The organism is Methylocapsa palsarum (assembly GCF_900114285.1).
GTDB lineage: Bacteria > Pseudomonadota > Alphaproteobacteria > Rhizobiales > Beijerinckiaceae > Methylocapsa > Methylocapsa palsarum.
Genome location: NZ_FOSN01000007.1, coordinates 1 through 112,360 on the forward strand (window position 1 = coordinate 1; position 112,360 = coordinate 112,360).

107 protein-coding genes and 4 pseudogenes (1 of these 111 cut by a window edge) are annotated in these 112,360 nt (G+C 62.6%); 56 read left to right on the forward strand and 55 right to left on the reverse strand.

Features of this window, described 5'->3' with window-relative positions; translation table 11 throughout:
• Window positions 1–278: 278 nt before the first annotated feature.
• The 3 genes and pseudogenes from BM177_RS09115 to BM177_RS09125 form a co-directional block, all read right to left on the reverse strand.
• Window positions 279–800 (reverse strand): annotated as a pseudogene (locus tag BM177_RS09115) (tyrosine-type recombinase/integrase); the annotation flags it as partial.
• 91 nt (window positions 801–891) lie between these two features.
• Window positions 892–4,023: an efflux RND transporter permease subunit gene (locus BM177_RS09120; RefSeq protein ID WP_091681364.1), complete on the reverse strand. Its 3,132-nt coding sequence runs from the start codon at window positions 4,021–4,023 to the stop codon at window positions 892–894.
• Window positions 4,020–5,153 (reverse strand): annotated as a pseudogene (locus BM177_RS09125) (efflux RND transporter periplasmic adaptor subunit). The gene BM177_RS09120 and the pseudogene BM177_RS09125 overlap by 4 nt, the downstream one beginning before the upstream one ends.
• Before the next feature lie 128 nt (window positions 5,154–5,281).
• On the opposite strand from BM177_RS09125, the gene BM177_RS09130 reads away from it, so the two are divergent.
• Window positions 5,282–5,914, forward strand: a complete 633-nt coding sequence (locus BM177_RS09130; protein WP_091681365.1) for a TetR/AcrR family transcriptional regulator — start codon at window positions 5,282–5,284, stop codon at window positions 5,912–5,914.
• 62 nt (window positions 5,915–5,976) lie between these two features.
• Here the strand turns inward: BM177_RS09130 and BM177_RS20595 are convergent.
• The 4 genes and pseudogenes from BM177_RS20595 to BM177_RS20010 form a co-directional block, all read right to left on the reverse strand.
• Window positions 5,977–6,228: pseudogene (locus BM177_RS20595) on the reverse strand (ATP-binding domain-containing protein); the annotation flags it as partial.
• Between the two features lie 177 nt (window positions 6,229–6,405).
• Window positions 6,406–7,848 (reverse strand): metal-dependent hydrolase family protein, encoded by a 1,443-nt coding sequence (locus tag BM177_RS09140; protein WP_210185898.1) that lies wholly within the window; start codon window positions 7,846–7,848, stop codon window positions 6,406–6,408.
• A 105-nt stretch (window positions 7,849–7,953) separates the two neighbouring features.
• Window positions 7,954–8,838 (reverse strand): carbohydrate porin, encoded by an 885-nt coding sequence (locus BM177_RS09145; protein ID WP_175492547.1) that lies wholly within the window; start codon window positions 8,836–8,838, stop codon window positions 7,954–7,956.
• Entirely contained in the window at window positions 8,820–9,203 is a 384-nt protein-coding gene (locus BM177_RS20010) for a hypothetical protein (RefSeq protein ID WP_175492548.1), read from the reverse strand. The genes BM177_RS09145 and BM177_RS20010 overlap by 19 nt, the downstream gene beginning before the upstream one ends.
• Before the next feature lie 248 nt (window positions 9,204–9,451).
• Between BM177_RS20010 and BM177_RS09155 the strand changes: the two genes are divergently transcribed.
• Window positions 9,452–10,090: a Crp/Fnr family transcriptional regulator gene (locus BM177_RS09155; protein ID WP_175492549.1), complete on the forward strand. Its 639-nt coding sequence runs from the start codon at window positions 9,452–9,454 to the stop codon at window positions 10,088–10,090.
• Between the two features lie 229 nt (window positions 10,091–10,319).
• On the opposite strand, the gene BM177_RS09160 is transcribed toward BM177_RS09155, so the two are convergent.
• Window positions 10,320–12,398, reverse strand: coding sequence for a hypothetical protein (locus BM177_RS09160; RefSeq protein WP_139223573.1), 2,079 nt, complete (start codon window positions 12,396–12,398; stop codon window positions 10,320–10,322).
• A gap of 153 nt (window positions 12,399–12,551) precedes the next feature.
• Here BM177_RS09160 and BM177_RS09165 point away from each other — a divergent pair, with 153 nt between their 5' ends.
• The 3 genes from BM177_RS09165 (at window position 12,552) to BM177_RS09175 (ending at window position 14,760) form a co-directional block, all read left to right on the forward strand.
• Entirely contained in the window at window positions 12,552–12,746 is a 195-nt protein-coding gene (locus BM177_RS09165) for a hypothetical protein (protein ID WP_139223574.1), read from the forward strand.
• Between the two features lie 32 nt (window positions 12,747–12,778).
• The gene (locus tag BM177_RS09170; protein WP_091681380.1) at window positions 12,779–13,255 is read left to right on the forward strand and encodes a DUF1622 domain-containing protein; all 477 of its coding nucleotides are present in this window, start codon (window positions 12,779–12,781) and stop codon (window positions 13,253–13,255) included.
• Between the two features lie 113 nt (window positions 13,256–13,368).
• Entirely contained in the window at window positions 13,369–14,760 is a 1,392-nt protein-coding gene (locus BM177_RS09175; protein ID WP_091681382.1) for an ATP-binding protein, read from the forward strand.
• Window positions 14,761–14,930: 170 nt separating this feature from the next.
• Here BM177_RS09175 and zwf read toward each other — a convergent pair whose 3' ends face one another.
• Entirely contained in the window at window positions 14,931–16,406 is a 1,476-nt protein-coding gene (gene zwf / locus BM177_RS09180) for a glucose-6-phosphate dehydrogenase (RefSeq protein ID WP_091681384.1), read from the reverse strand.
• 187 nt (window positions 16,407–16,593) lie between these two features.
• Between zwf and BM177_RS09185 the strand changes: the two genes are divergently transcribed.
• On the forward strand, window positions 16,594–18,090 hold the full coding sequence (locus BM177_RS09185; protein ID WP_091681386.1) for a leucyl aminopeptidase family protein: 1,497 nt from the start codon (window positions 16,594–16,596) through the stop codon (window positions 18,088–18,090).
• A gap of 46 nt (window positions 18,091–18,136) precedes the next feature.
• Here BM177_RS09185 and BM177_RS09190 read toward each other — a convergent pair whose 3' ends face one another.
• On the reverse strand, window positions 18,137–18,421 hold the full coding sequence (locus BM177_RS09190; RefSeq protein WP_139223575.1) for a hypothetical protein: 285 nt from the start codon (window positions 18,419–18,421) through the stop codon (window positions 18,137–18,139).
• Window positions 18,422–18,670: 249 nt separating this feature from the next.
• Here BM177_RS09190 and BM177_RS09195 point away from each other — a divergent pair, with 249 nt between their 5' ends.
• From BM177_RS09195 to truA, 4 genes are all read left to right on the forward strand, one after another.
• Window positions 18,671–19,570: a C40 family peptidase gene (locus BM177_RS09195; protein WP_091681390.1), complete on the forward strand. Its 900-nt coding sequence runs from the start codon at window positions 18,671–18,673 to the stop codon at window positions 19,568–19,570.
• 99 nt (window positions 19,571–19,669) lie between these two features.
• Entirely contained in the window at window positions 19,670–20,248 is a 579-nt protein-coding gene (def, locus tag BM177_RS09200) for a peptide deformylase (RefSeq protein WP_091681773.1), read from the forward strand.
• A gap of 46 nt (window positions 20,249–20,294) precedes the next feature.
• Window positions 20,295–21,245 carry a methionyl-tRNA formyltransferase gene (fmt, locus tag BM177_RS09205; RefSeq protein WP_280140544.1) on the forward strand — a complete coding sequence of 317 codons (951 nt, stop codon included), beginning with the start codon at window positions 20,295–20,297 and terminating at the stop codon, window positions 21,243–21,245.
• Window positions 21,232–22,011, forward strand: a complete 780-nt coding sequence (truA, locus tag BM177_RS09210) for a tRNA pseudouridine(38-40) synthase TruA (RefSeq protein WP_091681394.1) — start codon at window positions 21,232–21,234, stop codon at window positions 22,009–22,011. The genes fmt and truA overlap by 14 nt, the downstream gene beginning before the upstream one ends.
• Here truA and pgeF read toward each other — a convergent pair.
• The 3 genes from pgeF to lgt are packed head-to-tail and all read right to left on the reverse strand — an operon-like array spanning window position 21,984 to window position 24,765.
• Window positions 21,984–22,754 (reverse strand): peptidoglycan editing factor PgeF, encoded by a 771-nt coding sequence (gene pgeF, locus BM177_RS09215; RefSeq protein ID WP_091681396.1) that lies wholly within the window; start codon window positions 22,752–22,754, stop codon window positions 21,984–21,986. The two genes, truA and pgeF, sit on opposite strands and share 28 nt — an antisense overlap.
• A complete protein-coding gene (locus BM177_RS09220; RefSeq protein ID WP_244532234.1) occupies window positions 22,751–23,938 on the reverse strand; it encodes a class I SAM-dependent methyltransferase in 1,188 nt (395 codons plus the stop codon). The genes pgeF and BM177_RS09220 overlap by 4 nt, the downstream gene beginning before the upstream one ends.
• Window positions 23,935–24,765: a prolipoprotein diacylglyceryl transferase gene (gene lgt, locus BM177_RS09225; RefSeq protein WP_091681399.1), complete on the reverse strand. Its 831-nt coding sequence runs from the start codon at window positions 24,763–24,765 to the stop codon at window positions 23,935–23,937. The genes BM177_RS09220 and lgt overlap by 4 nt, the downstream gene beginning before the upstream one ends.
• A gap of 189 nt (window positions 24,766–24,954) precedes the next feature.
• Between lgt and BM177_RS09230 the strand changes: the two genes are divergently transcribed.
• The 6 genes from BM177_RS09230 to BM177_RS09255 all read left to right on the forward strand — a co-directional run bounded on the left by BM177_RS09230 (window position 24,955) and on the right by BM177_RS09255 (window position 28,756).
• Entirely contained in the window at window positions 24,955–25,239 is a 285-nt protein-coding gene (locus tag BM177_RS09230; protein ID WP_091681401.1) for an accessory factor UbiK family protein, read from the forward strand.
• Window positions 25,240–25,330: 91 nt separating this feature from the next.
• Window positions 25,331–25,873, forward strand: coding sequence for a DUF3280 domain-containing protein (locus BM177_RS09235; RefSeq protein WP_091681403.1), 543 nt, complete (start codon window positions 25,331–25,333; stop codon window positions 25,871–25,873).
• 309 nt (window positions 25,874–26,182) lie between these two features.
• Entirely contained in the window at window positions 26,183–26,683 is a 501-nt protein-coding gene (locus tag BM177_RS09240) for a type III secretion system chaperone family protein (protein WP_091681404.1), read from the forward strand.
• A gap of 1 nt (window position 26,684) precedes the next feature.
• Window positions 26,685–27,497: a pyrroline-5-carboxylate reductase gene (gene proC / locus BM177_RS09245; RefSeq protein WP_091681407.1), complete on the forward strand. Its 813-nt coding sequence runs from the start codon at window positions 26,685–26,687 to the stop codon at window positions 27,495–27,497.
• Between the two features lie 9 nt (window positions 27,498–27,506).
• The gene (locus BM177_RS09250; RefSeq protein WP_139223576.1) at window positions 27,507–27,953 is read left to right on the forward strand and encodes a hypothetical protein; all 447 of its coding nucleotides are present in this window, start codon (window positions 27,507–27,509) and stop codon (window positions 27,951–27,953) included.
• A gap of 77 nt (window positions 27,954–28,030) precedes the next feature.
• Window positions 28,031–28,756, forward strand: coding sequence for a TetR/AcrR family transcriptional regulator (locus tag BM177_RS09255; RefSeq protein ID WP_091681413.1), 726 nt, complete (start codon window positions 28,031–28,033; stop codon window positions 28,754–28,756).
• A gap of 42 nt (window positions 28,757–28,798) precedes the next feature.
• Here BM177_RS09255 and BM177_RS09260 read toward each other — a convergent pair whose 3' ends face one another.
• Window positions 28,799–29,323: an FxsA family protein gene (locus BM177_RS09260; RefSeq protein WP_175492550.1), complete on the reverse strand. Its 525-nt coding sequence runs from the start codon at window positions 29,321–29,323 to the stop codon at window positions 28,799–28,801.
• Between the two features lie 103 nt (window positions 29,324–29,426).
• Here BM177_RS09260 and BM177_RS09265 point away from each other — a divergent pair, with 103 nt between their 5' ends.
• The 13 genes from BM177_RS09265 (at window position 29,427) to BM177_RS09325 (ending at window position 42,606) form a co-directional block, all read left to right on the forward strand.
• On the forward strand, window positions 29,427–30,134 hold the full coding sequence (locus BM177_RS09265; RefSeq protein ID WP_244532235.1) for a Tim44/TimA family putative adaptor protein: 708 nt from the start codon (window positions 29,427–29,429) through the stop codon (window positions 30,132–30,134).
• Between the two features lie 55 nt (window positions 30,135–30,189).
• Window positions 30,190–31,383, forward strand: coding sequence for a murein transglycosylase A (gene mltA / locus BM177_RS09270; RefSeq protein WP_244532236.1), 1,194 nt, complete (start codon window positions 30,190–30,192; stop codon window positions 31,381–31,383).
• On the forward strand, window positions 31,380–32,006 hold the full coding sequence (locus BM177_RS09275) for a Smr/MutS family protein (RefSeq protein ID WP_091681419.1): 627 nt from the start codon (window positions 31,380–31,382) through the stop codon (window positions 32,004–32,006). The genes mltA and BM177_RS09275 overlap by 4 nt, the downstream gene beginning before the upstream one ends.
• A 46-nt stretch (window positions 32,007–32,052) precedes the next feature.
• Window positions 32,053–32,472, forward strand: a complete 420-nt coding sequence (locus BM177_RS09280) for a metallopeptidase family protein (RefSeq protein WP_091681421.1) — start codon at window positions 32,053–32,055, stop codon at window positions 32,470–32,472.
• 152 nt (window positions 32,473–32,624) lie between these two features.
• On the forward strand, window positions 32,625–33,230 hold the full coding sequence (gene leuD / locus BM177_RS09285; RefSeq protein WP_091681423.1) for a 3-isopropylmalate dehydratase small subunit: 606 nt from the start codon (window positions 32,625–32,627) through the stop codon (window positions 33,228–33,230).
• 144 nt (window positions 33,231–33,374) lie between these two features.
• Window positions 33,375–33,452, forward strand: a complete 78-nt coding sequence (gene pqqA, locus BM177_RS21120) for a pyrroloquinoline quinone precursor peptide PqqA (protein ID WP_139223586.1) — start codon at window positions 33,375–33,377, stop codon at window positions 33,450–33,452.
• 47 nt (window positions 33,453–33,499) lie between these two features.
• Complete coding sequence (gene pqqB / locus BM177_RS09295; protein ID WP_091681427.1) at window positions 33,500–34,396, forward strand: pyrroloquinoline quinone biosynthesis protein PqqB; 897 nt, start codon at window positions 33,500–33,502, stop codon at window positions 34,394–34,396.
• 71 nt (window positions 34,397–34,467) lie between these two features.
• The gene (pqqD, locus tag BM177_RS09300) at window positions 34,468–34,755 is read left to right on the forward strand and encodes a pyrroloquinoline quinone biosynthesis peptide chaperone PqqD (RefSeq protein WP_091681430.1); all 288 of its coding nucleotides are present in this window, start codon (window positions 34,468–34,470) and stop codon (window positions 34,753–34,755) included.
• Window positions 34,752–35,876, forward strand: a complete 1,125-nt coding sequence (pqqE, locus tag BM177_RS09305; RefSeq protein WP_091681432.1) for a pyrroloquinoline quinone biosynthesis protein PqqE — start codon at window positions 34,752–34,754, stop codon at window positions 35,874–35,876. Before pqqD ends, pqqE begins: the two co-directional genes overlap by 4 nt.
• A gap of 144 nt (window positions 35,877–36,020) precedes the next feature.
• Entirely contained in the window at window positions 36,021–39,521 is a 3,501-nt protein-coding gene (locus BM177_RS09310; RefSeq protein ID WP_091681434.1) for an indolepyruvate ferredoxin oxidoreductase family protein, read from the forward strand.
• A 132-nt stretch (window positions 39,522–39,653) separates the two neighbouring features.
• Entirely contained in the window at window positions 39,654–40,229 is a 576-nt protein-coding gene (locus tag BM177_RS09315) for a YbhB/YbcL family Raf kinase inhibitor-like protein (RefSeq protein ID WP_091681784.1), read from the forward strand.
• A 106-nt stretch (window positions 40,230–40,335) separates the two neighbouring features.
• Window positions 40,336–41,178 carry a transglutaminase-like domain-containing protein gene (locus BM177_RS09320; RefSeq protein WP_091681437.1) on the forward strand — a complete coding sequence of 281 codons (843 nt, stop codon included), beginning with the start codon at window positions 40,336–40,338 and terminating at the stop codon, window positions 41,176–41,178.
• A gap of 234 nt (window positions 41,179–41,412) precedes the next feature.
• Window positions 41,413–42,606, forward strand: coding sequence for an alpha/beta hydrolase (locus BM177_RS09325; protein WP_244532237.1), 1,194 nt, complete (start codon window positions 41,413–41,415; stop codon window positions 42,604–42,606).
• A 159-nt stretch (window positions 42,607–42,765) separates the two neighbouring features.
• Here the strand turns inward: BM177_RS09325 and BM177_RS09330 are convergent, their stop codons facing one another.
• From BM177_RS09330 to BM177_RS09345, 4 genes are all read right to left on the reverse strand, one after another.
• Window positions 42,766–43,053, reverse strand: a complete 288-nt coding sequence (locus tag BM177_RS09330; protein ID WP_091681442.1) for a heavy metal-binding domain-containing protein — start codon at window positions 43,051–43,053, stop codon at window positions 42,766–42,768.
• 200 nt (window positions 43,054–43,253) lie between these two features.
• A complete protein-coding gene (gene purH / locus BM177_RS09335) occupies window positions 43,254–44,861 on the reverse strand; it encodes a bifunctional phosphoribosylaminoimidazolecarboxamide formyltransferase/IMP cyclohydrolase (protein ID WP_091681445.1) in 1,608 nt (535 codons plus the stop codon).
• Between the two features lie 211 nt (window positions 44,862–45,072).
• The gene (locus tag BM177_RS09340; protein ID WP_091681448.1) at window positions 45,073–47,685 is read right to left on the reverse strand and encodes a heavy metal translocating P-type ATPase; all 2,613 of its coding nucleotides are present in this window, start codon (window positions 47,683–47,685) and stop codon (window positions 45,073–45,075) included.
• Window positions 47,686–47,760: 75 nt separating this feature from the next.
• On the reverse strand, window positions 47,761–48,006 hold the full coding sequence (locus BM177_RS09345) for a heavy-metal-associated domain-containing protein (protein ID WP_091681450.1): 246 nt from the start codon (window positions 48,004–48,006) through the stop codon (window positions 47,761–47,763).
• 227 nt (window positions 48,007–48,233) lie between these two features.
• Between BM177_RS09345 and BM177_RS09355 the strand changes: the two genes are divergently transcribed.
• The 3 genes from BM177_RS09355 to BM177_RS09365 all read left to right on the forward strand — a co-directional run bounded on the left by BM177_RS09355 (window position 48,234) and on the right by BM177_RS09365 (window position 51,237).
• The gene (locus tag BM177_RS09355) at window positions 48,234–48,563 is read left to right on the forward strand and encodes a polyhydroxyalkanoic acid system family protein (RefSeq protein ID WP_091681453.1); all 330 of its coding nucleotides are present in this window, start codon (window positions 48,234–48,236) and stop codon (window positions 48,561–48,563) included.
• A 166-nt stretch (window positions 48,564–48,729) separates the two neighbouring features.
• Window positions 48,730–49,164 carry a four-helix bundle copper-binding protein gene (locus BM177_RS09360; RefSeq protein WP_091681455.1) on the forward strand — a complete coding sequence of 145 codons (435 nt, stop codon included), beginning with the start codon at window positions 48,730–48,732 and terminating at the stop codon, window positions 49,162–49,164.
• A 141-nt stretch (window positions 49,165–49,305) separates the two neighbouring features.
• The gene (locus BM177_RS09365; RefSeq protein WP_091681457.1) at window positions 49,306–51,237 is read left to right on the forward strand and encodes a S9 family peptidase; all 1,932 of its coding nucleotides are present in this window, start codon (window positions 49,306–49,308) and stop codon (window positions 51,235–51,237) included.
• A gap of 14 nt (window positions 51,238–51,251) precedes the next feature.
• Here BM177_RS09365 and BM177_RS09370 read toward each other — a convergent pair whose 3' ends face one another.
• Complete coding sequence (locus tag BM177_RS09370) at window positions 51,252–51,464, reverse strand: hypothetical protein (RefSeq protein ID WP_091681460.1); 213 nt, start codon at window positions 51,462–51,464, stop codon at window positions 51,252–51,254.
• Window positions 51,465–51,663: 199 nt separating this feature from the next.
• Between BM177_RS09370 and BM177_RS09375 the strand changes: the two genes are divergently transcribed.
• On the forward strand, window positions 51,664–52,347 hold the full coding sequence (locus BM177_RS09375) for a hypothetical protein (RefSeq protein WP_091681786.1): 684 nt from the start codon (window positions 51,664–51,666) through the stop codon (window positions 52,345–52,347).
• A gap of 210 nt (window positions 52,348–52,557) precedes the next feature.
• Here BM177_RS09375 and BM177_RS09380 read toward each other — a convergent pair whose 3' ends face one another.
• The 6 genes from BM177_RS09380 to BM177_RS09405 form a co-directional block, all read right to left on the reverse strand.
• Window positions 52,558–53,391: a substrate-binding domain-containing protein gene (locus tag BM177_RS09380; RefSeq protein WP_091681462.1), complete on the reverse strand. Its 834-nt coding sequence runs from the start codon at window positions 53,389–53,391 to the stop codon at window positions 52,558–52,560.
• A 9-nt stretch (window positions 53,392–53,400) separates the two neighbouring features.
• Window positions 53,401–53,865 carry a c-type cytochrome, methanol metabolism-related gene (locus BM177_RS09385; RefSeq protein ID WP_091681789.1) on the reverse strand — a complete coding sequence of 155 codons (465 nt, stop codon included), beginning with the start codon at window positions 53,863–53,865 and terminating at the stop codon, window positions 53,401–53,403.
• 159 nt (window positions 53,866–54,024) lie between these two features.
• Window positions 54,025–55,818, reverse strand: coding sequence for a lanthanide-dependent methanol dehydrogenase XoxF5 (xoxF5, locus tag BM177_RS09390; RefSeq protein WP_091681465.1), 1,794 nt, complete (start codon window positions 55,816–55,818; stop codon window positions 54,025–54,027).
• 463 nt (window positions 55,819–56,281) lie between these two features.
• On the reverse strand, window positions 56,282–56,641 hold the full coding sequence (locus BM177_RS09395; RefSeq protein ID WP_091681467.1) for a hypothetical protein: 360 nt from the start codon (window positions 56,639–56,641) through the stop codon (window positions 56,282–56,284).
• Window positions 56,638–57,234, reverse strand: coding sequence for a glutathione S-transferase family protein (locus BM177_RS09400; RefSeq protein ID WP_175492552.1), 597 nt, complete (start codon window positions 57,232–57,234; stop codon window positions 56,638–56,640). The genes BM177_RS09395 and BM177_RS09400 overlap by 4 nt, the downstream gene beginning before the upstream one ends.
• Window positions 57,235–57,317: 83 nt before the next feature.
• Window positions 57,318–58,193, reverse strand: coding sequence for a 23S rRNA (adenine(2030)-N(6))-methyltransferase RlmJ (locus tag BM177_RS09405; RefSeq protein ID WP_091681469.1), 876 nt, complete (start codon window positions 58,191–58,193; stop codon window positions 57,318–57,320).
• Between the two features lie 245 nt (window positions 58,194–58,438).
• Here BM177_RS09405 and BM177_RS09415 point away from each other — a divergent pair, with 245 nt between their 5' ends.
• Window positions 58,439–59,215 (forward strand): bestrophin-like domain, encoded by a 777-nt coding sequence (locus BM177_RS09415; RefSeq protein WP_091681474.1) that lies wholly within the window; start codon window positions 58,439–58,441, stop codon window positions 59,213–59,215.
• A 132-nt stretch (window positions 59,216–59,347) separates the two neighbouring features.
• Here the strand turns inward: BM177_RS09415 and BM177_RS09420 are convergent, their stop codons facing one another.
• From BM177_RS09420 to BM177_RS09430, 3 genes are all read right to left on the reverse strand, one after another.
• A complete protein-coding gene (locus BM177_RS09420; RefSeq protein WP_244532238.1) occupies window positions 59,348–60,175 on the reverse strand; it encodes a ribonuclease T2 family protein in 828 nt (275 codons plus the stop codon).
• On the reverse strand, window positions 60,154–60,831 hold the full coding sequence (locus tag BM177_RS09425) for a hypothetical protein (protein WP_139223577.1): 678 nt from the start codon (window positions 60,829–60,831) through the stop codon (window positions 60,154–60,156). Before BM177_RS09425 ends, BM177_RS09420 begins: the two co-directional genes overlap by 22 nt.
• Before the next feature lie 87 nt (window positions 60,832–60,918).
• Window positions 60,919–62,331 (reverse strand): mannose-1-phosphate guanylyltransferase/mannose-6-phosphate isomerase, encoded by a 1,413-nt coding sequence (locus BM177_RS09430; protein WP_091681480.1) that lies wholly within the window; start codon window positions 62,329–62,331, stop codon window positions 60,919–60,921.
• Window positions 62,332–62,596: 265 nt separating this feature from the next.
• Here BM177_RS09430 and BM177_RS09435 point away from each other — a divergent pair, with 265 nt between their 5' ends.
• Entirely contained in the window at window positions 62,597–63,205 is a 609-nt protein-coding gene (locus BM177_RS09435; protein ID WP_244532239.1) for a ribonuclease HII, read from the forward strand.
• 136 nt (window positions 63,206–63,341) lie between these two features.
• On the forward strand, window positions 63,342–64,541 hold the full coding sequence (locus tag BM177_RS09440; RefSeq protein WP_091681485.1) for a site-specific DNA-methyltransferase: 1,200 nt from the start codon (window positions 63,342–63,344) through the stop codon (window positions 64,539–64,541).
• Window positions 64,542–64,566: 25 nt separating this feature from the next.
• Here the strand turns inward: BM177_RS09440 and BM177_RS09445 are convergent, their stop codons facing one another.
• Complete coding sequence (locus BM177_RS09445; protein WP_091681487.1) at window positions 64,567–65,481, reverse strand: cyclic nucleotide-binding domain-containing protein; 915 nt, start codon at window positions 65,479–65,481, stop codon at window positions 64,567–64,569.
• A 202-nt stretch (window positions 65,482–65,683) separates the two neighbouring features.
• Here BM177_RS09445 and BM177_RS09450 point away from each other — a divergent pair, with 202 nt between their 5' ends.
• Entirely contained in the window at window positions 65,684–66,073 is a 390-nt protein-coding gene (locus BM177_RS09450) for a putative quinol monooxygenase (RefSeq protein ID WP_425284385.1), read from the forward strand.
• A 116-nt stretch (window positions 66,074–66,189) separates the two neighbouring features.
• Here BM177_RS09450 and BM177_RS09455 read toward each other — a convergent pair whose 3' ends face one another.
• Both BM177_RS09455 and mutY read right to left on the reverse strand, forming a co-directional pair.
• The gene (locus BM177_RS09455; RefSeq protein WP_091681489.1) at window positions 66,190–66,459 is read right to left on the reverse strand and encodes an Imm74 family immunity protein; all 270 of its coding nucleotides are present in this window, start codon (window positions 66,457–66,459) and stop codon (window positions 66,190–66,192) included.
• 2 nt (window positions 66,460–66,461) lie between these two features.
• Window positions 66,462–67,619: an A/G-specific adenine glycosylase gene (gene mutY / locus BM177_RS09460; RefSeq protein WP_091681492.1), complete on the reverse strand. Its 1,158-nt coding sequence runs from the start codon at window positions 67,617–67,619 to the stop codon at window positions 66,462–66,464.
• 119 nt (window positions 67,620–67,738) lie between these two features.
• On the opposite strand from mutY, the gene BM177_RS09465 reads away from it, so the two are divergent.
• From BM177_RS09465 to BM177_RS09475, 3 genes are all read left to right on the forward strand, one after another.
• Window positions 67,739–68,206 (forward strand): VOC family protein, encoded by a 468-nt coding sequence (locus BM177_RS09465; RefSeq protein WP_091681495.1) that lies wholly within the window; start codon window positions 67,739–67,741, stop codon window positions 68,204–68,206.
• A 95-nt stretch (window positions 68,207–68,301) separates the two neighbouring features.
• On the forward strand, window positions 68,302–68,883 hold the full coding sequence (locus BM177_RS09470; protein WP_091681497.1) for a DUF721 domain-containing protein: 582 nt from the start codon (window positions 68,302–68,304) through the stop codon (window positions 68,881–68,883).
• Between the two features lie 96 nt (window positions 68,884–68,979).
• On the forward strand, window positions 68,980–69,639 hold the full coding sequence (locus BM177_RS09475; RefSeq protein WP_091681500.1) for a DsbA family protein: 660 nt from the start codon (window positions 68,980–68,982) through the stop codon (window positions 69,637–69,639).
• Between the two features lie 169 nt (window positions 69,640–69,808).
• Here BM177_RS09475 and BM177_RS19490 read toward each other — a convergent pair whose 3' ends face one another.
• The 7 genes from BM177_RS19490 to BM177_RS09505 all read right to left on the reverse strand — a co-directional run bounded on the left by BM177_RS19490 (window position 69,809) and on the right by BM177_RS09505 (window position 77,402).
• Window positions 69,809–70,342, reverse strand: a complete 534-nt coding sequence (locus tag BM177_RS19490) for a hypothetical protein (protein WP_139223578.1) — start codon at window positions 70,340–70,342, stop codon at window positions 69,809–69,811.
• 342 nt (window positions 70,343–70,684) lie between these two features.
• Window positions 70,685–71,089, reverse strand: coding sequence for an iron-sulfur cluster assembly protein (locus BM177_RS09480; protein ID WP_091681503.1), 405 nt, complete (start codon window positions 71,087–71,089; stop codon window positions 70,685–70,687).
• 13 nt (window positions 71,090–71,102) lie between these two features.
• Entirely contained in the window at window positions 71,103–72,347 is a 1,245-nt protein-coding gene (locus BM177_RS09485; RefSeq protein WP_091681505.1) for a cysteine desulfurase, read from the reverse strand.
• A 31-nt stretch (window positions 72,348–72,378) separates the two neighbouring features.
• Window positions 72,379–73,761: a SufB/SufD family protein gene (locus tag BM177_RS09490; protein WP_091681507.1), complete on the reverse strand. Its 1,383-nt coding sequence runs from the start codon at window positions 73,759–73,761 to the stop codon at window positions 72,379–72,381.
• A 9-nt stretch (window positions 73,762–73,770) separates the two neighbouring features.
• Window positions 73,771–74,532 carry a Fe-S cluster assembly ATPase SufC gene (gene sufC / locus BM177_RS09495; RefSeq protein ID WP_091681509.1) on the reverse strand — a complete coding sequence of 254 codons (762 nt, stop codon included), beginning with the start codon at window positions 74,530–74,532 and terminating at the stop codon, window positions 73,771–73,773.
• A 109-nt stretch (window positions 74,533–74,641) separates the two neighbouring features.
• The gene (sufB, locus tag BM177_RS09500) at window positions 74,642–76,108 is read right to left on the reverse strand and encodes a Fe-S cluster assembly protein SufB (RefSeq protein ID WP_091681512.1); all 1,467 of its coding nucleotides are present in this window, start codon (window positions 76,106–76,108) and stop codon (window positions 74,642–74,644) included.
• 88 nt (window positions 76,109–76,196) lie between these two features.
• Entirely contained in the window at window positions 76,197–77,402 is a 1,206-nt protein-coding gene (locus tag BM177_RS09505; RefSeq protein WP_091681515.1) for a cysteine desulfurase family protein, read from the reverse strand.
• A gap of 358 nt (window positions 77,403–77,760) precedes the next feature.
• On the opposite strand from BM177_RS09505, the gene BM177_RS09510 reads away from it, so the two are divergent.
• Window positions 77,761–78,450 carry an alpha/beta hydrolase gene (locus BM177_RS09510; protein WP_091681518.1) on the forward strand — a complete coding sequence of 230 codons (690 nt, stop codon included), beginning with the start codon at window positions 77,761–77,763 and terminating at the stop codon, window positions 78,448–78,450.
• Window positions 78,451–78,705: 255 nt separating this feature from the next.
• On the opposite strand, the gene BM177_RS09515 is transcribed toward BM177_RS09510, so the two are convergent.
• Window positions 78,706–79,749, reverse strand: coding sequence for a sensor histidine kinase (locus tag BM177_RS09515; protein WP_091681521.1), 1,044 nt, complete (start codon window positions 79,747–79,749; stop codon window positions 78,706–78,708).
• 107 nt (window positions 79,750–79,856) lie between these two features.
• Here BM177_RS09515 and BM177_RS09520 point away from each other — a divergent pair, with 107 nt between their 5' ends.
• The 3 genes from BM177_RS09520 (at window position 79,857) to BM177_RS09530 (ending at window position 84,398) form a co-directional block, all read left to right on the forward strand.
• Entirely contained in the window at window positions 79,857–80,609 is a 753-nt protein-coding gene (locus BM177_RS09520) for a Crp/Fnr family transcriptional regulator (protein WP_091681524.1), read from the forward strand.
• A gap of 186 nt (window positions 80,610–80,795) precedes the next feature.
• Window positions 80,796–83,660 carry a DNA mismatch repair protein MutS gene (gene mutS, locus BM177_RS09525; protein WP_425284386.1) on the forward strand — a complete coding sequence of 955 codons (2,865 nt, stop codon included), beginning with the start codon at window positions 80,796–80,798 and terminating at the stop codon, window positions 83,658–83,660.
• A 228-nt stretch (window positions 83,661–83,888) separates the two neighbouring features.
• Window positions 83,889–84,398, forward strand: coding sequence for a MarR family winged helix-turn-helix transcriptional regulator (locus BM177_RS09530; RefSeq protein WP_091681527.1), 510 nt, complete (start codon window positions 83,889–83,891; stop codon window positions 84,396–84,398).
• Between the two features lie 138 nt (window positions 84,399–84,536).
• Here the strand turns inward: BM177_RS09530 and BM177_RS09535 are convergent, their stop codons facing one another.
• From BM177_RS09535 to BM177_RS09545, 3 genes are all read right to left on the reverse strand, one after another.
• Window positions 84,537–84,743 carry a hypothetical protein gene (locus tag BM177_RS09535; RefSeq protein ID WP_091681529.1) on the reverse strand — a complete coding sequence of 69 codons (207 nt, stop codon included), beginning with the start codon at window positions 84,741–84,743 and terminating at the stop codon, window positions 84,537–84,539.
• A gap of 48 nt (window positions 84,744–84,791) precedes the next feature.
• A complete protein-coding gene (gene hrcA / locus BM177_RS09540; RefSeq protein ID WP_091681531.1) occupies window positions 84,792–85,910 on the reverse strand; it encodes a heat-inducible transcriptional repressor HrcA in 1,119 nt (372 codons plus the stop codon).
• 101 nt (window positions 85,911–86,011) lie between these two features.
• Window positions 86,012–86,398: a response regulator gene (locus tag BM177_RS09545; protein ID WP_091681533.1), complete on the reverse strand. Its 387-nt coding sequence runs from the start codon at window positions 86,396–86,398 to the stop codon at window positions 86,012–86,014.
• A 374-nt stretch (window positions 86,399–86,772) separates the two neighbouring features.
• Here BM177_RS09545 and BM177_RS09550 point away from each other — a divergent pair, with 374 nt between their 5' ends.
• The 3 genes from BM177_RS09550 to BM177_RS09560 all read left to right on the forward strand — a co-directional run bounded on the left by BM177_RS09550 (window position 86,773) and on the right by BM177_RS09560 (window position 93,330).
• Window positions 86,773–89,604 (forward strand): DUF6165 family protein, encoded by a 2,832-nt coding sequence (locus tag BM177_RS09550; protein ID WP_091681535.1) that lies wholly within the window; start codon window positions 86,773–86,775, stop codon window positions 89,602–89,604.
• Window positions 89,605–89,920: 316 nt separating this feature from the next.
• Window positions 89,921–91,051, forward strand: a complete 1,131-nt coding sequence (locus BM177_RS09555; protein WP_091681538.1) for a glycosyltransferase family 4 protein — start codon at window positions 89,921–89,923, stop codon at window positions 91,049–91,051.
• A 74-nt stretch (window positions 91,052–91,125) separates the two neighbouring features.
• Entirely contained in the window at window positions 91,126–93,330 is a 2,205-nt protein-coding gene (locus tag BM177_RS09560; RefSeq protein ID WP_091681540.1) for an amylo-alpha-1,6-glucosidase, read from the forward strand.
• A 52-nt stretch (window positions 93,331–93,382) separates the two neighbouring features.
• Here the strand turns inward: BM177_RS09560 and BM177_RS09565 are convergent, their stop codons facing one another.
• Window positions 93,383–94,072 (reverse strand): glycosyltransferase family 2 protein, encoded by a 690-nt coding sequence (locus tag BM177_RS09565; protein ID WP_091681543.1) that lies wholly within the window; start codon window positions 94,070–94,072, stop codon window positions 93,383–93,385.
• Between the two features lie 111 nt (window positions 94,073–94,183).
• Here BM177_RS09565 and BM177_RS09570 point away from each other — a divergent pair, with 111 nt between their 5' ends.
• Window positions 94,184–94,714, forward strand: coding sequence for a hypothetical protein (locus BM177_RS09570; RefSeq protein ID WP_091681545.1), 531 nt, complete (start codon window positions 94,184–94,186; stop codon window positions 94,712–94,714).
• 353 nt (window positions 94,715–95,067) lie between these two features.
• Here BM177_RS09570 and BM177_RS09575 read toward each other — a convergent pair whose 3' ends face one another.
• Window positions 95,068–95,310 (reverse strand): helix-turn-helix domain-containing protein, encoded by a 243-nt coding sequence (locus BM177_RS09575; protein ID WP_091681548.1) that lies wholly within the window; start codon window positions 95,308–95,310, stop codon window positions 95,068–95,070.
• Between the two features lie 99 nt (window positions 95,311–95,409).
• Here BM177_RS09575 and BM177_RS09580 point away from each other — a divergent pair.
• A pseudogene (locus tag BM177_RS09580) lies at window positions 95,410–96,363 on the forward strand (IS1595 family transposase).
• 2 nt (window positions 96,364–96,365) lie between these two features.
• Here the strand turns inward: BM177_RS09580 and BM177_RS21125 are convergent.
• From BM177_RS21125 to BM177_RS09615, 7 genes are all read right to left on the reverse strand, one after another.
• Complete coding sequence (locus BM177_RS21125) at window positions 96,366–96,764, reverse strand: MAG6450 family protein (RefSeq protein WP_091681550.1); 399 nt, start codon at window positions 96,762–96,764, stop codon at window positions 96,366–96,368.
• Window positions 96,765–96,776: 12 nt separating this feature from the next.
• Window positions 96,777–97,241 carry a Panacea domain-containing protein gene (locus BM177_RS09590; RefSeq protein ID WP_091681800.1) on the reverse strand — a complete coding sequence of 155 codons (465 nt, stop codon included), beginning with the start codon at window positions 97,239–97,241 and terminating at the stop codon, window positions 96,777–96,779.
• 344 nt (window positions 97,242–97,585) lie between these two features.
• Complete coding sequence (locus BM177_RS09595; protein ID WP_091681553.1) at window positions 97,586–98,014, reverse strand: hypothetical protein; 429 nt, start codon at window positions 98,012–98,014, stop codon at window positions 97,586–97,588.
• A 55-nt stretch (window positions 98,015–98,069) separates the two neighbouring features.
• Window positions 98,070–99,290 (reverse strand): glycosyltransferase, encoded by a 1,221-nt coding sequence (locus BM177_RS09600; RefSeq protein ID WP_175492555.1) that lies wholly within the window; start codon window positions 99,288–99,290, stop codon window positions 98,070–98,072.
• A 173-nt stretch (window positions 99,291–99,463) separates the two neighbouring features.
• Entirely contained in the window at window positions 99,464–100,186 is a 723-nt protein-coding gene (locus BM177_RS09605; RefSeq protein ID WP_091681803.1) for a glutamine amidotransferase, read from the reverse strand.
• A gap of 102 nt (window positions 100,187–100,288) precedes the next feature.
• The gene (locus BM177_RS09610; protein WP_091681558.1) at window positions 100,289–100,759 is read right to left on the reverse strand and encodes a tellurite resistance TerB family protein; all 471 of its coding nucleotides are present in this window, start codon (window positions 100,757–100,759) and stop codon (window positions 100,289–100,291) included.
• Window positions 100,760–100,849: 90 nt separating this feature from the next.
• Window positions 100,850–101,284 carry a hypothetical protein gene (locus BM177_RS09615; RefSeq protein ID WP_091681560.1) on the reverse strand — a complete coding sequence of 145 codons (435 nt, stop codon included), beginning with the start codon at window positions 101,282–101,284 and terminating at the stop codon, window positions 100,850–100,852.
• Window positions 101,285–101,598: 314 nt separating this feature from the next.
• Between BM177_RS09615 and pheT the strand changes: the two genes are divergently transcribed.
• Window positions 101,599–104,028, forward strand: a complete 2,430-nt coding sequence (gene pheT, locus BM177_RS09625; RefSeq protein ID WP_091681565.1) for a phenylalanine--tRNA ligase subunit beta — start codon at window positions 101,599–101,601, stop codon at window positions 104,026–104,028.
• A 12-nt stretch (window positions 104,029–104,040) separates the two neighbouring features.
• On the forward strand, window positions 104,041–104,457 hold the full coding sequence (locus BM177_RS09630) for a hypothetical protein (protein WP_139223579.1): 417 nt from the start codon (window positions 104,041–104,043) through the stop codon (window positions 104,455–104,457).
• 114 nt (window positions 104,458–104,571) lie between these two features.
• On the opposite strand, the gene rplT is transcribed toward BM177_RS09630, so the two are convergent.
• Window positions 104,572–104,952: a 50S ribosomal protein L20 gene (rplT, locus tag BM177_RS09635; RefSeq protein WP_091681570.1), complete on the reverse strand. Its 381-nt coding sequence runs from the start codon at window positions 104,950–104,952 to the stop codon at window positions 104,572–104,574.
• A gap of 106 nt (window positions 104,953–105,058) precedes the next feature.
• A complete protein-coding gene (gene rpmI / locus BM177_RS09640) occupies window positions 105,059–105,259 on the reverse strand; it encodes a 50S ribosomal protein L35 (RefSeq protein WP_091681573.1) in 201 nt (66 codons plus the stop codon).
• Window positions 105,260–105,480: 221 nt separating this feature from the next.
• On the opposite strand from rpmI, the gene BM177_RS09645 reads away from it, so the two are divergent.
• Entirely contained in the window at window positions 105,481–106,866 is a 1,386-nt protein-coding gene (locus BM177_RS09645; RefSeq protein ID WP_091681575.1) for an ethanolamine ammonia-lyase subunit EutB, read from the forward strand.
• On the forward strand, window positions 106,863–107,606 hold the full coding sequence (gene eutC / locus BM177_RS09650; protein ID WP_091681577.1) for an ethanolamine ammonia-lyase subunit EutC: 744 nt from the start codon (window positions 106,863–106,865) through the stop codon (window positions 107,604–107,606). Before BM177_RS09645 ends, eutC begins: the two co-directional genes overlap by 4 nt.
• On the opposite strand, the gene BM177_RS09655 is transcribed toward eutC, so the two are convergent.
• Window positions 107,599–108,555 (reverse strand): aldo/keto reductase family protein, encoded by a 957-nt coding sequence (locus BM177_RS09655; RefSeq protein ID WP_091681580.1) that lies wholly within the window; start codon window positions 108,553–108,555, stop codon window positions 107,599–107,601. The two genes, eutC and BM177_RS09655, sit on opposite strands and share 8 nt — an antisense overlap.
• A 135-nt stretch (window positions 108,556–108,690) precedes the next feature.
• A complete protein-coding gene (locus BM177_RS09660; RefSeq protein WP_091681582.1) occupies window positions 108,691–109,038 on the reverse strand; it encodes an SWIB/MDM2 domain-containing protein in 348 nt (115 codons plus the stop codon).
• Between the two features lie 309 nt (window positions 109,039–109,347).
• Here BM177_RS09660 and BM177_RS09665 point away from each other — a divergent pair, with 309 nt between their 5' ends.
• The 3 genes from BM177_RS09665 to tsaB form a co-directional block, all read left to right on the forward strand.
• Complete coding sequence (locus tag BM177_RS09665) at window positions 109,348–111,063, forward strand: SulP family inorganic anion transporter (protein ID WP_091681585.1); 1,716 nt, start codon at window positions 109,348–109,350, stop codon at window positions 111,061–111,063.
• 261 nt (window positions 111,064–111,324) lie between these two features.
• Window positions 111,325–111,888, forward strand: a complete 564-nt coding sequence (locus BM177_RS09670) for a NifU family protein (protein WP_091681805.1) — start codon at window positions 111,325–111,327, stop codon at window positions 111,886–111,888.
• Window positions 111,889–111,982: 94 nt separating this feature from the next.
• Window positions 111,983–112,360 carry the start of a tRNA (adenosine(37)-N6)-threonylcarbamoyltransferase complex dimerization subunit type 1 TsaB gene (gene tsaB / locus BM177_RS09675; RefSeq protein WP_091681587.1) on the forward strand. The gene runs 627 nt beyond the window's last position, so 378 of the gene's 1,005 nt are visible here — the first part of the coding sequence; its start codon is at window positions 111,983–111,985; its stop codon lies beyond the right edge, outside the window.

The window sequence follows — 112,360 nt, forward strand, 5'->3', positions numbered from 1 at the left end:
GTTCTGCACCTCGTGTTGGCGACGCTGTTGGCCCGGGCGTTAACTCGAGGTCCATCCTGAAAAGCCGACTCGGATAGTTTGCGCGCCAATTGCAGGCGTTTGAGCTGAGAGCGAATGGCAGCTAACCAGCCCGTGGCCGCCGAAATCGCCTCGGCGACCTAGCGTCCGCTTTCGAGAACCATCGCCTTGACTGGGACCGGCCGGGATGGGCGCATCGCGGAGACCCCAACGCGGGCACATAACTCCTCGGCGCCGAGGTCGAGGAGATCATAAGATCGCTATACCTCCGTGCCTTCGGCAAGGGCGAGCGCGTCCTCTACGTCGACGCCGAGATAGCGAACGGTGCTTTCGATCTTCGTGTGGCCAAGCAGGATCTGCACCGCGCGCAGGTTGCCTGTCTGCTTGTAGATGATCGACGCCTTGGTTCGGCGAAGCGAATGTGTCCCGAAGTCCTCCCGGCGCAATCCGATCCCGGTGACCCACTCGTCAACCAGCCGAGCATATTGCCGAGTGCTGATATGATTGGCATGATCGGTCCGGCTTGGAAAGACGAAGTCGTCGAGCGTACCGCCGCGGCGTTCAAGCCATGCCAGAATGCTGCCGCGAGCGGGTTCGAGGAGTTCGAACTGAACGGGTCGGCCGGTCTTCTGCTGAATGACGATCGCGCGTGTACGAACCCGGCCACCGCTGATGAGATCGCCGATTTTGACTTTGACGACGTCGCATCCCCGGAGCTTACTATCAATCGCGAAATCAAACATCGCGCGGTCCCGAAGCCGGCGCTCTCGATCCAGCCAGAACCCGCCAGTGCGATAATGCTTCCGCGTGACCTCAGCGCGTTAACGTGTCAATGCCCGTCGGTTTTTTCGCCAGCTTCGGTCGCGGCGGCGTTCATTCGCCCGGAGTTGGGCAATGCCCATCCAGCGCCGCCGCCGCTCGCGCCGGCCCGCGCGCTTCGCTCTCCGCCTCGGCCGGCGCCGGCCGGACGCCAAACCAGATGGCGTAGAGCGCCGGCAAGAAGACGAGGATCAGAACCGTGCCGATCGCCGTCCCGCCGATCAACGTGTAGGCCATCGAGCCCCAAAACTCTGAAAGAGTGAGCGGAATGAAGGCGAGAACGGCGGCGAGCGCGGTCAGGATTACGGGCCGGGCGCGCTGCACCGTCGCCTCGACGACAGCCTGATACGGCGCGAGGCCGTTCGCTTCATTGGTCCTGATCTGCCCGATCAGGATCAGCGTGTTGCGCATCAGGATGCCGGCAAGCCCGATCAGGCCTAGGATCGCGGTGAAGCCGAACGGCTGATGAAACAAGAGCAGGACCGGCGCGGCGCCGACGAGACCCAGCGGCGCCGTCAACATGACCATCATCATCGCCGAAAAGGAGCGGACCTGTACCATGATGATCGCCAGCATCATCGCCAGCATGACTGGGAAGACGGCGATCAGGGCCGTGTTGGCCTTGACCGACTCCTCGATGTTTCCGCCCATCTCGATGCGATAGCCGATCGGCAGTTTTGCGATGACCGGCCGCAGCGCCGTCTCGATCTGGCTCGAGACCTCCGGCGGCTGCAAGGCTTCGTCGATGTCGCCGCGCACGGTGATCGTTGGGGTGCGGTCGCGGCGGCGCAGCAGCGGATCCTCCATGCGCACCTCGATGCGGCCGATCTGGTCGAGCGGGATAAGGCGTCCATCCTGGGACGAGAGCGTAAAGTCGGCGAGGCGCGCCGGATCGAGCCGCTCGGCGCCGGCGCTGCGGGCGACGACGTCGACGGTGCGGATGTCCTCCCGCGCTTGCGTCACCGTCACGCCGGTGAGCAGGAACTGAAGCTGCTGCGCCGCATCGGCGGGCGTGAGGCCGATCAGCCGCAAGCGGTCCTGATCAAGAACGAAGCGCACGGCCGGCGCCTGCTGGCTCCAGTCGCGATTGACCTGCCGCATGTTCGGGTTGGAGCGCATCACAGCTTCGACCTGATCGGCGACGCCCCGCAGGATCGTCGGATCAGGCCCCAGGACCCGGAACGCGACGGGGAACGGCGCGGGCGGACCGAACACGAGCTGGAGGACGCGCAGGCGCGCCTCCGGCGCGAGGCCTTCCGCAATCGCCTTGCGTAGCCGCGCCTTCAGCGCTTCGCGGGCCTGCGCATCGGGAGTCAGAACGATGATCTTGGCGAAGGACGGATCAGGCAGTTCGGGGTTGTAGGAAAAGAAAAACCGCGGCGCGCCCTGGCCTATGGAGCTCGTCACGATTTTCGCTTCAGGTTGTCGTTTCAGCCATGTCTCGACCCTGGCCGAGGCGGCGCTGGTCGCCTCGATGCTTACGCCCTCCGGCATCTGCGCCTCGACCAGAAGCTCAGGGCGATCGGAGGTCGGAAAAAACTGCTTGCTGACCGCGCCGAGACCGGCGACGGCGAGCGCGAAGGCCGCGAGGACGCCGCCGGCGACGAGAAACTTCCGGCGCACCGACCAGCCGATCGCGGCGCGCAGCCAGCGGTAATTGGGAGTGTCGTAGATCGCCGCGTGGCCGCCGGCTGCGGGCTTCACGTCGGACAGCAGCGCGACGCCGAGGTAGGGCGTGAAGGCCACCGCCACGACCCAGGAGGCGATCAGCGCGAACGCCACGACCCAGAAAATATTTCCGGCGTATTCGCCCGAGCTTGAATTCGCGAAACCGACCGGCATCAGCCCGACCACGGTGACGAGCGTGCCGGCCAGCATGGGCGCCGCCGTGTGGCTCCAGGCGTAGGCGGCGGCCTCGACGCGCCGCATGCCCTGCTCCATCTTCACCAGCATGATTTCGATGGCGATGATGGCGTCGTCGACGAGAAGGCCAAGCGCGAGGATCAGCGCGCCAAGCGTAACGCGGTCGAAGACGCGTCCGGTGTTCAGCATGATCACAAACACGACGGCGAGCGTCAGCGGAACGGCGGCGGCGACGACGAGACCGACCCGCCAGCCAAGGCTCGCGAGGCTGACGACGAGAACGACGCCGAGCGCGACGAAAAACTTGAGCATGAACTCGTCGACGGCCTCGGCGATGTTCACCGCCTGATCGGTGACCTTGGCGAAGGTCACGCCTAGCGGCAGATCGGCGGCGATGGTCCGCGACTCGGCCTCGAGCGCCTTGCCGAGGTCGAGGCCATTCCACCCCTCCTGCATCACCACGCCGAGGGCGAGGGCGGGTTCGCCGTCGTGCCGGATCAGGAGGGTCGCGGGATCCTCGTAGCCGCGGCGCACTTCGGCCACGTCCGACAGCCTGAGGTTGCGGCCCCGGGCGACGATCGGCGTGTCGGCGATTTTCTGGATATCGTCATAGGCGCCATCGAGCCGCACGAACACCTGCGGGCCATTGGTGTCGATCGATCCCGCGGGCGTCACCGCATTCTGGCTCTGCAGGGCGGCGAAAACGTCGCGGGCGCTCACCCCGAGGTTGGCGAGCCGCGCATAGGCGAACTCGACAAAAATGCGCTCGGGCCGTTCGCCGAGAATGTCGACCTTCTTGACGCCCGGGACGCGCAACAGTTGCTGCCGGATCGCCTCGGCCTGGCGGACGAGCAGGCGCGGCGCGAGGCCGGGCGCCTTCAGGGCGTAGACGGCGAAGGTAACGTCGGAATACTCATCGTTGACGAACGGCCCCAGAGCGCCCTGCGGCAGGTTGCGGGCCTGGTCGCCAAGTTTCTTGCGGGCCTGATAGAACTGGTCGGGCACCTCCGCCGGCGGGGTGCTGTCCTTTAGGGTCAGAGTCATATAGGCGAGGCCCGGCCGCGTCATCGTCTCGACGCGGTCGTACCAGCGCAGCTCCTGCAGCCGTTTCTCCAGCGGCTCGGCTACGAGGTCCTGCATTTCCTGGGCGGTCGCGCCGGGCCATGCGGTCGTCACCGTCAGAACCTTGATGGTGAAGGCCGGATCCTCGGCGCGGCCGAGCTTGAGGAAAGCGAAGATTCCAGCGACGGCCACCGCGATGATTAGGAAAAGTGTGACTGCGCGCTCGCGGACCGCCAGGGCGGAGAGGTTGAAGCCGGTCATTGCTGCGCCAGGCTCCGGTCCATGACCCGAACCAGTTCGCCTGCGTGCAGGAGATGGGCTCCGAGCGCGACGACGCGCTCGCCGGCATAGACGCCGCTCACCGCCGCAGATTCCGCCGCGAGCCGGCGGATCTGAACGGGACGGAAGGTCACCGCCGACGAAGCCGGATCGACGATCCACACGCCGGGGCCCGTACCGTCATCATAGATCGCGCCAAGCGGAACCTCAGCGTCCTCGCGAACCGCATGGGTCTCGATCGCGATCGTCACGGTCGCGCCGAGCGGCGCCTGCGCCGCCGCCCCGTCCAGAAGGTAGCGCGCCTCAAATGTCCGGCTGGCCGGATCGGCGGAGTCCGACAACTGCCGCAGGCGCGCCGGCGACGGCGCCCCCGGCGACCCATAAAGCCGCGCCCGCGCCGCGGAGCCGAGCGCGGGGCGCACCGACTCTGGCAGGTTGACGGCGGCTTCCCGCGATCCGGCGTGCGCGAGCCTGACCACGGTCTGGCCGGCGGCGACGACTTGGCCGGGCTCAGCCGCGGTCTCGACGACGGTTCCGTCGGCGTCCGCCAGCAGCACGGCGTAGCCGCGTTCGTTACGGGCGATTCCGGCCTGCGCCTCCGCTGCGGCCAGCTGAGCGTTGGCGCTGTCGAGCGCGGCCCGGGCCTGTTCGTATTTCTGGCGGGTCGATCATCCTTTGGCGACAAGACGGCTGTAGCGCGCCTCGTCGGCCGCCGTCTGCGCGGCGGCGGCGCGCGCCGCCGCGACCGCGTTGTCCTTCGCCGCCAGCGCGAGATCGAGATCCTTGTTGTCAAGGCGCATCAGCGGCTGGCCGGCCCGGACGCCTTGGCCAGCGTCGACATAACGTTCGACCACCTTGCCCGGAACGCGAAACCCGAGATTGCTCTGGACGCGAGCCGAAATCACGCCGGTGAAGGACTGCTCCGACCCGTTTGCCGCCCGCACTAGGGCGATCTGCACGCGCGGCGGCTCCTTTCGCGGATCGGCCTCGCCCGCGCCCGCCGAACCGGGGCCAGCCGCGACGGCGAAGGCGGCGGCGGTCCGGAGCAAGATCAGGCCAAATCGCAAGGGCGCTTTCGCGCGCGACCCGGTCGAGGGCTGGATTTTGCGCATTGGAGTGGGCATGCTGACGTTCCGATCCTAAATATGGACTGAACTGTATCGTACTGCTATAGAGCTAGCCTCGGAGACTCGCCGAGTCAACACAAAACGATACAGTCCAGTACAGGCCCGAAAACCCGATGACATCGCAACTGACAGTCCAGCCCTTCCAGCCGCGCGACGACCCGAAAGAGGAAAGCATCCTCGGCGCGGCCAAAGAGGCGTTCATGGAGCTTGGCTACGCGGCAACCTCGATGGATCTGGTCGCGCAGCGGGCGCATGCGTCGAAAACGACGCTTTACAAACGGTTTCCGTCGAAAGAAGCGCTGTTTTCGGCGTGTATCGCCGCGGAATGCGAGGCGCGCGGCATGAATTTTCCGGTCTCCGTTTTTGAGGAATTGCCGGTCGACCAGGCGCTGGCGGAAATCGGGAGTCGGCTGCTCGACCTTTTATGGTCGTCGGAAGCGATCCGCATGGAGCAGATCGTCAGCGGCGAAGCGGCGCGATTTCCAGAGGTGGCCCATCTTTATTTCGAAGCCGGCCCCAACCGCGTCTGCGAGGCGATGACCGAATATTTCGAGGCGGCGGCTAAAAGCGGCAAACTCGCCGTGGCGAAGCCGCGTTTCGCCGCCGAGCAATTCGTCGCTTCGCTGAAAAGCCTGCGCTACGCGGGAATAGTTTTTGGGCATGGCCCGAAACCAGCGAAACAGGAGCGCGACGCCTTCGTCGTCGAAGCCGTCGCGCTGTTCCTCGATGGCGCCCGCCCGCGATAGGACAACACGGTAAGCTGCAACCAGAGCGGCATCGTCACGGCCCGCTCCCTTCGCGGCGACTTCAACCACTCCTCCTGTTTGGTCCAGCGGTGGCGCCCCGCCCAGCTCTTGACCGCGATCACCACGGCCCTGCGCTGGCCGATGACCACGAGACGTTTCCCACGCGTGACGGCGGTGTATGCGAGGTTTCGTGCCAGCATCGTATAATGCTGTGTCGGGAGGGTGATGACGATGGCCGGATATTCGGATTCTTGCGATTTGTGGATCGTCATCGCATGGGCAGTAAGCAGCGCGTCGAGTTCGCCGAAGCGATATTCGAACTCGTCGGCGCACCGCACGGGCGGCCCGTTAACTGAAGGGCAGGTTCGGCGCGCCAAACTTAAGATAGCCGCCGTTCGCGAACTTGCTGTTGATGTCCCACGTCTGAGGCCAGCGGAGCCGTGAGAAAAAAAGGCTTGCGTAGCTTGGGAAGCGAAGAAAGCGCCCCTGCGTTAACCTGAGATCTTATCCTTGTAGATTTTGCCGTTTTTCATGATGACTACGAGATTTTTGCCTGGATCCTCGAAGAGTTTGAGGTTGGAGAGTGGATCGCCGTCGACGAGCAGAAGATCGGCGAGCGCGCCTTCTTCGACGACCCCCAGTTTGCCGGGGTAAGGATTGCGCGGCCCTGACATCGCTAGAAGCTCGCCGTTGTCCGCAGTCGCCATTTTCAGCACGTCGGCCGGCGCGAACCAGCGCGCCAATTTGGGCAAATAAAAGCCCTGCCGCACAGCGCCCTTGGGGTTGAACTGGATGTCCGTGCCGAATGCGAGCTTCACGCCATATTTCTTGGCTGCAGTGTAGGCTCTGTCCGTCCCCTCAGCGACCTGTTTGTACTTCCGCTCGTTCTCAGAGCCGGGCACGGTCGGAATGCCGTCCTCATCGTCGAGGAACGGCTGCGTGCTCAGCCAAATCCCGCGGTCGCTGAGCATCTTGATCGTCGGCTCGTCCAGGAGCTGGCCATACTCGATGCATCGCACGCCAGCGCCCACCGCGAGCCGCACTGCTCTCGGCGTGTACGCATGAACCGTGACATAGGTTCCCCAGTTCTCGGCGTCGGCGACGGCGGCCGCGACCTCCGCCTGGGTATATTCAGTCACGTCGACGGGATCGAAGTTGGAGCTTACGCCGCCCCCGAGCGCCAGCTTTATCAGGTTCGCGCCCTGCATCAGCTGCTCGCGCACGACGCGATGGACTTCGGGTTCGCCGTCGGCGACGGCGCTGTAACGAAATCGCACGCCGGCGACCACGCCCGGATTGCCCGCGGAGGGCAGATCGGCCAAGGATCGGAAGTCGTTGTGGCCCGAAGTCTGCGAGACCATCGTGCCGGCCGCCCAGATTCGCGGACCGTCCAGCCGGTTCTCTTCGATCGCCCGCCGAATCCCGAACACCGGCCCCCCGGCGTCGCGCACCGAGGTGAATCCGGCCATCAGCAAATCCCTGGCTCCGGTCGCCATTCGAATTTGCAGATAGGCCGGATCGCCGGCGATCAACTCCGGCATCGAGATGGTGTTGAATGTCACATGTGCGTGCGCGTCAATGAGGCCAGGCATCAGCGTGCGGCCCCCGCCGTCGATGACAAAGACGTTTGCATCGGCGCCGGCCTGGGCTTGAGCCGGCGAAATGCGTTCGATCGTGTTGCCGCGCACCAGCACATTCGTAGGCTTCGGAACGCCGATCCTGCCGTTGAACAGCTTGACATTCGAGAAGAGGATCCCCCGCTTCGGTTCCGCAGGAGTGGGCGCGGGTTGCGCAGGCGCTGTCTTCATCAGAGCGACGCCTGCCGCCGCCATTGTTAAGCCAGCCAGAAGCGAGCGCCGGGAGAGAATGGCGCAGCACGCGCATCCGACATTCGGGATCGCCAGATGCTGATATTTCGCGCCAACTCGTATCATGGGCGCCTCCGTTTCGAGTTGAGTGTCCCCTTGCGACGGTTACGTCGGGGAGCGAAAACACCTCGCTCAGCATAGGTCATTGGCTTCCGTGCCTCGGGGAGGTCGTCAGAATTTGATCTGGCTTCTAAGACCAAGAAAAACCGCCCTCTGGCCACCGGCAAGGGCAGGCTCAAGAAACTGGGCGTCGGCCGTTACGCGAAACCATGGGGTCGCCGCAAAATTATAAAATACCTCCCAGCCTCGCTCGTCGCCGAGGCCGATCCTGAAAAAGGCCAGGCTTTCCTTCAGATCGACGCTAATGTTATTCCGGAAATACATGACGCCCCAGCGGTCAATCTCGCGGGACGGCAGGAAACTACTGCCAGCGATGCCGAAGAAGTAGGTGTTTTTGATCGGGTTGGGATTGCCATCGGAGACGGATATATAGCCGAACGGTCCCCAGCCTTGCTTTGGATCGGTTGGATTTTGATAAAAATATTGTTCAAACTCGTAGTTAAGGAACCAGCGATTATTTTTGATATTCGGCTGAAGCGCCGCTTGCGGCGGTAGAAATAATTGTGGGATGTCCCCGAGATCAAGCCCATTTTGCGTGCTGTAGACGGCCTTGACGCCCTGATAGCCATTGAGCCCCGCGATGGTGACGGGGACTGTGACCGATCCATTAAAGGTAATGCCGTTGCTGAAAGGATGCGAGATCACCGCGGGTATTTGGGCGTTGCGTGGATCATAAACATAGAGGCTGAAAATCGCGGGGTCCGTCCTGACGGTCAGATTGGCTCCCACGATATAGGCCGGAATAATCCCGGTAACCGGCGCCGTCGGCGTGATGTTCATGAATTCATCGTAGCCGCCGCCGCCGCGAATGGGCGTCTTGGCGGCTTGGTCGAGCATATTGAATTTGCCGAACGTGAAAGTAACGCTCTCGCAGAATTTCTGCATTATGATCAGTGAGGTATCCGTGTTGTAACCGCCTACCGTCGGCCAGGCCACAACGCTGTACCGCCTGTGAAGTTCAGGTTTTCGCCCCACACCCCTTCTTGATGGACGCTGACAGACAATCCGGGCCATAGACCCAGCTTTTCGCCATCGAACGTGACGAATGCGTCGCCTTTACCGCCGTACACCCACGTATGGCCGCCGATTCCTACCGGCATCCCCTGGTAGAACTGCGTAACCCAAAACTCAGCGCCGACGCCAAGAGATCGCAGAGCATCCTTGGGGCTGTCAGGGTAATCAAACAGAGATGGACGGGTCCCAAGCGAGTCGAGATCGATGACTCCGTCGCAAAGCGCTTGACGGCCGATCAGGAGGAGGCACGGGATCGCCATCAGCGCACCGAAGACCAACCGCCTCATGACTTGTCACTCCCCGCTGAAATGCCTCGCCCATGCTTTGCTCGGCCGCTCCAGGATGCGCATGTGATCAACGCCGCAGTATCCGATCTTTTCGGGCCGGAGACCGGGCTCCCGCTACGCCTCAGACCGAACACTTTTTCCTAAAATCTGTCAGAAATTTGCACCTCCTCGACTAAGATACAGCCGCCGTGACAACGCGTCCCTCTCTATATTGCGTCGCGTTGCTATCGCATGATTGGTTCAGCGATTTGCCGCAGCAGGCCCAGGACGACTTCCTGGCGCGTGGGCGACGGCGAGTCTTAACGCCAGGGCAGCGCCTGTTCTCACGCGGCGACAAGGCCGATGGCATGTTTCGCGTGCTCGAATGCTCCGCTCGCGTCAGCAACGTGTCGCGAACCGGTCAGGAAACGGTGCTCGACTATTACGGCCCCGGCGCCTGGTTCGGCGAGGTGTCCGCGATCGACGGACTGCCGCGGGTCCACGACGCTCGCGCGCACGAATCAGCGACGGTGCTGCATCTGACGACATCGGATTTGGACGACTTGATGATCCTTCATCCAGTATTGAGCCGCGCCTTGCTGCGACTTCAAGCTCTTCGCCTGAGGCTTCTGTTGGTCGCCCTTGAAACCTATTCGGCCCAGTCGATGGAGCAAAGATTGGCCAACCGGCTCTTGATGCTCGCCATCTCTTTTGGCGTGGCGACCACAAAGGGCCTGAAGATCAAGCTCCATCTGCCGCAAGAGACATTGGCGCAACTCATCGGCGCCACACGTCAGGGTGTCAATCAGATCCTGAAGAAGTGGGAGGCCGAAGGTACGATCGGGCAGCGATATGGGCGTATTTTGTTGCTCGACCAGGCGAGGCTTGAGAAACTGGCGCAAGACTGACGAACTTCAGAAGTTCGGTTGATAGGGCCTTAAGAGCGAATGTGGGCTTATTGACATTTGGCGGCCTTCTCAAACGGCCACCGGCGCTTGCTAACTCAAAGGGTTTCGTGTCAGCGATAGTCTGTCGCGGAACCGCCTCATTTGGCATGAGCCACGATGTTGACAAATGGCAGTTTTCTGACACGAGCTTCGATCGCATGAATGACTGCGATGGGCGCTCTGCGGTCAACTAATGAACGGGACGCGCCGGCCCGATCTGCGGCGCGCGCACGGGCTTGGCGATGCCGTAGAAGACCACCACACCCTGGCCGCCGCATCGGGTTGAAAGCGCTTCGGGTGGGCTGCTGTAACAACTGTCGATGTCCTGCCAGTTGTTCATCGCCCAGACGTCGCCCGCCGGACTGACGCCGATATCGGTCTGCATCTGCAAGCCGCCGCCGACGTAGCCGCCGGGCGGCGAAATCTGATCGCCGGTCTTCATGCCGGGCGGGCAGTGCTCGGTGCGGACGCCGCAAAGCTCGACGATCGGGCTGCTCGGCATGGCGAAGTTGGAAATCCAGACATTGTCGTTTCCGTCGACCGCCGCAGCCCACGGCCCCGGCAGGCCGCCGCCGACGAACGGCGAACCCGGAAAGTGTGTGCCGTCTGGCCTCAGCAGGTTCACGCTGCCGCCGCGCCAACCGCCCTTCTGCTGCGACATCGTTCTCGTCAGGTAGTCAGCGGCCGACGTAACGCCTGCGAGCTTGAAGTGCAGCCCGAAGTCGATCATATGCATCATGCCGAGAAGCCCGTTGCCGAACCGGTCGGTGACCCAGACGTTGCCCTGGCTGTCGATGGCGAGCCCGCTGCTGTTGTAGCCGACCTTGAAGTTCTCGGCCTTGCCGGGATCGGACGCCGGAAAGCGGGTGACGTGGTCGACGCCGCTGTTCGACACCCAAATCCGGTCCTGCTGATCGACGCCGAGATGAAACGGCGCGCGAAACGACCTGCACGGCTCGGCGCCATCGCCCTCGCAGACGATTCGGCCCTTGGTCAAATCGCCCTTCGGGAAATAGACCAGTTGGCTCTTCTCGACACCCAAGACCCAAACGTCGCCGCTCGGCGTGACGATCACGCCTTGCATCAGCCCGAGACGGCCGCCGAAGGTAATGCCTTCGGGCGGCGTCAGCGGCTTGCCGGTCTTGTCGAAGACCGTAATCGACTTGCTGCCATAGCTGGTGAACCAGGCGTTGTCGTTGGCGTCGACCGCGGCGCCGAAGGTGCCTCCCTCCATACCGCCGCCGGCGAAACCCGTGGTGATCGGCGAGAGCGGGCGACCGTTTGGCGCGAATTTGGTGGCGTGGCCCTGCCAAAGGGCGTCCGACGCCTGCCAGCCAACGGTGAAATTGTCGCCAACCCAAAGATTCCCCTGGCTATCGAACATCGCTTTGCCGCCCGCGCGATAACCGCCGCCGTCGAATTTGAGCGGCAGCGTCCAGGCGCTCGGCGCCGTATTGAGATAAGGCATGAAAGGAACCTGGCGCAGGTTCTTGCCAATCGGAACCGGATAGAATGAGTCGAGCAGCGCAAAGACTCGCCCCGGCAGATACCAGGGCGCCTTCGCAATTGCCTGAGCCGCCGTCAGCGTGTCGACCGGCGCGACGCCCTTTGGCGGCTTTGCCGCCTCGAACAGCATTTCGCAGGCGATGGGCCTGACTTTCGTCGCGCAGCCTGCGAGCGCGTCCGCCAGCGTCGCGAAATTCGCCATCGTCGGCGTCTGGCCGCTGTTGAGCGGGTCCTGAATGGCGCCGCCCCACCCGCCGGTTTGCAGATCGACGAAGTTTGGGACGTTGCCCGCGGCGATGCTGAGACTGAGCGCGGGACCCTTTAGCGCAGCCCCGTCGAGGAACTGCGCGTTGGTCCAGACCGATGCGACGGTCGTCATCTCATTGATGGTGAGGTGGGCCGGGGGCGTCCCGCCCAACACCGCCAGAAACGCCAGCGCTGGGTTGTCGCCCGCACTCTTGTTGGTCGAGGGGACGCCGCCTTTTGCGATCAGATATAGGCTCACGCCCGGTCTAGGCGTCTCGCCAGTGCTGAGCGCAAAACTCCCGTCGTCCGCCGTTTTCGTTTGCGCCAGTTGTTTGGGCTCGCCGGCATTGCCGGCCCATAACGTCACGGTCGAACCCGCGACCGGCCCACCGCCGGCCTGAACCTGCCCGTCAAAACGAAGCGCGGCTTCGGCCGGGTTGGCCGCGAAGCCTGCCAAACCAAGGAAGCTCGCGGCCATTGCACGACGCACCGCCCAATTTCCGCTTTTGACCTTCATTGCTTCCTCCCTAGGGTTTCGCCGATTGAATACAAGAACTCGGGACCGGGCTCAGTGCGAAAATTCAATAATGATCCTCCGCGAATTCGCTTCAAATTTATCAGCGATTCAAACTGTCCTAAAATAGGGACGAATACCTGCTCACCGCCCCTCATGACCGTCACTGCCTTCACGCCGGATGGCGGCGCCGTTGGACTGAACGGCTCGCGTGGGCCGAAAGCTGAAACTCAACTGAGCCGCTACCGGGCGAAGACCTATTTCAGGGAAAAGACCTATTTCAGGGAAAAGACCTGCGGCGCATGCGGCTTCGCCGTTGCAAAACCCCCGCCGTTCTTGCATCACTCTTAAGCTAAGGGTTTGATGCGCGCGAGGAGCTTTGGATGTTGCTGGTCAGTGCGCGCGCCGACGCCCCCGCGCTGAGCGGCGCGTGGGAGAAGGCGCTGTCCTCCATTCCCGCGATCCCGGATCTCGTCACCGCGGGAGGACTGATCCTCGACGTCGCGGGCGTGTTTGTCATCCTTTTCGGCGCGGTCGCCGCGACCTCGTCCTATCTTTTGAATCGAAGAGACGCCGCCTCGTTCCCGCTCTATCGCAAGAGCCTCGGCCGGGCGATCCTGCTCGGCCTCGAATTCATGGTCGGCGGCGACATCGTGCGCACCGTTTCGGTCGAGCATCCCAGCATCGACAACGTTCTGGTCCTTGGCATGATCGTCCTGATCCGGACGATCCTCGGCTGGTCGATGCAGGTCGAGATCGAGGGCCGCTGGCCCTGGCGCGGGTCCGAGATCGCGGCGGACGCCGGTCGGCCCGCGGATGAGCCTTCCGGCTTTGTCACCGGATCGGATCGGCGGTTCTAGAGCGTAGTGACGATTTATCGCATGAGCGATCGGAAAGCGCTCTGGGCAGCCAGAACCGGCCGCCTTCATCCAGACGACAGACATTGGCCGTTGTTTCGTGCTAAAGATGAAATATGGCGTTCGGCAACCATACCTTGTCAAGGGAGGGCGCAGTCTCCTATGATAGGGAGCGGCTGGGAGTTTTGCTGAAAAAACTGCCGATCGCCCTCTGCGCGACGCTGCTCAATTCGAGCGTCATGGCCGCCGTCCTTTGGCCGGTCGCGCCAAAGGCGCAGCTTCTTGCGTGGGTCGTCCTGCAATATCTCCTGAGCGCTGGACGCCTCGCCGTCGCCTCCCTCCGCTTTGGAAACGCTGCACCCTCGATCCGCTCCGCCAAAGCGTTCGCTTTTTTCGGATCCCTCCTTTCCGGAAGCCTTTGGGGCATAGGCGTCGCTTATTTCCCCCCGAATCTGCCGCAGTACGAGCTCTTCGCGGCCTTTCTCGTCGCTGGAATGTGCGCCGGAAATATAACGACCAGTTCGAGTTATTTCCCGAGCGCGATCGCTTTCATCGTCACCGCGGGGATTCCGCTCGCCGTCCGGTTTTTCGCCACGGGAGGAGCGCCGCAGCTCGCCATGAGCGCCCTCACAATTGTTTTTTGTGGGTTTCTCTCGGTCATCGCCTATGCGGCGAACCGTCAGTTCCGACAATCCCACGATCTGCGGTCGGCTCTCGTTACGCGAAACAGCGAATTGTCAGAGGCGAACAAATCCCTCGAAGACGAGATCGCCAGCCACGCCCGGACAGAAACCGCGCTCCGTCATGCGCAAAAGATGGAAGCCATCGGACAGGTCGGATCGAGCCTTGCGCATGATTTCAACAATATCCTGATGGTCGTCGGAACCATGACCGACGTGCTGAACCGCGAAGATCTCGCCGCGACGGCGAAGCAAAAAGCTCTGTCCACGATTCGCGAGAGCGTCAAACAGGGCAAGGCCATCACCCATCAATTGCTTTCGTTCGCACGACAGCAGCCGCTCTATCCAGAGACGGTCGATCTCCAAGAACTCATCGCCCGCATCGAGCCGGTCCTCATCGCCACACTCGGCCCCGCGATCAGGCTGGAGACAAGCTGCGCAAAAGACCTGTGGCCGGCGTTCATCGATCCTGATCAGTTCGAGCGCGCCCTGATCAATCTCGCCGTCAACGCCCGGGACGCGATGCCCGCGGGCGGCGCGATGCGCATCGGCGCAACGAACGCCGCGCTCTCAGAAGGCGCCGTCGGGGACAAACAGGACGACGCGGTTGCGGTCGTCGTCTCCGACAACGGCGCCGGAATGACGCCGGAGATTCTCTCCAAGGCGGTCCAGCCCTTTTTCACCACCAAACCGTCAGGACAGGGGACGGGGCTCGGCCTCAGCCAGGTGTATGGCATGGTCACGCAATCCGGCGGCAAGGTGGAGATCACATCTGAAGCCGGGAGCGGCACACTTGTTCGCATGATTCTGCCGAGGGCGAGATCGTGAGGGGTATGTTTGATTGTGTGGCGAACGAACGCGCCTCATGCTATATTGCGGCAATGAACCGCGATGAAGCCATCAGCCTGTTGAAAGCGCATGAAGCCGATCTGAAGCGATCCGTAGAAATCTAGATCTGGCTTTGGTCCGATCGTCCCCGTTTCCGACAGTTCCTCCCCCTACAAAATCTCCTCGTTCCAGCTCCTACCATCCCGCTCCACCAGCGCGATCGCCGCAGCCGGCCCCCAGGTTCCGGCGAAATAGGGACGCGGCGGCTCGTTCGATTGCCCCCAGGCCTCCTTGATCGGATCGATCCAGCGCCAGGCCGCCTCGACCTCGTCGCGACGCATGAACAACGTGGCGTTGCCCCGGATCACATCCATCAACAGCCGCTCATAGGCTTCGGGCGCGTAGATCGCGAAAGCCTCCGCGAAATTCATGTCGAGCGGCACGTAGCGCAACCGCATGCCGCCGGCTCCCGGCTCCTTCAACATGAGCCACAATTTGATCCCCTCGTCCGGCTGCAACCGGATGACGAGGCGCGTCTTCGAGATCTTGCCGGATTCCGGGCTGAAGATGGAATGCGGAATTTCGCGGAACGAGACGATGAGTTCCGACACCCGTTGCGGCAGGCGCTTGCCGGTGCGCAAATAAAATGGCGTTCCGGCCCAGCGCCAATTGTCGATGCAGACCTTCAGCGCGACGAAGGTCTCCGTCATGCTCTCGTCCTTGCCGACATCCTGCGTATAGCTCGGCGCGACGCCGCCCTCGCTCGCGCCGGAACGGTATTGTCCGCGCACGGTGAGTTTCGCGGCGTTGCTGACGTCGATCGGAGCCAGCGCCTTCAACACTTTCAGCTTCTCGTCGCGCACTGCGTCGGCCTCCATCGAGGCGGGCGGCTCCATCGCAATGAGGCACAACAGCTGCAACAGGTGGTTCTGCACCATATCGCGCAGGGCGCCGGCGGTCTCGTAATAGGCGCCGCGCTCCTCGACGCCGATCGATTCGGCGACGGTGATCTCGACATTGTCGATATGCGCCGAATTCCACACCGGCTCCAGCAGCGCGTTGGCGAAGCGCAACGCCATCAGGTTCTGCACCGTCTCCTTGCCGAGGTAGTGATCGATGCGGTAGATCTGTTGCTCGGCGAAGACCGCGCCGAGCGCGTCGTTGATGCGCGCGGCGGACGCGCCGTCACGGCCGATCGGCTTCTCGACGATGATGCGCGATCCCGGCGTCACCATCCCGTGCGCGGCGAGCTGTTTGGCGATCATGCCGAAAAGATCGGGAGTCGTCGCCAGATAGAACGCCCGCACAGGCGAGGGATCAGCGGAGAGTTTCTTGGCCAGAAGATCCCAGCCGGTGTCGGCGCCGACGTCGAGCGGGACATAAAAGATGATGTCGAGAAAGCTCTTCAACGCGTCGGTCCGCCCGGCCTCGCTGGAAAAGCGCTGCAACGCCTCGCAGATCGTCGCGCGATATCCGGCGTCGTCGAGATTTTGCCGCGACGCGCCGATCAGGCGCGACGGAGCCGTGAACTGCCCGTCGAGAAACCGGCGAAACAGCGCCGGAAACAATTTGCGATGCGCGAGATCGCCGGTTCCGCCGAAAACGACGAGATCGAACGGATCGACCTTGAGGATGCGTGAGACCATGGAATGTGTACCTCGGGAAAATGTTCCTCGGCAGCGGATGTCGAAGCGCGGGCGCGCCGCGAACGAATGTCAGCGGGACCGGCTCCTTTTGCAAGGCGAGCCAGTAGCTTTTGCAAGGAGCGCAAGGAAGGATTAACCCTCAAGGGCGCGATCGCGCGACCCACGGCCCGCCTTGCAGGATTCGCCCATGCCCTCGCCTACGCCGCTCCGCCGCGAACATTCGCCCCACGCGATCCCGATCTGGTTCGTCACCGCGCAGACGTGGCCGCGCCTGAAGGCCGGGCTCGCCCCCGCGTCCGTCGCCTTCGCCGAAGGCGCGGGATTCGAGCCGAATCCCGGACGCGTTCAGCTTTTGCCCGATTCGAGCGGAACCATCGCCGGCGTTCTGTTCGGTCTCGACGGCGAGGACGCGCGCGCCGCCAATCCGTTTCTGCCCGGAGCGCTGGCGACGTCGCTGCCGCCCGGCCTGTACCGTTTCGCCAATGCGCCGCAGGATCCCGGCCTCGCGGCGCTGTCCTGGCTCCTGTCGCAATACCGATTCACGCGCTACCGGGCGCAGAACGGTCGACTGCCCGAGCTTTGCGCACCGGACGGCGTCGACGCCGCGCGGCTGGAGCGGATCGCGGGCGCGGTCGCGCTCGGGCGCGATCTCGTCAACACCCCCGCCAACGACCTTGGCCCCGATGAACTCGAGGCCGCAGCTCTGACGCTCGCGGCGCGCTTCAAGGCGGACACGGCGGTGATCCGCGGCGACGCTTTGCTCGAGGCGAATTTTCCGCTGATCCACGCCGTCGGGCGCGCCTCCGACAAGGCGCCGCGCCTCGTCGACTTCCACTGGGGCGATCCCAGCCATCCGAAGGTCACGCTGGTCGGCAAGGGCGTCTGTTTCGATTCAGGCGGGCTCAACGTCAAGCCCGACGCCGGGATGGCGCTGATGAAGAAGGACATGGGCGGCGCCGCGGCGGCGCTCGCCCTCGCCTCGATGGTGATGGAGGCGGGCCTTCCCGTGCGCCTGCGGGTGCTGCTGCCGATCGTCGAAAACGCGATCTCGGGCGCCGCCTTCCGGCCGGGCGACGTCTATCCGAGCCGCAAGGGACTGAGCGTCGAAATCGGCAACACCGACGCGGAAGGGCGGCTCATCCTCGCCGACGCCCTCGCGCTCGCGGATGAGGAGGCGCCGGATCTCCTGTTCGACTTCGCGACTCTGACCGGCGCGGCGCGTGTCGCGCTCGGCCCGGATCTGCCGCCGTTCTACACAATGGACGAGGATCTCGCCGCCGACATCGCCAAGTTCGGCGCCTCGTCCCTCGATCCGGTCTGGCGGTTGCCGCTGTGGCACCCCTACGACAAACTGCTCGACAGCAAGATCGCCGCCGTCAACAACATTTCCGGCGGACCTTTCGCGGGTTCGATCACGGCCGCGCTGTTCCTGCGGCGCTTCGTCGAGAAGGCGAAAGCCTGGGCGCATTTCGACATTTACGCCTGGGCTCCCGCCGCCCGGCCGGGGCGCCCGGAAGGCGGCGAAGTGCAGGGCGCGCGGCTGCTGTATGATTTGCTGGAGGCGCGGTTTGGCGCCGGGGCGGCCGGACACGGGCCCGGCGCGGCGAGGGCCGTCCACCACATTCATGTGACGGTCGAGGAGGCCGACGACGAAGCGGCGGGACTCGAGGACAAGTCGCCCTAACGGACGACCGGCCCCGCTCCGGCCGCTTGCGAAAATCTTCGATTCGTTATTGGCTGCAATATTCTTTGCATTCGGCCTTGGCGTCGGCGACGCACTTGCCGGAAGCGCCGCCGCAGCTCGAATCGCAGGCGCTATGATCGGCGCCCTCCGCCTTCGCGCCGCAATCGTGGACGCACGATTGTACGGCCGAGTCGCAATGATAGGAGGAGACGCAAGCATTGCAATTGGCGTCGCTCATCGCGCCCGCGCTCGCGACAGTGGTGACGCTTGCCAGCGCCAGACCGAAAAACGCCAGCAAAGAAAAAGATTTTACGACAGTAATATTACGCATGGCGCTCCTCCAAGACTGATTGTCACAAAGTATTTGTTTCGCAGATTGTTTATTAGGTTCGTGTTCGACTTACAAGCGCCTGTCAAAATTTGCCGGACCGGCAAGGAATAGAGCAGCGCGGCCTTTCCTTGACTGGCTTGAATTTGTAACTCTTGAACCGGCCGCGAGCGCCCGCGGAAAATGCAAAGCCGGTGTCGACTCCGGGGCGAACGCGGACTAAACCGGGCCGGACGCTGACCTGGAACGCCTATGATCGCCTTCGACCCCCGCCTCACCCCGGCCCGCCCCGATCTCGCCGCCGCGCATCTGCGCGGCAAGGTCGAGGCGCCGGATTATGTCGAGGGCCGGCCGGCGCGGATCCGGGAGGGCGTCGCCGGCCTGCGCCGCGCCCCGAATTTTGAAGCGTCCCTCGACACCCAGGCGCTATTCGGCGAGGAAGCGACCCTCTACGAGGACGAAGAAGGCTGGGGCTGGATTCAACTCACGCGTGACGGCTACGTCGGCTACGTCTCCATGAACGCGCTCGACATGAACTCGCTCGACATGAACGCGCTCGACGAGAGCCGCGCCGCGCCGACCCATCGCGTCCGGGTCAATCAAAGCTTCGTCTATCCTTGCCCGGATATGAAATTGCCGATTCTCGACGCTTTGCCGCTTGGCGCCGCGGTTCGCGTCATTGACGCCGGCGGCGGCTTCGCCCGGATCGCGGAAGCGAATTACGTCTACGCCGAACATCTCGCGCCCTTGGAGACATCCGAGCCGGATTTCGTCGCGACGGCGGAGCGGTTCCTTCATGCTCCTTATCTCTGGGGCGGGAAAACGAGCTTTGGCGTCGATTGCTCCGGCCTCGTTCAGATCAGCCTGCAGGCGGCGGGGATCTCGGCTCCGCGCGATACGGACCTGCAGGAGAAGGCGCTCGGCGTTCCTCTCGACCTTTCCGGCGCTTCAACGAGCCTTCGGCGCGGCGACATCGTTTTCTGGCCCGGACATGTCGGACTCATGCGAAACGAGACCGAGCTTTTGCACGCCAACGCGCATCACATGCTGGTTGCGAGCGAGCCCCTGGCGGCCGCGCGGGAGCGGATCGCCGCCGCCGGAGCGCAAATCACCTCGATCCGGCGGCTGAAGTCGCCAGACGCAGATCTTTGACTGACCGGGGCTTTGCAAGCCCTTTGCGGGGTCTTTGACGGCCGCTTCGCCGCGGCGCGCAAATTGACGTCTCGCGCCTGCGGTATTATTTCTGTCGTCATGGCCATTCGTCCGATCATCACCCTCCCCGACCCCCGCTTGCGTCTCGTCTGTCCGCCTGTCGCCCGCGTCGACGATTCGATTCGCGCGCTCATGGACGACATGCTGGACACGATGTACGAGGCGCCCGGAATTGGCCTCGCCGCGATCCAGATCGCGGTCCAGAAGCGCGTCATCGTGCTCGACGTCGCCAAACGCAAGGACGAGACCTCGTCGGCCGAGCCGATCTGCCTCGTCAATCCCGAGATCCTGTGGAGCTCGGAGGATTTGTCCCCTTACGAGGAAGGCTGCCTGTCGATCCCGGATTTCTACGAGGAGGTGCTCCGGCCCGCTCGGGTGCGCGTCGGCTATCTCGACCGCGAGGGGCGCAGGCAGGAGATCGAGGCGGGCGACATTCTCGCGACCTGTCTTCAGCACGAGATCGATCATCTGAACGGCGTGCTGTTCATCGACCACATCTCGCGGCTCAAGCGCGAGCGCATTTCCAAAAAATTCAGCAAGGCCGCAAGGCTGGAGGCCGGGGAGCGCAAGAAGAGCGAGCGCGGCGAACGCCAGGGCCACGGCGCCGCCGGGGTCTGACGCGACCGTCCGCTCCCGCGCGGCGGGCTTTTGAGAGGCCGAACCCTTGCGCGTCGTTTTCATGGGAACTCCGGAATTTTCGGTTCCCGTCCTCACCAGGATCGCCGGTCAGGGGCACGAGATCGCGGCGGTCTACACCCGCGCGCCGAAACCCGCCGGGCGGCGGGGCCTGGAACTGTCCTTATCGCCTGTGCATCTGGCCGCGCAGCGGCTCGGGATCGACGTGCTGACGCCGAAGACCTTGCGCGCCGAAGACGCCGCGGCGACCCTGGCGGCGTTCAGACCCGAGGTCGTCGTCGTCGTCGCCTATGGGCTCCTGCTGCCGCGCGCCATTCTCGATGTTCCGCCGAGAGGCTGCCTCAACCTGCACGGCTCGCTCCTGCCGCGCTGGCGGGGCGCGGCTCCGATCCAGCGCGCGATCATGGCGGGCGACCGGGAAACCGGGGTCATGGTGATGGCGATGGAGGACGGCCTCGACACCGGTCCGGTCGCCCTCACTGAGCGCATCGCGATCACATCCGAAAGCGCCTCGGGCGAACTCTTCGGGGAACTTGCCGAGCTTGGCGCCGGACTGATGGCGCGCGCCCTCGCTTTGCTGGAAAAGGGCGAACTCGCCTTCACGCCTCAGTCCAAAGAAGGCGTCACCTACGCGCACAAGATCGACAAGTCCGAGGCGCGCATTGACTGGCGCAAAAGCGCTCCCGAGATCCACAATCTCATCCGCGGCCTCTCTCCCGCGCCCGGGGCTTTTTTCGAAGCCGACCTTGGCAAGGGAACCGAGAGGATCAAGGTCTTGCGCACCAGCCTCGCCAAAGGCTCCGGTTCCCCCGGGGCCATTCTCGACGGGTTGACGATCGCCTGCGGCGAAGGCGCGATCCAGCTTCTCGACGTTCAGCGCGCCGGAAAAGGCCCGATAAAGGCGGCGGATTTCCTGCGCGGCGCGAAACTCGGCAAGGCGCTGCCCGTTCAGCCAGATCCCTCAGATGCCGCGCTATAAACTCCTCGTCGAATATGACGGCGCGCCTTATGTCGGCTGGCAAAGACAGACCAACGGGCTTTCGGTCCAGGAGGTGATCGAGACCGCCTGCGAAGCGATTTCCGGCGCGAAGGTCATGATCCGGGGGGCGGGGCGGACCGACGCCGGCGTCCACGCCAGCGGGCAGATCGCCCATGCCGATTTCGCCCGGGACTGGCGCGAGGACAGATTGCGCGACGCCCTCAACGCCCATATGCGGCCGCACACGGTCGCCATCCTGTCGGCGGAGCGCGTGTCCGACGCCTTCGACGCGCGGTTTTCGGCGGTGCGGCGGCGCTATCTCTACCGCATCGTCAACCGCAGGGCGCCGCTGACCTTCGAACGCGGCCGGGCCTGGCTCGTCAAACGCAAACTCGACGCCTCGGCCATGGCCGAGGCCGCGATGCTCCTGCTCGGGCGACACGATTTCTCGACCTTCCGCGCCTCCGAATGCCAGGCGGAAAGTCCGGTGCGCACGCTGGAGCGCCTCGACGTCGACCGCAACGGCGACGAAATCCTCATCCGCGCCGGCGCGCGTTCGTTCCTGCATACGCAGGTGCGGTCGATGACGGGCTCGCTGGCGCAGGTCGGCGCGGGCAAATGGACCCCCGCCGACGCGCTCTTGGCGCTGAAAGCCTGCGATCGCAGCCGCTGCGGCCCGCTCGCGCCGCCGGACGGGCTCTATCTCGAGGGCGTCGATTACGACAATCCCTATGATGCTCAGACCAGCGCGATCGCCGCGACCTGACGGCCGTAATCCGGCTCGTTCTTATGCACCGAGCGCCGGTAGGAATAAAACCGCGCCGGATCGGCATATGTGTCGAAGGCGAGGTTCTCGATGGCGCCGATTCCGGCCCGCTGCAGCCGCATGCCTATAAAGCCGGGCAGATCGAACATGTAATGACCCACGTGCTCCGAGACCGCGAAAAACGCCTCGTGATCGTCCGCCGCCTCGACGAACCTGGCGAAAAACTCCGGGCCGACTTCGTAGCTTTCGGGGCCGATCATCGGCCCGAGCGCGACCCGGACAGTTTCCCGCGCCGCGCCAAGATCCTCCATGGCGGCCAGCGTCGCCTCGATCACGCCAGTGAGCGCCCCTTTCCACCCGGCATGGGCCGCGCCGATCACCCGCGCCTCCACATCGGCGAAGAGGATCATGCCGCAATCGGCGCCGGTGACGCCAAGCCCGAGGCCCGGCGTCGCGGTCACCAGCGCGTCACAGCGCGGACGCTCCGCAAACGCCTGTCGCACGGCGAGAGCGTCCGGGGAGTGAATCTGATAGGGCACGAGGAGATTTTGGGCGTCGATCTGAAGGTGGAGGGCCATCCGGCGCCGGTTCTCGGCGACGGAGGCCGCGTCGTCACTCGATCCGACGCCGCCATTCAAGGACGCGTAAACGCCGGTGGAGACGCCGCCCTCACGGGTGAAGAAACCATGCGTCAGGCCCGCCTCGTCGAAGAGGCTCGCCGTCAGCGGCGCGGGAGCGCTCATATCAAAGCCTCGTCCTCGTTTTTCATGCCTTGTCGGAGACCCTCAAAGCCGGGCGGCGGCGCAAACCCGGCGGGCGTCACGGCCAGAACCTTGAAGAGCTTCGCCATATGGGTTTCGCCGACCGATCTCAACCCGGCGCCGGTCAGACGCTCCAGCGCGGAATCGATGGACGCCGCCTGCTCCGGCTTCGCGCGGGAGCGCAAAGCTCCGGCGCGTTCAGCGATTCCCATGCGCATGAGCCATTCGCCTTGCGCCAGCGGGCCAAAAGCGAACGCGCCGCTTTCCCGGGCGGCGCGGGCGAGGCCGCCGAAATCGACATGCGCGGTCAGATCCGATTTCCCCGGATCGCGCAACGGATCGGCAAAATTGTGCCGTCGCAGGGCCTGCAGCGTTTCTCCGCGCCGGGCGTCGCCGTAGTCGTAGCCGTAGTCGAAAGCAAGAAGCGCTCCGCCGCGCCCGCTGATCCGGGCCGCGAGGCTTTCCATCAGGCGCACGGCGGGCGAGCAGATCTCGATCACATCGCCGGTCTCGCCCGCAGGATCGAACCCCTGTTCGGGCTCCGGGGCGAGGCCAAAGCAGAGCTTGCCGCCGTGATCGAGGCCAACGAGCCGCTCACGCCAACCGTCCGCTCCGCGCACGAAATGGCGCACGGGCAGGCAGTCGAAGAATTCATTGGCGATGAAGATCGCCGCGCCTTCGGGGACATCATCCGCGCGCGCGCGCCAGGCGAGCGGCGCGCCGCATCCCTGAAGCGTCCGCCGCTGGGTCTCGCGCAGGATTTCACTCGTCTCGACCAGATCGACCTCGATGAGATCGCGGTCGAGCGCGGCGCGGAACGCCGACGAGACCTTCGCCGCGCGCAGGAGGTCGGCCATCAGGACGCCGCGGCCGGGACCAAGTTCGACGAGGCGGAAAGGGACGGGAGCGCCCATCGCGCGCCAGACTTCGACGCACCAGACGCCGATCAGTTCGCCGAACATCTGGCTGATCTCCGGGGCGGTGATGAAATCCCCCGCGGCGCCAAACGGCGCCTGCGAACGGTAATAGCCATGCGCGGGATGGGCGAGAGCGAGAGTCATGTAACGTTCAAGACTGATCGGCCCATTCTCGGCGATGATCTCGCAGATCAGCGATTCCAGCGGATTCGCGGGGGATTCTCCCGTCATGAGGGTTTGGCCGTTCATGCCGGTTTGGCCGTCCGGGCGAGCGGTTCGCGCCACGCCCGCAGGATGAAAAACAGGCCGAGGGCGATCATCGGCAGCGACAGCAGCATGCCCATCGTCGCGCCCCCGAACAGAAAGCCAAGTTGAGGGTCCGGTTCGCGAAAGAACTCGCAGGCGATGCGGGCGGCGCCGTAAAGCGTGGCGAAGAGGCCGGTGACGAGACCCGGCCTGCCCAGCGCTCCAAGGCGGATCGCGCCAAGAAGCAGCAGGAAAATGACCAATCCCTCGAGGCCGGCCTCGTAGAGCTGGCTCGGATGGCGCGGGAGCGGACCGGCGCCCGGGAAAATCATGCCGACAGACGCGTCGGTCACGCGGCCCCAAAGCTCCGGCTTGATGAAATTGGCGATACGCCCGAGGAAGAGCCCGATGGGGACCACGGCGCAACAGAGATCGGTGATGGCGAGAACGGAGATGCGCCTTTGGCGGGCGAGGATAAAGATCGCCAGAGCCGTTCCCGCGAAGCCGCCATGAAAAGCCATCCCTCCCTTCCAGACCGAGAAAACCTCCAGCGGATTCTGGAGGTAGAACTGCGGATTGTAAAACAGGACGTAGCCGAGTCGTCCGCCGAGGATGACCCCGATCGCCGCATAAACGAGAAGATCGTCGACCGCCGCCGCGTCGGGACGCGGAGCTTGGCCCCAAAGCGAAGCGCGCTTGACGAGGGCGTGCGCGTAAGCCCAGCCCAGCAGCAGCCCGGCGATATAGGCGAGCGCGTACCAGCGGATCGCGAACGGCCCGAGATTGAGCAGCACGGGATCGATGGCGGGATAGGGGATCAGGATCGGCATGAGCGCTCCGGAGGTCTGTCAGATGCGGCGCCGGCGAGGCCTCGTCAAGCATCGCTGGCCTTCCCTCTCTCGCCGCGCCCGATCTTGTGATAAAACCATTACGATCCCATGTCGCTCTCGCGTTCCTTGTGCTAGAGCGCCTCCGGCGTTCCTGCCGCCGATCGGATGGGCCTTTCCTGGAGTTGAAAGATGGCGCAAAATCGGGTTTTCGACGATTTCACACGGCTGATGACGGACGCCACCGAGATGGCGCAGGGCGTGCGCCGCGAGGCCGAAACCGCCATGAAAAGTCAGCTCGACCGCCTGCTCGCGACGATGGATCTCGTCTCGCGCGAGGAATTCGAGGCGGTCAAGCAGATGGCGGCGAAGGCGCGCGAGGAAAACGAACGTTTGAGCAAACGCCTGGCCGCGTTCGAGGCTGAACTTGCGGCAAAGACCGAACCCGCGACAAAGACCAAACCAGCGGCGAAATAGTCCAAGCGCCAGTCGCATTGTCGGGAAGCGTCGTCCACAGGCGTAGCGCCAACCAGCGCCGCCGTCCGGATCGAAAGCAGCGTGCGGGATCATGGCCGTCCGGACAACATTCGCCTGCGCGCTCGCGCTGCTGACCGTCTTCGCAAGCGGATCTGGCGCTTGCGCCGAGACAGCGCCAAAAATTCCGCGCGTCGCCTTCTTCGGCTTTCATCTGATCAACACGTCGCTTGAGCCGGTCTCCGCGATCGAGGACGAACGAATCAGCAATCTCGACCGGCAATTGCGCGAACGGCTCGACCAATCGGGCCGTTTCGCCATCGTCGAGGTCACGCCAGCAGTCCGCTCGGACATCGAGGCCGGTCCGTGGATCGGGAACTGCAACGGCTGCGAGACCGGCTTCGCGAAGGCGCTGGGATCAGACCTTGCGGTCTGGGGAACGGTTCAGAAGGTCAGCAACCTGATCCTCAACATCAATCTCTATATGAGAGATGTCGAAACCGGCCGGATGACATTTGTCCACAGCGTCGACATCCGCGGCAACACCGACGTTTCGTGGCGCCGGGGCCTCGATTACCTGCTTCAACATTATCTGTTGCCGGAGAGTCCGCTAACCTCCGCGCCTGCGCCAGGCTGACTTGCGCGAGACGGGAGCGCGAACCGCCCGCGTCGCCGGACGGCGCGCTCGCCTGGCGAGCGATCGCGTCGGATCAAAGGGTTAGGCCCCGTTTTCTTCGAAAGGAGAGCGCGCGCTTCCAGCCCCCTCCCCGGCTCTTGCCTGTGCTCAACCTTGCTAGACCGGGGACAAGTGCGGCGCGAACGGTTGCATTGGGGGGCGACCTTGTGATTCCTTTCATTGGCCGGGTCGAGCGAATTTTGAGTCGCTTCAATCGCCCGGGGAACAACGGCCCTGCCTCGAGTCCGTTTCACCCTAAAAGGTCTTTGAATGCCCGTTTCGCAATTGGAACTGCCCCGCCCCGAACATCCGGTCGACATCATCGAAAGGCTGGCGGCGCATAACGAATGGCCGTTCGATCGCGACGAAGAAGACGAAATCTCGATCGTCGTCGCGGGCAGCTGGGCCGACTACAACATCGCCTTCACATGGCTTTCGGATCTCGAGGCTCTTCACGTCGCCTGCGCCTTCAACTTCAAGGCGCCCGCCGCCCGGCGGGTCGATCTCATCACCCTGATTTCGCTGATCAACGAACAGATGTGGATCGGCCATTTCGATCTGTGGCCCTCCGACGGAGTCGTCATGTTCCGGCACGCGATCCTGCTCGCGGGCGGAGCCGAACTGAACGGTCCCCAATGCAAGACCGTGCTGACGAGCGCCGTCCGCGCCTGCGAACGCTATTATCAGGCGTTCCAGTTCGTCGTCTGGGCCGGAAAGTCGGGCCCGGAGGCGATGAAGACGGTCATGCTTGAAACGATGGGGGAGGCCTGAGATGGCCGGCCGGTTTCCCGCGTCTTTGGTGCTGGCCGGAGCGGGCAAAATGGGCGGCGCCCTGCTGCGGGCCTGGCTTGAAAAAGGGTTGGAGCCGAGCCGCATCCGCGTGCTTGACCCTCATCCGTCGCGCGAAATCCTGGACCTTGCCGCGAGCGCCGGTTTTTCGTTCGCCGCGCCAGACGAGCCGCCCGAGGTTCTCGTTCTGGCGATGAAGCCGCAAGTCCTCGACGAAGCCGCGGCTCTCGCGCCCCTCGCGGGCGGGAACACTCTCGTCATTTCGATTCTCGCCGGGAAAACGATCGGCGATATCGCTGCGCGTCTGCCTTCGGCGCCCGCGATCGTACGCGCCATGCCCAATCTACCCGCCGCAATAGGTCGAGGCGCCACGGGCGCTGCGGCGAGCGAGGCCGTGACGCCGGAGGGGCGCGCCATGGCGGAAACCCTGCTTGGCGCCGCCGGCCATTTCGAATGGCTCGCCGACGAGAGTCTGATCAACGCCGTGACCGCGATTTCCGGCTCCGGACCGGCCTATGTTTTTTACCTGACCGAATGTCTCAGCGAGGCGGGTCTCGCGCTCGGCCTGCCCGCTGACGTCGCGGCGAGGCTGGCCCGCGCGAGCGTCGAGGGCGCCGGCGAACTTTTGTTCAGGAGCCCGCTCACCGCCCCGGCGGAGTTGCGCCGGAGCGTCACCTCGCCGGGGGGAACCACCGCGGCTGCGCTCGACGTCCTCATGGCGCAGGACGGACTTGCGCCCCTCCTCGAACGCACTGTTCGAGCCGCAAAACGTCGGGCGGAGGCGCTGTCAGGATAGGGAACGCGGTTGCATCGTCGTCTGAAGCCCGTGCGCAGGACGAGATTGGCGTGTTGCGCCGCTTTGGCTTTGGCCGCCTCGGGCCGGCAAGCCGCAGCGGAGCCGGAGGATGCTTATTTTCAGCTGCATTCGGCAAAGCCCGGCAAATTCGACTATGTGCGGAAATCGGAGATCCAGGCGTTCGTGGACGTCAGTCCGTCGCATTGCATCGTGATTCTCAGCAATGGCGAAGAAATCAGGGCCTATCAAAAGTGCGCGCCGATGACGGATCAAGTGAGCAAGGAGGGGTTGGCGACATTCGCGACGCCGTTCGGCTCTGTGCTGCTTTCGCCCTTCTATATCTACGATCTTGTTTCAACCAATAATTCGGGCTGCCGTCTCAATCTGAGGAACGGCCGGTTCGTCGCCGTCAACCTCTCCTGCGAAGCCGTGCATCAGGCGCTGCCGCGCGAATAGTCCGCAAACCGGCCGATGGCCCTTGGAAGCAGTTTGTTTCGGGACTAAATACAGGCGAATGGTTTGAGGAGGCGAATATGGTTGACCAGGTGAAATCCGAATCCGATCCCCTAGGCTTGGCGCCGCCGCCCAAGGACGCTCGAAAAGCGATCATTGACGCTTTGCTGGAGCTTGCCGGAGAGAGAAACTGGGAGGACATCACGATCAGCGACATCGCCGCCCGGGCGAATGTCTCTCTTTCCACCTTTCGCGAATTTTTCCCCTCCAAAGGCGCGATCCTCGCCAGCTTTTCGCGCAACATCGACAAGCTCGTCCTCGATACGACCGGCGACGATCTCGCCGGCGAACCCGCCAAGGAACGCCTATTCGACGTTCTGATGCGCCGCCTCGATGTCCTCACGCCCTATAAAGCCGCCCTTGAAGGCGTCGCCGAATGGGCGCGCAAGGATCCATTGGGCGCTTCGGCGATCAATCAGGTGAATTTGAACTCCATGCGCTTCATGCTCGAAGCGTCGGGAATCGATTCCGAAGGCCCCGTCGGCGCGATCAAGCTTCAGGGATTGGTGCTGGCGTGGCGGCGAATCCTGAATGTCTGGTTTCACGACGACGATCCGGGCCTTGCCTCGACAATGGCCGCGCTCGACCGGGAATTGACCAAAGGCGGAAAGTTCGTCGCGCGCGCGGAGGATTTGAACCGGCTGGTCTCGCCCCTGTTTTCGCTGGCGAGGGCCGTGTTCATCCCACGCGGGCCGGATCATCATGGAGCGGGCGCCCAGTCGAAGGATGCAAGCGCCTCATCATAGGCGGCTCGCGACGTTCTCGGATCCGGTCCGGGCGGGAGCGCGCTATTTGCGCCGTCCGGAGCGTGGATTTTTATCGTCGAGACGGGTCCATTCCTGCGGCGCCAGTTCGATCTCCTTTGGAGCGGCGGGACGGCGGCCGGGTTGGACCGTTTTGCCTTGCAGCCACGCGGCGATTTGTCCGCGGATCGACGGAGCCGCAAGGGCAAAGCCAAAAAAATCCGTCACAAATCCGGGCAAAATCAACAGGATCGAGCCCAATCCCGCCAGCGCGCCATCGAACATGGCGTCTCTTGCCGCCGGATTTTCCTCGTCGGAGGGCCGGCCCAGCCCCCGGCGGAAATTGATCGCCGCGGACAGGCCGACGTTCCGCAACATCGTGGCCCCCGCAATGCTGGTCAGAAGGCAGAGGAACACCGCGCCGGCGAAGCCAACCATATGGACAACCAGACTGAAGGCCGCGAATTCAGCCAAAAGCCAGAGTCCAAGGTAGAGAACAAACTGCCCGGGCAGACGCAGAGGCGACCCGGACGATTGAAGGTTAAACCGGACAAATCGTATTTCAGCCATTTTACGCTCCTGAGCCATTATATGATAAGGAACGTTACGTGGCGCAACACGCCGCTGCGTCGAGAAACGAGGCGTCGAGCAAAAGATGAATGAGTCCGTGGATATGTCGACGATCGTTTTCGCGCTGCTCGCCGCCTTCGTGTTGTGGAAGCTGCGCTCCGTGCTTGGAACGAGAAACGGCGAAGAGCGGCGGCGGCCTTCCTACCTCGATCGCGGGCCGGACGGCGCGCGCCCGAAAGCCGACGACGGCGCAAATATCGTCCGCCTCCCAGGGTCCGCCGACGCGCTCGCGGGGAAGGCGCTCGCGCCTGAGCCAGATCCCACAGAACGCTGGAAAGGGTTTGCCGCGCCAGGATCGAAAACATGGGCAGGTCTCGACGCTATCGCCGCCGCCGATCCTTCATTTTCGGCGCAAGCCTTTCTCGACGGCGCGAAAGCCGCCTATGAAGCGATCATTTCGGCCTTTGCGGCCAGCGATCGCGAGACGTTGGGGAACCTCCTCGCCAAGGACGTTTTCACCAGCTTCGATCAGGCCCTCACCGAACGCGAAAAGCGCGGCGAGACGGTCGAGACCACCTTTGTCTCGGTCGACAAGCCGTTGATCGAGGACGCCGAACTGAACGGGCGCATGGCCCAGATGACATTAAGATTCACAGCCGGCATGATCACGGCGACGCGGGACAAGGACGGGGCCGTGATCGACGGCAGCGCCGATAAAGTAAGCGAAGTCAACGATTTGTGGACGTTTGCGCGCGATGTCGGATCCCGCGATCCGAACTGGAGACTGATCGCGACCGGAGCCGGGGTCTGATGCATTGGAACGGGCCCTGCGGCGGACCGCATGGGCCGCGGCGTGCGCGGGCCTCGTGACCCTCGCATCCGCGTCGCAGGCCGGCGATGGCGCCGCGGCTCAATGGCGGCGAGACATTCCGCTCCCGCCAGGGGCTTCGCTGCAGGGCGTGCCGTTTCGTGATCTCGCCGGGTTTGCGCAGGACGATCACCTGGAAGCGTTCGCGGTCTTTTTGCGATCCTGCGTCTCGATCGCCAGCGGCGCGCGCGCCTTACGCGACGCGGTTCCGGCTCCAGCCTCGCTCGTCTCGGTTTGCCGCCGCGCTCTTTCGGCGGAGGTCAGGGACAAAGCTTCCGCTCAACGGTTTTTCGAAACCAATTTCCGGGCGTTCCGGGTGTCCGCCAAACCGGACGGCTCCAGCGACGCCTTTTTGACCGGCTATTTCGAACCCGTCGTCGATGGTTCGCTTGCGGAAGGTCCAGACTTTTCCGCCCCGATTCTGTCCCGGCCGGACGATCTCGTGACCTTGCCCTCGGCCGCCTCGCCCGGGTCAGGTCCGCTCGCTGGACTGGCGGCGGCGCGGCGGCTCCCCGATCAGAGCCTTTGGCCCTATCCCGACCGCGCGGCGATCGAGGCCGGAGACATTTTTGGTCACGCCGTCCCGATCGTCTGGCTGCGCGACGCCGTGGAGGTCTTTATTGTACAGGTGCAGGGCTCCGCCCGCGTCCGCCTGGCTGACGGGACCTTACTGCGCCTTGTTTACGCCGGGCGCAATGGCCAGCCTTACACGTCGATCGGCAAGATCCTGGTCGATACCGGAGAGATCGCCGCGCAGGACATGTCGCTGGCGCGGCTCAAGCAATGGATCCGCGATCACGGCCAAAGCCCTTCCGAACCGGGCGGAGCGCTCATGCAGCGCAATCGCTCCTATATCTTTTTCGATCTCGAAACGTCGCTCGGCCTCGATGAAGGTCCTGTCGGCGGCGCCGGTTTGAGCCTCTCGCGGCTGCGCTCGATCGCGATCGACCGCTCGATCTGGCCGTATGGTCTGCCGGCCTGGATCGAGGCCGAAATTCCTTGGCGCGACGCCTCGCCTTCCCCGTTCCGGCGCCTCATGATCGCGCAGGACACCGGCTCGGCCATTATTGGACCCGCGCGCGCCGACATTTTTTTCGGGTCGGGGGATGACGCCGGGGCGCGGGCGGGCGATATTCGCAGCTCGGGCGATTTCGTCATCTTCCTTCCTTTTGAAGAGGGTTCGGACCGGTGAAGGAAAGCGGTTCGACTTTTTTCAAGGGGCGGCTGCGCCGGTTGAGCCCGGAAGAGATCAATCTCTGGCTGGCGGTGACCAAGAGCGTCGCGCCGCTGCCGGGCGCCCGTTCGCCGCCGCCCGCCGCGCCAGAGCGGCCCGCCGGCCCGCCGGGGAAGTCCGAACCTTGCGTCGGCAAGCCAAAAGCGAACGGCGAGGCCGGATCGAGGATTCTCCCGGGCCCTTCGCCAGCCGCCCGCCCTGCAGCGCCGGCGCTCGCCCCGCTGGAGCGGCGGCTGCGGCAGAAACTGGCGCGAGGCCGCGCGGGGCCCGATGCGGCGATCGATCTGCACGGTTTGCGCAGTCACGAGGCGCACGGGGCTCTGTACCAATTTCTGGTCAGGGCTCAGCTCGACGGAGCCAAGCTCGTGCTCGTCGTCACCGGCAAGGGCGAACGCGACGGGGCGGGCGAGCGGGCGCCGGGCGTGCTTCGCCGCAGCGTTCCGCAATGGCTGCGCGGCGCCGAATATCATTCGATTGTCGTCGGATTCGAGGAAGCCTCCCGTCCTCATGGCGGCGCCGGAGCCCTTTATGTGAGGCTGCGCCGGCGCGACCGCGTCAAGCGGGAGCGACCCGGCGAATGACAAGGGTTCGAAAGCGCAGCATATCTCCGGCGGGAGCGCCGCCCCGATGAGCGCCCCCGCCAGCGATTGGGCTGATCTCGCCGCGCCCTCTCTCGCCGACCTCGAACGTCTCGCCGAGGCGGCGTTCGCCGCGTTGCCGGACGAATTTCGCCGCCTCTGCGAAGGCCTCGTCATCCAGATCGACGATTTTCCCGACGATGAAACGCTGAAGCACATGGAGTGCGAAAGCGATTTCGATCTTCTGGGCCTCTTTCGCGGCCGGAGTCTCGCCCAGGGCGAGGTCGGCGCCCAGACCGGCCAGTTTCCGAACATGGTCTGGCTGTACCGCCGGCCGATCCTCGATTTCTGGGCGGACCAGGAGGACACCCTCGGCGCCGTCGTCACCCATGTCCTCGTGCATGAAATCGGCCATCATTTCGGATTGTCGGACGAGGATATGGCGGCGATCGAGGAGGCGGCGGGCTGAGATTGCGCAAAGACGCGCAGCTTCCCCCCAAGCCCCGCTCACGCCGCAAAAGGTCCTGTTCGAACCTCATTGTTTGCGCCGGAGCCATGGGTTTGCTAGCACCTGTCAACTCATTGGAGGCGCTGGGTTCAGGCGCCAGGGACAGGCATTCCATGGAAAAGTTCACTTCGCTGACGGGCGTCGCCGCGCCGCTGAAAATCACCAATATCGACACCGACATGATCATCCCGAAGCAATATCTGAAGACGATCAAGCGGACGGGTCTTGGCGGCGGCCTTTTCGCCGAACTGCGCTATTACGAGGACGGTTCGGAAAACCCCGATTTCGTCCTGAACAAGCCGGCTTACCGCAATGCGAAGATTTTAGTGGCGGAAGACAATTTCGGCTGCGGCTCATCGCGCGAGCACGCGCCCTGGGCGCTGCTCGATTTCGGCGTCCGCTGCGTCATCTCGACCAGCTTTGCCGACATTTTTTATAACAATTGCTTCAAGAACGGCATTCTCCCCATCCGGGTCTCGCCCGAGGATCTCACAAAGCTGATGGACGACGCGGAGCGGGGCTCGAACGCGACGATGTCGATCGATCTCGAAAAGCAAGAGATCCGGGGTCCGGACGGCGGCGTTCTGAAGTTCGACATCGATCCGTTCCGGAAACATTGCCTTCTGCTGGGGCTTGACGACATCGGCCTGACGCTGGAAAAAGCCGCGCGGATCGAAGCTTTCGAGGCCAAGGCCGCTCAGGAACGGAACTGGTTGTAGAATTATTCGGACCGAAACATTCAAAAAAACCCGTAGCGCCCGCAAGGCGCCACTGCTAATGTCCGCGCGAACATCGTAGATGTGTTCAAGGGTACAGGAAACGTAAGCGGCGAAAAATCGCACCGCTTAAGCAAAGAGGCTCACATGGCTTGGACCACCCCCGTTATCATCGAAGTTTGCATCGGCCTGGAAGTGACGAGCTACGCGTCCGCCGAAATCTGAAGGAACGAGCTTCGCGCTTCTCCTTGACATTCTGATTGGTTCGCTGCTTGCGCATCCTCGTTCTAGGTTCGGCAGCCGGCGGAGGATTTCCCCAGTGGAATTGCTCCTGCCCGGTATGTAGCCTCGCCTGGAGCGGGGATTCTCGCGTAAGGCCGCGCACGCAGTCCAGTCTGGCGGTCACCGCCGACGGCGAGCGCTGGCTGCTTCTGAACGCCTCGCCGGATCTGCGCCAGCAGATCATCGCGTCGCCCGACCTTCATCCGCGCGCCAAAAGGCATTCGCCGATTTCGGCGGTCTTCGTCACCAACGGCGACATCGATCATCTCGCCGGCCTTTTGACCTTGCGCGAACAGCAGGGATTCAGGCTCTTTGGGAGCCGAACAACCTTGACGCAGGTCGCCGAGGGAAAGCTTTTCGGCGTCCTGAACAAGACGCTTGTCGAGACCTGCCCGGTTAAGCTCGACGAGACGACGGACACCGGCGTCGGCCTTCGCGTCACCCCGTTTTCCGTTCCCGGCAAGGAGCCGCTTTATCTCGAGGGCGAGAGCGTCGAGATCGGCGCGGAAACCGAATCGACCGTCGGGCTTGAGATCACGGACGGCGTCCACACCTTTTTCTATATTCCGGGCTGCGCCGACGTGAACGAGCGGGTGCGCGAAAGGCTTCGCGGAGCCGCGCTGATCTTCTTCGACGGCACGACCTATACCGACGACGAGATGGTCGCTTTAGGGCTTTCGGCGAAAACCGCCTGGCGCATGGGACATGTCGCCATGAGCGGCGAAAAAGGCTCCTTGGAGCGGCTCAAGGATTGCGGGATCGGCCGCAAGATCTATGTCCATATCAACAACACCAATCCGGTCCTGATCGAGGATTCGAAAGAGCGTCAGGTCGTCGAAAGCGCGGGCTGGACTGTCGCCCACGATGGGATGGAGGTGTCGTTATGATCGCGCGTCGCGATGAACGAGGTGTCGTTTATGAGCGCTGAAGATCGCATTTCCGGAGGCGATCGCACCAAATGACGATCGAAACGCGGATCGCCGACGGCTCCAGGCCGCGCCTGCCGCGAGGCGTTCGCCTGAAACATGACGACGCCCGGGGCGAATGGCTCTTGCTGGCCCCGGAGCGATTGGTCAAGACAGACGCGATCGCGCTCGCCATTTTGCAGCGCTGCGACGGCGTCGCGACGTTCTCGGCCATCGTCGATGATCTGGCGGCGGCGTTCTCCGCCGATCGCGGCCGGGTCGAGACCGATGTCCGCGCCTTGCTCGAAGACCTCGCCGCCAAACGGATGATCGACCTTTGACACACGATCCGCAGCGTATCGCGCCGCCTGTCGGCCTTCTCGCGGAGCTGACGCACCGGTGTCCGCTCGCCTGCCCCTATTGCTCCAATCCGCTGCAGCTCGAACAACGCGCCGACGAACTCGACGCCGCGGCGTGGAAACGGGTTTTTTCGGAAGCCGCCGCGCTCGGCGTTCTCCACGCGCATTTGTCGGGCGGCGAACCGGCCTCCCGGAGCGACCTTGCCGACATCGTCGCTCATTGCGCGAAAGAAGGATTGTACACAAACCTGATCACCTCGGGGATTGGCCTGACCGAGGATCGCGTCAAGGCGCTCGCGGGGGCCGGGCTCGACCATGTCCAGCTTGCGATCCAGGATGCGGAAGCGGATTCGGCGGACCGCATTTGCGGGTATCAGGGCGCTTTCGCGCGGAAGATCGAGGCCGCGGCCTGGATCGTTGCGGCGGGAATGCCGCTCACCATCAACGCCGTCATTCATCGCGCCAACGTCGCCCGGGCCGGAAAGATGGTTGAACTCGCGGTCGCGCTCGGGGCGCGGCGGGTCGAAATCGCCCATACGCAATATTACGGCTGGGGGATGCTCAACCGGGCCGCCCTCATGCCGGGGCGCGGCGAGGCCGAGGCGGCGATCGCCGAGGTCGAAGCGCTGAGGCTCAAGCACGCTGGCGTCATCGTGATCGACCATGTCGCGCCGGATTATCACGCCCGCTACCCGAAAGCCTGTATGGGGGGATGGGCGAAACGGAGCTTCAACGTCACGCCTTCGGGAAAGGCCCTCCCCTGCCACGCCGCGGAAACAATCCCCGGCCTCGAATTCTGGAGCGTGCGCGATCATTCGCTCGCCGAAATCTGGACGGATTCGCCGGCCTTCAACGCGTTCCGGGGAACCGGCTGGATGCGCGAGCCTTGCCGATCCTGCGAACGCAAGGAAATCGATTACGGCGGCTGCCGCTGTCAGGCGCTTGCGCTGACCGGCGACGCGCGCGAAGCTGATCCGGCGTGTCATCTGTCGCCTCATCATGGCGCCGTCGCCGCCGTCGCGATGGCGGCGGCCGGCGAAGGTCAGGATGACCTCCCCGCCTACGTTTATCGGAGCGCGAAACTGCCGGAACCAGCCCAATAATGCGGCGTTCCGCCCGCAGGGAACCATGTTTAGCGGTGGAAACCTTCGCGATAACTTGGAAAGTGAGCCGCGCAGGCCTATATCCAGGGCAGCGGAGATGATAGCCGCTATGCTGAGGCTGAACGCCCGGCGGGAGATTTAGCGATGGCGGACGTGGTCGAAGGCCCGGTCGACTTCATCGATGACCTTAAATCCGTTTCTCTCAACGATAAATACGACCTGACGAAGCGCCGGATCTTTGTATCCGGCCCCCAGGCGGTGATTCGGCTTTTGCTGATGCAAAAGGAGATCGACCGCCGCGCCGGGCTCAATACCGCCGGCTTCATCTCCGGCTATCCCGGCTCGCCGCTTGGCGGCCTCGATCACAACTTTCTCCGCGCCGGCGCCTCTCTCGCCGCGAGTGACGTCGTCTTTCAGCCCGGCCTCAACGAAGACCTCGCGGCGACCGCCATCTGGGGGGCGCAGCAGGCTGAAATGCGCGGCGAGGGCAAGTTCGACGGTGTCTTTTCGCTCTGGTACGGCAAAGGTCCGGGCGTCGACCGGAGCGGCGACGTGCTGCGTCACGTCAATCTCGCCGGGACGGCGAGGAACGGCGGCGTTCTCGCCCTGATGGGCGACGATCACACCGCCGAATCCTCGACCACGGCGCATCAGTCCGAATTTACCTTTGTGGACGTGATGATTCCGATTCTGTCCCCCGCGGGCGTTCAGGAGATCGTCGACTTCGGGCTCTACGGCTACGCCATGAGCCGTTTCACCGGCGCATGGGTCGCCTTGAAATGCCTCAAGGACACGATCGAATCGACCGGCTCCATCGACGTGTCCTTCGACCGCGTCGCGCCGCGCGCTCCGGCGGATTTCGTCATGCCGCCGGGCGGGCTCAACATTCGCCCGGGCGACAAGGTTCTCGACCAGGAAAAGCGGCTTCAGAACTTCAAGCGCGACGCGATGCTCGCCTGGCTGCGCGCCAACCAGTTGAACAGGATTGTGACGTCGGGCGGACGAAACGCCAAGATCGGCGTGATCGCCGCCGGCAAATCCTACCTCGACGTCCGCCAGGCTATGGACGATCTCGGGATCGACGAGGCCGGCGCCAATGCGCTCGGCCTGCGTCTTTACAAGATCGGCTGCGCCTGGCCGCTCGAGCCCGAAGGCCTGCGCGCCTTCGCCCGCGGCCTCGAACTGATTATCGTCGTCGAGGAAAAACGCTCGCTGATCGAGGTTCAGGTGCGCGAGGAGCTCTATGGCGCGCCGGACCAGCCCGTCTGCATCGGCAAGAAAGACGAACAGGGCCGCTGGCTGTTTCCCGTCACGGGCGCCCTCGACGCCAACGACATCGCCATCGCCATCGGGCGGCGGATCCTGCGTTTCGCCAGCAACGAAAAATTGGAGCAGCGCGTCCAGCGGCTCGAACGGGCCCAATCCGCCCTTTCGACCGACGAGGCGCTAGGTTTGAGATCGCCCTATTTCTGCTCCGGCTGCCCGCACAACACCTCGACGCGGGTTCCCGAAGGCATGCGCGCCTACGCCGGAATCGGCTGTCATTACATGGCGCAATGGATGGACCGGTCGACCGAGGGCTTCACCCAGATGGGCGGCGAAGGCGCGAACTGGGTCGGCGAAGCGCCATTCTCAAAACGGCCCCATGTTTTTCAGAACCTTGGCGACGGCACCTATAACCATTCCGGCATCCTCGCCCTCCGCTTCGCCGTCACGGCCGGCGTAAACATCACCTACAAGATCCTGTTCAACGGCGTCGTCGCGATGACCGGCGGCCAGCGGCTCGAAGGCCACCTCACGCCCGACAAGATCGCGCGCCAGGTCGCCGCCGAGGGCGTCGCCCGGATCGTAATCGTCACCGACGAACCCGGCAAATATCCCAAGGATCTGCAATGGCCGGACGGAGCGGCGATCCGGAGCCGGCGCGACCTCGATGCGGTTCAGCGCGAACTCGCCGCCGTGGCCGGCGTCACCGTCCTGATTTACGATCAGGGCTGCGCTTCGGAAAAACGGCGCCAGCGCAAGCGGGGAGAGGCGCCAGATCCCGGCAAGCGCGTCATCATCAACGAACTCGTCTGCGAAGGGTGCGGCGATTGCGGCGTCAAATCCAACTGCGTATCGGTGCAGCCGCTGGAAACCGAATTCGGCCGCAAGCGGATGATCGACCAGTCGAGCTGCAACAAGGATTTCTCCTGCCTCGAAGGGTTTTGTCCTTCTTTCGTCACGGTGCGCGGAGCCCAGCCGAAACGCGCGCATTTCAGGCTCGACGCCGGTCCGCCTCTGCCGCATCGGCCCGATATTCCTGAAATCGGGACGCGGCCCTACGGGATTCTCGTCACCGGCGTCGGCGGCACCGGCGTCGTCACCATTGGCGCCATTCTCGGCATGGCGGCTCACCTCGAAGGCAAAGGATGCGGTTCGATCGACATGGCGGGTCTTGCGCAAAAAGGCGGCGCCGTCTTCAGCCATGTCAAGATCGCCCGAAGCCCCGGCGAAATTCATGCGATCCGGGTCGCGGCGGGAGAGGCCGACCTCGTTCTGGGCTGCGACCTCGTCGTCTCAAGCTCCAAAACCGTTCTCGCGGCGATGCGGGCCGGCGACACCGGCGTTCTCGTGAACACGGCCGAGATCTATCCGGGAGATTTCACCCGGAACGCCGAATTCCGCCTTCCGACGGACCGGATGAAACGCGCCATCCGGCGCGCGGCGGGCGAGACCGTCGGCTTTATCGACGCGACCTGGGTCGCGACGGCGCTGCTGGGCAATTCGATCGCGGCCAATATGTTCATGTTGGGCCATGCCTGGCAGCAGGGGCTGGTGCCGCTCGATGATGCGTCTTTGCTGCGGGCTCTCGAACTCAACGGCGAGGCCGTCGAGATGAATACCCAGGCCTTCCTTTGGGGGCGCCGGCACGCGGCCGACCCCGGCGCGATCGAAGCTTTGGCGGCCCGGCAGCACGCTCCTCCGGCAGCCGCCTCGGAACCGGAAACGCTCGATCAGATCATCGCCCGCCGCGCGGCGTTCCTGACCGCGTATCAAAATCCCGCCTATGCCGCTCGCTACATGAAGCTGGTGGACCGCGCCGCCGAAGTGGAACGCGCCCGGGTTCCGGGCGGCGAAGCCCTGACCGAAGCAGTGGCGCGGTATTTTTTCAAACTGATGGCGATCAAGGACGAATACGAAGTCGCGCGCCTCTATAGCGACGGATCCTTCGCGCGCCAGCTCGCCGCGACCTTCGAGGGCGACCTCAAACTCGAATATCATCTCGCCCCCCCGTTCCTCGCCCGAAAAGGCTCGAATGGCGAACCGCTCAAGATCTCCTTCGGATCCTGGATGGCGCCGGTCTTTAAAATCCTCGCGTCGCTTAAGGTTCTGCGTGGGACGCCTCTGGATGTGTTCAGCTATACGAAAGAAAGACGGGCGGAACGCAAACTGATCGACCACTATGAGATTTTACTCGATCAGATTTTAGACAATCTTCGCCCCGAAAATGCTGGCGTCGCGCAGGCCATCGCCTCGATCCCCGAGAAAATCCGAGGGTACGGGCACATCAAGGCCAGGCACATCCACGACGCCAAGGCCGAAGAAATCGCGCTGCTGGCGCAATTCCACGCGGCGGCGCCGGTCAAGCTGGCCGCGGAATAGCCTCCGGAGCATTCCGCAAGGCTGCAGCCGGGCACAATTCCTGCCGCCCCGCGTTGTTGCGGCCGGTTTCCCGTGCGCTGCAACGATATCGCGATCCATGCGTTGCCTTCTCATCCTGAGCGAGAAGAGTTCATGCTGGAGAAGATGCCGCCTTCCGGGCATTTGCCGAGGAACGTCAGGCCGGGACTCGAGAATCTGGTCTACGCCAGCGACGCGACCGAGGCGCCGCAATCGATCCGGGTCGAAAGCGTCGCCTTTGACGACCATCACCCGATACCGCCGCTGTTCACCGCGGAGGGCGAAAGCTGTTCCCCTCCATTGCGCTGGCGCGGCGTTCCTGATGGCGCGAAGGCGATCGTGCTCATCGTCGAGGACGCCGACAGTCCGACGCCCGAGCCCCTCGTCCATGCCCTCGCATGGAAGACGCCCGGATGCGACGATGATCTCATTCCGGGCGCGCTGACCGGGAAAAGCGCCGCGATCGAAGGGCTGCGGCTGGGGTTGAATTCGTTTTTGACGGCCGATTGGCTGCCGCCCGATCCCCCGCCCGGTCACGGTCCGCATCGCTACGTCTTTCAGGTCTTCGCGGTCGATGCGGACGCGCCAAAATCCGAAGGCGCGCCGGACCGCACGGAAGTCGTAAACGCCATGAGGGGGCGCGTCCTGGCCAAGGGCCGCCTGATCGGCGTTTATGAACGCGCGGTCTAAAAGTATTGGACTCAATGAAATGTCGTGAAAACACGGAACTTGAGCGCTCCTGACAGGTTTAAGGTCAATCAGATCTAGATTCGCTCTGAATATAATCGAGATATTCATGCTCATACGATATGGTTACGAAATGAGTTTCAGCGTCGCCCAGCCGACGTTGATGGTTTGTCTTCTGGATGCTCACCGGGAACAATCGCGTCTGCTTCGCTATGAGACGCCGATGCTGACCTCGCCAGCGATCCCTTCGACGACTTACACTGATCTCTACGGCAATACCGTTCGCAGGTTCTTCGCCCCCGCGGGGGATTTCACCATTTCATCCGACGCCGTCATCGAGGACAGCGGACTTCCCGAGCCGATTTTCGAGGAGGCGCGGGAAGCGCCGCTGGATCAGCTCCCCAACGAGGTTCTCGTTTATCTCCTTGGCAGCCGCTATTGCGAGACCGACAAGCTCAGCGAGATTGCCTGGAGCCTGTTTGGATCGACGCCTCGCGGCTGGGGCCGCGTCCAGGCCATCTGCGATTTCGTTTGCGGGCATCTGACTTTCGGCTATCAATATGCTCGCCCGACGCGAACGGCTTTCGAGGCCTACGAGGAGCGCGTCGGGGTCTGCCGCGATTTCGCGCATCTCGCCGTGGCGCTTTGCCGCTGCATGAATATTCCGGCGCGCTATGCGAACGGCTTTCTCGGCGATATTGGCGTCCCCCCAGATCCCGCGCCGATGGATTATAACGCCTGGTTCGAAGTCTATCTCGACGGGCGATGGATGACGTTCGACGCGCGGCATAATATCCCCCGCATCGGACGCATCACCGTGGCGCGCGGCAGAGACGCGACGGACATTCCGCTGGCTCATTCTTTTGGTCCGCATGTTTTGAAAACGTTCCGGGTCTGGACGGAGGAAATCGATGCGTCCGTGCTTCAGGATCTCAAACGCCGAACCGCCTGAAATTTCCGCTGCGTCTCGCCGCGACTCGCGCGATTCAACGAAATCTTGACGCTTAAGGTTTGCTAAGGTTTAAGCTGCGATAAGCACTTTCCGGCTGCTGCGCGCAGGGCCAGGACGAAGCGCCTCTCCAGCGGGGACTTGATGCGTCAGCAGACAATGCGGTCTAGATTCCGGCGGCGGCTTGAGACGTTTGAGCCCTCCGGTTCGCATCTTCGCCTTTTAGCCTTTGTTGCGATGACTTCCGCTGGACTTGCCGGCTGCGCCAGCAATATCAAGGGCTTCCTCCTTCCCGTCGCAGAAAGCGCTCCGGACGCGAGCCAGGTGCAGATGATCGTTGCGACGACGCGCACCCGCGCCGCGACTCCGGATGAGCTTTTTGCCGGCGGCCGCAGTCAGAAACCTCAATTCGCCGATATCGTGGTGTCGATTCCGCCGGACAATGCGCGGCGGGCTGGCGAGGTGGAATGGCCCAAGCAGCTCCCGGGCAATCCCGCGACGGATTTCGTCACTCTCAAAGCCGACGTGATCGATAAGCCGCAGGCCGTCGCCTTGTTTTCCCGCCTCGTGCAAAAGACGCCGGGGCGGCAGGTGCTTGTCTTCGTTCACGGGTTCAACAACCGGTTCGAGGACGCGGTCTACCGGTTCGCGCAGATTGTCCATGATTCCCGCGTGGTCGCGACGCCGGTTCTGTTCACATGGCCCTCGCGCGGCAGCCTCTTCGCTTATGGTTATGACCGGGAGAGTTCTAATTTTTCGCGCGACGCCCTGGAAAATCTGCTGCGCTGGCTCTCGGATAATCCGCAGGTTTCGGAAGTCTCCGTTCTCGCGCACTCGATGGGTAATTGGGTGACGCTCGAAGCGCTGCGGCAGATGGCGATCCGGGACGGCCGGGTCGCGCCAAAGATCAAGACGGTCCTCCTCGCCGCACCCGACGTCGACGTCGATCTGGCCCGCGAGCAGATCGCCACGATGGGCGCGCAACGGCCGAAATTCACCCTGTTCCTGTCCGAGGACGACAAGGCCCTCGCAGCCTCGCGCGAAGTCTGGGGCGCCCCGCGGCTCGGCGCCGTCGATCCGGATGTCGAGCCTTACAAAACGATGCTGGCGAGCGAAAACATCAATGTGATCAACCTGACTTCCTATAAAGGAGCGGATGGGCTGGATCACGGCAAGTTCGCGGACAATCCCCGCGCGATCGAACTCGTCGGGGCGTCGCTTGCGAGCGGCCAGACGCTGTCCGATTCGAGGGTTGGTCTTGGCGAAAAGATCTTGTCGACGACGGCGGGCGCCGCAAGTTCCATTGGCCACGCCGCGGGCGTTATCGTTTCCGCGCCCGTCGCGATCGTCGATCCTTTGACCCGCGACCATTTCAACGATGAAGTCGACGCTTTCGGCGAGTCAATGCGCCATGTCGCCCCGCCAAAATAAGAGGCTGGCGTCCGGCAAGCTCGCTTGAGACCTCCGCCGCGAAAGCCTCAGCTCCAGCGGACAGCCAGGCGTTCGAAGAAGGCTTTTTTCATCGAACCGGCGCCTTACTCTTCATCCAGACCGCGCCCAGACCGCGCCAAAGTCCGGGCCTGTTAAAGTTCAAGCGGCGCAGGACAGCTTGACCGCGACGCCGGTCGCGAGGATGCGCATGAGGGCGACGCCGGAGCCTTCGGTCGAGTCGACGCCGTCGACCTCGAAATCAAGCCCGATGATCGCGTCGGCGTCGATGTCCTCCGCCTTGCGGACCAGTTCGCGCAGCGCATGTTCGCGCCAATTGTCCTGCAACGGAGCGCGGATCACGCCATGCCAGGCGGACCCGGCCTTGATCTTGCCGATCGGGTAGAGAATTTTCCCGCCCTCGATCACGTCCGTCGAACTAATGCGCATCACCCGTCTCCGAATTTCTTGCCCACCGGTAAACGTCGAAGGTTTCCTGCGGCTTAATGCGGTTGCAGAACCGGCCCGTTGAAAAGACTATGGTGGAGTCGTGGTGAACAGACGGTGACGCAGCGCACAGGCCGACGCGCCAGGAGCGCGAAGGCTTCAGCTTTCTTCTTAAAAATCAATAGTTTGAGATTATTTCAGGGTTAATGGCGGAAATGCCGGACGCCGGTGAACACCATGGCGAGGCCAGCCTCGTCCGCCGCCTTGATCACCTCGTCGTCCCGTAGCGACCCGCCCGGCTGAATGACGGCGGTGGCCCCGGCCTCGGCCGCCGCGAGCAGCCCGTCGGCGAAGGGGAAAAATGCGTCGGAGGCGACCACCGAGCCCTTGGCGAGCGATTCCGCAAGACCCGCAGTCGTTGCGGCTTCGCGCGCCTTCAGGGCGGCGATCCGGCAGGAATCCACCCGGCTCATCTGTCCCGCCCCGATACCGACCGTCGCGCTGCCCTTCGCATAGACGATCGCGTTGGACTTCACGTGTTTGGCGACCCGGAACGCGAATTTCATATCGCGGATCTCCGCTTCGCTCGGCGCGCGTTTGGTGACGACGCGCAAGTCCATTTCGTCCACCACGGCGTTGTCGCGGCTTTGTGCGAGAAAGCCGCCGGCGACCGGCGTATGACGCCAGCCCGCCGCGCGCGGATCCGGCAATCCGCCGGTCAGAAGGAGCCGCAGGTTCTTCTTGGCCGCGACGATCGCCACCGCATCTTCGTCGGCGTCCGGCGCGATGATCACTTCGGTGAAGATCTTGACGATCGCGGCCGCGGCCTTCGCGTCAAGCTTGCGATTAAGGGCGATGATTCCGCCGAACGCCGAAACCGGATCGCAGCGCAAAGCGAGTTCATAGGCGTCCGCGAGGTCGCTTCCTTCGGCGACGCCGCAAGGGTTGGCGTGTTTGATGATGGCGACGGCTGCCGTACGCGCAGGATCGAATTCGGCGACGAGTTCGAAGGCCGCGTCGGTGTCGCCAAGGTTGTTGTAGGAGAGCTGCTTGCCCTGAACCTGACGCGCGGTCGAAACCCCGAAGCGGCGCGGGCCCGAAGCGTAAAACGCCGCGATCTGGTGCGGATTTTCACCATAGCGGAGAGCTTCGACGAGCTGGCCCCCGAGGGCGCGATAGTCGGGGGCGGCGACGCCGATCTCGCCGGCCAGCCAATGCGAGATTGCCGAATCGTAGGCGGCGGTGCGGGCAAAGGCTTTTTGGGCCAGCCGGCGGCGCAAGGCCAGCGTCGTCGCGCCGCCATGCTCCTCGAGTTCGGCGAGGACGAGCGCGTAATCCGAAGCGCCGGTGAGGACCGCGACGCTCTCATGGTTCTTGGCCGCGCTCCTGATCATCGCCGGGCCGCCGATGTCGATGTTCTCGACGCACTCGTCGAAGTCCGCGCCCGCCTCGACCGTCGCCTCGAACGGATAAAGATTGACCACGAGCAGATCGATCGGCGCGATGCCCTGCGCGCGCAGCGCCGCCTCGTGGTCCGGCTTGCCGCGCACGGCCAGGAGGCCGCCGTGAACCTTCGGATGCAATGTCTTGACCCGCCCGTCGAGCATCTCCGGGAAGCCCGTGACGTCGGCGACCTCCTTCACCTGAAGCCCCGCCGCGGCGAGAGCCTTGTGCGTGCCGCCGGTCGAGATCAGTTCGACGCCGAACGCGGCGAGGCCTTTGGCGAAATCGACGAGGCCGGTTTTGTCCGAGACGGAGACAAGCGCCCGTGCGGGGCGGCGGAGCCCGGCGGGCGAGGCGAGGTCTGACATGGGTTCTCGTGCGTTGGCGTCTGAAAATTCACCCGCCTCTAGAGCGCTTTCCGATCGCATGAAGTCATGCGATCGATCAGAAATCGCTCCAGAGTCAAAGACATGAGCATATTCTTATCGATTGGATTGATTCAATCCGATCGGAATATGCTCTAGCACGAAGGCCGTGCGCGGCCTACCCGCCCGGCCGGATTTGTCTCGTTGCTCGGAATTATTGCGCGGGCGCCGAACGAAACGCCGCGGCTTCGACTGGCGCGGCTCCTCCGCCGCTCAGCGGCTTGAACCGCCGCAGCCGCAGCGCATTCAGGACGACAAACACCGACGAGAACGCCATCGCGCCCGCGGCCAGCATCGGCGACAGCAGAATTCCAAAGGCCGGATAGAGCGCCCCCGCCGCGACGGGGATCAGAATGACGTTATAGGCGAACGCCCAGAACAGATTCTGCTTGATATTGGCCATCGTCACCCGGCTCAGCGCCACCGCCGTCGCCACGGCGCCGATATCGCCGCCCATCAGCACGACGTCGGCCGCCTCGATGGCGACATCGGTTCCGCCCCCGATCGCAATTCCGACATCGGCCTCCGCAAGGGCGGGCGCGTCATTCACGCCGTCGCCGACAAAGGCCAGCGAGCGATGGCGCGCGCGCAGCTGCTTGAGCGCCTCGATCTTGCCCTCCGGCAAAACCTCGGCCACGACGGAGGAAATGCCAACCGCCTTCGCGACGGCTTCCGCTGTCGCGCGATTGTCGCCTGTCACCATGACGACATCGAGCCCCTGCCCGCGCAACGCCTCGACCGCCTGACGCGCCGATGGGGAAACCGGATCGGCCACAACGATCAGAGCGGCGAGCTTGCCGTCGATCGCCGCATAGAGCGGCGATTTGGCCTCTTCGCCGAATTTCGCGGCGGCGTCCTTGAAGACGGCGATACCGACGCCCTTCATGGCCATGAACCGATCGGCGCCGACGGCGACATGACGCCCTCCGACATCGGCTTCGACGCCGAAACCCGGTCTTGAGGCAAAGTTCCGCAGGTTCCCGGAGGCGCGCCCGCCCCGTTTCGACCACGGCCAGCGGCCGTGCGCTTCCATGGCGGCCTCCCCTGCCGCGGCGCCCTCGCCAACGCCGGACCTGGCGGCGGCCGCCGCGATCGCGACCGCCACAGGATGTTCGGACCGTGATTCGACCGCGGCGACCAAGGACAGAACCGTGTCGCGGTCAAATCCCGGCGCGACCAGAAAATCGGTCAGTTCCGGGCGTCCTTTTGTGATCGTCCCGGTCTTATCCAGCGCGATCGCGGTGACGTTCGAAAGCGTCTGAAGCGCATCGCCCTTGCGGAAGAGAACGCCCAGTTCCGCGCCCCGGCCGGTGCCGACCATGATCGAGGTCGGCGTCGCAAGCCCCATCGCGCAGGGGCAGGCGATGATGAGCACCGCGACCATCAGGGTCAGCGCATAATTCAGCGAGGGCGCGGGTCCGAACCAGAACCAGACCGCGAAGGTCAGCGCCGCGATCGCCATCACGGCGGGAACGAAAACAGCGGTCACCTTGTCGGCCAGCGCCTGGATCGGCAGTTTCGCGCCCTGCGCCCGCTCGACCATGCGGATGATCTGGGCGAGCCTCGTATCGGCCCCGGTCTCCGTCACTTTGAACGAGAAGCTGCCCGTCGTGTTGATCGTTCCGCCGACGATTGTCGCGCCCAACGCCTTGGCGACCGGACGGGGCTCCCCGGTCAGCATCGATTCGTCGACATAGGACGATCCGTCCACGACCGTCCCGTCAGCGGGAATTTTTTCGCCCGGTTTGACGAGAACGATATCGCCGACGACGACATCGTCGAGATCGACGTCCACCGTAGCGGCGCCGCGCACGACATGAGCGGTCTTTGGCTTGAGGCCGATCAGGCCGGCGATCGCCGCGCCCGCCTTGCCCTTGGCGCGCGCCTCGAGACTTCGCCCAAGCAGAATGAGCGTGACGATCACGGCGGCGGATTCGAAATAGACGTTCGATGTCCCGGCAGGAAACAGGGCGGGCGCGAACGTGACGAGCGTCGAATAGATGAAGGCCGCGCCCGAGCCGAGGGCGACGAGCGCATTCATCTCGGGGGCGAGACGCCACAGGGCGGGCAAACCGGATTTGAAAAACCGGAAGCCTGGACCCGCCAGAACCAAGGCGGTGAGAACAAACTGAATAATCCGGCTCGCCTGCATTCCGACGGTCTGCATGACGAAAGAGTGAAAAGCCGGAAACAGATGCGAGCCCATCTCGAGGACAAAGACCGGCGCGGTCAGCGCGAGGGCGAGTAAGAACGCCCTGAAAGCGCTGGCGGCTTCGTTTGGGCCCGCGCCGTGATCATGCGCGCCGCCGCCATGGCCGTGGCCCTCGTGATTGATATAATGCGCCGGATAACCGGCCGCGGCGGACGCTTTCGCCAGCGCCCTTTGGTCCGTGACCCCGGCCGCCACGCGGACGGTCGCGGTCCTGGTCGCGAGATTGACCGCCGCCTCGACGACGCCGGGCTCCGCCTTCAGCGCCTTTTCGACCCGATTCACACAGGAAGCGCAGCTGAGATTGTCGACGGCGAATTCCATCGTCTCCGTCGCCGATCCAAATCCGGCCTTGCCGATGGACGCGATCACCGGCGCGACGTCGGGAGCGCCGGTGAATACGACCTCCGCCCGCTTTGTCGCCAGATTGACCGACGCCGACGCGACGCCCGGCGCCGCGCGAATGGCCTTCTCCACCCGCGCCACGCATGAGGCGCATTCCATCCCGTCGATCCGCAGGCTCAGGGCGGCGTTCGAATCAGCGGACGCAGTTCGCATGGAGTCGTCCTTTGCGGTCAAGGCAAGCTTCGCGTGGGTCGGGCGCTCGTCCGGGCGGCTAATCTGGCGGCCCGATCAGGCCGAAGCCGCCCTTTCGAGAGCGCACTCATAGCCCGCCTCGCCGATGGCGGCGATCACGGCGGCGATGTCCGGCACGCCGGCGAACGTCACCTCGGCCCGCTTGGCGCCCAGATCGACGGAGGCCGAAACGACGCCATTGGTGGCGAGAATCGCTTTTTCCACGCGAGAGGCGCAGGAGCCGCAGGCCATTCCCTCGACGCGGATGCTGACGATTTTGTTGGATGGTGACGAAACGGACATCAACGGATTCCTTCGGCATGCGTTAAGGACGTGCGGGCCGCGGACCAGAGGGCTCGAAGCCGCCGCCCGGCGCGATGCAAAGCTTACCTACGGGCGCATGCATAAGATATGGAGCTTCGCGGCCGTCTTCCAGTCGTCGCCGCGGCTTGAACAAGGATTGTTTCGCATCCGCGTCCTTCCGCGCGACGCGCATTGGCCCTAAATACATCAACCTTGGGAGAAGCGTTATGTCGAAATCGATCGTGATCACCGTGCCGCATCAGCTTGGGGCCGAGGAAGCCCAGAAGCGGATCTCGGAAAAAATCGACGCCTTGCGCCGCGATTATGTCGATAAGCTCGCCTATTCTGAGGTCAACTGGACCGGAAGCCAGGCGGAACTGCGGGTCGTGGCCTTCGGCCAGACAACCACGGGCCAGCTGAACGTCATGTCGGACAGCGTCCGCATCGAAGTCCAGCTTCCCTGGATTCTCGCGTCGCTTTCGAACAAAATTCAGGGAGCGCTGACCAGCAACGCGCAAGAGTCCTTGCGCATAGGGCATAGTCCGCCCAAGACCTGACAATCAGAAGCTTAGTTCAGTTAGTCTATAAGCAATGTATGTAGTATGAAGGCTTCACGATTCCGCTATTTTTTGTGTGAATACCTTGATGCCAGCGCCTTGCGCGCGTAGACAGGCTAGATTGAGCTAGCAACTCAATACAACTTGTCCAAGAGGAGAACCTAACATGCAGCGTCGTGAATTCATCGCCGCCGTCGGCACTGCCGCCGTCATCGTCGCAGCCGGCGCTCCTCAAGCCTTCGCCGAAATGAGCGGAGAATCCATGCATCCGGCGAAATTCAAGGATCTTCAGGAGAGCGCTGGTCATTGCGTCTCCACCGGCGAGGATTGCCTACGGCATTGTTTCGGCATGATCGCCATGAAAGACACGAGCATGGCCGCCTGCACCGATTCGGCGTTCCAGCTTGTCGCAGCCTGCAAAGCCCTGCAAGCCCTCGCGGCCGTGAACTCGCCCCATACCGGGCATTTCGCCAAGGTGGTGGAAATGATTTGCACGGATTGCCAGAAGGAATGCGAAAAGTTCCCGCAATATTCCGAGTGCAAGTCCTGCGCTGAGTCTTGCAAGGCGTGCGCCGCCGAATGCAAGAAGGTCTCCGCCTAAATCGGCCGCGGCCAGCCCAAGCGAGGGCTGAACGTCTGACCCCGAGCGCCGGAGGCATCCCCGGCGCTTTTTTTTGCGTTTGAGCGGCGCATCTGATGATTTATTCTGCATGAAATCCGAGCCAACGCTCATTGAGGATCCATGAGCGGCGTCGTTGCGCCTTATGGATCGTGGGCCTCGCCGGTCAGCGTCGAACTCATGACGTCGGCGGCCATTGGCCTCTCCTCGCTTTCGGTTGACGGGGACGCCCTTTACTGGCTGGAAAGCCGTCCGGCCGAGAACGGACGCTCGGTCCTGTGCCGACGCGGCGCCGACGGCGGGGTCGAGGACGTGACTCCCCCGCCGTTCAATGTCGGCAGTCGCGTTCACGAATATGGCGGCGGCGCTTACGCCGCTCATGACGGCGCGGTGATTTTCAGCGAGCGCAAGGACGGCTCGGTCTGGCTGATCGACAAGCCCGGCGCCGCGCCGCGGCGGATCGCGACCTCTGAAAACTGCCGGTACGCCGATTTCGAATGGGATCCGCGCCGCCATCGCGCGCTCGCGATCCGTGAGGATCATCGGGACCGGCCGCCCAATGATCCGAAGGCGGCGATTGTCGCTTTGGGATCAAATCCGGGCGAGACCGAGACTGTCCTTCTCGAGGGGCCTGATTTCCTCAGTTCGCCCCGGCTCTCGCCCGATGGCGCAACCCTCGCGTGGATCGCATGGGATCATCCCGCCATGCCTTGGGACGCCACGCGCCTCTTCAAAGCCAAGGTGGCGCAGACCGGCGACATCGGACCGCCCCAAATCATCGCGGGCGGCGAGCCCGAGGCGATCGTGCAGCCTGCCTGGTCGCCTGGAAATATCCTGCATTTCTGCTCGGACCGGACCGGCTGGTGGAATCTTTACGCCGTTCGGAACGACGAAATCGTCGCCCTGGCGCCCGTCGAGGCGGAGATCGGGGGCCCGCACTGGATCTTCCGGCAGCGCTTCTACGCCTTCCTGCCCGACGGACGGATCATCGCCTCGATGGTGCGGGACGCGATCAGGCGCGCGGCGTTGATTTTTGAGGGAGCGATCAGGCCTCTCGACATCGGCCAGATTCAGGAATGTCCGACGCCCGTTGAAAAAGGGATCGCCTATCTCGCGACGCCGCCGGACCAACCGCCCGCGCTCGTTCTGGCGTCAGACATCGGGGGAGGCGAAACGATCATCGTGCGCAACGCCGCGCCCGCACCCGTACCGCCGGACACCGTCTCGATCGGCGAACCCTTTGATTTCGAAACGCCAGGCGGGACCGCGCACGCCTTCTGGTATCCGCCCAGGAACGGCGGATTTTTGGCGCCGCCAGGCGAATCGCCGCCTCTGATCGTGCTTTCGCACGGCGGCCCCACCAGCATGACCACCAACAGCTTCAATCTGAACATTCAATGGTGGACCAGCCGCGGTTTTGGCGTCGTCGACGTCAATTACGGAGGATCGACCGGATTTGGCCGCGCCTACCGGCGACGGCTCTACGGCCAATGGGGACTCGTCGATGTCGAAGACTGCAGCGCGGCGGCGAGACGCCTCGTCGAACGCGGGCTCGCCGACGGCTCCCGCCTCGCCATTCGCGGCGGAAGCGCCGGCGGCTTCACGACGCTCGCCGCGCTGACGTCGTCGACTCTTTTCAAGGCAGGCGCGAGCTTTTACGGCGTCGCCGATCTGATGCTGCTCGCCACGGACACGCACAAGTTCGAGGCGCGCTATCTCGACCAGTTGATCGGCCCCCTGCCGGGTTCGGAAGCGCTCTACGCCGAACGCTCTCCGATCTGTCATATCGACCGCCTGAGCTGTCCGGTCATCTTCTTTCAAGGCGAGGACGACAGGACGGTTCCGCCCAATCAGGCGCAGACGATGGTCGCGGCCATGAAAGCGCGGAAACTCGCCGTCGCCTATTACGAGTTCGCGGGTGAAGGCCATGGATTTCGCCAGGCGGAAACCTTGAGGCGCACGCTCGAACTCGAACTCGACTTCTACGGGCAGATCTTCGGGTTCAGCCCGCCCGGACTGAGCGAGAGGGCGATGATCGACAACGGGAAGCCGTGAAAACGTAGGAGAGCCTAAAGCGACTTTTCCTCGAGCCCGGGATAGGCGCAGCGCCATTTCACGACATGGCGCGCCGGATGCTCGTCGGACCATTGCGCGATGGTCGGCGGAGCCTGCAACATGCATTGCATGAGAGAACCTTGATCAACGAAGGAGAGCGCCTGCTCTTCGCAGGAAGTGGGTTGTGCGATCGCGCAAACAGTGAGAATCAATTCAACAAATCCCATGTCTCGATTCCTTCCGCTTCAAATTATGTAAAGCAAGACTCGGCCCACTCTTTCCGTTCCCGCTTCCTCCAGATATGCGTTGGCGTTCAATGGACATGGCATATAGTTATGTCCTTATGGCCATAATGATAGAATGCGCCCACCGCGGATCGGTTTCACAACGGCACTTGCAACAATGCCCGCAGGCCAGGGGGAGAAGATGAGTCTACGCTCATGCGCGCGTCCTCGCGTCGCGGGTCCGGTGCGCGCCCTTGGGACGTCCGCTCTCGCGGTAGTGGCGCTTGCTGCGATTTCGCTCAATCCGGCGCGGGCGGCGGAGAATTCCGAAAAGGATTGGCCGTGCCGGCAAATTCTTGTCGAAAAGATTTCCTTGCCCGCGGTCTGGTCCGGCCCCCCTGTCGAAAATATCGATTGGAGCAAGACTCCGACGATGGCCGACCGCGTCAAAGCGCTCGCGGCCCGCCGCCTGTCGGTCGAGGACGCCGAACGCGAGGTCCAGAATTTCGCCGCCACATTCGATGCTTCGCGGCGGGACGAAAAAAAGACCGAACTCACCGCTCTTTTCGCCGGTCTGTTCGAAACGCTGAGCTCTGAACGCGCACAGGTTGTCAGCGGACTCATCCGCTTTGGCCGCCGTCAGAAAGAACTCGCGCAAAAAATCCGCGCGGAGAACGCGACTCTTCATTCGCAATCGCCCTCGCCCCCGGTCCCGACCCCGGTGGGCGCGGCGAAAGAGGCTCAAACCGATCCGCGAGCGCTCGAATGGGATTTACGTATCTTCGATGAGCGGCGCCAGGCCCTCACCTATGTGTGCGAGACGCCGACGCTGATCGAGCAAAGATTGTTCGCCCTGGCGCGGGTCATTCAGCAAAATCTTGAGTGACGGCAGAATTCAGACTGAAACGAACACTCGGGGTCAAAGCCTCATCAGGGACTGAAGCGCCCCCGGACGCTAGAGCATATTCCGATTGGATTGAATCAATCCAATCGACAAGAATGTGCTCAAGCTTTTGACTCTGGAGCGATTTCTGATCGATCGCATGACTTCATGCGATCGGAAAGCGCTCTAGCTTCCGGGTATTCCCCGAAACCTTCAGTGAAGCGCGGGAATATCGGCCTCGTCCAGCACCGGGATTCCGAAGCCGGCCAGGATCGCGTTGATTTCGTCCTGATTCTCGGCGATGAGCTTGTTCAGAACGCGCTTCCAGTCTTGATCGGAATGGCGGACGCCCATGCCGATCCGGTAGATCAGGCGCGGCCCGGACGTCTCCTTGACGAGCGGCGCGACAATCATTGGAACCTTGGCCCCTTTGGCGAAGAAGCCTGCGATCGGTCCCCATAGAACGGCCACGTCGATCCGATCCTGCTCCAGATCCTTGAACATATCCACGGTCGGCGCATCGTAACGCGTATCCACGACCAGAGGATAGGATTTGATGTTGGGCAGCAAGCCGTTCACGGCGAGATTGGTCGCCGGTGGGGTTCCGGCGATAATGCCGATCCGCTTGCCCTTGAGGCGCGGATCTTCGAGGGTTTCGATCTTTTCGAGGTCCGAGCCCGCCTTGAAAACCAGCGCGTAGGATGTGCGGTAATAGGGATTGGTGCCCTGAACGATATCGTCGCCTTGCGGTATGCCGATGACAACGTCGCAAAGGCGGGCGTTCAGCGTATTACGGATGAAGCCCGGCGAGCCGGGATAGTAGGTGTAGGCGAGCGACTTACCAAGTTTGCGCGCGAGGAGTTCGGAGATCTTGTTCTCGAAGCCTTCGCCTGCTTCGTTCGAGAACGGCAGATCACGGGGATCGGCGCAGACCCGAAACACATTCGGGTCAACGAGTTCGATCGACTTGTCCTCGATCGCCTGCGCGAAGACCTGGCCGCCGCTAAGCGCCAGAGCAACCGCCAGAGCAAACCCAACACGTTTCATGCCGTGTGATCAGCTCTTGTCGCCGACACAGGCGTGTTCCGTTTCGGTCACTTTCGGCAGTTTCTCTTCGTGAGCGGCGGGACGCCCGCGAGCTACCGCCTCGACGCTTCTGGCGCGAAGGTAGACGTAGATGTCGTCGATATAGCACATCACGTTCTTGTTGTCGCCGAGAGCTGGCATGACCTTATTCTGACCGCCGGACACATTCTGCCGGCCGCCGACGACGATACCGTAGAATTCCGCGTAATCCAGAACCTTGACCGAATTCTTGAGCGCCGGCGCATAGGTCGACCCTTCGGCGTCCGGACCATGGCAGACGATGCATTCCGAAGAATAACGGCGATACCCGGAATAGGTGAACCAATCCACGGCGCCGTCGGGGGCCACATTGAAAGTCGGGTCGCCTTTGGCGTCGAGATATTTGCCGCTGTCGTCCTTCTTGACCGATTTCGGGTCCGCGGGAGTCTCAGCCATCGCCGAGGCGGCGCCAAAAGTCGCGAGCAGGGCGACGGACGCGGCCCGCACCAGTGAATTGATTTGCACGACACTATCCTTGTTGGAACTTGCATATCGAAGCAGAAATCCGGCGCTCGAGGCGCCGGATCCTTTCGATGCCCGAAAGAGCGTCCTGACTTAGTTCGGAAGGGCGAACACTGTCAATTGACCGCCCAGTGCGGTGTAGTTAGCGAGCGAGGCGTAGCCGCCGACGGCGCCAAGACCCTCGGTGCCTTTGGTCAAGCCCGCCGCGAGGCCGATGCCGGCCCAGCCGCCGACGCCGGAGAGCACTGCGACATATTGTTTGCCGTTGTGCTCGTAGGTCATGACGTTGCCGATGATGCCCGAGGGGGTCTTGTACTTGAAGAGCTCATCGCCGGTCTTGGCGTCGACCGCCTTCAGATAGCCTTCAAGCGTGCCGTAGAAGACAACATTGCCGGCTGTGGCGAGCGCGCCCGACCACACCGAGAACTGCTCCTTCTTCTGCCAGATGATCTTGCCGGCCTTGGCGTCCCACGCCGTGAAGTTGCCGAGATGCGTGTCGCCCTTCGGCGGATACATCGACAAGGTCGCGCCAACGAAGGGCTGACCCGCGGTGTAGCTCACCCGGAACGGCTCGTAGTCCATGGCGACGTGGTTGGCTGGCACGTAGAAGAGATTCGTAATCGGCGAATAGGCCGCCGGCTGCTGATCCTTCACGCCGAGGGCGGCGGGGAAAATTCCCTGCGAGTTGACGTCTTCGCCGTTCGACTCGGTCGAGAACTCCTTGACGACCAGCGGGCGGCCGTAGGTCTTGGAGTTCTTGTCGAGATCGACCTTGGTCGCCCAGTTGACGGCCGGGTCGAATTTCTCCGCGACGAGCGGCTCTCCGGTGACCCGGTCGAGCGTGTAGGCGAAGCCGTTGCGATCGAAATGGACGAGAACCTTGCGCGCTTCCTGGTTGACGAGGATCATCTCGTTGATGCCGTCGTAATCCCACTGGTCGTGCGGGGTCATCTGGTAGACCCACTTGACCTTGCCGTCGTCGGCGTCGCGGGCCCAGATGGTCATCGACCAGCGGTTATCGCCGGGACGCTGCTTGGGGTTCCAGGTCGAAGGATTGCCCGAGCCGTAATAAACGAGGTTCAGTTCGGGGTCGTAGGAATACCAGCCCCAGGTGGTGCCGCCGCCGGTCTTCCACTGGTCGCCCTGCCAGGTGTTGATGCCGGAATCCTTGCCGACGGGCTTGCCGAGATGCGTCGTGTTCTCGGGATCGATCAGCGTGTCGGAATCCGGTCCAACCGAATAGCCGCGCCAGGCTTTCTTGCCGGTCTTGATGTCGTAGGCGGTGATATGGCCGCGAACGCCGAATTCGCCGCCGGAAATGCCGACGAGAACCTTGTCCTTCACGACCTGCGGCGCGGAGGTGCCTGTTTCGCCCTTGGACGGGTCGCCGTTCTTCGCCGACCAGATATGGGCGCCGGTGTGGGCGTCGAGCGCGACGAGGGTCGCGTCAGCCTGGTAGAGGAAGATCTTGCCATCGCCATAGGCAACGCCGCGGGTGACCGTGTCGCAGCACATGACGGGAATGACGTTCGGATCCTGCTTCGGCTCGTACTTCCAGAGGATTTTGCCGTCGTTATTCAGATCGAGGGCGTAAACGATGTTCGGGAACGGCGTCGAGAAATACATGACGTTGCCGACCACCAAGGGTCCGCCCTCGTGACCGCGCAGCACGCCCGTCGAGAAGCTCCAGGCCGGAACAAGGTTCTTGACGTTCGACGAATTGATCTGGGAGAGCTCCGAGAAACGCCGGTTGGCGTAATCGCCGGTCGGCAGGACCCATTGTTTCGGATCTTTCGACTGGGCCGCCAATTCGTCATTGGCGAAGGCGGCGCCGCCCGCCAGGAGCGCAGTGGCGGCGACACAGGACATAAGCAGGAATTTGCGCATTCATTTCCTCCGGACACTTTGGTCGTGGCGCCCGCATTACTCATTCGGGCTTCGCCAGCGCCTTGTCATTCATAACTACCGGCTGCGGGCCGACACGCCGGTTAAGATCACAGGTTCTAACGTTGGCCGCGCCTGTTTTTGACGCTCCGGCGGCAGCGCGCGCCATCGCCAGGTAAGTCGCCGAACTGCAAAAATTCGCAGAAACATCGGGAAACTTCGGCATCCATATATATTGGGCTTTGCCAGGACACAATAGTCATTCACGGCGCAAACGGCGCGACACTTGCGCGCTTGAAAGTCCGCTTTTGCGAAACTTGCCTTGATGAGAAAAGAGACTTGCCGCGACGAGAAAAGAGACTCGCCCCGACGAGAAAAGAGACTCGCCGCTATGAGAACAGGGTTTCTCGGCCCGCCCCCGGAGACCGCGGCGACCGGAAAAAGAAAAACGTTTTTCTTCGCAAACTCAAAAACAGCGGATCTCGGCCTCGGCCTGGGCTCGGCGCAAATCCGCAAGGGCGGCTTTGGCCAATTCGCTCGCTCGGAACAAGGTCCCGATCTGGCCCTGCGCCTGAGTCATGCTCGCGACCGTCGCGGCGGCGACATAACGATCATAAGGGAGCAGAGTCGCGATGACGTCGATCGAGCAGGAGCAGCGCCGAAGCGCGTCCTGGGTTTCGCCATTGGTTTTCATGCAGGCGAAGACGAACTCGGCGCGCGCTTCCGTGGGGTAGTCGTTCAGTTCGGCGCCCGCCGATGGTGCGGCGCAGCAAAAAACGGCGAGGCAGAGCAGGGTGAAGCGCTTCAAAAGCGTTCTCGCGCTCATAGCCGGGTCGCCTCGAACGAGGGAACGTCCGACGCGAACCCGTCGAGCCACCGGACGAGCGATGGATGACCGTCCCGCCACGCGCCCTCGAACCGCAAATCGAGATAGCCAAGGGCGCAAGCGGCGGCGATATGGGCCACGTCGCGCCGGCCGGCGGGCGGGGCGGCGTCCAGAGCTTTCAGCCCGCGCGCGACCTTGTCCTCCTGATGAGCCATCCATCCCGGCTCCCGCCTGGAGGGGTCGCGAAAGCGGACCTCGTACATCTGCAGGAGGCTTGCGTCGGCGATTCCGTCGGCGAGAGCGGCGAGCGTCAGGCTCTTGAACCGTTCTTCGGGCGCCGCCGGGATCAGAATGTCGCCGCCCGCCAGAACATCCAGATATTCGACGATGACCCGGCTGTCGAACAGGACCGATCCATCGTCGAGAATGAGAGTCGGAATCTTGCCGAGCGGATTATGCGAGCGCACCGGATCGTCGGGATCGCTCGTGTCCGACGCGGCCGCCTTGATTTGCCCCGAAAGGCCGGCGAGCGCGGCGGCGATCACCACCTTGCGTCCGAACGGCGAAGCCGGCGAGGTAAGCAAAGTCATCATGGCCGGGAATATTCCTTCCTGAGTGCGGCGGCCTGACGCCGCGCCGATTGCGGCTCCACCGCTCGGGGCCAAAGCCGCGCTTGTCAAGTTCGATCCCAAAAATTCCGCGGCTGATTCTCTTCCGGGGCCAGCCATTCGGCCAGATGCGAGCCCCCGCCATCGCCGAGCAGGGAGACGAGGGCGGGAAGGATGAGTTGCGCTTCCGCCTCGAGCCTGTAGGGAGGATTGATGATGATCAGGCCGCAGCGGGTCAAGGGGCCGCGCAGCGCGGGGTCGCTGATCTGGAATTCGAGCCGGAGAATCGGCCGGATCCCGGACTTCGCCAGTGTCCGCGCAAAAAGCGCCGCGCCGCCGTCCGGCTTGACCGGATACCAGATGACAAAGATTCCCGTCGCCCATTTCCGCCACGCCGCCGCGACCGCACCCGAAAGCCGTTCGAACTCGCCGGCGTCCTCGAACGGCGGATCGATCAGAACGAGACCGCGCCTTTCGACGGGAGGCAGATAGGCCTTGAGCCCGACATAGCCGTCGATCTCGATAATCTTGATCCTTCTGTCGGCGCCCATGTGACGGCGGAGCGCTTTTGAGGCGTCGGGGTGAAACTCGCAGAAAACCATCCTGTCGTGCGGCCGCAACAGGGCGCGCGCGATCGCCGGAGAGCCGGGATAGCGGGGCTGGTCCGCATTCAGCAGCGGCGAAAGGATCTGGAGATAGGGCGAGATAAGGTCCAGCGCCGGGGACGCGAGAGTAGAGCGTGAGAGGCGCCCCGCCCCGCCGCGCCATTCGGCGGTTCGTTCCGCCGCAGGCGCCGAAAGATCGTACACGCCGCCGCCCGCATGGGTTTCGACGACCCGGAAGGCGCCCGGCTTTTCCGCCAGATGCGCAAGAATCCGGGTGAGGAAAATATGTTTGAAGACGTCGGCGAAATTACCGGCGTGGAAATCGTGACGATAATTCATATGACCTTTGCGGCGCCTTCCGAACTTTGCTTCGCCTTCCAGACTTTGCGTCGCCGTCGCGTCATCGCCAGAGCGCAGTTCGCGGGCGCGGTCGGCAGCGTTGCATTAGGCGGGGTCATCTGCGAATCTTCCGTATGCAGCGGACAGCCCTTTCTTTTCTCTTTTTTCCTGTCTCTTGTCTCTTGATCTCTTGTTTTTGATCTTTTGGCCGCATCGTTTGCGGACCTCTTTAGCGGCGGGACCCCATGTTCGCCAGAGCCACGCTTTATGGTTTGCCGGTCTGGATCGTCTTCCTGGCCGCGGCAGGGTCGCTCGTCCTCGTCACCGAACTGGGGTTCCGGGGCGGGCGGCGTCTTGGACGAGCGGCGCAGGAGAGGGCGAAATTCGAGACCGGATCGATTCAGGCCTCGGTGCTTGGCCTGCTCGCCCTGCTCCTTGGGTTCACCTATTCCGCGTCGATGTCGAATTTCCAGGAACGGCGCACGCTCGTCGTCAAGGAAGCCAACGCGATCGGCACGGCCTATTTGAGGGCGCAATTGCTGCAAAAGCCTCTGGCGCAGCAGGCTGGCCTTTTGCTGCGGCGCTATACGGATCTTCACCTTCAATGGGCGGCGGCGACGGAGACTGAGGCGGCGCGAATCGCAAGGCAGGGCGATGAGGTCCAAAAAGAGATCTGGGCGATCGCCGCGCGCGCCGCCGAGCAGGATCGCGGGCCCGTGACGGCGCTTTTCATCTCCTCCGTCAACGATCTCATCGACGTCGGCGGCGAGAGGGTCGCCTCCAACTCCAACCGCCTTCCGATTCAGATGTTCGGACTGCTCGGCGTCCTCGCGCTCGTCGGGATGGGACTGACCGGCTATGGCTGCGGCCTCTCCGGCGAACGATCCTTCGCCGCGACCACGACGGTTTCCCTGCTGATCGTCGCGCTGACACTCGTCATCTGCGACATCCATGAGCCTCGGCAAGGACTCATCCACGAAAGTCAGCAGAGCCTGATCGACGCGCGTGCGGCGATGCCCTAGAGCATATTCCGATTGGATTGGATTGAATCAATCCAATCGACAAGACTATGCGCAAGCTTTTGACTCTGGAGCGATTTCTGATCGACCGCATGACTCCATGCGATCGGAAAGCGCTCTATAAACGCTCCCTTTTTATAAGGTCGGCGGGACGGACACCTGTCGCGCGCGGCACCCCTGTCGGCTGACCTCCGGACAGGCGTGAAAGTCGCGCAGATCTTTCGAAAAACAGATCCGGACCTCCTGCAGGACGCCATGCGCGCAGGCGAGCCCAAGCATCCCGGGCCGCAGCCGCCGGTTGGCCGCGATAAAGGCGCGCTCGATGTCGACCGGCGTCCATGTCTGCGCCTCCTTCGCCGTCGCAAACGGGGGCGGCACGACAATCGCCTCGCGCGCCTTGCGGACGTCGGCGAAATAATCCGTCGGGCTCTTGCCGGAGCAGACGCCATGCTTGCGCCATTCGTAGCGGGCGAGGCCTTCGTCCGGATAGACCCCGGCCGCCGATTCCAGCGCGATGCGCGAGGGCGAACGCGCGGCCGGCCCGCAATCGGACGGGTAGCCATGTTCGTACTGGGGCCAGAGCCCATGCACGACAAAGCCGAGATTGGCGCCGGCGCCGCACTGGGTCTGAGCCCGCTCCGCCGAAGCGGTCTGGCAGAAACTCGGCGACCAGGAGAGGGCCAGAACGTAAAAGTCGAAATCGCCGGGCGCGCTCGGTCCGCGTGGCTGCATGCGCCGCCCGAAAGACGGACCCGACGGAGCATCCGGAGATGGAGAACCCGGATTTGCGTCCGCAGGCGAGGCGTCGGCGCAATTGTCGAGGATGCAGCCGCGTCCCTGCGGATCAGCCTGCGCGGAAGCGGCCGGAAGAAACCCGCAAAGGGCCGCCGCCAGAGTCAGGGGCCAAAGCTCCCGGAGTTTGCCTTCCAGCCGTACGGGTCTCAGGGCCGCACCATCTTGCATCCGGGCGCATAGGCGTCCATGCGATCGAGGCCTTCGACGCACCAGTCGACATCATCCTGGGCACCGATCAGCCCCGCGTCCTTGACGATCGTGAACGACACCGGGCGCCATTTGTCATCGTTCATGTAGGCCCGGGCGCGGCAATAGCGGCGGGGAATGTAATCGAGGCCATTCGACCGGAAGCCGATCTCCTGAACCTGATCGAAGCCGAGAATTTCGAGGCCCGTCCTCCAGAATTCGCTTTCCCGCTCGTGAAACCGCGATTGCAGCCGTTCCAGCGCGGCCGGGTCGTCGCAAGGCGGCAACAAACCGTCGGAGGGGATATATTGGCGCTCGGCGGGAACAAGAGGACGCGCGTTCGCGGGATGAAAAGCGCTTGTCGTCAGCACGGCGAACATCGCCGCAGCCAGCGGCGAGCGATAAAATCGCTTCGCCAGTCCTCCAAAGCCCGCCATCTTGCACCCCACGTGAATTTCCCCGGGACGATGCTTCGCCCGGACCAAAGCGTCAAGAGCGGCGTCAGCCTGAGGCGCGACTGGCGGGCCTAAACTCGCCGGACCCTGCACCCGATCATCTTCCTGGACATGAGACAGGCGAGCCGGACATGAGACAGGCGCGGTTTCGTCCTGGAACAGCCATGCCCGGCGCCACAACATTGACGGCCCGGTTGGCGCGACCGGCGCCCGGCGAGAACACTTGTTGAGAACGCCTGTTGAGAAGAGGCCCCAAGGATCAGTTGATCCTCACCCCCGATTGTAGACGTCCTGAATGCGGACGATGTCATCTTCGCCGAGGTAAGAGCCGGTCTGGACTTCGATCAGTTCGAGGTCGATCTTGCCGGGATTCGCCATCCGGTGCACGCAGCCGATCGGCAGATAAATCGACTCGTTTTCATGCACGAGACGCACCTCGTCGTCGCGCGTCACCTCGGCCGTGCCCCTGACGACGATCCAGTGCTCGGCGCGGTGGAAATGCTTTTGCAGGGACAATCGGTCGCCGGGCTTCACCACGATGCGCTTGACCTGGTAGCGATCGCCAGAATCGACGGACTGATAATAGCCCCAGGGCCGGTACGATCTTTTGTGCTCCAGCGCCTCCCGGTGCTTTTCGCTTTTCAACTGATCGACCAATTGCTTGACCCGGTCGCCCTGCGACTTGTGAAGCACGAGGACGGCGTCCTGGGTCGTGACCACGATGATGTCGTCGACGCCGACGACGGTGGTCAGATGCTCGTCGGATCGGACATGAACGTTGACGGAGTCCATGATGACGCCGCGTCCGCGGATCGAATTGCCTTTTTCATTGCGCTCGGACAATTCCCAGACCGCCGCCCAATTGCCGACGTCCGACCATCCGATGTCGGCCGGAACGACCGCGGCCTTGTCGGTATGTTCCATCACCGCGTAGTCGATCGATATTTTCGGCGCCTTCGCGAAGGCCTCTGCGTCGAGCAGGATGAAATTGAGGTCGGTCGTGGCGTTGGCGACCGCCTCCGCAGCCGCCTCCGCGATCGCCGGTTGGTAATGGCGCAACTCGGCCTGCATCACGTCGGCGCGAAAGAAAAAATTGCCGGAGTTCCAGAGGTAGTTTTCAGCGATATATCGCTCAGCCGTCGCGGCGTCCGGCTTTTCGACGAACCCCGCGACCTTGAGGACGGCGCCCTCATGCGAGATCGCCTTGCCGGTCTTGATATAGCCATAGCCGGTGGCGGGCTCCGTCGGCTTGATCCCGAGAGTGACGATATAGCCGAGTGCGGCCGCCTCGGCCGCCTCTTTGCACAGGGCCAGAAATCCCGCCTTGTCCTGCACGACATGATCCGCCGCAAGAACCGCGACGATCGCGTCGGGAGCGGCCGCGGCGGCGAGTTCGGCGGCGACGGCCACGGCCGGACCCGAGTCGCGCCGCACAGGCTCAAGAACGATCCGCGCCTCGCGCCCGATCTTTTGCAGCTGGTCGAAAACTAAAAACCGGTAATCGTGATTCGTAATGACGATCGGGGTCTCAAAAACGTCGTCGTCGAGGATCTGCATCGCGGACTGGAAGGTGGATTGCATTCCGATAAGGGAAATGAACTGCTTTGGCAGGCTCTCCCGCGATTCGGGCCAGACTCTCGTCCCCGACCCGCCGCACATGATGACCGGAAGGATTTTCACCATTTCTTGCTTTCCCGACTTCTGCCGCCCGACTTGTTTCCCAAACAGCGCCGATGCCTACGGCGCCCGCGCGGCCCAGACCGCTGAAATCGGTTCTTTAGCGCGGCCTGACGCATTGCACAAAATATCTTACACGACAGCGTCGTTACTGTCGCCTGTTTCCAGGGCTGCGCGCGCGCTCGCCTGCACGGTGGCTTGCAGGGTCGCTTGCAAGGTCGCTTGAATGAGCGGGGAAACGCGGGGCTCGCGGCCCGGCGGGGGGAATGCGATGGCGAAACCGGATTTTAGCGTCGAAAGGAAATTGCTCAAGGCCGGCGTCTGGCCGGTTGCGGGCGTCGACGAAGCCGGGCGCGGCCCGCTGGCGGGACCGGTCGCCGCCGCCGCCGTCATCCTCGATCCCTTGAATCTGCCGCGCGGGCTCAATGATTCGAAGCTTTTGCCCCCGCCAACGCGCGAACGCCTCTATGAGGAAATTCTAAAACGCGCGCTCTGCGTGTCGGTCGCCTTTGCGAGTGCGGCCGAGATCGACGCGATCAACATCCGTCAGGCGACGCTCGAGGCCATGCGCCGGGCGCTCCGGGCGCTCGCGGCCGCGCCCTGTTACGTTCTGTTCGACGGCAACGACGCGCCGGCCGGCGCGCCCTGCCCCGGCGAGGCCATCGTGAAGGGCGACGGCGCCGTGCTTTCGATCGCCGCTGCCTCCATTGTCGCCAAGGTGACGCGCGATCGCCTGATGACGCGGCTTTGCGCGGTTCATCCGGTCTATGGTTTCAGCCAGCACGCCGGCTATGGAACGCCCCGGCATCTCGCAGCCATCGAAGAACACGGGCCGTGTCCCTATCACCGGCTGAGTTTCCGTCCGTTCAGGATCGGTTGAAAGACGCGGCGAAGGGGGAGCCGCCCCGCCGCCTATGCAGAAATGGCACAGTCGAAGCCAGCCCTCCGACACGGGATGTTTACCGGGCGCCGCCAAGGTCGGTCGCGTCAGTAGCGTAGCGTACCGGTTGTCGAACATGCGTAGCCAAAGCGCCGGAGCCGCCGGCCGTAAATCTCAGATCAAGGTATTGCGTACTGGGATTTCGGCGGTGCGCTCCGTTGCGTCCGGCGCTTCGGCGCCCGCCCGCCAAGGCCTCCCGCTGAACGAGATCATCGTCGGCGATTGCCTCGAGGAACTCGCGCGGCTGCCCGAGGAAAGCGTCGATCTCGTCTTCGCCGACCCGCCCTACAATCTGCAACTGGAAAATAGCCTGTCGCGGCCCGACCAGAGCCTTGTCGACGGAGTCGACGACGACTGGGACAAATTCGCGAACTTCTCCGCCTATGATCGCTTCACCCGCGACTGGCTCGCCGCCGTCCGGCGGGTGATGAAGCCCGACGCGACGCTGTTTGTCATCGGCTCCTACCATAATATTTTCCGGGTCGGCGCGATCCTGCAGGACCAAGGGTACTGGATCCTGAACGACATCGTCTGGCGCAAGTCCAATCCGATGCCGAATTTCCGCGGCCGCCGGTTCACCAACGCGCATGAAACGCTGATCTGGGCCGCCAAAAGCGCCGGCGCGAAAAATTACCGCTTCAACTACGAATTGCTGAAAGCCGGCAACGAGGACTGCCAGATGCGATCGGACTGGCTGTTTCCGATCTGCACCGGCGCCGAGCGGCTGAAGGACGCGGCCGGCCGCAAGACCCACCCGACGCAGAAGCCCGAGGCGCTCCTCGTCCGCGTTCTGCTCGCCGCCTCGGCCCCCGGCGCCGTGGTGCTCGATCCTTTTTTCGGCACCGGCACGACGGGCGCCGCCGCAAAGCGCCTCGGGCGCGGCTTCGTCGGCATCGAACGCGACGAAACCTACGCCGCCGCCGCGCTGGCCCGGATCAACGCCGTCGAGCCTTTGCCTGAGAGCGCCGTCGCCGAGGCGCCGAGCAAACGGTCAGAACCGCGCATCCCTTTTTCCGCCGTCATCGAGGCGGGACTAATCCGGCCCGGCGACATACTCGCCGATGAAAAGAAGCGCCATTTCGCGGTGGTGCGGGCGGACGGCGCGATCTCGATCGGCGCAGTCGCGGGCTCGATCCACAAGATCGGCGCCCTGGCGCAAGGCCTGCCCGCATGCAACGGCTGGACCTTCTGGCAGTTTCAGCGCGGCGGCGAATACGAACCGATCGACGCTTTGCGCTCCCTCATGCGCGCGAGCCTGCGCGAGGCGGCGGAATAGTGCTGCGTCAGACGGCCCGGCCGTCCTAACTCTCACCGAGGTCAAAAGCGGCCGGCGCCGTCTGGTTAACCGCGCCATATTTCACAAACAGGAGGTCCAGAGCCTCCGCCGCGAGATCTCCGACCGGCCGGCCCTGCTCGTCAGCGAGCGCCCTAAGTTTGCGGCGCGCAGCCTCCGGAGCGTGGATGACCATTGGCTCGGCGCCGGCCCCCGCCGCTTCTTGCAGACGGACGCTAGCGCCTCTAAGCGCCGGCCCGGACGCAGACTGGTTTGGACTCATGTCGCGTTCGCACCGCCTTGCGACAAGACGCGTCACATAGAACCCGAATTCGGGATTTTGGAAACAAAGCTGCTCGAACGCCTCGTAAGTGATGAACAGAAGCTGCGCCTCGGTCGCGCAGATTGCGGAAGCGGTGCGCTGCCTTCTCCCAGTGAACAGCGCCATCTCGCCGAGCATTTCGCCGGGACCGAGGGCGACCGACGCTTCCATGATCTCGACCCGCCCGCTGACGATGAGGAAGGCTTCATCGGCGTCGTCGCCTTTCGAAAAAATGATCTCGCCCTTCTTCAGAACGCGCGGATGCATGAACGGCTTCAGCCACTGGAGCTTCAGGTCGGAGCCGGACGCAGCCTTCACGGTAGTGACGAGCTTTTGCATTTGCCGCAAACGCGAGGCGTTGAGCGGAAAATTGACCGTATGCTTGACGACAGAAGCGAGGCTGCCGTTGCCAAGCCCCGCGAGCACGCCAAGAACGTTGTTCAGGAGAGCGATCGACCGCAACTGGATCATCCCCCTGGCGCGCGCGGAGGCGATCGCCGAAAGAGCTTCGGCCCAGGTCACAATCTCTACCGCGAGAAAAAGGTAGTCGCCCGCGCCGGCCGGTTTGCGCGGCGCGGCGGAAAAGACGACATTGATGAGACTTAGACCACCGTCGACCATTCAAATCCTCGAAAGTTCCAGTCTTTCGCGACGCTCATAGCGCAAGCGCCAGCCAGATCTTTTCCACCCAAATCTATTCCACTTTGCGGGCAGCGCTCGTTGGCGAGAGCGGGAATCATTCTGGCTGAGGCCGCAAAGCCGGAACTCTAATGGTTCGCAGGAATTGAAGCGGCAAGGGTTCAGCTCAACGGGAGGACATGTCATGGAGCGCCGCCAATTTCTCGCCGCGATCGGAGTCGCGGCCGCCGCGTCGGCCGCCACCGATGTTTTCGCGGAAAGCGCCGAAGCGAAAGTCGCGAACGGGCTTTACGTGCTCCTCGAGGCAAAGCCCGGTAAGGAAGAAGAGGTCGCGGAATTTTTGCGCCAGGGCAAGGAACTCGTCGAGGCGGAGCCGGGGACGATCGCCTGGTTCGGCATCCGCCTTGGTCCGACGACCTTCGCCATATTCGACGCTTTTCCAGATGAAGCGGGACGGCAGGCTCATCTGACCGGCAAGGTCGCCGCCGCCCTGATGGCGAAAGCGCCGGACCTGCTGGCCGCGCCGCCCAAAATCCAGAAGGCCGACGTTCTCGCCTCGAAATTGCCGGGCTAGCGCATATTCCGACTGGATTCCAATCGACAGGAATCTGCTCAAGTTTTTGACTCTTGAGCGATTTCTGATCGATCCGCACGACGGCATGCGATCGGAAAGCGCTCATGGCCGCTTCATCAACTGAATTCGACGACGAGGCCCAAGCGGTCGAATTCGTCTTCGATCGCTTTGAGAATCTCGAGCAGCTCCGCGACCTCGATTTCGACGGACTCGTGAGGGGCGTCCCAGCACAGGATCTCGTCGAGATCGACGACGAAATCAGCCCCTTCCGCTTCCGACATCCCGGCGGCCGCCGGGAAGATCGTCACAACCTTGTCCCGCGAGCGGACCTTGATCGACCCTTCAGTCAGTGTGACCAGGAACGGTCTGGAGCTGCGCCTTGTCATTCTTATCCCGCATCGGCCATGGACGCGATGGCTCGCGGCGCCCGCGGCTTCGCCTGCCGCGCCTGTTCGCCATTTGGCTTCAGGTCGCCGCCCCGGCCCACGGCTTCGAGAACCTTTCGCATCACGCCCGGCAGCGCCTCCCGGGAAAGGTCAGCGGGAGCGACCCAGCGGCAGCCCGCGGGCGCCTCCTGCGCGAGAGGCGCCGCCGCCGCGAAAACCTCAAGAGTGAGGGAAAAATGGGTGAACACGTGCTCGATCGTGACATCGAGCCGCTTGAACGGAACCCGCATGGGGGCCTGTCCCAATGCGGCGGCCGGGTCGAAATCGGCGTCCCAGACGCTCCCCGGCACTTCGCTCATCCCGCCGAGAAGCCCTTTGTTCGGGCGCGTGCGGAGCATCACGGCTCCATCCTCGCGGCAAATATAGAACGCCGCGCCGCGCCGGCGGGGGCGGACGGCCTTCGGCGCCTTCACCGGGAACCGCGCCGGATCGCCCGATCGCCGGCCCTCGCAGAAATCCGACAAGGGGCAGATCGCGCAAGCCGGACTGCGGGGCGTGCAGATTGTAGCGCCGAGGTCCATCATGCCTTGGGCGAAATCGCCCGGGCGTTCGTGCGGAGTGAGGACGTCCGCCTTCGCCCGTATAAGCGGCCTGACCGAAGGAAGCGGCGCCTCGATCGCGAAAAGCCGCGCGACGACGCGTTCGACATTGCCATCGACGACGACCGCGCGCCGCCCGAAGGCGATCGCCGCGATCGCCGCCGCCGTGTAGGGTCCGATCCCCGGCAGACGACGCAATTCGGCTTCAGACTGGGGAAACCGGCCCTCGAAGGCGCCGGCGATCATTTTCGCGCAGGCGTGCAGGTTCCGGGCGCGCGAATAATATCCAAGCCCGGCCCATTCGCGCATCACCTCTTCGATCGGCGACGCCGCCAGATCATGGACGCTCGGCCAACGCGCCAGGAACGCGGAAAAATAGGGTTTGACCGCGGCGACCGTCGTTTGCTGGAGCATGATTTCCGACAGCCAGACGGCGTAAGGGTCGGCGGGCTCAAGCGGTTTCGCGCGCCAGGGCAGATCGCGGCGATGCCGATCGTACCAGCTTAAAACGGCGTCGGAAGCGCAGAAAGGCGCGATTTGGGCCGCGTCAGGGTCATACATGCGCCGAGTTTAGCCACTTTGATGAACTCAATCCACGATCGAACTTCGCGTTTGCGTCGCGCCGGGGGGCGGATGGCGTCAATCGTTGGCGCAAGTTATTGAAATCAAGGGGGATAGAAATGATCGAAAATACCAAGCCGATTCCGGCGGGCCATCAGGGGGCCATTCCCTATCTGACGGTGGACGCGGCGAGCGAAGCCATCGCGTTTTATCGGGAGGCGTTCGCGGCGGTCGAAACCATGCGAATCGAGCATGAGGGCAAGGTCGGCCACGCCGAAATCGTGATCGGCTCCGCCAAAATCATGCTGTGCGACGAATTTCCCGATCATGACGCGCTCAGTCCGCAAACCATCGGCGGGACTCCTGTCCTGATTCACCTTTATGTCGAGGATGTCGATCAGTTCACATCCCGGGCGATCGAGGCCGGAATGCGGGTTCTGCGTCCCGTCGAAAACCAGTTCTACGGCGATCGCGGCGGCAAATTCGAAGATCCGTTCGGACATCGCTGGTGGATCGCGTCGCGCCGGGAAGAGCTCTCCGAGGCCGAGATCGTCCGGCGCGCGACGGCGCTTCACGGCGCGCCCTGAGGGGGCGGCGTCGCGCAGACCTTGCGCCGTTTTTTCGGACCTGCGACGATCAGCGTCCGAAGCCTGAGCGCAGGCGAATAAAGAAGGCGCGGAAAATGTCATCCGAACCCTCGCGCAATTTCCGGCGCCGTAAAGCCGCATGGTCGTCTCCTCTGGCCGATCTCGTCGGCGCGGTGATCGACCCGGTTCTGGCCCGGCAGGGCTTCAGCCAGTCCGACCTGATTTTGTACTGGGACGAGATCGCGGGCGAGCGCCTCGCCTCGATGTCGCAGCCAATCAAGCTGCAATGGCCGCGAACGCCTGACTGGTCGCGGGCGCCGCAGACACGGGGAGAGCGGAGCGGCGGACCGCAGCGCCAGGACGCGGCGACCCTCGTGGTCCGCGTCGAATCCGGGTTTGCCCTTGAAATGCAGCATCTTGCCGGCGCGCTCATCGACAGGGTAAACGCGCATCTGGGCTGGCGCTGCGTCGGCCGCATCGCGCTCAAGCAGGGGCCGGTGGAGCGCCGCCGGACCGGAAGGCGCGCCGCGCCTGCTCCAGACCAGCAGATCGCACGCGAGGCCGAAAGGATTGTGGCCGGAATCGAGGACGACCCTCTCCGTTCCGCCCTGGCGCGTCTTGGCGCGAACATCCTCGCCCGGTGCGAAGGCCCGGCCAAAATTAACAGTGCTGAATAGACCAACAAGAGACTTGATACTGGCCGCTTGCCGATATAGCCGGTCTATGAAGCTGGCGGTCAGCTTCCCCCAAGCCCTCCGGATGGAGCGATCCCTATGTGTTCAGATAAAGCCGCTTCAGCCGTAAACAGGCGGCGCCATTTCCTGCGGATCGCCGGCGCGGTCCTGGCCTTGACCTCGTTCGCCGCGGGGGCGGCGGGCGCCGGCGCGCCGCCGGCCGAATTGATGGCGGCCGAGGCGTTGCCCGATATAGCCCTCGGCAAGCCCGACGCTCCGGTCACCATCGTCGAATATGCGTCGATGACCTGCACCCATTGCGCCGCCTTTCACGCCACCGCCTATCCGAAGCTGAAAAGCGATTATATCGACGCTGGCAAGGTCCGCTTCATCCTGCGTGAATTTCCGCTCGATCCCCTGGCGACCGCAGGCTTCATGCTGGCGCGCTGTTCTGGAGACGAAAAACGGACCGCGATCGTCGACCTTCTCTTCGCGCAGCAGAAAAACTGGGCGTTCACCGAAAAGCCTGTCGAATCGCTCGCCGGCCTGCTGAAGCAGACCGGCATGAGTCAGGAGAGCTTCGAGGCGTGCCTCAAGAATCAGGATCTCTATGACAACATCAACAAGGTGCGCGACCGGGCGGCGGAAAAGTTCCAGGTCAACGCGACGCCGACGTTTTTCATCAATGGCGAGAAGTTCAGCGGCGAACTCACGGCGGAAAGCCTCGCGAGCAAGATCGACACACTCGCCAAGCAGTGAACGGGGATGAGCGAGAATATCAGGATGATGCGCGAAAGGGCGGTTCCGCTCGTCAGGCCACTATCCGCCTGGAGGTCAAAGGACGTCGTGGCCCGTTGCCTGCCGTGAGATCACCGCAACATTCGGCCCCCGTAATGAGAGTTTGCAACCAAACCCCTTGAGCGGCCAGTTAGCCCCCTTTGAAATGGAATAGCTGAATAATAACTGCACGGACTGCGTCTCGCTCGAGGGAAATTATGTAAATTAAAGGAAAAAGTACGTATATCAAAACAGATAAGCTATAAACAACAAATATAAACTTAGCTACTTTCTTAACACGAGATATGTGCTTGTCCTTAAGTGTGTGTAATATTGTTGTTTTTCCATGAACAACACGAAATGTTGTTGATAGACGATATATGAGCAGCCGAAAAATCTCTTTGTTATTAAAATTTAAGAAAAGTCCAAAATATAAAATATACATAAAAAAATATATCGTAAATGCAACAGAAATAACAAAGAAAAACCCCGGAATTACGTTTCTGTTATGAACGGAAAACTCAAGTCCCAACGCTGAGAATTTTTCCGGCTCAATCGCTAGAATTCTGGAGGCAAGCCCCAAAGCGAAGGCTATGTAAATTCGTCCACTTATCTTGTAAACTTTTTCAGCAATTTTCTCTCTAGAATAATCTTTTAGGTCGCGCCATCTCAGCACCGCTTGCACCCCTCGGTCAGGTATGATGCGTCAAGCCTTACAGCGAAACTATAATATCGACGGGATGAGGGTCTCATCCTTTCGAGTTCAACACCAAAAGTTCCTTGTGAGAAAGTTATCAACGGTGCACGGAAACGGCTTCCGTCATCTGTATAGAGAATTCCCCGCAAGGTTTTTGCAGATATTTTCCGCCCAAATCGACCGCTGCCGCGGCTATCCCTCAGCGTTCAAACCCGCCGCGGGGCGTGGCAGGATCGACCCGACTATCCGGGCCGCGCGGCCCTTCAGGCAGCAGCCGCTGTGCCAGACAGAGCTTTTCAAGCTTCAGGCGCATCATATCCGTCGTCGCGTTCAGAACATATCGAGCGCCACGCGCGCCTCGTCGGACATGCGGCCCTGATCCCACGCGGGTTCGAAGACGACGCGCGCCTTCGAGGCCATGACGCCCGGGACCGTGGCGACCGCGGTTTCAACCCAGCCGCCCATCTCGCCCGCGACGGGACAACCCGGCGCGGTCAACGTCATGTCAACCCTGACTTCGCGATTTTCGCAGACTTCCACCGTGTAGATCAGTCCGAGTTCATAGATGTCGCAGGGTATTTCTGGATCGAAGACGGTCTTGAGAGCCGCCGTCAGATCTTCCTGATAACGATCCCGCTCGTGTTGCGGCACCGACCCGTCAAAAATCCATTGCGGTTCGTTCGGCTGCGCTTCGCGATGAGCGTCCGCGGGTTCGATCGTTTGCGGCTCGGTCATGACTTTTCCTCGTTCAAGCAAACAGGCTTTCAGCCTTGGTCAGCGCCTCGGCGAGTTTATCGACCTCCTCCAGCGTATTGTAGAGCGCGAAGGAGGCGCGGCAGGTGGAAGTGACCCCAAAACGGGCCAGCAGGGGCTGCGCGCAATGCGTGCCGGCGCGCACCGCGACGCCATATTGATCAATCACAGCCGCGACGTCATGCGCGTGGGCGTTTTTCATCTCGAAAGCGATGATCGAGCCCTTGCCTTTGGAGCGCCCGAAAATCCGCAGGGATTTGATCTCCGCCAGGCGTTCGCGCGCATATTCGCCCAAGGCGCCTTCATGAGCCTCTATGGCGTCGCGGCCGATCCGACGCATGTAGTCGCAGGCGGCTCCAAGCCCGATGGCCTGCACGATAGGCGGCGTTCCGGCCTCGAACCGCTGCGGCGGCGTGTTGTAGGTGATATGGTCCCGTGTCACTTCGCTGATCATCTCGCCGCCCCCCAGAAACGGCGGGAGAGTCTCCAACCATTTCTTCTTGCCGTAGAGCGCGCCGACGCCGGTTGGCCCGTAAAGCTTGTGGCCGGTGACCGCATAAAAGTCTACATCGAGGCCGCTCACGTCCACATCAAGATGCACGGCGCCTTGCGAACCGTCGATCAGCACGGGAATTCCCCGTTCATGCGCGATCCTGACGATCTCCTTGACCGGCGTCACGGCCCCGAGCACGTTCGACATATGCGTCAGCGCGACGATCTTCGTCTTCGGAGTCAGCGCCCTTTCGAACGCTTCCAGCGACAAGTTTCCCTCATCGTCGACTTCGAGCCATTTCAACACCGCGCCCTTGCGTTCGCGCAGGAAATGCCAGGGAACGATATTGGCGTGGTGTTCCATGACCGAAAGGACGATCTCGTCGCCTTCGTTGATGTAGGCCTGGCCGTAGGAGGAGGCGACCAGGTTGATCGCCTCGGTGGCCGATTTCGTAAAGATGATTTCGTCCACGGATCCGGCGTTCAGGAACCCCCGCACGCTTTCGCGCGCCGCCTCGAAGGCGTCGGTCGCGGCGTTGGCGAGAAAGTGCAATCCCCGGTGAACGTTAGAATATTCATGGTAGGTCGCATGAACCATGCGATCGACCACCTGACGCGGCTTTTGCGCGGACGCGGCGTTGTCGAGATAGACCAGCGGTTTTCCATTGGCCAGCGTCGAGAGGATCGGAAAGTCGGCGCGGATGCGGGCGAGATCGAATGACCCCTCGGTCGCAATATGTTTGTTCATATCTCGCTCCCCAAAAGCCCCGGCGTCAAAATCATGAATGAACGCCTGGCGGCGCGCGCCGGGAGAGCCACGCCCGAACTTCAGATCTGCAGACTTCGGCGAGGTTCTCGTCACCAAGACCGTCGATCAACTCTCCGGCGAACGCTTCGAGCAACAGCGCCTCGGCCTGCGCGAACGGCAGCCCCCGCGTTTGAAGGTAGAACAACTGGTCGGCGTCGAGACCGCCGCTCGTCGCGCCGTGGCCGCAGGCGACGTCGTCAGCAAAAATTTCAAGTTCGGGCTTGTTGTTCATCGCCGCCGTGTCGGACAGCAGCAACGCCTTGCTGAGCATCCGGGCGTCCGTCTTCTGCGCGAGCGGATCCACCACGATCTTGCCCTGGAAAACGCCAGTGGCCTCTTCGTCGAGTATATATTTGAACAATTGGCGGCCCGAACAATCTGGCGCCGCATGTTCGACGACAAGCGTGGTGTCCGCGTGCTCCCGCCCGCGAAGAAGCGAGACGCCGCGCAGCGCGCTTTTCGCGCCAGGGCCTTGGAACCGCATGAAAATCTGGCGCCGGATCAGCCCGGCGCCGGTGACAAGGGCGAAACTGTCGAATTGCGCGCCGGCGCCGATCGATGCGATCAGGCTCTCGACCCGCACGCCGCCTGGCTCGCCGCCGGTCATCCTCGTCGTGTGGTTGAAGGTCGCGCCCTCGCCCACCGACGCGATAAGACAATTGAAGTTTTGCAGACAATTGAAGTTTTGCAGCCCACTGAAGGTTTCGTCCGCTCGCGCGGCGCGAACATGCAGGGATTCGGCAAGGCGGATCGACGCCCCGGCCCCAACGACGATCAGCGAACGCGAAAAGCGCGCGGAGGGTCCGCCCGGCGTCGAGGCGTAAACGAGGTTGATCGGATCATCGCTCCTTGCGCCGGGCGCGACCTCGATCACCACGCCGTCCTGCATCAGGGCGGCGTTCAGGGACAGGATCGGATCGGCGCCGTCGGCATTCGCCGGCGCCAGCAGCGCGATGAGGTCGGCGCGGCCTTCGTTGAGAACGGATGCAAGCGAGCGCACACGAACGCCCTCCGGCATCGCGCTCGACAGCTCAGGCGCGAAAACGCCGTCCACAAGCACAAGGCGTTGAGCGAGCGCGCCGGGATGCGAAAAGTCCGGTCGAAGCGCTTCGATCTCGGCGGCGCCCGGCGCCTCCACCATGGGCAGGGCGGAACGCATGATCGCGCGCAGGTCCGTGTAATGCCAGGACTCGACGCGGCGATGCGGAAGCCCGGCCGCCGCGAAGGCCCGAAACGCGGCGTCCCGATACCTCGCGACGTCGCGGCCGCCCGGAAGGGCGCCCTTGCGAGCGTCGAATCCGGCGCTGAGGGCCCGCTCAGCGGAGGTTCCAGTTGATAAAACGTCAGCGCTGATGGCCGCCTCCTACGCCACGGCCTGATCGGGATCGGTCAGGTAGTTTCGATAGCCGCTCTTCTCAAGCTCGAGCGCCAGTTCCTTGCCGCCGCTTTTGACGATCCGGCCTTCAGCCATCACATGTACGCGGTCGGGAACGATGTAGTCGAGCAGGCGCTGATAATGGGTGATCACGAGAAATCCCCGGTGCGGCGCGCGCAACGTGTTGACGCCGTCGGCGACGACCCGCAGGGCGTCGATATCGAGGCCGGAATCGGTCTCGTCGAGGATGCAGAATGTCGGTTCGAGCAGCGCCATTTGCAGGATGTCCATCCGCTTTTTCTCGCCGCCGGAGAACCCCACGTTGAGGGCGCGCTTCAACATGTCCGGCTTGATCCCGAGTCTTTCGGCGGCGCCTTTCACGCGGCGCATGAAGTCGGGCGTCGACAATTCAGCTTCGCCGCGCTGTTTGCGCTGCGCGTTCAGCGTCGCCTTGAGAAATGTCATCGTGGCGACGCCGGGAATTTCGATCGGATACTGAAACGCCAGGAACAGGCCCCTGGCCGCCCGCTCGTCGGGCTCAAGGGCGAGAAGGTCAACGCCGTTCAAGATCACTTCGCCCGACTCGACACGATAGTCCTTGCGGCCAGCGATCACATAGGCGAGCGTCGATTTGCCGGCGCCGTTCGGCCCCATGATCGCAGCGACTTCGCCATCCTCGACGGTGAGGCTGCAATCGTCGAGGATCTTGCGTCCTCCGATCGACACGTTGAGGCGTCTGATTTCAAGCATAAGTCTGTTCTCTAAAAGGAGCCGGCCGAGCCTGTCGTATCGCGACCACGGGGGGCTTGTGGAAACAACATGCCGGAGGTTATACGCCCGGCGCATGGGGCGGATCCGATCAGCCGACGCTTCCCTCGAGGGAGATGGCGATCAGCTTTTGCGCCTCGACCGCGAACTCCATCGGCAGCTGCTGCAGCACATCCCTGACGAAGCCGTTGACGATCAGCGCCGTCGCCTCCTCGGCGGAGAGGCCGCGCTGCAAGCAATAGAACATCTGGTCTTCGGATATCTTCGAGGTCGTCGCTTCGTGTTCGAACTGCGTGCTCGGGTTTCTCGATTCGATGTAGGGAACGGTGTGGGCGCCGCAGGAATTGCCGATCAGCAGCGAGTCGCAATTGGTGAAATTTCGCGCGCCCGTCGCCTTGCGGTGCGCCGAAATCTGGCCCCGGTAGGTGTTCTGCGATTTACCCGCCGCGATTCCTTTCGAGATGACCCGGCTCGTCGTGTTCTTGCCGAGGTGGATCATCTTGGTTCCGGAATCGACCTGCTGACGACCATTCGAAATCGCGATCGAATAAAATTCACCGCGCGAATTGTCGCCGCGCAGAATGCATGAGGGATATTTCCAGGTGATCGCGGAGCCAGTCTCGACCTGCGTCCAGGAAATCTTTGAATTTGCGCCGTGGCAATCGCCGCGCTTGGTGACAAAGTTGAAGATGCCGCCTTTGCCCTCTGAATCGCCCGGATACCAGTTCTGGACGGTTGAATATTTGATCTCCGCGTCGTCGTGCGCAATGAGTTCGACGACCGCCGCGTGAAGCTGATTTTCGTCGCGCTTCGGGGCGGTGCAGCCTTCGAGGTAAGAGACATAGGAGCCTTTGTCCGCGATGATCAGCGTGCGCTCGAACTGCCCCGTGTTCTGCTCGTTGATGCGGAAATAGGTCGACAGCTCCATCGGGCAGCGAACGCCGGGAGGCACGTAGACGAAGGACCCGTCGGAAAACACGGCGCTGTTCAGCGTCGCGAAATAATTGTCCGTCGTCGGCACGACCGAGCCGAGATATTTCCTGACGAGTTCCGGATGGCTGTGGACCGCTTCCGAGATCGGGCAGAAGATGACCCCGGCCTTGCCGAGTTCCTCCTTGAAGGTCGTGACGACGGAGACCGAGTCGAACACGGCGTCGACCGCCACCCTGCGTTCGACGCCCGCCAGGATTTCCTGCTCCTGAAGCGGAATGCCGAGCTTGGCGTAGACCTTCAGCAACTCCGGATCGACGTCCTCCAGCGATTTCGGGCCCGGAGCCGTCTTCGGCGCCGAATAATAGTAAAGGTCCTGGTAGTCGATGCGCGGATAGTCGACGCGCGCCCATTTCGGTTCTTGCATCGTCAGCCAGCGCCGGTAGGCGTCGAGACGCCATTCCGTCAGCCAGGACGGCTCGTTCTTTTTCGCTGAAATGAACCTGACGATCTCTTCGTTCAGCCCCTTCGGGGCCTTGTCGGATTCAATGTCGGAAAAAAACCCATACTTATATTCCGCGACGTCGATCGATTTGACGCGATCGACGGTCTCCTGAACAGCCGCCATTTTTCTTTCTCCTCACCGCCGCGGTTTCAAGGACCGCTGGTTCAGACTTCAATATCCGCCGAAAATCCGCCGGGACTACCCGGAGACGTTACGCTGCGGCCTGCCTCGCCGTCCTGGTCGTTCTCGCGCCGATGGTCTTCATCGCCTTTGTAAAGGCGCGGATGAACAAATCGCAATCCTCGGCTCGAGAGTTCCAGCCAAGGCTCACCCGGATCGCGCCCTGGGCCAAATTGTCCGCGACGCCCATCGCCGTCAAGACATGCGATCGTTTGACCTTTCCGGAGGAGCAAGCCGATCCGGACGAAACGGCGACGCCTTCGATATCCATAAACATCAACAGCACCTGCGCCTCGACGCCCGGGACGGCGAAACAGGACGTATTCGGCAACCGCTCCGCTTGCGCGCCAAAGAAAACCGCCCCGCCGCACACCCGCCGTATGTCCGTTTCGATACGGTTGCGCAGGCCTTCCATGGCCTGATGGTCGAGTTCCGACGCTCCCGTTCCGCTCGACCTGTCCTCAACCGCGCGGATCGCCGCCGCCGTTCCCGCGATCGCTGCGACATTCTCGGTGCCGGCGCGCGCGCCGCGCTCCTGTCCGCCGCCCCGATGCAATGGACTTCTTATGTGTGACGCGCCGCCGGCAAAACACACCCCCCCGGCGCCTTTGGGGCCGCCGAATTTATGGGCGGAAAAGACCAGCGCGTCGGCGCCCAGTCGCTCAAGACCGCAGTCAACCTTGCCGGCGCCCTGGACCGCGTCGCAAACCACAAACCCGCCAGAGGCATGAACGAGCCGCGCCGCTTCCGCCACAGGCTGAAGGGCGCCGGTCTCGTTATTCGCCAGTTGCAGGGCGAGCATGACTCGCGATCCGCGGCGTCTGTCGAGCGCGGCGTCGAGCGCGGCGATATCGAGAACGCCACGCGGCGTAAGGCCAATGGACTCAACGGCACCCGCTGGAAACCTGCAGCCGGAGAGGACCGCCGGATGCTCTCCCGCCCCGGCCAGAAGACAATCGAAGGGCCGGGCGTCCCCCGCCGTTTCCAGATCGGGCGTCAACACGAGATTCAGCGCTTCGGTCCCGCCAGAAGTGAATATCAGGCTCTTGGCGTCCGCCTGGAAAAAGCCTGCGATCTCTTCGCGGGCCGACTCAATCATCGCGCGCGCCGCCCGTCCTTCGGCGTGGACGGAGGACGGATTGCCGCAATGATCGAGCGCCGCACAGATCGCGGCCCGAGCCGAAGGGTGAAGCGGCGTCGTCGCGTTATGATCGAGATACGCGCGAGGCCCATGCATGGCGGAGGTCCATCGTAACGGCGAAAACCCGGAAACGACCTCAAGCCTGCGAAAACCGCTTGCAATCCTTCGGGTCGAACGTGGTAAAGAGAAACGGCGCAAAGATTTTAGAATTATTCTTATGCGCCATGACGATCACAAGTCAAGCAGGTCCGGAAGCAAGCACGTTTGGTATTGGCGGCGGAGTTTTGATCACAGCTTGCGAGTATTCGAGAAAAGATCAATGAACGAACGCCCCGGCTTGCGGGTTTAGCGCGAACGTAAGACGCGCGGCCCCGTTGGGCTCCATTGACGCTCAGTCTGCCGCAGGCCCTCTCATCCGCAGACCGGCGGCGCCGGTATTTATCAGGGAGCACGAATGCCCGAGGTTATGTTTAACGGTCCGGCCGGCCGCATCGAGGGCCGTTTTCATCCTTCGAGCGTACGCGGCGCGCCCATCGCGATCATCCTTCATCCACACCCGCAATTTGGCGGGACGATGAACAATCAGATTGTCTATAATCTCTATTACACGTTCGCCGAGCGCGGCTTCGCGGTGCTACGGTTCAATTTTCGCGGCGTCGGCCGCTCCCAGGGCGGGTTCGACCACGGCCAGGGCGAATTGTCGGACGCCGCGGCGGCGCTGGACTGGGCGCAGGCGTTCAATCCCGAAGCGCGAGCCTGCTGGATCGCCGGCATTTCGTTCGGATCCTGGATCGGCATGCAGCTTTTGATGCGCCGCCCGGAAATCGAAGGTTTCGTCTCGATCGCTCCGCCCGCGAACCGGTTCGACTTTTCGTTTCTGGCGCCCTGCCCCTCCTCCGGTCTGTTCGTTCATGGAGATCAGGACCGCGTCGCGCCATTGCGCGAGGTCACCGGCCTGATCGAGAAACTCAAGACGCAAAAAGGCATCGTGATCGAACACGCCGTCATTCCGGGCGCCAATCACTTCTTCGAGAACCGGGTCGAACATCTGATCGAGGAGGTCGGCCTCTATCTCGATCGCCGCCTCGGCAATCCGCCGAGACTGCCGACGCCGACACGAAGCGAACCGGCCGAACGACGTTAGCGCGCGCGGAGCGTTTGAGGTTCGTCTCCTGGAGCATATTCCGATTGGATTGAAATCAATCCAATCGACAAGAATATGCTCAAGCTTTTGATTCTGGAGCGATTTCTGATCGATCGCATGACTGCATGCGATCGGAAAGCGCTCGAGCATATTCCGATTGGATTGAATCAATCCAATCGACAAGAATATGCTCAAGCTTTTGACTCTGGAGCGATTTCTGATCGATCGCATGACTTCATACGATCGGAAAGCGCTCTAGATATTGTCCTCGCGCGGGAAGCTTAACCGGACTGTGGTCTGAGGCGCGCGCGAGAATTCCAGCTCTCCGCCCAATTGCCGCGTCAACGCCTGCATGATTAAGAGGCCCTGGCCCGTGCGCATCGACGGCTGGAAGTTGTCCGGGAGACCTCGGCCATTGTCGCGAACGGTCAGGACGCACGCGCCGCCCGCGGCGCCGAGATGAATGTCGATCTCACCGGACTCGCCGTCGAATGCATGTTTGACGGCGTTGGTCACAATCTCGGTCAGGATGAGCGACACCGGCACGAGCTTGCGGTCATCGATTGTCTCCAGGGTCGATTCGACGCGGCACGCAATGTCCTTCGAGGTGCTCGCCTCGATAAGGTCGAGGCAAAGACCCTCAAGGTAGGCTGAAAGCGAGACCCGCATCTGGCCCGGCGCATAGAGGCGGCGATAGATGATCGCCATATTCACCAGCCGCTCCCTCGCGTCGTCGAGGGCGTCCGGCGCGGACGAGGGATCTTCCATCACGCGCCGCCTCTGCAACGTCAGGACGCTTGAGGCGAATTGCAGATTGTTGGCGACGCGATGCTGCAAATCGCGAAACAATAGATGCTGCTCGGTCAGCTTCGCCTCTGTTTTTTGCAGGGTGACGGACAAATCCTTCCGGGTTTGCTGAAGCCGGCGGACGATTTCGATCTGAAAGGCGGCCCCAAAAGCGAAAATCAAAGCGGCGGCGGCTGGAGAATCCGGCGAAACCGTATGCGCAGGCGGCGCAAGGAACGCGAACATGGCGGAGACCGCCGCCGCCGCCACAGCGGGTCCGGCGCCCGCGGCCAATGCGGCAAGGCTCACCGCCGGCAGCGACATCAAAAGAAAGATCCCTGGAGACGGGATTATGAAAAAATCCCGTATCAAAACAACCAGAATCGCCAGCGCCACGGCGAACAGATAGCCGCCGAACGCGTTTCGCCTGGCGGAGGGCAATTTCAAAACTTTCCATTTGTCGAGATGGATCGGCTTTAGCTTTCTGTCGGACTCAACCATAAGGTAGGCCATCGCGCGCCTCGGAGGTTACTGGTCTTGAATGGTAAGGCGGCGAACTGGGGCTCGTCATTAAACTATGACATAACGCCCATGGAGGGTCTGCCAATGCAGACATCTCAATGACGAGGAAACCGGCCTTGGACCGCTCCACGCCCTGCAAGGATTGCCCGCTACGTCCCCTCGACGTGTTTCGCGACCGCAGCCCGACCGACGTCGACTTTATTCAGGCTTTCAAGGCGGGGGAACTCGTCGTCGGCCCCGGCGCGACGATCATCCGGGAGAATAGCAAAAGCATCCATTTGTTTACGCTGCTGTCCGGCTGGGCGTTCCGCTACAAGACGCTGGAGGACGGCCGGCGGCAAATTATCAACTATGCATTGCCGGGCGACTTTCTCGGGCTCCAGGCGTCGATCTCCAATGAAATGAATCATGGCGTCGACACCCTGACCGACGCGGTCTTTTGCGTCTTCCCGCGTGACCGGCTGTGGACGCTCTTCACGCAGCATCCGCAGATCAGTTTCGACATCACCTGGCTCGCCGCGCGCGAGGAGCGCACGCTCGATGAACATCTCCTCTCGATTGGGCGCAAGACCGCCATCGAGCGCGTCGCCTACCTGCTCTGGTATCTCTACGATAAAGCGCGCGATGTCGGTCTCGTCAAAGGCGACAAGCTCGACCTGCCGATGCGTCAGGCCCACCTCGCCGATACGCTTGGCCTTTCGCTCGTCCATACCAACAAGACGCTGCAGAAGCTGCGCGAGAAACGCTCCCTTGTTCTTGAGGACGGCAGCCTGCGAATCATCAACGAAAGCGCGCTCAAGCTTCTGGGCCGGATCGAAACCGCCGAGATGAACTCGCGCCCGCTGATCTAGGGCGCATTCCGATCGCAGCGAGCCCTGCGATCGAACAGAAATCGCTTCAGCGTCAAAAGCTTGAGCTTATTCTTGTCGATGGGATGGATTCAATCCAATCGGAATATGCTCCAGCGCGGGGCTCATGCCGTTTTTCGGCCCCGACGGACCGGTGCAATGCGCCGCGGCCTTTGCTAGGCTCATCTCATGCGAAAGATCCTCCGCCCCATGCCGCCCGCCGCCAAGGCCGGCGCGTCCGACGATCGCGCGAGCGAGGATGGCACCCGCGCGGGGACCGCGGACCCGGCGGCCAAGATCTCGCCGATGATCGCGCAATATCTCGACATCAAGGCCGCCCACCAGGACGCTCTCCTGTTCTACCGGATGGGCGATTTTTACGAATTGTTCTTCGAGGACGCCGAAACGGCGGCGCAGGCGCTCGGCATTGTCCTCACCCGGCGAGGCAAGCACGCGGGGCAGGACATCCCGATGTGCGGCGTGCCGGTCGAGCGGTCGGAGGACTACCTGCATCGCCTGATCGGGCTCGGGCATCGGGTCGCGGTCTGCGAACAGATCGAGGACCCTGCCGAGGCGCGCAAACGCGGCGCGAAATCCGTCGTCCGGCGCGAGGTCAAGCGCCTCGTGACGCCCGGAACCATCACCGAGGAGCATCTGCTCGATCCCTCGCGGGCCAATTGCCTGCTTGCGATCACGGCCGTTGCGCAACCAGCCGGGGAAATTCGCTACGGACTCGCGGCGGTCGATATTTCAACCGGGGCCTTCGCTGTTTGCGAAACATCCGACGCGTTCCTCGAGTCGGAGATCGCCCGGATCGATCCGGCCGAGATCGTCGTTCCCGAAGCTCTGCTGAACCTGCCGAGCCTCACCCGTCTCGCGAAAGAGGACAAGCGTCCCCTAACGCCGCTCGGGGGCGACGCCGGCGCGGCGGCCAGCGCGGAGCGCCGGATCAAAGCTTTTTTCGGCCTGGCGACGCTGGACAGTCTTGGGGCTCTCTCTGGAGCTGAAAGCGCCGCCGCCGCCGCCGCGATCTTCTATATCGAGCGGACCCAGCTCGGCGCGCGGCCCGCCCTCAGCCTGCCCTCGCGCAACGGGCGCAGCGACCATATGGACATCGACGCCGCGACGCGCGCCAATCTCGAGCTGACCCGAACCTTGGCGGGAGCGCGCGAGGGCTCGCTGATCGGCGCGATCGACAGGACTGTGACGCCCGCGGGCGGGCGGCTGTTTGTCGAGCGGCTTTCGGCGCCCCTCATGAGCCCGGACCGCATCGCGCGCCGCCTCGACGCGGTCGCATTTTTTGTCGGCGACCCGAGCCTGCGCAAGGAATTGCGCGCCCGTCTCAAGGCCGCGCCTGATCTCGCCCGCGCCCTGTCGCGGCTATCGCTCGGGCGGGGCGGCCCGCGCGATCTCGCGGCGCTGCGCGACGGCATTGAGGCCGCGCAGGCCGTGGCGGCCCTCTTCGCCGAAGCCTCGCAGCCGCCGGAGGAATTGGCCGCAGCCGCCGGCTCCGCCGCCGCTCTAGAGTCCTCCCTCGCCGCCCGGCTTCGGGCGGCCCTCGCCGATTCGTTGCCGCTGAACCGGCGCGACGGCGGCTTCGTGAGGAGCGGCCACGACGACGCGCTCGACGAGCAGCGCGCCCTGCGCGACGAAAGCCGCCGCGTCATCGCCGCGTTGCAGGCGCGCTATTGCGAAGACCTGGAGACCCGCCAGCTCAAACTCAAGCACAATCATTTCCTCGGCTATTTCATCGAAGTTCCACAGGCGCAGGGCGAAAAGCTTTTGCGGCCGCCGCATGACTCTTTGTTCACGCATCGCCAGACGATGGCGGACGCAATGCGCTTTTCGACGCGGGAACTCGCTGAACTCGAGGTCCGGATTTCGTCCGCCGCCGACGAGGCGCTCGCCCGCGAGCAGGCGGTTTTCGATGAGCTGGCGACGCTGGTTCTGGCGCATGAGGCGGCGATCAAGCGCGCCGCTGACGCGCTCGCCGTCTTCGATGTCGCGGCGGCGCTCGCGGATCTCGCCGCGGGTTGCGGCTGGACGCGCCCGGAGGTCGATCACTCGCTGGCGTTCAAAATCGAGTCGGGACGCCACCCGGTCGTCGAAGCCGCGCTGCGCGAAAGCGGACAGCCCTTTGTCGGCAATGATTGCGATCTTTCGGGCGGCGCCGGCAAGGCGGGACGCATCGCGGTGCTGACAGGGCCGAACATGGCCGGAAAATCCACCTATTTGCGCCAGAACGCCCTGATCGCGGTCCTCGCGCAGACCGGCTCCTTCGTCCCGGCCGCGAAAGCGCACATCGGCATTGTCGATCAGCTCTTCTCCCGGGTCGGCGCGGCCGACGATCTCGCAAGGGGCCGCTCGACCTTCATGGTCGAAATGGTCGAGACCGCCGCGATCCTCAATCAGGCGAAAGAACGCTCGCTGGTGATCCTTGACGAGATCGGGCGCGGCACCGCGACCTTCGACGGTCTCTCCATCGCCTTCGCGGTCATCGAACATCTGCATGCGAAAAACCGGGCGCGCGCGATTTTCGCCACCCATTTCCATGAACTGACGCAACTCGCAAAGCGGCTCGACCGGATCGATAATCTCACGGTCCGGGTGACCGACTGGAACGGAGAAGTGGTCTTCCTGCATGAGATCGTGGCGGGCGCCGCCGATCGCTCCTACGGCATTCAGGTCGCCAAACTGGCGGGTCTGCCCGCAAGCGTCGTCGCCCGCGCCAAAACTCTGCTGGCGGACTTCGAAGCGGCCGACCGGCTGGCGCAAACCGAGCGGCTTGTCGCGGACCTGCCGCTGTTCACCGTAGCGGCGCCGTCCGCATCTTCCCCGCCCGGCGCGCCAGAGGCCGATAAGATTTTTGCAGACAAGTTTCCTCCGGAGACTCTTGCCGACCAGACTCTTGCCAACCAAAGTTTGGCCGACCAGAGTTTTGCAGATCTTGCACTTCGCAAGGCGATCGACGCGCTCGATCCAGACAGCCTTTCCCCCCGGCAGGCGATGGCGGCGCTGTATGAGCTGAAACAGCTTCGCCGGGGAGGAGCCTAGAGCATATTCCGATCGGATTGAATCAATCTCATCGACAAGACTATGCTCAAGCATTTGACTCTGGTGCGATTTCTGATTGATCGCACTACATGCGATCGGAAAGCTCCAGGCGAGACAATGGGCGGGCGGCATATCGGAAGCCCACGATCATTTCGCCTACAATTGTTATAATTTGCTCCGTTTGATCGTTTGCTTGCGATGCGCCGGAAGCGGACTTAAGAAAGACGAATGATTGAAAAGGTCCGTTCCGCGTCCAGCGCCGAGGACGCCCTCAACAGCGACGCGCCGAAACTCGACCAGCAGTTTTGCTTTGCGGTCTACTCGACGCAGCATGCGCTCAACAAGATCTACGCGCCCCTGCTCGAACGCCTGGGACTGACCTATCCGCAATACCTTGTGATGCTGGTCCTGTGGGAGACCGACGATTTGACGGTCAAGGCGATCGGCAACCGGCTTCAGCTCGACTCCGGCACGCTGACCCCGCTGTTGAAGCGCGTCGAGGCGATGGGTCTGATCGGACGCGCGAGGGACCCGGGGGACGAACGGCAAGTGCGCGTTAAGCTGAGCGCAAGCGGATCCAGGCTGCGAAGGGAGGCCAAAGGAATCGCCTCGGAAGTTTCTCGCGCCACGGGCCGGTCGAACGACGATCTCAAGGCTATCCGCAAGGATCTGCGCAAGGTCCGCAACGCGCTGCTCGGAAAACGCGATAAGCCGGACGGCAAAGTACCGGCTGGCTAAGCTGCCCCTCCGCCCGCAAGCTTAAAGCGACGCTTTCCGATCGCATGCGGTCATGCGATCGATCAGAAATCGTTGCAGAATCAAAGGCTAGAGCATATTCTTGTCGAATGGATGGATTCAATCCGATCGGAATATGCTCTAGGTCCGGTCGGCGCTCGCGTTCTCTTTCAGGAGGTCGTTGAAGTCCTCAATCAACCTTTTCAGGCGCGCTTTTGTCGCCTCGGACGCGCTTGCGGCGACCGCGCCGCCCGTTCCCATCTTTCCGGCTTCGATCAGCCCAAGCTGCTTCTTGAGCTTGGAGCGAATTTCGATCAGGTCCTCGATAAATTCGTGCTCCGGCGTCATTGCAGTTTCCCCGTTCTCGCGACGAGCCTACAAAAGATCGCTTCTGGATTATCTCCCGGCCAGCAGGCGGCTGACAACCCTCGACGTATAATCGACCATGGGAACAATTCGCGCATAATTCAGCCGCGTCGGACCGATGACGCCGAGAACGCCGACGATCCGATGCTGGTCGTCATGAAAAGGCGCCGCGATCATCGAAGACCCCGAAAGCGAAAAGAGCTTGTTCTCGGAGCCGATGAAAATTCGCACGCCTTCGCCCCCCTCGGCCCGGCTCAGGAGGTCGATGACGTCCTTTTTGGTTTCGAGATCGGCGAAGAGCAGCCTGATACGCTCGAGATCCTCGAGCGCCGTCAGGTCCTGGAGCAAATTCGCCTGCCCCCTCACGATGAGCTGCGGTCCTTGCCCCGAGCCGTCAGCCCAGCTTGCAAGACCCGCGTCGACGAGGCGGGTGGTCAATTGCCCCAATTCTTCCTCGGCCGCCCTGTGCGACAGCTCTATTTCGACCTTGACCTCGAACAGGGTGCGCCCGCGTATCCGGGCGTTCAGGAAATTTCCGGCTTCGCTCAGGGCCGAGGGCGGCAACCAGGCCGGAATTTGAAGAATTCGGTTTTCGACCGTTCCATCCTCGGCGACCAAAACGGCGAGAGCCCGTTCAGGCTCGATGCGGACAAACTCCATATGTTTGAGCCGGGCGTTGTCCTTCGTCGTCACGACCACGCCCGCGCCGCGAGTCAGGCCGGACAGCATCGACATCGCATCGCTGAGCAGGTCTTCGAGAGGTTGAGCCTGCCCTGTCGCCCTGACCTGCGCGTCAATCTGCTCGCGCTCGCCGTGGCCTATATCGCCAAGCTCAAGCAGGGCGTCCACATAGAACCGCAGGCCAAGCTCGGTCGGAAGCCGGCCCGCGCTCGTGTGGGGAGCGTAGACCAGGCCCAGCTCTTCGAGATCCTGCATCACGTTGCGCACGGATGCGGGAGACAAGGCCATCGGCAGAAGGCGGGACAATTGCCGCGATCCGACCGCCTCGCCATTGGTCAGATAAGAATCGACCAGCCGACGAAAAATTTCCCGGGAACGTTCGTTGAGGCTGGCGACGCCTGCACCGAAACGGCTGGGATCGCGAGGATGGTCAAAGTCGATGGTCACGGAATGAAGATGATGAAGCATCGCCAACGATGCAAGCGAATTTGCGAAACAGTCGCAGAGCCGGGCACGTTCATGCGAGCCCAAGAAACGTTCAAGACACGCTAATGAGAGCCCAAGACACGTTAATGAGAACCTAAGACCTGTTTTTGATCAGCGACCGCATCGTCTACGACGCGGCGAAGGTCGTCCAGCCGAAACGGCTTTTGCAAGATCCTTGCGCCCGAATGACCGCTTTCAAGGCCGCCCTCGCCATAACCTGAGATGTAAACGAAAGGGATGTCCCGGCGGCGCAGGAGATCGGCGACGGGAAAGCTCTTTTTGCCGTTCAGGTTGATGTCGAGGATTGCGAAATTCGGCGCGCCGTCGGCAAGATATTCGATCGCTTTCTCGACCGATGCAGCCACATCGATCTTTGAACATCCCAGATCCATCAGCATGTCTTCAAGGAGCATGCTGATAAAGACTTCGTCCTCGACGACGAGAACCCGAAGGCCGTTTCCGTTTCTCATAAGAAAGCCCCTCAAGGCGTCATCACGGTTTGATTAACGGTCAAGATCGGCGATGGTTCCACATTGCGTCCTTTTGCGCGCCTCGATCCCATCGGAGAGGAAGTTTCCTTCCTCCGCATTCGAAAGCGCCCGCTCGCCGCGACGCGCCTGAGCCAGACCATGATCGCAGGCTCCGCCGTCAGGTCCGCGACAGCTTCTTGAGCTTAACTCCTTCGTGAGGTTTACCGCGATCAAACGAACCGCTTCGGCGCGCCCGCCCCTCTCCGTGACCTGGCGCCGGATTGATCAGGATTAAATCGAACCCAGTGGTGAAAAATTGGAGCGAAGTTCGCGTTGACCGGGAGGGTCGCCGGACTCTGGACGAGCGCAGTCGCATGAGCATTCCGAAGCTGGAACAAAATGAAGAGGCTCAGGGCAAGGCCAGGGCGAACGCGCTGCTCCAGCGCGCCGTTTCGGAGGCTTTTACCTTGCTCGAGGCCGGGGCAGCCGAGGAGGCGATCGCGCACGTCAGGCATTATGCCGATCTTGCGACCCTGAGCGACGTTGGATGCTATGTCTTCGGTCTGATTTATTTCAATGCGGACGATTTGCGAAGTTCGCTTCGCTGGTTCGACCGCGCCCTTTCATTGAACTCCACTTACGTCGAGGCTCAGAGCGCTCGCGCGATCGTGCTGCAGCGGCTTGGGCAGCCTCTCGACGCCCTCGATGCGTTTGAGAGCCTCTTAAGATCCCGGCCGAACGACGCCGACGTCATGTTCAGCATCGGCGTTATCTTGCAAAGCCTCGGCCGGATGAAAGACGCTCTCTCCGCCTACGAGAAGGCGCTTGTTGTTCGTCCGGAACATTGCGAGGCGCTGACCAATCGAGGCGCTCTTCTCGAGCGCTTCGGGCGGTTCGAGGAGGCGCTGAGTTGCTTCTCCGACATCGCAAGGCTAAGGCCGGACGACAGCAAGAACATGTTCAACAAGGGCTCGACGCTGCAGAAACTCGGGAGGCGAGACGAGGCCCTCGCCGCCTACGAACAGGCGGCGGCATGTGGTCCGCCCGACGCAGAAATTGAACTCAACCGCGGCAATGTCCTGCAAAATCTCGGACGCCTCGAAGAGGCTGTGCTGTGCTACGACCGCGCCCTGCAATATCGCAGCGGCTATCAGCAGGCTCAATACAACAAAGGCATTGCGCTCCAGGCGCTCGGCCGGCGCGAGGAAGCATTGCGCGCCTATGACGCCGCTCTTGCGATCGATCCCTGCTATTGCGAAGCATCGTGCAATCGCGGAAACGTCCTACATGAACTGGGGCGGCTCGAGGAGGCGCTCGCGGCTTACAATGCGGCTCTGCGGATACGCCCCGGGTTTCTGCCCGCCCTCGCCAACAGGGCGAGCGTGCTCTTGCAGCGCGGATGCGCGGAACAGGCGCTTTTGTCCTGCGACGAGGCTCTGCGGCGCAATCCGGATCACCCGCAGACGCTAGGCATTCGTGGCGCGGCGCTCCAGAAGCTCGGCCGGCTGAACGAATCCCTGACTGATCTCGACCGTGCGCTGCGGCTGAATCCCGGCGCGCCAGAAGCCTGGCTCAATCGCGGCAACGTGATGCAGGAGCTCGATCGCCGCTTCGAAGCGATCGCCGCTTACGATGAAGCCTTGCGGCTTCGGCCCAACTACCCCGAAGCGCTGTCAAGCGTCGGCGTCGTGTTGAAGGAAGCCGGGGAAATCGACAGGGCGCTGACATATTTCGACGCCGCCCTGCGCCACAAACCCGATTACGCCGACGCCCGCAACAACCGCGCAGGCGCGCTTCTGCTCAAAGGCGACCTCAAAGCGGGTTTTGAAGATTATGAAAGCCGTTGGGACCGTTCCAACGCGCCGCCGCGAACATTCGTATCACCATCGCCCTATTGGCAGGGTCAGCATAGAGCCGGTCATCTCCTCGATGGACGAAGCATCGTTGTCTGGGACGAACAGGGTCTTGGTGACCTCATCCAGTTTTCGCGTTATCTCATCTGTCTCGCCGAGGCGGGCGCTGATGTCGCCGTCCATTGCCGAAAAAACATGCGGCGCCTTCTCAGCACCCTTCCTGCGCGCATCCGCTTTATCGACGCCGCGGACAATGGAGAATCATTCGCGTTTCAATCGGCGCTGCTCAGTCTGCCCCGCAGTTTTCAGACCGATCTGGAAACTGTTCCCGCCCGAACGCCCTATTTCTATCCCGAACCGGACCTTGTCACGAAATGGGGAGACAGAATCGGCGACGAGGGATTTCGGATCGGAGTGTGCTGGCGCGGCAACGCCTACATCAATCTGAAACGATCCCTACCGCCGCGCTGCTTCGCCCCAATCGCGGCGATTCCCGGCGTGAGGTTGATCAGCCTGATGATCAATCAGGGCGCGGACTCATCCGGAGCGGCGCAACTACCCTTCTCGGTCGAGAGCCTTGGGGAGGATTTCGACGCAGGCCCGGATTCCTTCGTCGATTGCGCCGCGGCGATGGCGAACCTCGATCTCGTCATCACCTCCGACACCGCGATCGCTCATCTCGCGGGCGCCCTTGGCCGGCCGGTCTTTGTCGCGATGAAAATGGTCCCGGACTGGCGCTGGCTGTTAAATCGAGCCGACAGCCCCTGGTACCCGACAATGCGGCTTTTCCGTCAAAGCGAAAAAGACGTGTGGGAGGACGTTTTCGAGGCCATCACCGCCTGTGTCGAGAGCCTCGCCGGGCAGGCCCCTGTTCGCGATAACGCCGTGGCGGCGCAGATCTCTCTGCCCGGCGCAATCGGCGAACTCATCGACAAGATCACCATTTTGGAGATCAAGGAAAGTCATGTCACCGATGCAGCGAAGCTAGGCAATATCCGCCGCGAACTTGGCTTGCTCCGCAAGGTGGAGGCCGAGGCAGGTTTCTCAAGTGAAAAACTCGCGGAGCTCAAGACGGACCTCAGAACTGTCAACGCCAGGCTCTGGGATATCGAGAACGCCCTGAGGGAACACGAGTGCCGCGCCGATTTTGGAGCCGCCTTCATCGCTCACGCGCGACAGGTGTACAAGACGAACGATCAGCGCGCGAGCCTCAAGAAAAAGATCAATCTGATGTTCAATTCCGCGATCGTCGAGGAAAAATTTTACCCGGCGCAACAGCGCAGTTCGGCCGTGGAAACGAGAATTCGAAATCCGGCGTTTAATCCGGCGCTTAACGATTTGATCGCGAAATGAGGAGCAGAAAGCGAAGCGGTAAAGAAAAGCTACATCCTTGCCGTAAACGTGCTACACAGAAAATACATATTTCGTTCGGCGCTGACATCTTGAACGCGCGGCTGTGTTTATAAACAGCAATTTCCTTAACCTTGCTCATCGGCCGAAGCGGCGCAGCCACAATTAGGCCGAAGGATGCCTTGCTTTCCCTTGCAGCCCAGGGCGCGGCTATTGAAACGGGAGCATCTAAAACGGAACTTCGGCTTGCCTCGAACATTTGGAGATCAACTGAAGCATCTTAAAATTGTGGTCTTCGTTTCGCCGAAAGGAAATAATCATGCGGATTGCGCTCGTGGCTCCCCTCGCGGAAGCCGTGCCCCCGAAGCTGTACGGCGGCACGGAGCGCGTAGTGTCCTGGCTCTCGGACGAGCTGGTCCGACAGGGCCACAAGGTCACGCTGTTTGCGAGCGGAGGATCACGGACGAACGCCAATCTCTTGGTTTGCGCGCCGGAAAGCTTGCGTCTGGCGGGAATTCGAGATCATATCGGAAGCACGCTGCATATGCTGCGGCAAGTTCGCCTGCGCGCCCATGAGTTCGACATCATTCATTTTCACGTTGATCTTCTTCCGCAGGCGCTGTTTCACGATCTCGCGCATAAATCTCTGACGACGCTGCATGGACGCCTTGACCTCGTCGATAGCCTCCCGCTTTACGCCGCCTATCCGGAAATGCCGCTGGTTTCGATCTCCAACTCACAGCGCAAACCGATGCCGTCCTGCTCCAGATGGCTCGCCACGATCCCTCACGGCCTGCCGTCGCAAGTCTGTCCCTTCGATCGCCTTGGCGGTGATTATCTGGCGTTTCTCGGCAGGATCTCCCCTGAAAAACGCCCAGACCGAGCGATTGAAATCGCGAAGCGGGCTGAAACGCCGCTTAAAATCGCGGCGAAGGTCGACAACGCGGATTTCGAATATTTCAAGACGATGATCGAGCCCATGCTCGACCATCCGCTCATCGAGTTCATTGGCGAAATCAATGAAGTTCAAAAGGCGGAGTTCCTGGGCAATGCGCTGGCGCTGCTCTTTCCGATTGACTGGCCCGAGCCTTTTGGCCTGGTGATGATCGAGTCGATGTCAGCCGGGACTCCGGTGATCGCCTGGCGCCAGGGTTCTGTTCCGGAGGTGATCACTGACGGCGTGAGCGGCGTCATCGTCGATTCGATGGAGGGCGCGGTCGCCGCCGTGAAAACGGCTTCAGCGATGGACCGCCGCGAGGTCAGGGCGGAGTTCGAGACGCGATTCACCGTCGCCCGTATGGCTCGCGACTATATCACCGCCTATCAATCGTTGCTGGCGGATATTCCGTTCCCGTTTGCGGTGAAGCAGCAGCCTCAGAGAGCGCCTCTTGGGCAGGTGTCGCGACAAGGCAATGGCGCCCCGGCGTTCGGAGCGGCCGCGTCCGGCTGACCGGGCCTGCTGGAGCGCCGCTTTTTTTGAAAGCCGACCTTTTGAAAGCCGACTTTTTTTGAAAGAAAAGCACGATGCATGATCCCGACTGGCATGATCCGGCCCGAGGGGTCGATCAAATCATGGATCGTGCTGTAGAACTGCCCCAGCACTACATCGAAACAGATACCGCGCTTGTGCAGCGCTCGCTCCGAAGTCTGAAGTATGGCGACATGTTCGCTGTGTTCGACGATTACGGCGACATCGGCGGCGGCAAATCCGGCCCAGAGGGGCTGTACTTCAACGACACGCGGTTTCTTTCGAAGTACGAACTTCAGCTCGAGGGACAACGCCCGCTGCTGTTGAGTTCGGTCGTGCAGGACGACAACGCCGCCCTCTCGGTCGATCTCGCCAATGCCGACGTTCACGTCGATGGTGTCATCACGCTCCCTCGTGACACCATCGCCCTAGAGCGAACCAAATTCCTGTGGCAGGCGGTGTGTTATGAGCGGATCGGCTTTTGCAATTACGCCGACAGTCACAGGCGGTTTCGTATCGATATCGTTTTCAACGCAGATTTTCGGGACCTCTTCGAAGTTCGGGGATCGCAACGCGAAAAGCGCGGAATCGTCAAAGCGCTGGTGACGAAGACAGGCGCTGAATTTCACTACGTGGGACTTGATGGCGTCACCCGGACGACGGAGCTGCGATTTACTCCGACGCCCGTCAAACTCGAAGCGAACCGGGCGATGTTTGAATTTGATCTCGCCCCCAATCAGCGCGGATCATTGTTTGTGTCCGTGCTGTGCCAGGACAGAAATCAGCCGAAGTGCATCGCCTTTCAAATGGCTTTCCGGGACCGCCGGCGCGACATTCGCGCCAAGACCTCCGAAATTGCGACGGTTGCGAGTTCGAACGACGTGTTCAACGAAATTTGCCGGCGCTCGACGTCGGACCTTTACATGCTGATCACGCGGACGCCCTACGGACTTTATCCCTATGCGGGAATTCCATGGTACAGCACGCCGTTCGGACGCGACGGCATTATCACCGCCATGCTGTTGCTTTGGCTCGATCCGTCGGTCGCGAAGGGCGTGCTTTCCTTTCTTGCGGCGACGCAGGCCAAGACCGTCGATGCGGCCGCTGACGCCGAACCCGGCAAGATTCTGCACGAGACCCGCAATGGAGAAATGGCCCGCCTCGGTGAAGTGCCGTTCCGACTTTATTACGGAACCGTGGACGCGACTCCCCTGTTCGTGATGCTCGCCGGTATGTATTTCGAGCGCACTGGCGATCAGGCGACGCTCACGGCGATCTGGCCGAATGTCAAAGCGGCCCTCGACTGGATCGACATCTTCGGAGATATGGACGGCGACGGCTTCGTCGAATACGCGCGGCGCACGGGATCAGGCCTCGCCAACCAGGGCTGGAAAGATTCGCACGATTCGATTTTTCACGCCGATGGAGCGCTGGCGGAAGGCCCTATCGCGATGTGCGAAGTGCAGGGCTATGTTTTCAGCGCGAAGGTTTATGCGGCGGGCCTCGCCAGTCAGTTCGGCGATCTCGAACTCGCGAAGAAGCTTCTTGCCGAGGCCCATTCGCTCCAGAGGCGTTTCGAGGCGGCGTTCTGGTGCGAGGATCTCGGCGTCTACGCGTTGGCGCTTGACGGCCGCAAGAAACCCTGCCGGGTCCGCACTTCCAATGCGGGGCACGCCTTGTTTACCGGGATCGCCTCGCCAAGGCGCGCGGCAAGAGTGGCGCAAACGCTCTTGAGCGCCGATTCGTTCAGCGGCTGGGGCGTTCGCACGGTCGCAAGAGGCGAAGCGCGCTACAATCCGATATCCTACCACAATGGTTCGATCTGGCCGCATGACAACGCGATCATAGCCCTCGGCTTTGCGCGTTACGGGCTCGCGCAGGAGGCGAACCGCTTGTTCACAGCGATGTTCGAGGCCGCGCGCCATCAGGAATTGCGGCGCCTGCCGGAGCTTTTCTGCGGTTTTATCCGGCGTCCGCACCGCGGACCTACCGCCTATCCCGTCGCCTGCGCGCCACAGGCCTGGGCCGCCGCCACGCCCTTCGCTTTTCTCGCGGCCTGCCTCAACATGGAGCTTCGCGACGAAACCAACGCTGTCCGCTTTAACGATCCCGTCATGCCTGACTTTCTCGATTATGTCGAAATCCGCCGTTTGAGCCTGCGGCAATCGCGGTTCGATCTACGCTTTCAACGGCACGGCGAAGACGTGACGCTTAACCTGCTGTCGAGGCGCGGCGACGCCAAAGTGATGCTGCTCAAATAATCCGCAGGACCGCGATGACCGCATCGAGAACAGGCGATCCTTTCGCGCGGACTTATCGCGAAGGCGCGCTTCTGCGTTTGAGCGCAGCGGCGCGGGACGAGATGGCCGTCGAATTCTTTCGCGAGCTTCTGGCCAATCCGTGCTCGGTCTTGGCCCAATGAAACGGGCGCAGCACGAGATCATAGACCGCCAGCCACGCCGCGACCGACATCAGTAGATAGTAGGGAGCGAGCAGCGGCAGAAAAGGCCAGAGGGAAAGCAGTTTGCGCCGGGTCATGCCAAGGATTGCAAGCCAGACCGTGGAGAAGAGACCGAAGAGCCCGACGGACATCCATAAGGTCGAATGAATGAGCTGGAGGAGTCCTGTCGGCGCCGGCAGGCCTCCGACGGCGAGGTCATGGATCATGAAGCCCGCCAGCAGTGGCCAGAGCGGCGGGGCGACGACCAGGGCCGTCAACAGAAGCACAAGCGCGCCCGCGTCGGCGGCCCCGACTTCGGCGACGAGCCGCCCCGGGTTCCGGCTCAATGTGATGAAGGTCTGCATCCATCCCTTCGACCAGCGGCGGCGTTGCGACAGCCAGGCCGCCAGATGCGCCGGCGCCTCTTCTTCGGTATTGGAGAGGAGCGTATCAGTCCGGTAGCCGAACCGCGCGAGCCGAAGACCGAGATCGGCGTCCTCGGTGACGTTCCAGGCGTCCCAGCCGCAAACCTCCCTCAAGACGTCGGCCCGGAAATGCGGTATTAGGTAGCAAACTCACCAAGGGCCGGCCCCCTATCGCATCAATGCCTAATGTGATAGAAGATTGACTCTAGCGCGATTTGTGCTATTCCTCGCGCTAGAGAGGGGCGCGTTATGGCGAATCAATTTATTGACCAAATTATTCCGCGCGAAACGGAGCATCTGCGGTCTTTGTTAGAGGCCGCCTTTGAGGCTGGACGTGCAGCGGAACGCGAGGCTATGAAACGCCAATTGCTCGCGGTCTTATCTCCTAGCGAATTGAATATTGAGAATGTGCCGATGGCTCAAACAGGGCTAGATACAGTTTCTCAAAGAGGTCCGCTAGCTGATGAACATATTGCGGCCACCCATGCTGAGACTCGCGCCCAGCCGGGCACAGTCAAGCCTGTTATCAAGGGGCTGATCGAGACCGCAAAAAATGGGATTCTCACTTCCACAATCATTGAACGAACCGGGTTCAAAGAAAATTCGGTTCGCGGAACACTCTCTGCGCTGAAGTCAGAAGGGTTCGCAGAACGTCGCGGAGACCTATGGTTCGTCGCCCCCGACCAAGATCGTTCAAAACCGGAAGAAACCTTCGCAGACGAAGAATTTGCAGAGGAAGATGAATGGGGTGAGCCCTTAAACAAGGAGCCCACGGAATAAAAAAGCCCCGGCGCACTGGCGCACTGGCGCACCGGAGCTTTTTGAATTGGGGGTGCACAGTGCAGGGCTGGACCGTCCAAGCCATCGCCCGGCGGGCGCAAGTCCCGCTACCTCCACCTATCGCCGCTAGAGGGCCAGTCTTGGCCGATCAACCCTCTGGCATTTCATGAAATACGCCAGACCGTCCACTGGCTTTAGTTGGACGGAGATTTAGGAGCATCCCATGTGGCAAGCCAAAATAATATCGCTGTAAGGGCTTAAAGCTCTCGCGTCCTGCGATCTTTGGCTCGGCCGCCGCGCTCTCGTACAGTGCGGCGGTTCTTCTATTTAATATACGAGTCGTAAGAATCCGTCTAGTGCGCTGTTCCGTTTTTGGGGGCGGCGTAGGTGATCCCGCATGTCTCGCCGTCATCAACAAAACCAATCCCCTTCCCCTCAAGCGCAGCTTGCATTGCCCCTAGATTGTTCGGAATCGGAACGCGCCGCCCTTTCTCGAAATCGCGCACCGTTGAAAGGGAAACGCTCGCAGCGCTGGCAAGATCGCCCTGCGACCAATCAAGCCATCCTCGAGCCGCGCGGCATTGTTCAGGCGTCATGGGAGTCTAATAGCGACAAAATGCGCGCACGTCAACGATTTGTGTTGACGCCAACAATTTCAACGCTTATTAATGAGGTCAACGGAAAGCGTTGGTCTCATGTCGCAGCATTTTCTTCTCTCCAAAGCCGCAAGGAGCCTGAGCCTCGCTCGGGTTGCTCGGCTTTCGGACGAAGAAGCGCATGACGCCTTCCGCTTAATCCGCTGGACCGCGACCGAAGGCGAGCCGGTCTGCCCGCGCTGCCAATGCGGCGCGACCTACAAATACGAAACCCGCAAGCTCTGGAAATGCAAGGCTTGCTCGCATCAATTCAGCGTCACGTCCGGCACCATCTTCGCCAGCCGCAAGATGCCGATCCGCGATATTCTTCTCGCCATTGCCATCTTCGTGAACGGCGCGAAAGGTCATAGCGCGTTGCAGCTCTCCCGCGACTTGGATTGCCATATAAGACGGCGTTCGTGCTGGCGCACAAAATCCGCGAAGCTCTCGCCGCTGAAAAGGCCGAAGAAACCGTTTCCGGCGAAGTCGAAATCGACGGCGCCTATTTCGGCGGTTACGTGAAGCCTGCGAACTGGAAAGAGAACCGGGTTGATCGCCGCCTTGCTCAGAACCAAACCGGCAAGCGCCGCGTCGTCGTCGTCATGCGCGAGCGCAACGGAATTACGCTCCCCTTCGTGTTCAAGAGCGAAGCGCAGTCAGTCGCCACGATCGGCCAGCGCGTTCATCCCGAGGCTACGATCCATGCCGACCAAGCTGCGGGCTGGGACGTTCTTCACGAGCGCTTCCTGACGAAGCGGATCAATCACGAAGAATGCTATTCGGACGGCGATGCCTGCACCAATCAGGCGGAAAGCTTTTTCTCCCGCCTTCGCCCGCGCTGAGATCGGAACGCATCATCGTATCGGCGGGAAATATCTTTCTGCTTATGCCTCAGAGATGGCTTGGCGCGAGGATAATCGGCGCATCAGCAATGGCGAACAATATCTCATCGCGTCAAACGCCGCACTTAAGCATGGCGTTTCGCGCCAATGGAAGGGGTATTGGCAGAGGTAATCTCATTTTCCAGAAGGGAAAACAGCGTGGTTCCTATCCAACCAGACGAGATAGAATCGGCCACTCTCCACAAACCCATGGACACGCGACTTTCCAGATATTCTCATTTCGGCGAGCGCAATGTCCTTCGACACGGCTGCTGGACGAGAAAATCCGCTGCTCGTTTTCCCCTTGTGTAGTTTATAGCAAAGTCCCTGGTCCGTTTGAATTTCGGTTGGAGTAAGATTCTGAATCTTGTCCACAAATTTTCTCAAAAACTTTAGTTGGGCCTGCTGCCAATCCGATAGGCATTCCGAGCCGGAACTCCAATATTTGAAGCTAACTTCTATCTTTGAGACTACTGAGAACTCTAGCTTGCTGCTGTCTAGCGTGTCACTAGGAAGCTTCATCGGCTGCCGCATGGAAAACCAGCCTCAAAGAGAAGCAAAATGTATTGCCATCGATTCTTTTGAGATCACGTTTTCGCAGCGCTCCTCCGGCAAAGCGCCTGCCCTGGCTGCAATCCACGGCGGTTCGCTATGGGTCTTTTTCTCAAGCCCCTTTGCGGAGTACACGGAATACGTATCGTTCACCGCAGATAAGAGCCGAAGTGGCTCTCCCGATATTTTGCAGGTCAGTTTTTTTTCTGGCAGCGCGTCATAGCCCGCGCCTTTGTAAAAGTCATAGACACTGCGGGCGACCGGTCCATGAACCCATGCCTGCAAGTCTTCGTCAAAAAGTGGCCGATTCAATTTCGCCAAGGACCAGCCCTGCGCATAATAGATCAGCTTTTGCACTTTTAGTTGCGTGATAACATTGCCTGATTCACGATCTGTGACGAGCACAAACCATTTCGCAATCTCTCTCGCTGGAATTTCGAAGGATTTTCTGATTTTCATGGCATTCGCCTGATAATAATGGGCATTTATCACTCCGTATGGTTAGATTACGGAGACCTAGCAGGCATTTTGACAAGTAGTTTATATCCGAAAAAATTGAGTCGTGGTTTTTTTATTCCCCATTATTTCCGCGCTCTGACGCCGCCGCGTCCTCACACCGGAAACTGGCCCGCGCCTCAATTGTTGCCTCATCACGTTGATAATCGAACAACGACCGCGCTCCTTAGAGCTGCGTCGCCGTCATCCATGTCCTTTGAACGAAGCGCTGCGCGAGCCTGTCTCTAGTTAGAGGCTCTAAAGCTTGCACGAGAACGGCGCAATAAATCGTAAAGTTGGGCGCAAAGTCAGACAGAAAGTCGCCAAACCTGACCGGCGCTGGTCCGTTCCCCTTCCACGACGCGCCCCGCTCGCATTTTCCGCAGAGCGCACCCTACCCGCCGTGTAACGTCCGAGAGCAATCTCCGGTCCTTGGCGTCCTTGCCTTCGCATTGGCAGACCAAGCAGGCCAGTTCCCGGCTTGTCAGCGGCCTTCCAGCTTTCCTGAGTTCGGCTAACAGATACTGGCGAAGCTCGTTCCGATAGAACAGCACGATCCGGGCCTGCCTTGGCGTCTTGCCGTCTAGCTCGCCCTTGAAGCCGCAAGTGTCGAGAACCCGGTCTATGGCTTCTATATCGTTTGCCAGCACCGCCATACGTTCGCGAAGCTCGGCGTTTTCGCGCATGAGTTCTTCGCGCTTTGCCAGAAGTCCGTTGATAAGGGTTTCGTCCTGCATCCGCTAAGGCTAGCGGTTTCCAGCGACATCGCCCATATTGGTTGAGGTGAGCTTGCTACATAATACCGCGGAAATGATTTGACGACCCCCCGAGAGGCAGCGGGAGGCGCAGACCCGCGAGCCCCTGATGGAGAACATCGAACAATATCGCGTACTCGATGGAGAACAAACGGGTCAGCCAGGAATCCTCGACATTGTCGATGGACAACCGGGCCTGCAGGCAGGCGACCCGTTTCGGCGCGCGCAGGAAACGTTCCGCGGCTTCGCGCAACTGCGTCGGCGCCGGCGTATCCTCGGCGTCGAAGACGGCGACGAACTCTCCGCGCAGCAGCGGAAGGGCGACGTTGAGCGCGCGCGGTTTTGTTCTGGGCCAGCCCGGCGGGGCTATGACGATTTCGTAGATCGGAGGCAGGCGCAAAGACTCGAGCGCCTGCCGGGTCAGGCTGTCGTCCGCTTCGATCACGAGCTTGATGTCCAGCTTGCCGCGCGGATAGTCGATGTCGTCGAGCGCCGCCGCGAGCTGGCGCACGATCCTCGCCTCGCGATGCAGCGCGACGACAATCGAATAGCGCGGCAGTCGACGATCCTCGAGAGGAGCGCGGAACGTCTGCTTGACGGATCCCATACTGGCCGCGCCGGCGAACAGGCGCAAAAAAATGGCCGCAAGGAAAAGCGCGTTCACGCTGAGCGACATGAAACTCGCGCCGACGCCGGGCGTCAGGACGATGGCGAGCGACAGAATCCAGAGGGACGCCATTGCGAGCCTGCGCTGCTGCGGGCTTGGTCCGGATCGCGCCGAAAAATCCGGATCGAAATTCGCCAGAGCGAAGCTCGCCTCCCAGGCGATCGCGTCGATCGACGCCGCGCGCACGAGGCGCGACAGGTTGGCGGGAGTCGTGATGACGAAATCCGCGCCGTCGAGTTCGCCCCGCCTCGCCAGCCCCAACAGGTCCGTGAGATCGCCTTCGCGCGGAGCGACGAGCCATCGCGGTCCGCGCCCGGGCGCAAGCGGAGCAAAGCCGAGATGGATCGATTCCGGATAGCGCGCCGCGGGGTCGATCTCGATCGGGCCATCGACGTAGCCGACGCCAAGATGGACCGCGAGAGACCGATAAAAGACGGGTTCGTCAACGGCGCCGGACGCGAGCAAGGCCGCGTCGGGGGAAACGGCTTGGTCCCGGGCCTGTTGGGCGGCTTTCGCCAGAACGGCGGCGGGGGCGGGCAAGAACGCGATTTCGCCCGGTAACGGGGGCGGCCGATCATCTGACCGCCGCATCGGCGGGCTCGCGGCGGCGGGCACGGCGGTTCGAGCCGCTTGGATTGCGTTTTCACTGCCGCCAGGCACGATCATAAGATATTTCAGCTCGTGCTTAGCCGCGCGAATTCAAACTACATAACGCAACAGATCAATAATGTCAGTCAAAAATGCTTATCTCGAATGCCGGCGCTTCAGATCGCCTGACCCTCCGAGAGCCACGCGCCGAGAAACGCGTTCGACCAGCGCGCGATGGCTCTATCGTGACGAAGCCATCCTTCGAGATGCCTGTGACGGGGATGCGCTCCCGGCGAAACCATACGATCCTGACACGTCATCGACCACCGGCACATCATGGCGAGGGTCACCTCGGGATGAAACTGAAGCCCGTAGGCCGCCGGTCCGTAGCGGAAGGCCTGCGCCTCGAAATCCTTCCCGCTGGCCAGAAGGGTCGCCCCTTTCGGCAGCTCGAACCCTTCGCGATGCCATTGGTAGACGCGGTCGGGAAACCGGCAATCGCAGACCTGATGGCCCTGCTCGGTCGGATGAATGGGATAATATCCGACCTCGACTCGCCCCTGCGGATGCGGACGCACGCAATGACCAAGATGGGTCGCGAGCATTTGCGCGCCGAGGCAAATGCCGAGCAGCGGCTTTTCTTCCTTCAATGGCGTTTCGATCCATTGAATTTCGCGGCGGATCCAAGCGTCCGTGTCGTTGACGCTCATCGGCCCGCCGAAAATGATCACGCCAACGTGATCACAAAGCGTGGCGGGCAGCGGATCTCCGAACCGCGGACGCCGGACGTCGAGCTGATACCCTTTGGTCAGCAGAAGACGGCCGAGCCTGCCCGCCGTGGAATGTTCCTGGTGCAGGATGATGAGAACCCTGCCGGAGGAATCGTGTCGCGATGCCATATAGCGCAAGTGTGACCAACAACGCAGGCGCGCGTCAAGCGATTTTGCTGCAACAGCGAACAAACAATTCAGGGCCGAAGGCGAAAGCCGGAAAATCCGCCCTTATGCGGAATCCTTGGCCACTGAATCCCTCGCCGCGCGCTGGCGCGCCTGGACCCGGTCGTTGTTGGAAATATCGAGCAGTTCGGCGATGCGCCCGATCGTGCTTTCCTCGAATTCATCGATCTTGCCGTCGACCAAAGCGATATCCCACATCATTTCCACGATGTTCGCCCGGCCCTCCTCGTCAAGGCGGCGCTTCAGAACGCTGGTGAACTGGAAAAAATCGATTGCTTCGCGGTCGCTTTCCTCCCCCTCGGCGATCAACTCGGCGGTCGCCGCCGCGTCGAGACCGAACCGCTCCTCGATGAGGTTGGTCAGGCGGTTGCGCTCGGCCTCATCGGCCTTGCCGTCGATCTTGGCGATATTGATCACAAGCGCCACGGCGGCGAGGCGGTAATCGTCGTCGCCGAAAGCCTTTTTGGGTTCGGAGCCGCTGAGTTCGGTGAGAAACGCCTTCAAATTGTCGAACATGCAGGGTCTCCATTCAGAGGTTTTTGCAAGAGATTCCAAGGGTTTGGCGAGGAGGTCGCGACTTTCGGCGCCAGCCAGGTCGACCCCCGGCTACCGAAGCATCAGGCACGTAAAATAACCCTCCGGGCGATGGTAGGCGCCGCGCAGGGCCTTCACCCAGGACTGACAAAGCGATTTCGAGGAAAAGCAGATTTTTTCGTCGCGCCAGTCGGTCCAGCTCCGCCCATAAGGATCGACGAACGGGCGCCCGCCGGAGAAATGCCCGTACCAGACCGAGCGCCAGGGCAATTCCTCGGCGGTGATCTCGGACGGCTCCCAGAACGGCTGGCCGATCGAACATGGAACGCCTGCCTCCGGCGACGGACCGGGACCGACGGCGGGAGATGTCTGGCGAAGCTCCGACGCCTGGTCGATATCGGCGGCATGGCCCGGCGGCGGCAAACTGGAAAGCGCCCACAAGGCGACGATTGCGCCGAGCGCAGGGCCGGACCGCCGGCCTGTTCGGGTTGCCTCGCATACGCCCATGAAATCAATCCCGCTGTCTGTTCCTTCGCCGCAGAAAAGCGGCTCGTGAAATCTTGAGCATGGAAAGAGCGACGCCTCAAGCGCGAAGGCGATTTTGTCGTAGGCTCCCCGATCAATCGAGGCGCCATGGCGCCCGCGGCCTCGCCGAATCGACGCCGAAACCTAAGCCTTGAGCCCGCTCGCGCGCTCAGAAAACGCAAAGCCAAACGCGCGCCGGCGACTTTTCGCTCGACATTGGCGGTCGCTGCAGAAAGAAAAGGTCCGGCATATCCACGGGCGGACGCGTTTCGCCTTTTTTCCCTCCCGAGACCGCAATGAAGTTCACCGTTTCCTGGCTCAAGGATCACATCGAGACGCACGCGACGCTCGAGGTCATTACCGCCGCCCTGACAAAAATCGGCCTTGAGGTCGAGCGCGTCGAAGACCGGGCGGCGGCCCTCAAGGACTTTGTCATCGCCTCGATTCTCGAGGCGAAACCGCATCCCAACGCCGACCGCCTGCAGGTCTGCCTCGTCGACGCCGGGGGAGACGCGCCCGTGCAGGTCGTTTGCGGCGCGCCCAACGCCCGGGCGGGGATGAAGTCGGTTTTCGCTCCGCCTGGAGCCCTGATCCCGAGCAAGAACACCGTGCTCGGCAAAGGCGTCATTCGCGGCGTCGAATCGCTCGGAATGCTGTGTTCGGGCGCAGAACTCGAACTCGATTCCGAATCGGACGGAATCCTCGACCTGCCCGAATCGGCGCCGGTTGGAACGGTTTACGCCGTCTGGGCCGGCCTTTCCGATCCGGTGATCGAAATCAATCTGTTGCCGAACCGTCCCGACGCCATGGGCGTCCACGGAATCGCGCGCGATCTCGCCGCCGCCGGACTAGGCCGCTTCAAGGACCGGCCCGTGACCTCCATTGAGGGCGCGTTTCCCTGCCCGATCGTGGCCCGGCTCGACCTCGCCGAGGGCGACGCGCATCTCGCGCCCGCCTTCGCGTTGCGCCTTGTCAAGGACGTGCGCAACGGGCCCAGCCCCGACTGGATGCAAAAGCGGCTCAAAGCCATCGGCCTGCGCCCGATCAACGCGCTCGTCGACATCACCAATTATCTCGCCTTCGACCGCGCAAGACCGCTGCATGTCTTCGACGCCGGCAAGGTGCGCGGCGCGATTTACGTGCGCCGGGCGAAATCCGGAGAGGAATTGCTGGCGCTCGACGGCAAGACCTACCTGCTCGACGAGAGCAATGTCGTCATCGCCGACGACGCGGGCGTCGAATCCCTCGCCGGCGTCATGGGCGGCACGGCGTCGGGCTGCGACGAGGCCACGACCTCGGTGCTGATCGAATCGGCGCTTTGGGACCCGGTCAATATCGCGCGGAGCGGACGCAGGCTCGGCCTGAATTCAGACGCCCGCTACCGCTTCGAGCGCGGCGTCGATCCGGCGTTCTGCCTGCCGGGCCTCGACCTCGCCACGGCGCTCGTGCTCGAATTCTGCGGCGGAACGGCCTCACAAACCTCGATCGCCGGAAAAATTCCGCACCCCGCGACGCGCATCGTTTTTCCCTGGAGCGAAGTCAAGCGCCTCACCGGCCTGGAACTCGACGTCTCCGAAATGGCGGGCATTCTCGAATCGCTCGGATTCGAGATCGCCGGTTCGCCGGGCAACAGCGACCGGGTCGTCGTCAAGGCGCCGTCGTGGCGCCCCGACATCGAGGGCAAGGCCGACCTCGTCGAGGAGATCGTCCGCATCGCCGGACTTGACCGCGTCGCGCCGCGCGCCTTCCCTAGAGAAAACGCTCAGGTCGCGACAGCCGTCCTCACCCCGGCCCAGCGCCGCGTCCGAACCGCCAAAAGGTCGCTCGCCGCCTCGGGACTGGTCGAAGCGGTGACCTGGTCGTTCATTTCGCGCCAGCGCGCCGAACTGTTCGGCGGAGGAGCGCAAGCTCTCGCCCTCGCGAACCCGATCGCGCCAGAACTCTCCGACATGCGTCCGAGTCTTCTGCCGGGGCTGATCGCGGCGGCGCAACGCAGCGCCGACCGCGGCCATGGCGGCGCCGCGCTGTTCGAGGTCGGCCAGGTTTTCCTTGGGGACGAACCCGGCGGCCAGAAAATCGCGGCGGCCGCGATCCGGACCGCGCCGGCGGGTTCCCTGGCGAGGCACTGGTCGCTCGCGCCGGGCGGCGTCGACGCCTTCGACGCCAAAGCCGACGTTCTCGCCCTCGTCGCCGCGCTTGGCGAGCCGACCAGCGGATTGCAGATCGTTCGGGGCGGACCGCCCTGGTTTCATCCCGGCCGCTCGGCGAAGCTCCAGTTCGGCGCCAAGAACGTCATCGGCGCCTTCGGCGAAATTCATCCGGCACGGCTTGAGGCGCTCGGCGCGCAGGGGCCGCTGGTTGGTTTTGAATTGATCCTCGATGACATACCGGCGCCCAAATCAAGGCCGACAAAGACGAAATCGAAGCTCGAACTTTCGGACTTCATGCCGCTTGAGCGCGACTTCGCGTTTGTCGCCGATCGCTCCGTCGAAGCAGGCGATATCGTCAAGGCCGTGATGTCGGCCGATCGCGCCCTCATCTCGGAGGCCGGCGTGTTTGACGTCTACGAAGGGAAAGGAGTTCCCGAGGGCAAAAAATCCATCGCTGTCTCGGTGATTTTGCAGCCGCGCGAAAAGACATTGACCGATTCCGAGATCGAAGCCGTCGCGGCCAGGATCATCGCCGAGGTCGCGAAAAAAACCGGCGCGGCGCTCAGAGGACTTTGAGAGGATAAAACCTTGCGACCTTTTCAATTTTTTTGCGCGATGGCGCTCTGCGTCGCGGCGGGCGCCCTGCCCGGAACGGCGGACGCGGCGCCCCGAACGATCGACGATTGCGAATCGATCCAGGCGCCCGACGCCTATAATCAGTGCCTTGCCGCCTTCGGCCCCGTCGCTCACGCTCACGGCGGCGTCGCGAATGTTGAGGAGCCGGCCGCAGGCGCACCGGACACGCATTCAGAGTCGTCGGAGCCGGCTAAAGCGTCGAAATCGCAGTCCCGGCGCGGACATTGGGCGCACGCCGCGCATCACGAGAAGAAGCATCAAGGCGCCGGCAAGGGCGGACATCGCCATCGGGTCGCCGCGAGCGGGCGTTCGCAAGGCGGCAAAAGATTGCAGTTCAGCGTCGTGTCGGGACACACGCGCCTGCGTTGATGATAAAAAGCTCCCGCATTTGAATGCGGGAGCCTTTTTCAAATACTTGGCCAAAAATACTTGGCGAGGAACCCTTGGCGAGGCATTCCCCCGCGCAATCAGGCCTTCGGCAGTTCAGGCCTTGGCGGGCTCAGGCTTGGCCGGCAAGGCGGCTTTCGCCTGCTCGACAATCGCCTTGAACGCCTCGGGCTGGCTGATGGCGAGTTCGGACAGAACCTTGCGGTCGATCTCGATTCCGGCCTTGGCGAGCCCGTCGATGAACCGCGAATAGGTGAGCCCCAGTTCGCGCACCGCGGCGTTGACCCGCTGAATCCACAACGCGCGGAAGACGCGCTTTTTGGCCCGGCGATCGCGCGTCGCATATTGCATCGAGCGGTCGACGGCGGCCTTGGCGGCGCGGATCGTGTTCTTGCGGCGGCCATAGAAGCCTTTGGCCGCGGCGAGGGTTTTCTTGTGCTTGGCGTGCGAAGTGACGCCGCGTTTGACGCGTGCCATGATCAATCTCCGGAGTGCTTGGAACCAGAGCGCTTATCCGCCGATCCGGCCATTGGCCGAAGGGGACGCTCTCAATGGAAAAACAGTACAAGTGGCCAGCGAGGCGTCAGCCGTTCGGCAGGAAGTACTTGATGATATTGTCGCCGTCGCTCTTGAACAGAACATTGGTCCCGCGCAAATTCCGGATCTGCTTGTTGGTGCGTTTGATCATGCCATGGCGCTTTCCGGCCTGCGCATACATGACCTTGCCGGTCCCGGTGATCTTGAAGCGCTTCTTCGCGCCCGATTTCGTCTTCAGTTTGGGCATTTTGCTCGTCTCCGCCGGGCGTCTTGCGCCCGCATGTGTTTGATATGAGCAGGCTTACGCCCGCTCCCGTTCGTTTCCGAACGAGCGAACAAACCGCCACGGCAGCCCTACAGCCGGTCGGTTCGAAGCAGCGGCTTATAAAGGAAGGACGGGGAAAAGCAATGGCTTCGTAGCAATCCGGCCATAATTCGTTTCGCACCGCGAGCCTTCGGGAACCGCCGATGTCTTACGCCTGCGCCCTTGGCGCCTCGAACTATGTCTTCCCGGATCTGCGCACGCTGCTCGCCCGCGCGTCGCCCGATCGCGCCGGCGACCGCCTCGCCGGATTGGCCGCAAGGAGCGGCGAGGAACGCGTCGCCGCCCGCATCGCCCTCGCCGACGTCGAACTCGTCCGCTTCCTCGGGGAAACGCTCGTTCCATATGAAACGGACGAAGTGACGCGGCTCATCCTCGACAGCCACGACCGCGCCGCGTTTGCTCCGGTCGCGTCGATGACCGTCGGCGATTTCCGCGATTTTCTTCTTTCGGACGAAGCCAGCGGCCGGTTTCTCGCCGCTCTCGCTCCTGGGATCACGCCAGAGATGGCGGCGGCCGTCTCGAAGCTGATGCGCAACCAGGATCTGATCGCGGCGGCGAGAAAGATTTCGGTCGTGTCCCGCTTCCGCACCACCATCGGACTGCCGGGCAGACTCTCGGCGCGGCTTCAGCCCAATCACCCAAGCGACGATCTGACCGGCATCGGCGCGGCGATCCTCGACGGCCTGATGTATGGCTGCGGCGACGCCTGCATCGGGATCAATCCCGCGACCGACAGCGCCGCCCGCGCGCTCCTGCTGCTCGAGCGGATCGACGATCTGCGGCTTCGCTTTGACATCCCGACGCAATCCTGCGTCCTCGCGCATGTGACGACGACGCTTCAAGTCATCGCGCGCGGCGGTCCGGTCGATCTCGTGTTTCAGTCGGTCGCCGGCTCGGAAGCAGCCAACCGCGCCTTCGGCGTCGATCTCGCCCTGCTTGATGAAGCCCATTCCGCCGTCCGCGGCCTGAACCGAGCGCCGCAGGGCGCGAACCTCATGTATTTCGAGACCGGCCAGGGGGCGGCGCTTTCGGCGGGGGCGCATCACGGAGTGGATCAGCAGACCATGGAGGCGCGGGCCTACGCCGTCGCGCGGCGCTATTCGCCGCTGCTCGTCAACACCGTCGTCGGCTTCATCGGCCCGGAATATCTTTACGACGGCAAGGAGATCATCCGCGCGGGACTCGAGGATCATTTCTGCGGCAAGCTGCTCGGGCTGCCGATGGGTGCCGACGTCTGCTACACCAACCACGCTAGAGCCGATCAGGACGATATGGACAACCTTCTGACCCTCCTTGGCGTCGCAGGCTGCGCCTATGTCATGGGCGTGCCGGGAGCCGACGACATCATGCTCGGCTACCAATCCACCTCCTATCACGACGCGCTCTATGTCCGACGCGCGCTCGGGCTACGCCCGGCCCCCGAATTCGAATCCTGGCTGAAAACCTATGAAATCATGGATGCGCGCGCGCGGGTGCGCCCGAAATTGACGGGACGCTCGGCGAAGCTGCTCGGGCGAGGCGCGTCATGACCTCGGCGCAGGAAGATTTCTGGGCTTTTCTGCGCGCGGCGACGCCGGCGAGGATCGCCCTCGGGCGGACCGGCGACAGCCTGCCGACCCGGCGCGTGCTGGACTTCCAGCTGGCGCATGAGCAGGCCCGCGACGCGGTCCACGCCGAACTCGACGCCGACGCACTAGGGGAAGAACTTAGCGCCTGGACCCCGGCGATCGTTCACAGCGAAGCCGCGGACCGCACGTCCTTTCTGCAACGGCCCGATCTTGGCCGCGCGCTTTCGCCGCACTCGGCAAAAGCGCTTATCCCCGGCAATTATGACGTAACCATCGTCATCGCGGACGGGCTTTCCGCCGCCGCCGCGCAAACGCTGGCGCCGACCGTCTGCCGGATGCTGCTGGCGCAAGATTTCGTCTTCGCGCCTCCGGTCGTCGCGGTTCAGGCGCGGGTCGCCCTCGGCGATGAGATCGCAGTCGCGCAGGGCGCACGGATGGTCGTCATGCTGATCGGGGAAAGGCCGGGGCTCTCCGCCTGCCGCAGCCTTGGCGCCTATGTGACCTTCGATCCGCGGCCGGGCGTCACCACCGACGCCGGACGCAATTGCGTCTCGAACATCCGTCCCGGCGGGCTTTCGGCGGAAGAGGCGAGTTCGCGCATCCTCGCGATCATGCGTCTCGCCCAGACCATCAAAGCGACAGGGACACGGCTCAAGGAGGACGCCGCACTGGCCTTGACGGCGCCTCAGAACATCAGCTGACGGCGGCGAGAATATCTTCGGCGCGCTCGAACAATTCGGGCGCGATTTCGAGGTCCGCCGCCGCCGCGTTCTCGACAACCTGCGCCGGCCGCGTCGCGCCGATGATGGCGGAGGCCACCTCCCGCCGGCGCAACACCCACGCGAGCGCGAATTGCGCGAGGCCGACGCCGGCCTCCTGCGCCACGCGCCGAACCTGCTCGACCGCTTCCAGAACCGGCGTCTCCAGCCATCGCCTCGGCATCATCGAACCCATCTGAGGCGAGGCGACCCGGGAATCGTTGGGCGCCGGCGCATTCGGCTTGTACTTGCCCGTCAGCACGCCTTGCGCCAGCGGCGACCAGACGATCTGGCTGATCCCGAGGGCGGCGCAGCCAGGGAAGATGTCCTGTTCCGGCTTGCGCCAGAGCATCGAATATTGCGGCTGGCTCGAGACGAAAAGCGGCGCGCCGCTTTTCGCGGACTGAAGTTCCGCCGCCTGTTCGATCTTGTCGCGCGGCCATTCGCTAAAGCCGATATAGCGCGCCTTGCCCTGGCGGACCACATCGGTCAGCGCCGCCATGGTCTCGTCAAGCGGCGTCTCGTCATCATAGCGGTGGCACTGATAAAGATCGACGTGATCGGTTCGAAGACGCTTCAGCGAAGCGTCGATCTGTTTCAGGATTTGCGCCCGCGAAAGACCCCAATCGGAGTCGCTCATCGGGAAATAGGCCTTGGTCGCGAGAACATAGGAGCCGCGGTCAACACCTTTCAGCACTTCGCCAAGGAACGTCTCGGACGCCCCGCGTCCGTAAACATTCGCCGTATCGAGGAAATTGACCCCGACGTCGAGAGCCTTGTAGACGCACGCCGCCGCCTGAGCCCGTTCGACGCCGCCAGAATAGGTCAGCCAGGACCCCAGCGAAATCACAGAAACGCGCAGGTCGCTCTCGCCAAGCTGTCGATATTTCAATCCGACTTCCCGAAGTCGCGTTAGACTCAGCCCTAAATGCAAAGGTCTGCGCCGTCCGGTCGAGCGCTCCGCACCGTCGATCACGGACGGATCAAGCACGGCGGGCGCATCGCCTCTGCGCGATGACACGAGTGTTTATTTTAGATGCTGCGCAAGAAACTTGTTCATTTCGAACATCGTGACTTTGTTCTTCCCGAAAACCGCGGTGAGCTTGTCGTCGGCGAGGATTTCCCGCTTGTTGGCTTCGTTCTGGAGCTTGTGCTTCTTGATATATTCCCAGACCTTGCTCACGACCTCGGTGCGCGGCAGCGGAGCCGATCCGACGACGGCCGCGAGTTCCTTCGAGGGCTGCAGAGGTTTCGAAAATGCGCTGGAAGCCGGTTTCGCGGTCTTGGCGGCGGCTTTGCCGGCCGGAGCCTTCTCGGAAGCCTTTGCCGGAGCCTTGCTCGCCGCGGCTTGCGGCTTCTTGGGTGTAGTTGTCATTTCCGTCGACCTCCTTACTTAAATTTTTTCATCATGCGAGCATAGGCGGGCATGGCGACGCTGCGTCCGACTCAATTTTGGATCACGCCAGGTAGACGGAACCCCAACCGCCGCCCTCCGTCAAGCGAGGACCCCAACTTTGTCGAGGGAAAAAACCGGCATTTTCAATTCGGCGCCGGGATCAAGCTATTGAAGGGCGTTGGCGCGGGCCACGCATGAGCGAAATTTATGCGGGTCGATTCAAACGCGCCGCCAGCCAATAAAAGGCTATGATAAAATCTCCCGTAGTTCTCCTCCGGCTCCGAGACGATGCGTTTTAATCCATCACCCGCACGATCCGAACCCAGCTTTTTCGAACTATTTGTCCCCAAGCTCTGGACGGTCCTTCACGAGAATTATCGCTGGACAGACCTGCGCGCCGACATCATGGCCGGCCTCACCGTCGCGATCGTCGCGCTGCCCCTGTCCATGGCCATCGCAATCGCATCGGGCGTCAGCCCCGACCGGGGGCTTTATACGTCGATCGCCGGCGGGTTCATCGTCTCGGCGCTCGGCGGCAGCCGGTTCCAGATCGGCGGCCCCGCCGGCGCCTATATCGTTCTCGTCTGGACCACGGTTCAGGCCTACGGGATCGAAGGCCTGATCGTCGCCACGATTCTTTCTGGGCTGCTTCTGACGACGATGGGTTTCCTGAAGCTTGGCGGCTATATCAAATTCATTCCCTATCCGGTGACCGTCGGCTTCACCGCGGGCATCGCGGTCATTATTTTTGCAAGCCAAATCAGAGACTTGCTTGGCCTCACACTTGCCGGCCCGGAACCTGGCCCGTTGCTCGCGAAAATCGCCGCGCTGAAAGCCGCCCTTCCGACCTTCAACGCCGATTCTCTGGCGATCAGCCTTTCGACCATCGCCGTCATCGCGCTGTTCCGCCGGTTTTGGCCGCGCTGGCCAGGCATGCTCTTCGCCATCGCCCTCGCGGCGGTTCTCGCAAAGGCGTTCGGGCTTCCGATTGAAACGATCGGATCCCGTTTCGGCGGAATTCCGCAATCGCTTCCCGCGCCGGAGCTACCATATCTCTCGGCCGCCTTGCTGCTCGCCGTCTTTCCCGCCGCCGTCACCTTTGCGCTGCTCGGCAGCATCGAAAGTCTGCTGTCGGCGACCGTCGCGGACAGCATGACCGGAGGCCGCCACCGTTCGAACGCCGAACTGGTGGCCCAGGGCTTCGCCAATATCGGATCGGCGCTCTTTGGCGGATTTTGCGTGACCGGCGCCATCGCCCGCACGGCGACCAACATCAGGGCGGGCGCGCGAGGTCCTGTCGCAGGCATGGCGCACGCCGTCTTTCTGGCGCTGTTCATGGTCCTCGCCGCGCCGCTCGCAAAATATATCCCGCTCGCGGCTCTCGCCGGGGTGCTCGCCGTGGTCTGCTGGACGATGGCGGAGAAAGAAGCGTTCGGCGTCCTTCTGCGCGCCTCGCGAGGCGACGCGGTCGTCCTTCTCGCCACGTTTTTCCTGACGATTTTCCGCGATCTGACCGAAGGCATTCTGGTCGGCTTCGGCCTCGGCGCCCTGCTGTTCATCAACCGCATGGCCGAATCGGTCGAGATCCAGGCCGGCCGGCCCATCGCCCTTCCCGATGAAGCCGACGCCGATACGAACGCGCATTACGATCCTGCTCTCGCAGCCGATCCCGCCATCCAAGTCTATCGGATTTCCGGGGCGTTCTTCTTCGGCGCGGCGGCGAATGTCGGAGCCGCTCTCGACGAGATCGCGCTGCGGCCCAAGGCCTTGATCATCGACTTTTCGCAGGCGCCGGTGATCGATTCGACCGCCGCGGCGACGCTCGAAGGCTCGATTCGCAAGGCGGCGCGGCGCGGGACCGCGGTCTACATCTGCGGCGCGAGCCGGGCCGTCCGCCGCGACCTGATGATTCACGGAGTGCGGCCGCCGCTCGTAAAATTCCGTTCGGATATCCGCACGGCCCTGCGATTCGCCCGCGCCGGGCTTCCGGCGGTCCCGGACTGAGCCGCCTCCGCCTAGCACATATTCCGATTGGAGTGAATCAATCCAATCGACAAGAATATGCTCAAGTTTTTGATCCTGGAGCGCTTTCTGATCGACCGAATGATCACATTCGGCTGGAAAGCGCTCTACCGCCTCGGGTCGCCATCCCGGAAAAGGGCGCGCTTCGAAGCGCTTGCTCCTTGGCGCTGCCTCGATCATACCTTAGAATTATTTTCATCCGCATCAAGCTCCGGCCTTGAACCGGACGTTTGGGAGAAGTCAATGTTTATCCAGACCGAAACCACGCCCAATCCAGCAACCCTGAAATTCCTGCCCGGCCGCACGGTCATGGAGCGGGGAACGCTCGACATCAAATCGGCCGATAGCGCGGATCAATCGCCTCTCGCGCAGGCGCTGTTCGCGCTTGACGGCGTTTCAGGCGTCTTTTTCGGATCCGACTTCATCTCGGTCAGCAAGTCCGAGGGCGACTGGCGGGAATTGAAGCCGACCGTCCTTGGCGCGATCATGGAGCACTTTATCTCCGGCGCGCCGCTCTTGAATGCGGAGGCCGGCGCCGCGCCCCAAACCGGCGACGAGGAATTTTTCGAGGCGACCGACGCGGAAACGGTCGCGTCGATCAAGATCCTCATCGAGACCCATGTCCGCCCGGCGGTCGCCAACGATGGCGGCGACATCAAATTCAGAGGGTTCCGTGACGGAACCGTTTATCTGGCGATGAAAGGGTCATGTTCGGGATGCCCGTCTTCGACAGCAACGCTCAAGCATGGAATTCAGAACCTGCTAAAGCATTATTTGCCCGACGTGCAGGCCGTGGAGCAGATTTGACCAGACCGTTGTCCCAGTTCACCCGCACGCTCAGATTTTTCCGGCATGACCGGCGGGGCGCGGCCCCGCAAGGCGCGCCGGAGGAGAGCCGCGCTTGAAAATCCTTGCGATCGACACCGCGCTCGGCGCCGTTTCGGCCTGCGTCCTCGATGATGAATCGGGCGTTCCCGAGGCCCAGGAATCGCTCGCGATGGAGCGCGGCCACGCAGAGGCGCTGCTTCCTCTGATTGACCGGGTGATGGCTCGCGTCGCCGGCGGATTTCCCGCCCTCGGCCGGGTCGCGGTCACCGTCGGTCCCGGCTCGTTCACAGGGCTTCGCGTCGGCGTCGCGGCGGCGCGGGCGATCGGCCTCGCCTGCGAAATTCCGGTGGTGGGGGTCTCGACACTCGCCGCTTTCGCCGCGCCTTTGATCATCGAACAGCAGCCGGGGCTCACCGCGGTCGCGATCGACGCCCGGCACGGAAATGTCTAT

Excerpts from the sequence above, each read along its gene's own strand:
- BM177_RS09530 (WP_091681527.1), top strand. The coding sequence starts at position 83,889 with ATGATTGAAAAGGTCCGTTCCGCGTCCAGCGCCGAGGACGCCCTCAAC.
- mutS (WP_425284386.1), top strand. The coding sequence starts at position 80,796 with ATGCGAAAGATCCTCCGCCCCATGCCGCCCGCCGCCAAGGCCGGCGCG.
- BM177_RS09420 (WP_244532238.1), bottom strand. The coding sequence starts at position 60,175 with ATGCAAGATGGTGCGGCCCTGAGACCCGTACGGCTGGAAGGCAAACTC.
- xoxF5 (WP_091681465.1), bottom strand. The coding sequence starts at position 55,818 with ATGCGCAAATTCCTGCTTATGTCCTGTGTCGCCGCCACTGCGCTCCTG.
- rplT (WP_091681570.1), bottom strand. The coding sequence starts at position 104,952 with ATGGCACGCGTCAAACGCGGCGTCACTTCGCACGCCAAGCACAAGAAA.
- BM177_RS09280 (WP_091681421.1), top strand. The coding sequence starts at position 32,053 with ATGAGCGCCCCCGCCAGCGATTGGGCTGATCTCGCCGCGCCCTCTCTC.
- zwf (WP_091681384.1), bottom strand. The coding sequence starts at position 16,406 with ATGGTCTCACGCATCCTCAAGGTCGATCCGTTCGATCTCGTCGTTTTC.
- BM177_RS09160 (WP_139223573.1), bottom strand. The coding sequence starts at position 12,398 with ATGAAGGTCAAAAGCGGAAATTGGGCGGTGCGTCGTGCAATGGCCGCG.
- BM177_RS09575 (WP_091681548.1), bottom strand. The coding sequence starts at position 95,310 with ATGACGCCTGAACAATGCCGCGCGGCTCGAGGATGGCTTGATTGGTCG.
- BM177_RS09660 (WP_091681582.1), bottom strand. The coding sequence starts at position 109,038 with ATGACAACTACACCCAAGAAGCCGCAAGCCGCGGCGAGCAAGGCTCCG.
- BM177_RS09480 (WP_091681503.1), bottom strand. The coding sequence starts at position 71,089 with ATGACCGAGCCGCAAACGATCGAACCCGCGGACGCTCATCGCGAAGCG.
- BM177_RS09380 (WP_091681462.1), bottom strand. The coding sequence starts at position 53,391 with ATGAAACGTGTTGGGTTTGCTCTGGCGGTTGCTCTGGCGCTTAGCGGC.
- purH (WP_091681445.1), bottom strand. The coding sequence starts at position 44,861 with ATGTCAGACCTCGCCTCGCCCGCCGGGCTCCGCCGCCCCGCACGGGCG.
- BM177_RS09515 (WP_091681521.1), bottom strand. The coding sequence starts at position 79,749 with ATGGCCTACCTTATGGTTGAGTCCGACAGAAAGCTAAAGCCGATCCAT.
- BM177_RS09165 (WP_139223574.1), top strand. The coding sequence starts at position 12,552 with ATGACCGTCACTGCCTTCACGCCGGATGGCGGCGCCGTTGGACTGAAC.
- BM177_RS09470 (WP_091681497.1), top strand. The coding sequence starts at position 68,302 with ATGTCATCCGAACCCTCGCGCAATTTCCGGCGCCGTAAAGCCGCATGG.
- BM177_RS09615 (WP_091681560.1), bottom strand. The coding sequence starts at position 101,284 with ATGGGCGTATGCGAGGCAACCCGAACAGGCCGGCGGTCCGGCCCTGCG.
- BM177_RS09560 (WP_091681540.1), top strand. The coding sequence starts at position 91,126 with ATGCATGATCCCGACTGGCATGATCCGGCCCGAGGGGTCGATCAAATC.
- def (WP_091681773.1), top strand. The coding sequence starts at position 19,670 with ATGGCCATTCGTCCGATCATCACCCTCCCCGACCCCCGCTTGCGTCTC.
- BM177_RS09505 (WP_091681515.1), bottom strand. The coding sequence starts at position 77,402 with ATGCATGGGCCTCGCGCGTATCTCGATCATAACGCGACGACGCCGCTT.
- lgt (WP_091681399.1), bottom strand. The coding sequence starts at position 24,765 with ATGCCGATCCTGATCCCCTATCCCGCCATCGATCCCGTGCTGCTCAAT.
- BM177_RS09315 (WP_091681784.1), top strand. The coding sequence starts at position 39,654 with ATGCTGGAGAAGATGCCGCCTTCCGGGCATTTGCCGAGGAACGTCAGG.
- BM177_RS09590 (WP_091681800.1), bottom strand. The coding sequence starts at position 97,241 with ATGAAAATCAGAAAATCCTTCGAAATTCCAGCGAGAGAGATTGCGAAA.
- BM177_RS09375 (WP_091681786.1), top strand. The coding sequence starts at position 51,664 with ATGAGTCTACGCTCATGCGCGCGTCCTCGCGTCGCGGGTCCGGTGCGC.
- pqqA (WP_139223586.1), top strand. The coding sequence starts at position 33,375 with ATGGCTTGGACCACCCCCGTTATCATCGAAGTTTGCATCGGCCTGGAA.
- BM177_RS09175 (WP_091681382.1), top strand. The coding sequence starts at position 13,369 with ATGGCGTTCGGCAACCATACCTTGTCAAGGGAGGGCGCAGTCTCCTAT.
- BM177_RS09370 (WP_091681460.1), bottom strand. The coding sequence starts at position 51,464 with ATGGGATTTGTTGAATTGATTCTCACTGTTTGCGCGATCGCACAACCC.
- BM177_RS09185 (WP_091681386.1), top strand. The coding sequence starts at position 16,594 with ATGCCCTCGCCTACGCCGCTCCGCCGCGAACATTCGCCCCACGCGATC.
- BM177_RS09340 (WP_091681448.1), bottom strand. The coding sequence starts at position 47,685 with ATGCGAACTGCGTCCGCTGATTCGAACGCCGCCCTGAGCCTGCGGATC.
- BM177_RS09465 (WP_091681495.1), top strand. The coding sequence starts at position 67,739 with ATGATCGAAAATACCAAGCCGATTCCGGCGGGCCATCAGGGGGCCATT.
- mutY (WP_091681492.1), bottom strand. The coding sequence starts at position 67,619 with ATGTATGACCCTGACGCGGCCCAAATCGCGCCTTTCTGCGCTTCCGAC.
- BM177_RS09140 (WP_210185898.1), bottom strand. The coding sequence starts at position 7,848 with ATGATACGAGTTGGCGCGAAATATCAGCATCTGGCGATCCCGAATGTC.
- BM177_RS09520 (WP_091681524.1), top strand. The coding sequence starts at position 79,857 with ATGACGAGGAAACCGGCCTTGGACCGCTCCACGCCCTGCAAGGATTGC.
- BM177_RS09425 (WP_139223577.1), bottom strand. The coding sequence starts at position 60,831 with ATGTTGTGGCGCCGGGCATGGCTGTTCCAGGACGAAACCGCGCCTGTC.
- pqqD (WP_091681430.1), top strand. The coding sequence starts at position 34,468 with ATGACGATCGAAACGCGGATCGCCGACGGCTCCAGGCCGCGCCTGCCG.
- BM177_RS20010 (WP_175492548.1), bottom strand. The coding sequence starts at position 9,203 with ATGAGGCGGTTGGTCTTCGGTGCGCTGATGGCGATCCCGTGCCTCCTC.
- BM177_RS09220 (WP_244532234.1), bottom strand. The coding sequence starts at position 23,938 with ATGAACGGCCAAACCCTCATGACGGGAGAATCCCCCGCGAATCCGCTG.
- BM177_RS09570 (WP_091681545.1), top strand. The coding sequence starts at position 94,184 with ATGGCGAATCAATTTATTGACCAAATTATTCCGCGCGAAACGGAGCAT.
- BM177_RS09510 (WP_091681518.1), top strand. The coding sequence starts at position 77,761 with ATGCCCGAGGTTATGTTTAACGGTCCGGCCGGCCGCATCGAGGGCCGT.
- BM177_RS09665 (WP_091681585.1), top strand. The coding sequence starts at position 109,348 with ATGCGTTTTAATCCATCACCCGCACGATCCGAACCCAGCTTTTTCGAA.
- BM177_RS09430 (WP_091681480.1), bottom strand. The coding sequence starts at position 62,331 with ATGGTGAAAATCCTTCCGGTCATCATGTGCGGCGGGTCGGGGACGAGA.
- leuD (WP_091681423.1), top strand. The coding sequence starts at position 32,625 with ATGGAAAAGTTCACTTCGCTGACGGGCGTCGCCGCGCCGCTGAAAATC.
- BM177_RS09555 (WP_091681538.1), top strand. The coding sequence starts at position 89,921 with ATGCGGATTGCGCTCGTGGCTCCCCTCGCGGAAGCCGTGCCCCCGAAG.
- BM177_RS09605 (WP_091681803.1), bottom strand. The coding sequence starts at position 100,186 with ATGGCATCGCGACACGATTCCTCCGGCAGGGTTCTCATCATCCTGCAC.
- BM177_RS09535 (WP_091681529.1), bottom strand. The coding sequence starts at position 84,743 with ATGACGCCGGAGCACGAATTTATCGAGGACCTGATCGAAATTCGCTCC.
- BM177_RS09435 (WP_244532239.1), top strand. The coding sequence starts at position 62,597 with ATGGCGAAACCGGATTTTAGCGTCGAAAGGAAATTGCTCAAGGCCGGC.
- BM177_RS09235 (WP_091681403.1), top strand. The coding sequence starts at position 25,331 with ATGGCCGTCCGGACAACATTCGCCTGCGCGCTCGCGCTGCTGACCGTC.
- BM177_RS09405 (WP_091681469.1), bottom strand. The coding sequence starts at position 58,193 with ATGAATTATCGTCACGATTTCCACGCCGGTAATTTCGCCGACGTCTTC.
- rpmI (WP_091681573.1), bottom strand. The coding sequence starts at position 105,259 with ATGCCCAAACTGAAGACGAAATCGGGCGCGAAGAAGCGCTTCAAGATC.
- BM177_RS09415 (WP_091681474.1), top strand. The coding sequence starts at position 58,439 with ATGTTCGCCAGAGCCACGCTTTATGGTTTGCCGGTCTGGATCGTCTTC.
- BM177_RS09320 (WP_091681437.1), top strand. The coding sequence starts at position 40,336 with ATGCTCATACGATATGGTTACGAAATGAGTTTCAGCGTCGCCCAGCCG.
- BM177_RS09240 (WP_091681404.1), top strand. The coding sequence starts at position 26,183 with ATGCCCGTTTCGCAATTGGAACTGCCCCGCCCCGAACATCCGGTCGAC.
- BM177_RS09190 (WP_139223575.1), bottom strand. The coding sequence starts at position 18,421 with ATGCGTAATATTACTGTCGTAAAATCTTTTTCTTTGCTGGCGTTTTTC.
- BM177_RS09360 (WP_091681455.1), top strand. The coding sequence starts at position 48,730 with ATGCAGCGTCGTGAATTCATCGCCGCCGTCGGCACTGCCGCCGTCATC.
- BM177_RS09365 (WP_091681457.1), top strand. The coding sequence starts at position 49,306 with ATGAGCGGCGTCGTTGCGCCTTATGGATCGTGGGCCTCGCCGGTCAGC.
- BM177_RS09440 (WP_091681485.1), top strand. The coding sequence starts at position 63,342 with ATGCGTAGCCAAAGCGCCGGAGCCGCCGGCCGTAAATCTCAGATCAAG.
- BM177_RS09310 (WP_091681434.1), top strand. The coding sequence starts at position 36,021 with ATGGCGGACGTGGTCGAAGGCCCGGTCGACTTCATCGATGACCTTAAA.
- hrcA (WP_091681531.1), bottom strand. The coding sequence starts at position 85,910 with ATGCTTCATCATCTTCATTCCGTGACCATCGACTTTGACCATCCTCGC.
- BM177_RS21125 (WP_091681550.1), bottom strand. The coding sequence starts at position 96,764 with ATGCGGCAGCCGATGAAGCTTCCTAGTGACACGCTAGACAGCAGCAAG.
- pgeF (WP_091681396.1), bottom strand. The coding sequence starts at position 22,754 with ATGAGCGCTCCCGCGCCGCTGACGGCGAGCCTCTTCGACGAGGCGGGC.
- BM177_RS09400 (WP_175492552.1), bottom strand. The coding sequence starts at position 57,234 with ATGATGACTTTGCTTACCTCGCCGGCTTCGCCGTTCGGACGCAAGGTG.
- BM177_RS09600 (WP_175492555.1), bottom strand. The coding sequence starts at position 99,290 with ATGCGGCGGTCAGATGATCGGCCGCCCCCGTTACCGGGCGAAATCGCG.
- proC (WP_091681407.1), top strand. The coding sequence starts at position 26,685 with ATGGCCGGCCGGTTTCCCGCGTCTTTGGTGCTGGCCGGAGCGGGCAAA.
- BM177_RS09120 (WP_091681364.1), bottom strand. The coding sequence starts at position 4,023 with ATGACCGGCTTCAACCTCTCCGCCCTGGCGGTCCGCGAGCGCGCAGTC.
- BM177_RS09265 (WP_244532235.1), top strand. The coding sequence starts at position 29,427 with ATGTCGACGATCGTTTTCGCGCTGCTCGCCGCCTTCGTGTTGTGGAAG.
- sufC (WP_091681509.1), bottom strand. The coding sequence starts at position 74,532 with ATGCTTGAAATCAGACGCCTCAACGTGTCGATCGGAGGACGCAAGATC.
- BM177_RS09230 (WP_091681401.1), top strand. The coding sequence starts at position 24,955 with ATGGCGCAAAATCGGGTTTTCGACGATTTCACACGGCTGATGACGGAC.
- BM177_RS09325 (WP_244532237.1), top strand. The coding sequence starts at position 41,413 with ATGACTTCCGCTGGACTTGCCGGCTGCGCCAGCAATATCAAGGGCTTC.
- BM177_RS09595 (WP_091681553.1), bottom strand. The coding sequence starts at position 98,014 with ATGCAGGACGAAACCCTTATCAACGGACTTCTGGCAAAGCGCGAAGAA.
- BM177_RS09385 (WP_091681789.1), bottom strand. The coding sequence starts at position 53,865 with ATGGCTGAGACTCCCGCGGACCCGAAATCGGTCAAGAAGGACGACAGC.
- eutC (WP_091681577.1), top strand. The coding sequence starts at position 106,863 with ATGACCTCGGCGCAGGAAGATTTCTGGGCTTTTCTGCGCGCGGCGACG.
- BM177_RS09450 (WP_425284385.1), top strand. The coding sequence starts at position 65,684 with ATGGAGCGCCGCCAATTTCTCGCCGCGATCGGAGTCGCGGCCGCCGCG.
- truA (WP_091681394.1), top strand. The coding sequence starts at position 21,232 with ATGCCGCGCTATAAACTCCTCGTCGAATATGACGGCGCGCCTTATGTC.
- BM177_RS09130 (WP_091681365.1), top strand. The coding sequence starts at position 5,282 with ATGACATCGCAACTGACAGTCCAGCCCTTCCAGCCGCGCGACGACCCG.
- BM177_RS09545 (WP_091681533.1), bottom strand. The coding sequence starts at position 86,398 with ATGAGAAACGGAAACGGCCTTCGGGTTCTCGTCGTCGAGGACGAAGTC.
- BM177_RS09445 (WP_091681487.1), bottom strand. The coding sequence starts at position 65,481 with ATGGTCGACGGTGGTCTAAGTCTCATCAATGTCGTCTTTTCCGCCGCG.
- BM177_RS09255 (WP_091681413.1), top strand. The coding sequence starts at position 28,031 with ATGGTTGACCAGGTGAAATCCGAATCCGATCCCCTAGGCTTGGCGCCG.
- BM177_RS09355 (WP_091681453.1), top strand. The coding sequence starts at position 48,234 with ATGTCGAAATCGATCGTGATCACCGTGCCGCATCAGCTTGGGGCCGAG.
- BM177_RS09550 (WP_091681535.1), top strand. The coding sequence starts at position 86,773 with ATGAGCATTCCGAAGCTGGAACAAAATGAAGAGGCTCAGGGCAAGGCC.
- BM177_RS09170 (WP_091681380.1), top strand. The coding sequence starts at position 12,779 with ATGTTGCTGGTCAGTGCGCGCGCCGACGCCCCCGCGCTGAGCGGCGCG.
- BM177_RS09345 (WP_091681450.1), bottom strand. The coding sequence starts at position 48,006 with ATGTCCGTTTCGTCACCATCCAACAAAATCGTCAGCATCCGCGTCGAG.
- BM177_RS09455 (WP_091681489.1), bottom strand. The coding sequence starts at position 66,459 with ATGACAAGGCGCAGCTCCAGACCGTTCCTGGTCACACTGACTGAAGGG.
- BM177_RS09195 (WP_091681390.1), top strand. The coding sequence starts at position 18,671 with ATGATCGCCTTCGACCCCCGCCTCACCCCGGCCCGCCCCGATCTCGCC.
- BM177_RS09610 (WP_091681558.1), bottom strand. The coding sequence starts at position 100,759 with ATGTTCGACAATTTGAAGGCGTTTCTCACCGAACTCAGCGGCTCCGAA.
- BM177_RS09485 (WP_091681505.1), bottom strand. The coding sequence starts at position 72,347 with ATGAACAAACATATTGCGACCGAGGGGTCATTCGATCTCGCCCGCATC.
- sufB (WP_091681512.1), bottom strand. The coding sequence starts at position 76,108 with ATGGCGGCTGTTCAGGAGACCGTCGATCGCGTCAAATCGATCGACGTC.
- BM177_RS09260 (WP_175492550.1), bottom strand. The coding sequence starts at position 29,323 with ATGGCTGAAATACGATTTGTCCGGTTTAACCTTCAATCGTCCGGGTCG.
- BM177_RS09475 (WP_091681500.1), top strand. The coding sequence starts at position 68,980 with ATGTGTTCAGATAAAGCCGCTTCAGCCGTAAACAGGCGGCGCCATTTC.
- BM177_RS09645 (WP_091681575.1), top strand. The coding sequence starts at position 105,481 with ATGTCTTACGCCTGCGCCCTTGGCGCCTCGAACTATGTCTTCCCGGAT.
- BM177_RS09395 (WP_091681467.1), bottom strand. The coding sequence starts at position 56,641 with ATGAGCGCGAGAACGCTTTTGAAGCGCTTCACCCTGCTCTGCCTCGCC.
- BM177_RS09330 (WP_091681442.1), bottom strand. The coding sequence starts at position 43,053 with ATGCGCATTAGTTCGACGGACGTGATCGAGGGCGGGAAAATTCTCTAC.
- pheT (WP_091681565.1), top strand. The coding sequence starts at position 101,599 with ATGAAGTTCACCGTTTCCTGGCTCAAGGATCACATCGAGACGCACGCG.
- BM177_RS09670 (WP_091681805.1), top strand. The coding sequence starts at position 111,325 with ATGTTTATCCAGACCGAAACCACGCCCAATCCAGCAACCCTGAAATTC.